The organism is Microbacterium aurantiacum (assembly GCF_031625015.1).
Lineage (GTDB): Bacteria > Actinomycetota > Actinomycetes > Actinomycetales > Microbacteriaceae > Microbacterium > Microbacterium aurantiacum.
This window is the reverse complement of the sequence record NZ_JAHWXH010000001.1, coordinates 1-114725: the sequence shown is the minus strand read 5'-3', so window position 1 is coordinate 114725 and position 114725 is coordinate 1. Positions and strand designations below refer to the sequence as shown.

103 protein-coding genes and 1 pseudogene (1 of these 104 running past the window's edge) are annotated in these 114725 nt (G+C 69.3%); 43 read left to right on the top strand and 61 right to left on the bottom strand.

Annotated elements, in window-relative coordinates; translation table 11 throughout:
• Positions 1-13 carry the 5' portion of an ABC transporter substrate-binding protein gene (locus tag KZC50_RS00520; protein WP_310890208.1) on the bottom strand. Its footprint begins 842 nt before the window's first position, so the window shows 13 of its 855 coding nt (coding positions 1-13); its start codon is at positions 11-13; the stop codon falls past the left edge of the window.
• 128 nt (positions 14-141) lie between these two features.
• On the bottom strand, positions 142-939 hold the full coding sequence (locus tag KZC50_RS00515; protein WP_310890207.1) for a transglutaminase-like domain-containing protein: 798 nt from the start codon (positions 937-939) through the stop codon (positions 142-144).
• 73 nt (positions 940-1012) lie between these two features.
• On the opposite strand from KZC50_RS00515, the gene KZC50_RS00510 reads away from it, so the two are divergent.
• Positions 1013-1354, top strand: a complete 342-nt coding sequence (locus KZC50_RS00510) for a hypothetical protein (RefSeq protein ID WP_053548469.1) — start codon at positions 1013-1015, stop codon at positions 1352-1354.
• Between the two features lie 4 nt (positions 1355-1358).
• Here KZC50_RS00510 and KZC50_RS00505 read toward each other — a convergent pair whose 3' ends face one another.
• The 7 genes from KZC50_RS00505 to KZC50_RS00475 are packed head-to-tail and all read right to left on the bottom strand — an operon-like array spanning position 1359 to position 7959.
• Positions 1359-1502, bottom strand: a complete 144-nt coding sequence (locus KZC50_RS00505) for a hypothetical protein (RefSeq protein ID WP_310890206.1) — start codon at positions 1500-1502, stop codon at positions 1359-1361.
• A gap of 19 nt (positions 1503-1521) precedes the next feature.
• Entirely contained in the window at positions 1522-2301 is a 780-nt protein-coding gene (locus KZC50_RS00500; protein WP_310890205.1) for an aldolase/citrate lyase family protein, read from the bottom strand.
• Complete coding sequence (locus tag KZC50_RS00495; protein ID WP_301133738.1) at positions 2286-3074, bottom strand: 2-keto-4-pentenoate hydratase; 789 nt, start codon at positions 3072-3074, stop codon at positions 2286-2288. The genes KZC50_RS00500 and KZC50_RS00495 overlap by 16 nt, the downstream gene beginning before the upstream one ends.
• The gene (gene hpaD / locus KZC50_RS00490) at positions 3071-4213 is read right to left on the bottom strand and encodes a 3,4-dihydroxyphenylacetate 2,3-dioxygenase (protein WP_310890204.1); all 1143 of its coding nucleotides are present in this window, start codon (positions 4211-4213) and stop codon (positions 3071-3073) included. The genes KZC50_RS00495 and hpaD overlap by 4 nt, the downstream gene beginning before the upstream one ends.
• A 1-nt stretch (position 4214) precedes the next feature.
• Positions 4215-5714, bottom strand: a complete 1500-nt coding sequence (hpaE, locus tag KZC50_RS00485) for a 5-carboxymethyl-2-hydroxymuconate semialdehyde dehydrogenase (RefSeq protein ID WP_310890203.1) — start codon at positions 5712-5714, stop codon at positions 4215-4217.
• Positions 5715-5755: 41 nt separating this feature from the next.
• Positions 5756-6478 (bottom strand): GntR family transcriptional regulator, encoded by a 723-nt coding sequence (locus KZC50_RS00480; protein WP_053549013.1) that lies wholly within the window; start codon positions 6476-6478, stop codon positions 5756-5758.
• Positions 6475-7959 (bottom strand): fumarylacetoacetate hydrolase family protein, encoded by a 1485-nt coding sequence (locus KZC50_RS00475; protein WP_310890202.1) that lies wholly within the window; start codon positions 7957-7959, stop codon positions 6475-6477. The genes KZC50_RS00480 and KZC50_RS00475 overlap by 4 nt, the downstream gene beginning before the upstream one ends.
• Positions 7960-8073: 114 nt before the next feature.
• On the opposite strand from KZC50_RS00475, the gene KZC50_RS00470 reads away from it, so the two are divergent.
• Positions 8074-9453: an MFS transporter gene (locus KZC50_RS00470; protein ID WP_310890201.1), complete on the top strand. Its 1380-nt coding sequence runs from the start codon at positions 8074-8076 to the stop codon at positions 9451-9453.
• Positions 9454-9492: 39 nt separating this feature from the next.
• Here the strand turns inward: KZC50_RS00470 and KZC50_RS00465 are convergent, their stop codons facing one another.
• Positions 9493-11145 (bottom strand): thiamine pyrophosphate-binding protein, encoded by a 1653-nt coding sequence (locus KZC50_RS00465; RefSeq protein ID WP_310890200.1) that lies wholly within the window; start codon positions 11143-11145, stop codon positions 9493-9495.
• Positions 11146-11294: 149 nt separating this feature from the next.
• Between KZC50_RS00465 and KZC50_RS00460 the strand changes: the two genes are divergently transcribed.
• Positions 11295-11594, top strand: coding sequence for a hypothetical protein (locus KZC50_RS00460; RefSeq protein WP_310890199.1), 300 nt, complete (start codon positions 11295-11297; stop codon positions 11592-11594).
• 47 nt (positions 11595-11641) lie between these two features.
• On the opposite strand, the gene KZC50_RS00455 is transcribed toward KZC50_RS00460, so the two are convergent.
• Positions 11642-12346, bottom strand: coding sequence for an IclR family transcriptional regulator (locus tag KZC50_RS00455; RefSeq protein ID WP_310890198.1), 705 nt, complete (start codon positions 12344-12346; stop codon positions 11642-11644).
• 134 nt (positions 12347-12480) lie between these two features.
• On the opposite strand from KZC50_RS00455, the gene KZC50_RS00450 reads away from it, so the two are divergent.
• Both KZC50_RS00450 and KZC50_RS00445 read left to right on the top strand, forming a co-directional pair.
• On the top strand, positions 12481-14358 hold the full coding sequence (locus tag KZC50_RS00450) for an FAD-dependent monooxygenase (protein WP_310890197.1): 1878 nt from the start codon (positions 12481-12483) through the stop codon (positions 14356-14358).
• A gap of 108 nt (positions 14359-14466) precedes the next feature.
• Positions 14467-15939 carry an NAD-dependent succinate-semialdehyde dehydrogenase gene (locus KZC50_RS00445; protein ID WP_301133749.1) on the top strand — a complete coding sequence of 491 codons (1473 nt, stop codon included), beginning with the start codon at positions 14467-14469 and terminating at the stop codon, positions 15937-15939.
• Between the two features lie 18 nt (positions 15940-15957).
• On the opposite strand, the gene KZC50_RS00440 is transcribed toward KZC50_RS00445, so the two are convergent.
• Genes KZC50_RS00440 through KZC50_RS00430 form a run of 3 tightly spaced genes read right to left on the bottom strand, consistent with a single transcriptional unit; the run spans position 15958 to position 19019 of the window.
• Positions 15958-16749, bottom strand: a complete 792-nt coding sequence (locus KZC50_RS00440) for a carbohydrate ABC transporter permease (RefSeq protein ID WP_310890196.1) — start codon at positions 16747-16749, stop codon at positions 15958-15960.
• Positions 16750-16798: 49 nt separating this feature from the next.
• Positions 16799-17716: a carbohydrate ABC transporter permease gene (locus KZC50_RS00435; protein ID WP_301133753.1), complete on the bottom strand. Its 918-nt coding sequence runs from the start codon at positions 17714-17716 to the stop codon at positions 16799-16801.
• On the bottom strand, positions 17709-19019 hold the full coding sequence (locus KZC50_RS00430) for an ABC transporter substrate-binding protein (protein ID WP_310890195.1): 1311 nt from the start codon (positions 19017-19019) through the stop codon (positions 17709-17711). Before KZC50_RS00430 ends, KZC50_RS00435 begins: the two co-directional genes overlap by 8 nt.
• Positions 19020-19261: 242 nt before the next feature.
• Here KZC50_RS00430 and KZC50_RS00425 point away from each other — a divergent pair, with 242 nt between their 5' ends.
• The 3 genes from KZC50_RS00425 to KZC50_RS00415 are packed head-to-tail and all read left to right on the top strand — an operon-like array spanning position 19262 to position 23207.
• Positions 19262-20692 (top strand): LLM class flavin-dependent oxidoreductase, encoded by a 1431-nt coding sequence (locus tag KZC50_RS00425; protein ID WP_301133756.1) that lies wholly within the window; start codon positions 19262-19264, stop codon positions 20690-20692.
• Positions 20689-21915 (top strand): acyl-CoA dehydrogenase family protein, encoded by a 1227-nt coding sequence (locus tag KZC50_RS00420; protein WP_310890194.1) that lies wholly within the window; start codon positions 20689-20691, stop codon positions 21913-21915. Before KZC50_RS00425 ends, KZC50_RS00420 begins: the two co-directional genes overlap by 4 nt.
• Positions 21916-21935: 20 nt before the next feature.
• Positions 21936-23207, top strand: coding sequence for an acyl-CoA dehydrogenase family protein (locus tag KZC50_RS00415; protein ID WP_310890193.1), 1272 nt, complete (start codon positions 21936-21938; stop codon positions 23205-23207).
• A gap of 94 nt (positions 23208-23301) precedes the next feature.
• Here the strand turns inward: KZC50_RS00415 and KZC50_RS00410 are convergent, their stop codons facing one another.
• Entirely contained in the window at positions 23302-24744 is a 1443-nt protein-coding gene (locus KZC50_RS00410) for an XRE family transcriptional regulator (protein WP_053549010.1), read from the bottom strand.
• Between the two features lie 124 nt (positions 24745-24868).
• Between KZC50_RS00410 and KZC50_RS00405 the strand changes: the two genes are divergently transcribed.
• Positions 24869-26743, top strand: a complete 1875-nt coding sequence (locus tag KZC50_RS00405; protein WP_310890192.1) for a phosphoenolpyruvate carboxykinase (GTP) — start codon at positions 24869-24871, stop codon at positions 26741-26743.
• A gap of 74 nt (positions 26744-26817) precedes the next feature.
• On the opposite strand, the gene KZC50_RS00400 is transcribed toward KZC50_RS00405, so the two are convergent.
• Entirely contained in the window at positions 26818-28788 is a 1971-nt protein-coding gene (locus KZC50_RS00400; protein WP_310890191.1) for an ABC transporter ATP-binding protein, read from the bottom strand.
• 94 nt (positions 28789-28882) lie between these two features.
• On the opposite strand from KZC50_RS00400, the gene KZC50_RS00395 reads away from it, so the two are divergent.
• The 3 genes from KZC50_RS00395 to KZC50_RS00385 are packed head-to-tail and all read left to right on the top strand — an operon-like array spanning position 28883 to position 31553.
• Positions 28883-29824: an ABC transporter ATP-binding protein gene (locus KZC50_RS00395; RefSeq protein WP_053548928.1), complete on the top strand. Its 942-nt coding sequence runs from the start codon at positions 28883-28885 to the stop codon at positions 29822-29824.
• Positions 29821-30708 carry an ABC transporter permease gene (locus KZC50_RS00390; protein ID WP_310890190.1) on the top strand — a complete coding sequence of 296 codons (888 nt, stop codon included), beginning with the start codon at positions 29821-29823 and terminating at the stop codon, positions 30706-30708. Before KZC50_RS00395 ends, KZC50_RS00390 begins: the two co-directional genes overlap by 4 nt.
• A complete protein-coding gene (locus KZC50_RS00385; protein WP_375294555.1) occupies positions 30705-31553 on the top strand; it encodes an ABC transporter permease in 849 nt (282 codons plus the stop codon). Before KZC50_RS00390 ends, KZC50_RS00385 begins: the two co-directional genes overlap by 4 nt.
• Before the next feature lie 124 nt (positions 31554-31677).
• Here KZC50_RS00385 and KZC50_RS00380 read toward each other — a convergent pair whose 3' ends face one another.
• The 7 genes from KZC50_RS00380 to KZC50_RS00350 form a co-directional block, all read right to left on the bottom strand.
• Positions 31678-33120 (bottom strand): MFS transporter, encoded by a 1443-nt coding sequence (locus tag KZC50_RS00380; RefSeq protein ID WP_310890189.1) that lies wholly within the window; start codon positions 33118-33120, stop codon positions 31678-31680.
• Positions 33121-33166: 46 nt separating this feature from the next.
• Positions 33167-33520, bottom strand: a complete 354-nt coding sequence (locus KZC50_RS00375) for a hypothetical protein (protein ID WP_053548932.1) — start codon at positions 33518-33520, stop codon at positions 33167-33169.
• A gap of 48 nt (positions 33521-33568) precedes the next feature.
• Entirely contained in the window at positions 33569-34054 is a 486-nt protein-coding gene (ribH, locus tag KZC50_RS00370) for a 6,7-dimethyl-8-ribityllumazine synthase (RefSeq protein WP_053548933.1), read from the bottom strand.
• On the bottom strand, positions 34051-35325 hold the full coding sequence (ribA, locus tag KZC50_RS00365) for a GTP cyclohydrolase II (protein ID WP_310890188.1): 1275 nt from the start codon (positions 35323-35325) through the stop codon (positions 34051-34053). Before ribA ends, ribH begins: the two co-directional genes overlap by 4 nt.
• Entirely contained in the window at positions 35322-35984 is a 663-nt protein-coding gene (locus KZC50_RS00360; RefSeq protein WP_310890187.1) for a riboflavin synthase, read from the bottom strand. Before KZC50_RS00360 ends, ribA begins: the two co-directional genes overlap by 4 nt.
• The gene (gene ribD / locus KZC50_RS00355) at positions 35984-37024 is read right to left on the bottom strand and encodes a bifunctional diaminohydroxyphosphoribosylaminopyrimidine deaminase/5-amino-6-(5-phosphoribosylamino)uracil reductase RibD (protein ID WP_310890186.1); all 1041 of its coding nucleotides are present in this window, start codon (positions 37022-37024) and stop codon (positions 35984-35986) included. Before ribD ends, KZC50_RS00360 begins: the two co-directional genes overlap by 1 nt.
• Before the next feature lie 303 nt (positions 37025-37327).
• Positions 37328-38317, bottom strand: a complete 990-nt coding sequence (locus KZC50_RS00350; RefSeq protein WP_310890185.1) for a sugar-binding transcriptional regulator — start codon at positions 38315-38317, stop codon at positions 37328-37330.
• Between the two features lie 124 nt (positions 38318-38441).
• On the opposite strand from KZC50_RS00350, the gene KZC50_RS00345 reads away from it, so the two are divergent.
• From KZC50_RS00345 to glpK, 3 genes are all read left to right on the top strand, one after another.
• The gene (locus KZC50_RS00345; protein WP_310890184.1) at positions 38442-40175 is read left to right on the top strand and encodes a glycerol-3-phosphate dehydrogenase/oxidase; all 1734 of its coding nucleotides are present in this window, start codon (positions 38442-38444) and stop codon (positions 40173-40175) included.
• A 119-nt stretch (positions 40176-40294) separates the two neighbouring features.
• The gene (locus KZC50_RS00340) at positions 40295-41053 is read left to right on the top strand and encodes an MIP/aquaporin family protein (RefSeq protein WP_301133780.1); all 759 of its coding nucleotides are present in this window, start codon (positions 40295-40297) and stop codon (positions 41051-41053) included.
• A 51-nt stretch (positions 41054-41104) separates the two neighbouring features.
• Positions 41105-42619, top strand: coding sequence for a glycerol kinase GlpK (gene glpK, locus KZC50_RS00335; protein WP_053548939.1), 1515 nt, complete (start codon positions 41105-41107; stop codon positions 42617-42619).
• A gap of 75 nt (positions 42620-42694) precedes the next feature.
• Here the strand turns inward: glpK and KZC50_RS00330 are convergent, their stop codons facing one another.
• The 8 genes from KZC50_RS00330 to sdhC all read right to left on the bottom strand — a co-directional run bounded on the left by KZC50_RS00330 (position 42695) and on the right by sdhC (position 50532).
• The gene (locus KZC50_RS00330) at positions 42695-43555 is read right to left on the bottom strand and encodes an Fpg/Nei family DNA glycosylase (RefSeq protein WP_310890183.1); all 861 of its coding nucleotides are present in this window, start codon (positions 43553-43555) and stop codon (positions 42695-42697) included.
• A gap of 202 nt (positions 43556-43757) precedes the next feature.
• On the bottom strand, positions 43758-44762 hold the full coding sequence (gene trpS, locus KZC50_RS00325) for a tryptophan--tRNA ligase (RefSeq protein WP_310890182.1): 1005 nt from the start codon (positions 44760-44762) through the stop codon (positions 43758-43760).
• A gap of 41 nt (positions 44763-44803) precedes the next feature.
• On the bottom strand, positions 44804-45649 hold the full coding sequence (locus tag KZC50_RS00320) for an exodeoxyribonuclease III (protein ID WP_310890181.1): 846 nt from the start codon (positions 45647-45649) through the stop codon (positions 44804-44806).
• Positions 45650-45685: 36 nt separating this feature from the next.
• Positions 45686-46966, bottom strand: a complete 1281-nt coding sequence (locus tag KZC50_RS00315; protein ID WP_310890180.1) for a YihY/virulence factor BrkB family protein — start codon at positions 46964-46966, stop codon at positions 45686-45688.
• Positions 46967-46975: 9 nt separating this feature from the next.
• Positions 46976-47761 (bottom strand): succinate dehydrogenase iron-sulfur subunit, encoded by a 786-nt coding sequence (locus tag KZC50_RS00310; protein WP_053548943.1) that lies wholly within the window; start codon positions 47759-47761, stop codon positions 46976-46978.
• Complete coding sequence (gene sdhA, locus KZC50_RS00305) at positions 47761-49575, bottom strand: succinate dehydrogenase flavoprotein subunit (protein WP_310890179.1); 1815 nt, start codon at positions 49573-49575, stop codon at positions 47761-47763. Before sdhA ends, KZC50_RS00310 begins: the two co-directional genes overlap by 1 nt.
• A gap of 64 nt (positions 49576-49639) precedes the next feature.
• On the bottom strand, positions 49640-50098 hold the full coding sequence (locus KZC50_RS00300) for a succinate dehydrogenase hydrophobic membrane anchor subunit (RefSeq protein ID WP_310890178.1): 459 nt from the start codon (positions 50096-50098) through the stop codon (positions 49640-49642).
• The gene (sdhC, locus tag KZC50_RS00295; protein WP_082334812.1) at positions 50098-50532 is read right to left on the bottom strand and encodes a succinate dehydrogenase, cytochrome b556 subunit; all 435 of its coding nucleotides are present in this window, start codon (positions 50530-50532) and stop codon (positions 50098-50100) included. Before sdhC ends, KZC50_RS00300 begins: the two co-directional genes overlap by 1 nt.
• A gap of 260 nt (positions 50533-50792) precedes the next feature.
• Between sdhC and KZC50_RS00290 the strand changes: the two genes are divergently transcribed.
• From KZC50_RS00290 to KZC50_RS00250, 9 genes are all read left to right on the top strand, one after another.
• On the top strand, positions 50793-51908 hold the full coding sequence (locus KZC50_RS00290; protein ID WP_310890177.1) for a mannose-1-phosphate guanylyltransferase: 1116 nt from the start codon (positions 50793-50795) through the stop codon (positions 51906-51908).
• Between the two features lie 173 nt (positions 51909-52081).
• Positions 52082-53197 (top strand): BMP family lipoprotein, encoded by a 1116-nt coding sequence (locus KZC50_RS00285; RefSeq protein ID WP_310890176.1) that lies wholly within the window; start codon positions 52082-52084, stop codon positions 53195-53197.
• A 111-nt stretch (positions 53198-53308) separates the two neighbouring features.
• Positions 53309-54823 (top strand): ABC transporter ATP-binding protein, encoded by a 1515-nt coding sequence (locus KZC50_RS00280; RefSeq protein WP_310890175.1) that lies wholly within the window; start codon positions 53309-53311, stop codon positions 54821-54823.
• On the top strand, positions 54820-56151 hold the full coding sequence (locus tag KZC50_RS00275; protein ID WP_310890174.1) for an ABC transporter permease: 1332 nt from the start codon (positions 54820-54822) through the stop codon (positions 56149-56151). Before KZC50_RS00280 ends, KZC50_RS00275 begins: the two co-directional genes overlap by 4 nt.
• Complete coding sequence (locus tag KZC50_RS00270) at positions 56148-57434, top strand: ABC transporter permease (protein ID WP_310890173.1); 1287 nt, start codon at positions 56148-56150, stop codon at positions 57432-57434. Before KZC50_RS00275 ends, KZC50_RS00270 begins: the two co-directional genes overlap by 4 nt.
• A 2-nt stretch (positions 57435-57436) precedes the next feature.
• Positions 57437-57838 (top strand): cytidine deaminase, encoded by a 402-nt coding sequence (locus KZC50_RS00265; RefSeq protein WP_053548951.1) that lies wholly within the window; start codon positions 57437-57439, stop codon positions 57836-57838.
• Complete coding sequence (locus tag KZC50_RS00260) at positions 57835-59124, top strand: thymidine phosphorylase (protein WP_310890172.1); 1290 nt, start codon at positions 57835-57837, stop codon at positions 59122-59124. Before KZC50_RS00265 ends, KZC50_RS00260 begins: the two co-directional genes overlap by 4 nt.
• A 50-nt stretch (positions 59125-59174) precedes the next feature.
• A complete protein-coding gene (locus KZC50_RS00255; protein ID WP_053548953.1) occupies positions 59175-60290 on the top strand; it encodes an adenosine deaminase in 1116 nt (371 codons plus the stop codon).
• Between the two features lie 374 nt (positions 60291-60664).
• Entirely contained in the window at positions 60665-61624 is a 960-nt protein-coding gene (locus KZC50_RS00250) for a hypothetical protein (RefSeq protein WP_310890171.1), read from the top strand.
• Between the two features lie 397 nt (positions 61625-62021).
• On the opposite strand, the gene KZC50_RS00245 is transcribed toward KZC50_RS00250, so the two are convergent.
• The 7 genes from KZC50_RS00245 to KZC50_RS00215 all read right to left on the bottom strand — a co-directional run bounded on the left by KZC50_RS00245 (position 62022) and on the right by KZC50_RS00215 (position 68487).
• A complete protein-coding gene (locus KZC50_RS00245; protein WP_310890170.1) occupies positions 62022-62843 on the bottom strand; it encodes an alpha/beta hydrolase in 822 nt (273 codons plus the stop codon).
• Positions 62844-62852: 9 nt separating this feature from the next.
• A complete protein-coding gene (locus tag KZC50_RS00240; RefSeq protein ID WP_310890169.1) occupies positions 62853-64019 on the bottom strand; it encodes a mannitol-1-phosphate 5-dehydrogenase in 1167 nt (388 codons plus the stop codon).
• The gene (locus KZC50_RS00235; RefSeq protein ID WP_236968231.1) at positions 64016-64456 is read right to left on the bottom strand and encodes a PTS mannitol transporter subunit IIA; all 441 of its coding nucleotides are present in this window, start codon (positions 64454-64456) and stop codon (positions 64016-64018) included. The genes KZC50_RS00240 and KZC50_RS00235 overlap by 4 nt, the downstream gene beginning before the upstream one ends.
• Before the next feature lie 141 nt (positions 64457-64597).
• Entirely contained in the window at positions 64598-66160 is a 1563-nt protein-coding gene (locus KZC50_RS00230) for a PTS mannitol transporter subunit IIBC (protein WP_310890168.1), read from the bottom strand.
• Positions 66157-67836 (bottom strand): phosphoenolpyruvate--protein phosphotransferase, encoded by a 1680-nt coding sequence (gene ptsP / locus KZC50_RS00225; RefSeq protein ID WP_053547758.1) that lies wholly within the window; start codon positions 67834-67836, stop codon positions 66157-66159. Before ptsP ends, KZC50_RS00230 begins: the two co-directional genes overlap by 4 nt.
• Positions 67836-68114 (bottom strand): HPr family phosphocarrier protein, encoded by a 279-nt coding sequence (locus KZC50_RS00220; RefSeq protein ID WP_053547757.1) that lies wholly within the window; start codon positions 68112-68114, stop codon positions 67836-67838. The genes ptsP and KZC50_RS00220 overlap by 1 nt, the downstream gene beginning before the upstream one ends.
• Positions 68115-68181: 67 nt before the next feature.
• The gene (locus tag KZC50_RS00215; protein WP_236968235.1) at positions 68182-68487 is read right to left on the bottom strand and encodes a PTS sugar transporter subunit IIB; all 306 of its coding nucleotides are present in this window, start codon (positions 68485-68487) and stop codon (positions 68182-68184) included.
• A 138-nt stretch (positions 68488-68625) separates the two neighbouring features.
• Here KZC50_RS00215 and KZC50_RS00210 point away from each other — a divergent pair, with 138 nt between their 5' ends.
• Positions 68626-70581, top strand: coding sequence for a BglG family transcription antiterminator (locus KZC50_RS00210; RefSeq protein WP_310890167.1), 1956 nt, complete (start codon positions 68626-68628; stop codon positions 70579-70581).
• A gap of 103 nt (positions 70582-70684) precedes the next feature.
• Here the strand turns inward: KZC50_RS00210 and KZC50_RS00205 are convergent, their stop codons facing one another.
• From KZC50_RS00205 to KZC50_RS00190, 4 genes are all read right to left on the bottom strand, one after another.
• The gene (locus KZC50_RS00205) at positions 70685-71266 is read right to left on the bottom strand and encodes a GNAT family N-acetyltransferase (RefSeq protein WP_236968237.1); all 582 of its coding nucleotides are present in this window, start codon (positions 71264-71266) and stop codon (positions 70685-70687) included.
• Positions 71267-71328: 62 nt separating this feature from the next.
• Positions 71329-72669 carry an MFS transporter gene (locus KZC50_RS00200; RefSeq protein WP_310890166.1) on the bottom strand — a complete coding sequence of 447 codons (1341 nt, stop codon included), beginning with the start codon at positions 72667-72669 and terminating at the stop codon, positions 71329-71331.
• 19 nt (positions 72670-72688) lie between these two features.
• Complete coding sequence (locus tag KZC50_RS00195; RefSeq protein WP_310890165.1) at positions 72689-74425, bottom strand: phospho-sugar mutase; 1737 nt, start codon at positions 74423-74425, stop codon at positions 72689-72691.
• Positions 74422-75255, bottom strand: coding sequence for a purine-nucleoside phosphorylase (locus KZC50_RS00190; protein WP_053547753.1), 834 nt, complete (start codon positions 75253-75255; stop codon positions 74422-74424). Before KZC50_RS00190 ends, KZC50_RS00195 begins: the two co-directional genes overlap by 4 nt.
• A 79-nt stretch (positions 75256-75334) precedes the next feature.
• On the opposite strand from KZC50_RS00190, the gene KZC50_RS00185 reads away from it, so the two are divergent.
• Positions 75335-76792, top strand: coding sequence for an NAD(P)H-quinone dehydrogenase (locus tag KZC50_RS00185; protein ID WP_310890164.1), 1458 nt, complete (start codon positions 75335-75337; stop codon positions 76790-76792).
• A gap of 83 nt (positions 76793-76875) precedes the next feature.
• On the opposite strand, the gene KZC50_RS00180 is transcribed toward KZC50_RS00185, so the two are convergent.
• Together KZC50_RS00180 and KZC50_RS00175 are read right to left on the bottom strand one after the other, a co-directional pair.
• Entirely contained in the window at positions 76876-78642 is a 1767-nt protein-coding gene (locus KZC50_RS00180) for an acetyl/propionyl/methylcrotonyl-CoA carboxylase subunit alpha (protein WP_310890163.1), read from the bottom strand.
• A gap of 181 nt (positions 78643-78823) precedes the next feature.
• The gene (locus KZC50_RS00175; protein ID WP_310890162.1) at positions 78824-79498 is read right to left on the bottom strand and encodes a Maf family protein; all 675 of its coding nucleotides are present in this window, start codon (positions 79496-79498) and stop codon (positions 78824-78826) included.
• A gap of 69 nt (positions 79499-79567) precedes the next feature.
• On the opposite strand from KZC50_RS00175, the gene KZC50_RS00170 reads away from it, so the two are divergent.
• The 4 genes from KZC50_RS00170 to KZC50_RS00155 are packed head-to-tail and all read left to right on the top strand — an operon-like array spanning position 79568 to position 83935.
• Positions 79568-80938 (top strand): class I SAM-dependent RNA methyltransferase, encoded by a 1371-nt coding sequence (locus KZC50_RS00170; protein ID WP_310890161.1) that lies wholly within the window; start codon positions 79568-79570, stop codon positions 80936-80938.
• 9 nt (positions 80939-80947) lie between these two features.
• On the top strand, positions 80948-81637 hold the full coding sequence (locus KZC50_RS00165; RefSeq protein WP_310890160.1) for a response regulator transcription factor: 690 nt from the start codon (positions 80948-80950) through the stop codon (positions 81635-81637).
• Positions 81627-82874 carry a sensor histidine kinase gene (locus KZC50_RS00160; protein ID WP_310890159.1) on the top strand — a complete coding sequence of 416 codons (1248 nt, stop codon included), beginning with the start codon at positions 81627-81629 and terminating at the stop codon, positions 82872-82874. Before KZC50_RS00165 ends, KZC50_RS00160 begins: the two co-directional genes overlap by 11 nt.
• Positions 82871-83935, top strand: a complete 1065-nt coding sequence (locus KZC50_RS00155) for a hypothetical protein (protein ID WP_310890158.1) — start codon at positions 82871-82873, stop codon at positions 83933-83935. Before KZC50_RS00160 ends, KZC50_RS00155 begins: the two co-directional genes overlap by 4 nt.
• A 405-nt stretch (positions 83936-84340) precedes the next feature.
• On the opposite strand, the gene KZC50_RS00150 is transcribed toward KZC50_RS00155, so the two are convergent.
• Together KZC50_RS00150 and KZC50_RS00145 are read right to left on the bottom strand one after the other, a co-directional pair.
• Positions 84341-84550, bottom strand: coding sequence for an acyl-CoA carboxylase subunit epsilon (locus tag KZC50_RS00150; protein ID WP_301133839.1), 210 nt, complete (start codon positions 84548-84550; stop codon positions 84341-84343).
• A complete protein-coding gene (locus tag KZC50_RS00145; protein ID WP_301133840.1) occupies positions 84547-86136 on the bottom strand; it encodes an acyl-CoA carboxylase subunit beta in 1590 nt (529 codons plus the stop codon). Before KZC50_RS00145 ends, KZC50_RS00150 begins: the two co-directional genes overlap by 4 nt.
• A gap of 122 nt (positions 86137-86258) precedes the next feature.
• Between KZC50_RS00145 and KZC50_RS00140 the strand changes: the two genes are divergently transcribed.
• From KZC50_RS00140 to KZC50_RS00130, 3 genes are all read left to right on the top strand, one after another.
• Positions 86259-87056, top strand: a complete 798-nt coding sequence (locus tag KZC50_RS00140) for a biotin--[acetyl-CoA-carboxylase] ligase (protein WP_301133842.1) — start codon at positions 86259-86261, stop codon at positions 87054-87056.
• Positions 87057-87171: 115 nt separating this feature from the next.
• Positions 87172-87741, top strand: a complete 570-nt coding sequence (locus KZC50_RS00135; protein WP_310890157.1) for a PH domain-containing protein — start codon at positions 87172-87174, stop codon at positions 87739-87741.
• Between the two features lie 85 nt (positions 87742-87826).
• The gene (locus tag KZC50_RS00130) at positions 87827-88966 is read left to right on the top strand and encodes a 5-(carboxyamino)imidazole ribonucleotide synthase (protein WP_310890156.1); all 1140 of its coding nucleotides are present in this window, start codon (positions 87827-87829) and stop codon (positions 88964-88966) included.
• 18 nt (positions 88967-88984) lie between these two features.
• Here the strand turns inward: KZC50_RS00130 and KZC50_RS00125 are convergent, their stop codons facing one another.
• Positions 88985-89827: a nitroreductase family protein gene (locus KZC50_RS00125; RefSeq protein WP_310890155.1), complete on the bottom strand. Its 843-nt coding sequence runs from the start codon at positions 89825-89827 to the stop codon at positions 88985-88987.
• A 183-nt stretch (positions 89828-90010) separates the two neighbouring features.
• On the opposite strand from KZC50_RS00125, the gene purE reads away from it, so the two are divergent.
• From purE to KZC50_RS00110, 3 genes are read left to right on the top strand one after another with little or no spacing between them, the layout of a single operon-like run.
• Positions 90011-90478, top strand: coding sequence for a 5-(carboxyamino)imidazole ribonucleotide mutase (purE, locus tag KZC50_RS00120; protein ID WP_236968421.1), 468 nt, complete (start codon positions 90011-90013; stop codon positions 90476-90478).
• Positions 90475-91917 carry an LCP family protein gene (locus KZC50_RS00115; protein WP_375294554.1) on the top strand — a complete coding sequence of 481 codons (1443 nt, stop codon included), beginning with the start codon at positions 90475-90477 and terminating at the stop codon, positions 91915-91917. The genes purE and KZC50_RS00115 overlap by 4 nt, the downstream gene beginning before the upstream one ends.
• Before the next feature lie 3 nt (positions 91918-91920).
• Complete coding sequence (locus KZC50_RS00110) at positions 91921-93045, top strand: glycosyltransferase (protein WP_310890154.1); 1125 nt, start codon at positions 91921-91923, stop codon at positions 93043-93045.
• 4 nt (positions 93046-93049) lie between these two features.
• Here the strand turns inward: KZC50_RS00110 and KZC50_RS00105 are convergent, their stop codons facing one another.
• The 8 genes and pseudogenes from KZC50_RS00105 to KZC50_RS00070 form a co-directional block, all read right to left on the bottom strand.
• A complete protein-coding gene (locus KZC50_RS00105; RefSeq protein WP_310890153.1) occupies positions 93050-93337 on the bottom strand; it encodes a Dabb family protein in 288 nt (95 codons plus the stop codon).
• Positions 93338-93349: 12 nt separating this feature from the next.
• Positions 93350-94369, bottom strand: coding sequence for a GDP-L-fucose synthase family protein (locus KZC50_RS00100; protein WP_310890152.1), 1020 nt, complete (start codon positions 94367-94369; stop codon positions 93350-93352).
• Positions 94327-95355: a GDP-mannose 4,6-dehydratase gene (gene gmd / locus KZC50_RS00095; RefSeq protein WP_310890151.1), complete on the bottom strand. Its 1029-nt coding sequence runs from the start codon at positions 95353-95355 to the stop codon at positions 94327-94329. Before gmd ends, KZC50_RS00100 begins: the two co-directional genes overlap by 43 nt.
• Before the next feature lie 158 nt (positions 95356-95513).
• A complete protein-coding gene (locus tag KZC50_RS00090) occupies positions 95514-95849 on the bottom strand; it encodes an S-layer homology domain-containing protein (RefSeq protein ID WP_310891502.1) in 336 nt (111 codons plus the stop codon).
• A 150-nt stretch (positions 95850-95999) separates the two neighbouring features.
• Positions 96000-96740, bottom strand: a pseudogene (locus KZC50_RS00085) (ABC transporter ATP-binding protein); the annotation flags it as partial.
• Positions 96724-97590: an ABC transporter permease gene (locus tag KZC50_RS00080; RefSeq protein ID WP_310890150.1), complete on the bottom strand. Its 867-nt coding sequence runs from the start codon at positions 97588-97590 to the stop codon at positions 96724-96726. The pseudogene KZC50_RS00085 and the gene KZC50_RS00080, both read right to left, overlap by 17 nt.
• 7 nt (positions 97591-97597) lie before the next feature.
• Positions 97598-98497 carry a glycosyltransferase gene (locus KZC50_RS00075; protein ID WP_310890149.1) on the bottom strand — a complete coding sequence of 300 codons (900 nt, stop codon included), beginning with the start codon at positions 98495-98497 and terminating at the stop codon, positions 97598-97600.
• 32 nt (positions 98498-98529) lie between these two features.
• Positions 98530-99399, bottom strand: a complete 870-nt coding sequence (locus KZC50_RS00070; protein WP_375294553.1) for a glycosyltransferase family 2 protein — start codon at positions 99397-99399, stop codon at positions 98530-98532.
• A gap of 422 nt (positions 99400-99821) precedes the next feature.
• Between KZC50_RS00070 and KZC50_RS00065 the strand changes: the two genes are divergently transcribed.
• Positions 99822-101750 (top strand): LasA N-terminal domain-containing protein, encoded by a 1929-nt coding sequence (locus KZC50_RS00065; protein WP_310890147.1) that lies wholly within the window; start codon positions 99822-99824, stop codon positions 101748-101750.
• 98 nt (positions 101751-101848) lie between these two features.
• Positions 101849-103036 carry a polysaccharide pyruvyl transferase family protein gene (locus KZC50_RS00060; RefSeq protein WP_310890146.1) on the top strand — a complete coding sequence of 396 codons (1188 nt, stop codon included), beginning with the start codon at positions 101849-101851 and terminating at the stop codon, positions 103034-103036.
• A 42-nt stretch (positions 103037-103078) separates the two neighbouring features.
• Here the strand turns inward: KZC50_RS00060 and KZC50_RS00055 are convergent, their stop codons facing one another.
• A complete protein-coding gene (locus tag KZC50_RS00055) occupies positions 103079-103810 on the bottom strand; it encodes a glycosyltransferase (RefSeq protein WP_310890145.1) in 732 nt (243 codons plus the stop codon).
• Between the two features lie 138 nt (positions 103811-103948).
• On the opposite strand from KZC50_RS00055, the gene KZC50_RS00050 reads away from it, so the two are divergent.
• The gene (locus tag KZC50_RS00050; protein WP_310890144.1) at positions 103949-105091 is read left to right on the top strand and encodes a polysaccharide biosynthesis protein; all 1143 of its coding nucleotides are present in this window, start codon (positions 103949-103951) and stop codon (positions 105089-105091) included.
• Between the two features lie 8 nt (positions 105092-105099).
• Here the strand turns inward: KZC50_RS00050 and KZC50_RS00045 are convergent, their stop codons facing one another.
• The 5 genes from KZC50_RS00045 to KZC50_RS00025 form a co-directional block, all read right to left on the bottom strand.
• Entirely contained in the window at positions 105100-106038 is a 939-nt protein-coding gene (locus tag KZC50_RS00045) for a glycosyltransferase (RefSeq protein WP_310890143.1), read from the bottom strand.
• Entirely contained in the window at positions 106028-106411 is a 384-nt protein-coding gene (locus KZC50_RS00040) for a DUF2304 domain-containing protein (protein WP_310890142.1), read from the bottom strand. The genes KZC50_RS00045 and KZC50_RS00040 overlap by 11 nt, the downstream gene beginning before the upstream one ends.
• On the bottom strand, positions 106408-107163 hold the full coding sequence (locus tag KZC50_RS00035; RefSeq protein ID WP_310890141.1) for a glycosyltransferase family 2 protein: 756 nt from the start codon (positions 107161-107163) through the stop codon (positions 106408-106410). Before KZC50_RS00035 ends, KZC50_RS00040 begins: the two co-directional genes overlap by 4 nt.
• A gap of 29 nt (positions 107164-107192) precedes the next feature.
• Positions 107193-109136: a DUF6541 family protein gene (locus tag KZC50_RS00030; protein ID WP_310890140.1), complete on the bottom strand. Its 1944-nt coding sequence runs from the start codon at positions 109134-109136 to the stop codon at positions 107193-107195.
• A gap of 110 nt (positions 109137-109246) precedes the next feature.
• Positions 109247-110092, bottom strand: a complete 846-nt coding sequence (locus KZC50_RS00025; RefSeq protein ID WP_310890139.1) for a glycosyltransferase — start codon at positions 110090-110092, stop codon at positions 109247-109249.
• A gap of 138 nt (positions 110093-110230) precedes the next feature.
• Between KZC50_RS00025 and rfbA the strand changes: the two genes are divergently transcribed.
• From rfbA to KZC50_RS00005, 4 genes are all read left to right on the top strand, one after another.
• Positions 110231-111100, top strand: coding sequence for a glucose-1-phosphate thymidylyltransferase RfbA (rfbA, locus tag KZC50_RS00020; protein ID WP_310890138.1), 870 nt, complete (start codon positions 110231-110233; stop codon positions 111098-111100).
• On the top strand, positions 111097-112095 hold the full coding sequence (gene rfbB, locus KZC50_RS00015) for a dTDP-glucose 4,6-dehydratase (RefSeq protein ID WP_310891501.1): 999 nt from the start codon (positions 111097-111099) through the stop codon (positions 112093-112095). The genes rfbA and rfbB overlap by 4 nt, the downstream gene beginning before the upstream one ends.
• A complete protein-coding gene (locus KZC50_RS00010) occupies positions 112095-113528 on the top strand; it encodes a sugar nucleotide-binding protein (RefSeq protein ID WP_310890137.1) in 1434 nt (477 codons plus the stop codon). The genes rfbB and KZC50_RS00010 overlap by 1 nt, the downstream gene beginning before the upstream one ends.
• A gap of 105 nt (positions 113529-113633) precedes the next feature.
• Entirely contained in the window at positions 113634-114617 is a 984-nt protein-coding gene (locus tag KZC50_RS00005) for an acyltransferase family protein (protein WP_310890136.1), read from the top strand.
• The last annotated feature ends 108 nt before the right edge of the window (positions 114618-114725 follow it).

Sequence of the window (114725 nt, the reverse complement as noted above, 5' to 3'; positions counted from 1 at the left end):
GACGACGGTGCATGGGGGCCTCCAGATCGGGGTGGGCGGGCCGTGCTGTCGGCGCCGAGCCCACCCTCCATCTTCCCTGTCCCACGGGCATCCGGCGCACGCGCGAGACGCTCTGTTACAGGTTCTTCACACGTCGGAGGGTCAGTTGATCTGCGTCAGGGTGTTCAGATCATCGTCGGGGAGGGCGTCCGCGACCGCCGTGACGGTCATGTCGACCAGGTCCACCCGGCCCGAGACCACGGTCAGGAACGCGGTGTCGGCGGCGTCCCGCCCGGTGGCGATGCGCACGAGCGTCGAACGCGGCGCGAGGGTCGTCGCGTCCACGACGTGCCAGCCGCCTTCGACCCACGCTTCGGCCACGGCGTGGAAATCCATCGGATGCAGGCCCGGGGCGTAGACCGACACGAGGCGTGCCGGCACATTGAGCGCGCGCAGCAGCGCGACGGTCAGGTGCGCGTAGTCGCGGCACACGCCCTGGCGGCCGAGAAGGGTGCGGACCGCGCCGTCGGTGGGGAGGCTCGAACCGCTGACGTACGCGAGGCGGGTGCCCACCCACGACGAGACGGCGGCGAGGAGCTCGGCCGGATCCGTGATCGCGCCGAACTCGGCGAACGCCGTCGGTCCGAGCGCATCCGATTCGGCGTATCGGCTGGGGCGGCGGTAGGTGATGAGGTCCGTCGCGGTGGCGACGGCGGAGGAGGCGAGTCCGTCGAGGGAGGCGTCGTACGAGGCGACCAGGCGTCCGGCGGGAGTCGCCACGGTGAACAGGCGCGTGCCGTGCGCATCGGGGATCCGCTCGAACGCGACGGCCTCGCCGTCGACCGTGAATGACACGTGCTCGGTGACCGGGGTGTGGTGGCCGCTGACCGCCGTGGAGAAGACCAGCTCCGCCGGTTCGGTGACGTCCAGCTCGATCCGGCTCGCGACATCTCTCTTCATGCCCGCCAGCATGGCACGTCCGCGCCCCTCTCGCCTGCCCGGCGAGGCGGATCGTGTGGGGCAGACTGGAAGGATGGGCCAGCACCGGAACACGCCGTTCGAACCGGCGTCCACGTACCTGGATGCCGCCCTCGTTCCCCGCCGTGGGACTCCTCTGGTCAAGGCGCTCCGCACCGCCGCGAGCATCGCCGCGAGCCTCCTCACGAACGACGTGGAGGCGGGCCCCTCCGCGATCGATCTGGTCGTCTCCCGCCGTGAGTCCGGGGGAGAGGTGCTGAGGGTGACCGCCGGCGGTGCCCAGGAGGCCGATGCCCTGCTCCTGCGTGTTCGGCGCGATCTCGCCACGAAGGACGTCGCGGAATTCATCAGCGAGTGGCGGGTCGTTCCAGAAGAACCCGCGTCCGCCGACGACTAGGAGTTCACGAGGTCGGCGAGTCCCATGAGCCTCCGCCGTCACCGGTGGTGGGCACGATCGTCGCGTCGGGCCGGGCCCGTGCGGCGCCCGCGACGCTCGGGAAGCCGAGCCCGATCGACGGGATCCGCGCGGCAGACCAGCATGCCAAGTCCGCGCTCCAAGGCGTGTCAGGCGTCGGTGACGAAGCGGGCGGCGAGGGCCTCGGAGCCGCGCGCGAGGAGGGCGACGTCCGCCCCGACGAGGACGAAGGACGCCCCGGCGGCGAGGTATCCGTCGGCGACGTCGGGGTCGAATGCGTTCACGCCGACGGGATTTCCCGTCGCCCGCACCGCGTCGAAGGCGCGCAGGACCGCGGCGCGGACCTCCGGATGCGTCTGCTGACCGAGCAGCCCCATCGACGCGGCGAGGTCGGACGGTCCGACGAACACCCCGTCCACCCCGTCGACGGCGGCGATCTCGGCGGCAGCCTCCACGCCGTCGGCCGTCTCGATCTGCACGAAGAGCGACACGTGCCGGTCGGCGTCGTCGAGGTACCCGTCCACGCGGTTCCAACGGGCGGACCGGGCGAGGGCGGATCCCACCCCCCGGATGCCGCGCGGGGGGTAGCGCACCGCGGACACCGCCCGCTCGGCATCCGTCACGGACGAGACCATCGGCACCAGGATGTTCTGCGCCCCGAGGTCGAGCACCTGCTTGATGACGACGACGTCGCCGATCGGCACGCGGACGACCGGCGTGATCGGGTAGGCCGCGACCGCCTGCAGCTGCGCGAGCACCGAGTCCAGGCTGTGCGAGGAGTGCTCCATGTCGATGAGCGTCCAGTCCAGGCCCGATCCCGCGCAGATCTCGGCGGCCAGGGGCGAGCCGGAGCAGACCCAGATCCCCGCCAGCGGGCGGGACGCGGCGGCCAGCGCGTCGCGGAAGGTGGGGTTCAGACGAAGCGGCATGCGATCACTCCCAGGGGTCCGAAGTCGCACTCGACGCTATCGCCCGCCTGCACCCACATCGGGCGGGTGAAGGAGCCGGCGAGGATGATCTCTCCTGCCTCGAGGCGCGCGCCGTGCTGGTGGAACTTGTTCGCCAGCCACGCCACGCCCCGCGCCGGGTGCCCGAGGACGCCGGCGGCGACCCCGGTCTCCTCGATCTCGCCGTTGCGGCTGAGCACGCCGGGCACCCAGGGCAGGTCGACCTCGCCGGGCGCGACGCGCCGGGGGCCGAGCACCATGGCGCCGTACGCCGCGTTGTCGCTGATCGTGTCGACGATCGTCCGTCCCTCGAGCTCGATGTGGGAGTTGAGGACCTCGAGGGCGGGCACGACCGATTCGATCGCGGCGAGGGCGTCCTCGAGCGTGCAGTCGGGACCCTCGAGGGGGCGGCCGAGCACGAAGGCGAGCTCGACCTCTATGCGGACGTTCGAGAACCGCTCGACGGGGATCTCGTCGCCCGAGCCGTACACGGTGTCGTCGAACATCACGCCGTAGTCCGGTTCGGTGATCCCCGTCGCCTGCTGCATCGCCTTCGAGGTGAGGCCGATCTTCCGGCCGACGAGTCGGCGCCCCTCGGCGATCATGCGGTCGCGCCACACCCCCTGGATCGCGTAGGAGTCCTCGACGGTCGCGTCGGGGTGCCGCGCGGTGATGCGGGGGATGAGCGTGCGCGTGCGGTCGGCCTCGGCGAGCTCCTCCGCGAGCTGCGCGATGACCTCGGGGGCGAGGCTCACAGCTGGTTTCCGAGCTTGTACTCGGGCATGGATGCCGCGCCCTCGGCCGGACGGGTGTAGGAGAACCCGTCGGCGCCGATCGTGACCGCCATCTCCGAGCTGTCCGTCCGGGCGACCACGGGCTGCGGATTGCCGTCGAGGTCCAGCACGAGCGAGGCCTCGGTGTACCAGGACGGCACCACGGGGTTTCCCCACCAGTCGCGACGCTGGTTGTCGTGTACGTCCCACGTGATGACGGGGTTGTCCGGGTCGCCGGTGTAGTAGTCCTGCGTGTAGATCTCCACGCGGTGGCCGTCGGGGTCGCGGAGGTAGAGGTAGAACGCGTTGCTCACGCCGTGGCGGCCCGGCCCGCGCTCGATCGCGTCCGAGCGGCGGAGCGCCCCGAGCTTGTCGCAGATCGCGAGGATGTTGTGCGTCGAGTGCGTGGCGAACGCGACATGGTGCATCCGCGGGCCGTCGCCGCCGGTCATCGCCGTGTCGTGCACGGTGGGCTTGCGTCGCATCCACGCCGCGTAGACCGTGCCCTCGTCGTCCTGGATGTCCTCGGTCACGCGGAATCCGAGCGACTGCATGAAGTTCACGGCGCGCGGCACGTCGGGGGTCACCTGGTTGAAGTGGTCGAGGCGCACGAGCTCCCCGGGGGTGTGCAGGTCGTAGCGCCACGACAGGCGCTCGACGTGCTCGGTCTGGAAGAAGAACTCGTACGGGAAGCCCAGCGGGTCGGTCACGCGCACCGCGTCCCCGATCCCCTTCACGAAGCCCTCGGCGCGGCGCTCGAGGCGGCATCCGAGCTCCTCGTAGAACGCGACGGCGCGATCGAGGTCCTCGGGCGTGCGTACGCGGTACGAGAACGCCGCGACGGCGGCGACCGGCCCCTGACGGAGAACGAGGTTGTGGTGGATGAACTCCTCGGTCGAGCGGAGGTAGATCTCGTTCTCGTCCTCCTCCGTGACGTACAGGCCCAGCACGTCGACGTAGAAGACGCGGGATGCCGCGAGATCGGTGACGACGAGCTCCATGTACGCGCAGCGGAGGATGTCGGGCGCGGGCGCGGAGGGGGTCGGGATCGGGTTGTCGGAGTGGATGGGCGCCTCCTGGGAGACGAAGAATCCCGAGGAGGTGAGGGTCTTGTCGGTCATGTCAGGCTTCCTTGCCGAAGGTGGGGTTGTGCGGTGCACCGAGGGTGATGTGCACGGCCTGCTGGTTGGTGTAGAAGTCGATCGAGCGGTAGCCGCCCTCATGCCCGAGGCCGGAGGCCTTCACGCCGCCGAAGGGCGTGCGGAGGTCGCGCACGTTGTTGGAGTTCAGCCACACCATGCCCGCCTCGACGGACTGCGCGAAGGTGTGCGCCCGGCGCAGGTCGCTCGTCCAGACATAGGCGGCGAGGCCGTATCTGGTGTCGTTCGCGAGCGCGAGGGCCTCTTCGTCGGTGTCGAAGGGCGTGATCGCAACGACCGGGCCGAAGATCTCCTCCTGGAAGATCCGGGCGTCGGGGGCGACGTCGGCGAAGACCGTCGGCTGCACGAAATTGCCGGTCTCGAATCCGTCGGGTCGGCCTCCGCCGGCGACGAGACGCCCCTCCGTCTTGCCGATCTCGAGGTAGGACATGACCTTGGCGTAGTGCTCGGGATGCACGAGGGCGCCGACCTCGGTCGACGGATCGCTCGGGAGCCCGACGCGCACACGCGATGCCTGCGCGGCGTAGCGGTCGACGAAGTCGTCGTAGACCTCCCGCTGGACGAGGATGCGGCTGCCCGCGGTGCAGCGCTCGCCGTTGAGCGAGAAGACGCCGAAGATCGTCGCGTCGATCGCGGTGTCCAGGTCGGCATCGGCGAACACGATCGCGGGGGACTTGCCGCCGAGCTCCATCGAGAGGCCCTTGAGGTGCGGGGCGGCGTTGCCGAAGATCAGCTGTCCGGTCGAGCTCTCGCCGGTGAAGGAGATGAGCGGCACGTCGGGGTGCTTCACGAGGGCGTCTCCGGCCTGCTCGCCGAGCCCGTTGACGAGGTTGAACACCCCCTGCGGCAGGCCCGCCTCCTCGAAGATGCCGGCCCAGAGCGAGGCCGACAGCGGCGTGAACTCGGCGGGCTTGAGGACGACGGTGTTTCCGGTCGCGAGGGCCGGTCCGAGCTTCCACGATTCGAGCATGAAGGGGGTGTTCCACGGGGTGATGAGGCCCGCCACCCCGATCGGCGTGCGATTGACGTAGTTGAGCTGCTTCCCCGGCACCTTGTAGGCGTCGTCGGCCTGGGCGACGATCAGGTCGGCGAAGAAGCGGAAGTTCTCGGCCGCGCGCCGGGCCTGTCCGAGCGCCTGCGTGATCGGCAGACCGCTGTCGAAGCTCTCGAGCTCGGCCAGGCGCGCGTCGCGGGACTCGACGATGTCGGCGATGCGGTGGAGCACCCGCGAGCGCTCGCGGGGGAGCATCCGAGGCCAGGGACCGTCGGTGAACGCCCGCCGCGCCGCCGCGACGGCGCGATCGATGTCGGCCGCGGTGCCGGCGGCGGCCTGCACGTACGTCTCGTTCGTGACCGGATCGAGCACGTCGAACGTGCCGCCGTCGATCGAGTCGACGAACGCGCCGTCGATGTAGTGCCGGATGCGGGGCGGGAGGTCGGCCGGCGGGCGATGCTCTGTCATGGCGGTCCTTCGGATCGGAGGGTGGGTCGGACGACGGAGGGTCAGATGGCGGGCATCCCGAGCGTCTCGTCGGGGTGCTCGTGGATCAGGTAGGCGTCGAGGGTCGCTGCACGGTGTCGCCGCGCGGCGGTCTCGATCTCGCTCAGCGGCGCGCCGTGCTCGATGAGGGCGACGATCTCGGCGTGCTCCTGGACGGACTGGGCTGCACGACCCGGGACGAAGCTGAACGTCGAGTCGCGGAGGTGTCCGAGACGCGCCCATTCCGCTTCGACGAGTTCGAGCATGCGCGGGTTCGCGCATCGGGCGAAGAGGATCGCGTGGAACTCCTGATTCAGCGCCGTGAACGACTGCGGGTCGAAGTGGTCGAGGGTCTCGACCATCAGCGCGTTGACATCGCGCGCACGGCGCAGGTCGTCGGCGGTCAAGCGGCGGGCGGCGAGCGCGGTCGCGGCGCCCTCGAGGATGCTCAGCGCCTGCATGCTGAAGCGGTACTGCGAGTCGTCGACCATTGACACGTGCGCGCCGACGTTGCGTTCGAACGTCACCAGCCCTTCCGCCTCCAGCTGGCGGATCGCCTCGCGCACGGGCACGACGCTCATGTCGAGCTCCTTCGCGATCGATCCCAGCACGAGGCGGTAACCGGGGGTGAAGTCCTGGTTCGCGATGCGTCCCTTGATCCAGTGGTACGCGCGCTGCGACTTGCTCTGCGTGCCGGCCGCCGCGGTGCCGCCGGCGGCGAGCCCTGCCGCATCCGTCGTGTTCATCGCGTCCGGCGCCATGCGTCGTACCTCGCCTTCCATTCGGCGTTCATCGGGAAGAGACCGTCGACCGGATGCCCGGCACGCACCTGCTCGGCCACGTACGCGTCCTCGTCCTCCTGGGCGAGTGCCGCGTCGGCGACCTCTGCGGCGAGGGCCGGCGGCAGGACGATCACGCCGTCGCCGTCGCCGACGATGATGTCGCCGGGCTGGACGGTCGTGCCGCCGCAGCCGATCGTCACGTCGTGCTCCCACGGCACGTGCTTGCGGCCGAGCACGGCCGGGTGGGCGCCGGCGGAGAAGACGGGGATGCCGATCTCGGCGACCGCGTCGTGGTCGCGGACGCCGCCGTCGGTGACGATCCCCGCGGCCTTCCGCGTGAGCGCGCGGAGCGCGAGGACGTCGCCGAGCGTGCCGGATCCGGTCTCGCCGCGCGCCTCGATCACGATGATCTCGCCCTCCCCGACGGTGTCGAACGCGCGCTTCTGCGCGTTGTAGCCGCCGCCGTGGCTCTGGAAGAGGTCTTCACGTCCCGGCACGAAGCGCAGCGTCTTGGCGGTGCCGACGATCTTGGTGCCGGGGTGCATCGGCTGTACCCCGTCGATCGTCACGTTGTTCAGGCCCCGCTTGCGCAGCTGCGCCGAGAGGCCCGCGACCGGTACCCGCAGCAGCTTGTCGCGGAGAACCGGGTCCAGCACAGGCGATTCGGCGGAAGAGAGCCCCGCAGCCTCCGCGGAGCCCCAGGCCTCCGCCCGCTGGGTGTCGTCGACGGAGGGGAGCGACCCGATCATCGGATCGAAGGATGCCGTGCCCTGCGCCACCGTCGTGACGAGGCGGCCGGAGGACAGTCTGGTGCCGGGGGCGTCGACCTCGACCTCCACCACGTCACCGGGAACGACGACCGAGGACCCCGCCGGCGTGCCGGTGAGGATGACGTCGCCGGGCTCGAGCGTGAAGTGCTGCGACAGGTCGGCGACGAGCTGGGGGAGCGGGAAGATGAGACCCGCCGTGGTGTCGTCCTGGGCGAGGGTGCCGTTGACCCACGTGCGCACGCGCAGAGCTCCCGGATCGACCGTGCGGGCGTCGATGAGCTCCGGGCCGATCGGGGTGAAGCCGTCGCCGCCCTTCGAGCGCACGTTGGACCCCTTGTCGTTCGCGCGCAGGTCGTAGAGCCCGAAATCATCGGCCGCCGTGACCCAGGCGACGTGGCCCCATGCGTCCGCGACGGTGACGCGGCGGGCGGGGGAGCCGAGGACGAGGGCGATCTCGCCCTCGAACGCGAGCAGCTCCGTCCCCGCGGGGCGCTCGATCGTGCCGCCGGACGCCGCGACCGAGCTCGACGGCTTGAAGAAGTACGAGGGCGTCGCCGGGCGCCGTCCGCGCTGGTCGGCGCGCGAGGCGTAGCTGAGGTGAACGGCGATGATCTTCCCCGGCCGGTTCGGGAGTGGCCCGAAGCGCGCGGCGTCGGCATCCGTCGAAAGTGTCATGAGCTCCCTCGCTCTTGCGTCGTATTCGAAATCGTATATGATCGCTGGCATCCTCGCAATGCACGTCCCCGGCGGACGAGCATCACGCGCCGACGATCGACACTGGAGTCCTTCATGTCCACACGCACACCGGCAGGGTTCACCCCCACCGGCACCATCGCCACCGCTCGAGACCGCCGTCGCGTGATCTTCGCGACCGTCGTCGGCACCACCGTGGAGTGGTACGACTTCTTCATCTACGCGACCGCCGTCGGGCTGGTCTTCGGGCAGCTCTTCTTCGCCCCGCTCGGGGCCAACAGCGCCCTCGTCGCCTTCGCCACGGTCGGCGTCAGCTTCCTCTTCCGCCCGCTCGGAGCCTTCCTCGCCGGGCACTTCGGCGACAAGTACGGCCGCAAGGTCGTCCTGATGTGGACCCTCATCCTCATGGGTGTGGCCACCGCGCTCATCGGCGTGCTGCCGACCTACGAGGCGATCGGCCTCACGGCACCGATCCTGCTCGTGCTTCTGCGCATCCTGCAGGGGATCTCCGCCGGTGGCGAGTGGGGCGGCGCCGTCCTCATGGCGGTCGAGCACGCTCCTCGCCCGCGTCGCGGCGCCTTCGGTGCGGCCCCGCAGATCGGCGTGCCGCTCGGACTCCTCCTCGCCTCCGGAGTCATGGCGCTGATGGCCATGATCGCGCCGGGCGATGCATTCCTGGAGTGGGGATGGCGTGTGCCCTTCCTCCTCAGCGTCGTGCTGATCCTCGTCGGCTACTACGTCCGCCGCCGCGTCGAGGAGAGCCCGGTGTTCGCCGAGCTCGCCGAGCGCAAAGAGAAGGCGCGGATGCCGATCGTCACGCTGTTCCGCAAGCACCTCCTCCTCGTGGTCATCGCCGCTCTCGTCTTCGCCGGCAACAACGCCGTCGGCTACATGACCACCGGCGGCTACATCCAGGGCTACGCCACGAACCCGGACGGGCCGCTCGCGCTGGAGCGCGGTCCGGTGCTCTGGGCGGTCGCGGGCTCCGCCGTCACCTGGCTGCTGTCGACCCTGGCCGCCGGATTCCTCTCCGACCGCATCGGCCGGCGCACGACGTACATCATCGGCTGGATCCTGCAGCTGGCGGGCGTGTTCACGCTCTTCCCGTTGGTGAACACCGGTGACATCGGGCTGCTCTTCGCGGGGCTGGCGATCCTCACCATCGGCCTGGGCCTCACCTACGGCCCGCAGGCCGCGCTGTACTCCGAGCTGTTCCCGGCGTCGATCCGCTTCTCCGGCGTGTCGATCTCGTACGCGATCGGCGCGATCCTCGGCGGGGCGTTCGCTCCGACCATCGCCACCGCGCTCGTCCAGGCGACCGGCTCGACGATGGCCGTGACGTGGTACCTCGCCGGGATGACCCTCATCGGACTGGTGGCAACGCTGGTGCTCCGCGACCGGTCCGGCATCCCCCTCGGACCAGACCACGAGGCCGAGCAGTCCGTCTCGCCCATCCGCGGGTTCGTGAAGGTCTGACCTCCGCGCTCCTGAGCCCCGTGCCGATCGGTGCGGGGCTCAGGAGTTCACGCGGATGATCTCGTGCTGGTAGGGCGCGATCACCCGGCCCGACACGCGCAGGTCCAGCAGCAGGAACGGGCGGTCGTATGCCGGCATCCGCGCCCACTCCGCGAGCCGGTCGAGGTCGGCCAGGGTTCGCACCACGACACCCTCCGCACCGAATCCGCGGGCGACGGCGGCGAAATCGACCTCGGGGATCAGCATCGGCTCCTCGGCGAGGCCCTTCAGTCCGTACAGGTTCACCTCCGCGCCGTACGCGGCGTCGTTCCAGACCACGGCGAGGCCGCGCCCACCCGCGACCCGCACGGCGGATTCGAGGTCCGCGAGGGCCATGAGGCCGCCGCCGTCGCCGGTGGTGAGCACGATCGTCGCGTCCGGCCGCGCCCGCGCCGCGCCCGCGACGCTCGGGAAACCGAGTCCGATCGACTGGAACGCCGTGCCGATCATCACCATGCGGTCGGGGGAGGCGACCGGCCAGTACATGTTCGCCCAGCCGATGAAGTGGCCGCCGTCCGAGACGACGACGCGGTCCTCCGGCAGCAGCTCGCCGATCCGGCGCGCCGCCGACCGCGGGTCGAGCCGACCGTCGGGCGCGACGTCGTCGCCGGCGTCGTAGGACCGGGCGGATGCCACGTCCACGCGCTCCCGCCATCCGCTCGGTGCGGCACCGATCGCCGTCAGTTCGTCGGCGATCGCACGCGCGACGAGTCCGGCATCCGCGCGGATGTACGCCCCGACGTGCGGATGGCTGGCGGTCGCCGCGAGATCGACCTGCACGACGTGGGTGCCCGGAGCGAAGAGCGCGCCGAAGCGCATCGTGAAGGGATTGAGCGACGCGCCGAAGACCACGGCGACGTCGGCCTGGGCGACGAGGTCCATCGCGGCCTCGGCGCCGAAGCCGCCCGTCACGCCGAGGTCGAACTCGGGTCGGGGGAAGATGCCGCGGCCGAGCGCGGTCGAGGCCGTGAGGGCGCCCGTGGCGTCGGCGACGGCACCGAGCGCGTCGCCCGCGTCCGCGAGCCACGCGCCGCGTCCGGCGATCAGCAACGGGCGTGACGCTGCCGCGAGGGCCGCCGCAGCGTCACGGATCGCCCGGGCGGCGAAAGGCCCGGCGGGAGCCAGGGGGCTGGGAAGGCGCGGGGCGGGGGCGTCCGGCACCGGACCCGCCTCGAGCGACGCGACGTCGTAGGGGATGGCAAGAACCGTCGGCACCCGGTAGGTCAGGGCGTGCTCGATCGCGATGGCGGCCGTGGCCGCGGCATCCGTGCGTCCCACCGTGTAGGTGCGCGCGCCGACGGCGGAGGCGAGAGCGATCTGGTCGACGCCCCAGGGGCGACGGCCCGACGTCGGCTCGTCGCCGACCACGAGCACGAGGGGCACGTGCGCCTGCACGGCCTCCGCGAGCGCGGTGAGGGTGTTGGTGAACCCCGCGCCGTACGTCGCCGTCGCGGCGGCGAGGCCGCCGCCGGCGCGGTGGTGGGCGTCGGCGGCGACGACCCCGCCCGCCTCGTGTCGGACGGCGGTGAAGCCGACCTCGGTGGAGCGCTCGAGGGCGTCGAGGAAATAGGCGTTGCCGTTGCCCATCACCCCGAAGACGTGGTCGATGTGGTCGGCGAGGGCGGCGGCGACGTGGGCGGAGACGGTGGGCATGACAGAACCTCGAGACGGGACGGAGGGAACAGGATCCGTATGTGTCTCGCGCACCGTCATGGTGGCTGCGTGCCCATTTTCCGAGCACCGGCGGCGCTGTCGCGGCCGGACAGCACGAGTATAGGCATCCGCAGTGCCAAGCTGGAGGGATGAGAACAGTTCAGCTGCGCCGGTACACCCTCGTCGACGGAGAGTACGACGCGTTCCTGTCCTGGTGGAACGAGTGGATGCCCCGCGTGCGTTCCGAGGCGGGCTTCCGCATCGACGTCGCCTACGGCATCCCCGAGACGAACGAGTTCGTGTGGGCGGTCAGCGCCGAGGGTGATCAGGAGGCTTTCCTCGAGCGCGAGCGCATCTACATGGCCTCGGCCGCGCGCGCCGAGGCCTTCGACGGCGTGCCCCAGCGGGTCGCGGAGTACACCGTGCGCCTCGTCGACAGCATCGTCTGACCCGGATTCCCGGAGTCGCCTCCGCGCCCCGTGGGGCGATGGGGCGTTCAGCCGCCGAGCGCCTCTCGGATGAGCGCGGCGGACCGGTTCAGGCGTTCGGCGATGCGGGCGGGGTCGTGCGCGGTCGCGAGATACACGACCGCGATCGCCGCCGGCTCGCGCCCGCGCAGGGCGAGCGGGACGGCGACCGCGTGCAGGCTCGGGATGACCTCGTCGTGACTCGTCGCATACCCGTCCGTCGCCACGGACGTCGCCGCCGCGCGCACCTCGTCCGACGTGCCGGCCGGCCAGCGTCCCTCCGGCAGGAGCGACAGGATCGCCTTCCCCGGCGCGCCGACCGTGACGGGATGCCGCGTGCCGGGGCGCTGCGCGACGGAGGCCACCGCATGTCGGGGCTCGACGCTCGCAAGGGTGATCGCGTCGTCGTGGTCGCGCACCGAGAGGAAGCACGTCATCCCGAGCTCGTTCGCCACGGCGGTGAGTTCGGGGAGGGCTTCGGCCTGCAGATCGTGCGCGACGCCGGCGGCGAGGGCGGCGAGCCGTGAGCCGAGCACGACCCGGCCGGCGGCATCCCGCGCGGTGAGCCCGTGGTCTTCGAGCGTGCGCAGCAGGCGGTACGCGACCGACCGATGCACCGCGAGCCGCCGCGCGACCTCGTCGATCGACAGGGGCTCGCGGGCGTCGGCGAGGATCTCCAGGATCCGGATGCCGCGGCTGAGGGTCTGCGACGGTGCGGTCGCGGCATCCGGCATCGATCTCTCCCTTGTCGGTGTGGGGCGGAACGTATACGATCTGTTCATCAGTAGAACGGTGTGTTCGAATATAGAACGCGCTGGATGCTCACGCAAGACGTGAGACCTCGACACCGCCGTCCGAGGAGGACACGATGCAGTTCCATCACCACGGGTACGTCTCGGCCGATCCGCGTGTCCAGGAGCCCGCCGGTGCCGGTGTCGACCGTCCGGCCGAGCTGCCGGACGAGATGGATGTGCTCATCGTCGGGTCGGGACCTGCCGGCATGCTCCTCGCGGCGCAGATGTCGCAGTTCCCGGATGTGACCACCCGCATCATCGAACGCCGCGACGGCCGCCTCGTCCTCGGTCAGGCGGACGGCATCCAACCGCGCAGCGTCGAGACCTTCCAGGCGTTCGGATTCGCCGAGCGGATCGTCGCCGAGGCCTACAACATCGCCTACATGAACTTCTGGGGTCCTGATCCGGAGAACCCCCGCAACATCGTCCGCACCGCCCGCACAGAGGACTACGCGTTCAAGATCAGCGAGTTCCCGCACCTGATCGTGAACCAGGCCCGGGTGCTCGACTACTTCGCCGAGGCGGCGGCCCACGGTCCCGGACGCATCGTGCCCGACTACGGCGTCGAGTTCGTCGGCCTCACCGTCGACGATGAGGGGGAGTCCCCGGTCGAGGTCCGCGTCCGCACCGCCGGCGTGGAGCGCACGGTGCGCGCGAAGTACGTCGTCGGCAGCGACGGCGCGCGCAGCGGCGTGCGCGAGGCGATCGGTCGCACCCACGTGGGCGCGTTCGCCGCACACGCGTGGGGGGTCATGGACGTCCTCGTCAACACCGACTTCCCCGATTGGCGCACGAAGTGCGCGATCAATTCCGAGGCGGGCAACATCCTGCACATCCCGCGCGAGGGCGGGTATCTCAGCCGCATGTACATCGACCTCGGAGAGGTCGCCGCCGCCGACGATCGACGTGTGCGGCAGACGCCGGTGGAGGAGATCATCCGCCGTGCGAACGAGATCCTCCACCCCTACTCGATCGACGTGAAGCAGGTCGCCTGGAGCAGCGTCTACGAAGTCGGCCACCGCGTGACGGATCACTTCGACGACGCCGCCGACGAGAGCGGCCGGGCGCCGCGGGTGTTCCTCACCGGCGACGCGTGCCACACCCACAGCGCCAAGGCGGGGCAGGGCATGAACGTCTCGATGCAGGACGGCTTCAATCTCGGCTGGAAGCTCGGGCACGTGCTGACCGGACTCGCGCCCGCGTCGTTGCTGTCGACCTATTCGGCGGAGCGTCAGCCCGTCGCGCAGCAGCTGATCGACTTCGACCGCGAGTGGTCCTCGCTCATGGCACGCAAGCCCGAGGAGATCTCGGATCCGACCGAGCTCGCGACGTTCTACCTCGGCACCGCGGAGTTCCCCTCCGGCTTCATGACGCAGTACGGCCCCTCGGCGATCGTGACGGATGCGGGCCACCAGGAGCTCGCCGCCGGCTTCCCCCTCGGCAAGCGGTTCAAGAGCGTCGAGGTCGTCCGCGTGTGCGACGGCAACGTCGTCCACCTCGGCCACCACGCGAGAGCGGACGGCCGTTGGCGCGTGTACGCGTTCGCGCCGGCCGGCGACGCGACGGCGCTGCACACGTGGGCGGACGCGGTCGCCTCGACGATCGCCCGGTTCACTCCCGACGGCGCCGACGTGGACGCCGTGTTCGATGTGAAGGCGATCTACCGGCATCCGTTCGAGAAGATCGACATCACCCGGGTGCCCGAGCTGTTCCTCCCGCGCACCGGGCCGCTCGCCCTGACGGACTGGGAGAAGGTGTACGCCGCCGGCCCGAGCGCCTGGACGGATGCCGACATCTTCGCCGAGCGTGGTCTCTCCGATGACGGGGTAGTGGTGGTGGTCCGCCCGGATCAGTACGTCGCCGGGGTCTTCCCGCTGGCCGCGACCGAGGCGCTCGCCGGGTTCTTCGAGACGGCGCTGCTTCCGCAGTCCGCGCCCGCGCCCCTCCGCTGACCCGCCTGCGCGGCGAGGTCGCCGGGCAGCTCTGTACACGGTGTACATCGTCCCGGCGCCGAGTCCCGACCAGAATGACACGTGAACCCTGAGCACGAAGGAGCCCCGATGACCGAGAACCGCGAGTCCGCGCTGCTGGCTGACGTCCCCGACGGCCTGTTCATCGGCGGCGAATGGCGTGCAGCGAGCGAGGACAAGCAGCTGCGCGTCTTCGACCCCGCGACCGGGCGGGTGGTGAAGACGATCGCCGATGCGTCTCCCGAGGACGGCAAGGCCGCGATGGATGCCGCCGTCGAGGCGTTCCCGGCGTGGTCCAAGACTCCGGCGCGGGAGCGTGCGGAGATCCTGCGCCGCGCATTCGACCTGCTGCAGGAGCGCAAGGAGGACTTCGCGCTGCTCATGACGATCGAGATGGGAAAGCCGCTCGCCGAGGCGCGCGGTGAGGTCGGCTACGGCGGGGAGTTCCTGCGCTGGTTCAGCGAGGAGACCGCGCGGGTGCAGGGGCGTTACGGGGCGAACCCCGAGGGCACCGGCCGGATGATCGTGTCGCAGCATCCGGTGGGCCCGTGCTTCCTCATCACCCCGTGGAACTTCCCGCTCGCCATGGCGACCCGCAAGATCGCCCCCGCGCTCGCCGCGGGCTGCACGGTGGTCATCAAGCCCGCCGAGCTCACCCCTCTCACCACTCTGTACTTCGCCAAGCTGCTGCAGGACGCCGGCGTCCCCGACGGGGTCGTGAACGTCTTCACCACCTCCACCTCCGGGGCCGTGTCGGAGCCGATCATCCGCGACCCGCGTCTGCGGAAGCTCTCCTTCACCGGGTCCACCGCGGTCGGGCAGAAGCTGCTCGAGCAGGCTGCGCAGGGGGTCCTCCGCACCTCGATGGAGCTCGGCGGGAACGCGCCGTTCGTGGTCTTCGAGGATGCAGACCTCGACAAGGCCGTCGACGGCGCGATGCTGGCGAAGTTCCGCAACATCGGCCAGGCGTGCACGGCGGCCAACCGCTTCATCGTCCACCGCTCGGTCGCCGACGAGTTCGCCCGTCGCGTCACCGAGCGCGTGCAGGGGATGAAGATCGGTCGCGGAACCGAGGAGGGTGTCGTGATCGGTCCGCTCATCGACGACCGCGCGGTCGCCAAGGCCGACACGCTGGTCAAGGAGGCCGTCTCGCGCGGCGCGCAGGTCCGCACCGGCGGGACCGCGCTGGACGGCCCCGGCACCTTCTACGAGCCGACCGTCGTCACCGACGTCCAGCCGGGAAGTGACATCCTCCGCGAGGAGATCTTCGGCCCGGTGCTGGCGATCGTCCCGTTCGACACCGAGGACGAAGCGGTCGCGATCGCGAACGACACCGAGTACGGGCTCGTCTCCTACGTCTTCACCGAGTCGCTCTCGCGCGGTCAGCGCATGATCGACAGGCTCGAGACCGGCATGATGGGCCTGAACGTCGGGGTCGTCTCCAACGCCGCGGCACCCTTCGGCGGGTGGAAGATGTCCGGTCTCGGCCGGGAGGGCGGTGCCGAGGGCATCCACGAGTACCTGCAGACCAAGTACACGCTCACCGCCAACCCGTACGCCTGACGAGGTTGCCGTCGGACGTCAGCGCACGGCGCCGACGGTGAGTCCGCCGACGAGCCACCGCTGCAGGAAGACGGCCACGGCGAAGACGGGCAGCACCCCGATGACGGATGCGGCGGCGATGCGCCCGTAGTGAGGCGTACGGTCGCCGTAGAAGAGCGACAGGACGACGGGGAGGGTCTGCGCGTCCGGACTCTGGGTCAGGAAGGTCGCCAGCAGGAATTCGTTGTAGTTCAGCACCGCGACGATGATCCCCACGGCGATGAGAGCGGGGGCGAGGAGCGGACCGACGATGGAGACGAGCAGTCGCGCCGAGCCGGCACCGTCGATGTTCGCCGCCTCCTCGATCTCGATCGGGAGTCGGCGGATGAAGCCCTCCAGCAGCCAGATGGCGACCGGGATGTTGACGAGGGCGTAGACGAGCGTGAGTCCGCCGAGGGTGTTGTTGAGCCCGAGCACGCGCAGGAGCGTGAACAGCGGGACGACCGCCACGATCGGCGGCAGCAGCCACGGGCTCATGAGGGTGGCCCCGAGGGTCTTCCCGCCGGTGCGGTAGCGGACGATCGACCACGCGGCGGGAAGGGCTGCGGCGAGGGTCAGGAGCGAGCCGCCGATGGCGGCGACGAGGGAGTTCAGGATGCCGCGCAGCAGGTCGGTGCCGACCACGACGTCGCTCCAGTTCGACCACTGCGGAACCGTGGGCACGAGGATGCCCTGGCCGGTCTCGTCCCGCCCCATGAGGGACACCGATACCAGGTACAGCAGGGGCACGGTGAAGAACAGCACGAGCGCGGTCAGGATGATCGTCGCCACCGCACTGCGGTGATCGAGACGTGGGCGAGGCCGAGGGAGTGCGATGCGGTCACTCATGGGTGCGCTGGAGCTTTCGGGTGAGGGCGACGACGGGCAGGGTGACGACGGTGACGAGCACGGCGAGCAGCAGGGTCACGACGGCGGCGCGGCCGACGTCGAATTCGCGGAGGGCGGATTGGTAGATGACGTACGACGCGAGCGTGGTGGATTGGCCCGGCCCGCCGGAGGTCATCATGAAGACCAGGTCGAACACCTTGAACGCCAGAACGAGTCGGATGAAGAAGGCGGCTGCCACCACGCCGGCGATCGCCGGCAGGGTGATCGAGCGGAACAGGCGCCACCCGTGTGCGCCGTCCAGCCGGGCAGCCTCGATGATCTCCGGGTCTTGGCCGAGGAGCGCGGTGAAGACCAGCAGTGCGATCAGTGGCGTCCACTGCCAGACGTCCGCCACTGCGACGCCCGGCAGGGCCCAGGTGGTCGATGACAGCGGCGCGATCGCGTCGCGAGGCAGGCCGAAGACGCCCAGGACGACGGCGAGGAGCCCGCCGCCGGGGTTGTAGATGAGCTTCCAGAGGGTGCCGACCACGACGGGCGGCGTCAGGAGCGGGAGCAGCAGCAGCGTCATCACGAGCGACCCGCGACGCACCGCGCCGTGCAGGGCGAGAGCGGCGACGACCCCGAGCGCGAGGCTGGCCGCCGCCACCGCGACCGCGTACACGGCCGAACGCCCGAGAGAGGCGACGATGTCGTCGTCCCCGAGGATCGCTGCGAACGTCTCGGCGCCGACGAAGTCCTGGAAGGGTTTCCCGAGCGAGGATTCCGTGACGGATGCCGCGGCGATGAAGATCAGCGGGTACAGGCCGAGGACCAGCAGCGCCAGAACGCTCGGGGCGACGAACAGGCGACGCGCCCGGACCGGTCCCCGCGGGGATCGAGCCGGGCGCGTGGACGCCGGGGCGTCAGCCAAGGATGCCCTCCCACTCGGCCTGCGTGGCGTCGAGCGCTTCCTGCGCGGTCACCTCTCCCGCGACCAGCTTGGCAAGTTCGTCGGTGAGGATCTCGGCGGCGCGCGTGGCGTTCTTGCCCGTCGGCCAGGCGAGGGCGCCGTCGAGCGTCGCACGGTTCACGCGCTGCAGCTCGGGATACTTCTCGCCGTAGGCGGCGCTCTCTAGCGACGAGATGCGGTTGGGGTCGATGCCGGTCTGCGGGTCGGCGACGAGCAGCTCCTCGTTGACCTCGCTCGAGGCCGCCCAGGCGATGAAGTCCTGCGCGAGCTCGGTTTTGTCGGTGTTCTCCGCGATCACCCAGGTGAAGCCGGCCACCAGCGAGGCGCGCGGCTGGGTGTTCTCGCCGCCGACGGGAAGCAGGGAGACGCTCCAGCTGTCGGCTACGGTGGAGTCAGGGTTGATCTGCGAGCCGACGCCGAGGTCGGTCCAGTTCTCGATGAATCCGGCGTTGCCGGCATACCAGGCGGAGTTGCCCTCGCCGAAGGCGGTCTCGGCGGGGGTCGGGTACGCGGAGTCCAGCGACGCGGCGAGCGACTCGGCCGCGGCGACGGCCTCCGGGGAATTGATGACGGGTGCGCCGTCCTCGTCCACGAACTCGCCGCCGAACCCCGCGAGGCGGTTGGCGAAGCTCGCGCCCAGGATGAGCGGGGACTTCTGCCCGAAGATCACGTTGCCGTAAACGCCGTCGGCGTTCTCGGCATCCGTGATGGTGGCCGAGACGGCGTCGTACTCCTCCCACGTGGTGGGCGGGGTGGTGATCCCGTTCCGCGCGAGGATCTCGTCGTTGGAAAAGAGGACGTGGGTGTCGCCGTCGAAGGGCAGCCCCCACCGCTTGCCGTCGTAGAGCGTGTAGGCGTCATAGATCGACGGGATGAAGTCGTCGGTCTCCAGCTCGGGGGTGTCGTCGATCCAGTCCGTCAGGTCCTGGATGGCGCCGGCGCTGGCGAGGTCGCCGATCGAGACGTACCACGGCGCGGCGACGTCGATCGTGTTCGCCCCGGACTGCTGGTCGAGGGCCAGGGTGTTGCCGATCTCGTCGTAGGGCACGATCACCGGATCGATGCGCACACCCGTCTCCTCCTCGTAGCGTGCGGCGAGCAGGTCCGCCGCGCCCTGGTGCGAGGTGATGAGGAGGACGGTGAGCGATTGATCCCCGCTTCCACCGTCGGCGGAGCCGGCGGCGGACGCGCAGGACGTGAGGGCGAGGGCGGCGGCGGCGCCGACGGAGACGACGGCGAGGCGGCGCGGGAAGGCTGCGGACATCGGAGGGACCTCTCGGGTGACGGGGCGCGACGGTGCAGTGCCGCGGATCGTCATTGTTCGCGCAGTGGCGCCTCGCCTGCACGCCCCGCCGTCACGCATCGACACGCGGCGTCATGAAAGGCGCCCTGTGTGACGGAGGATGACGGGGTGTGACGCGCAGGAGGGGGCCGGCCCCACTCCGTTGCTACGGTTCCGGACGACCGTGTCCCCTCACCGGGCGCGGCGCGACCGGAAGGAGCTCCATGGCTTCGCGCATCATCATCAACGCGTTCGAGATGAGCTGCGTCACGCACCAGGCGCCCGGGCTCTGGCGGCATCCGGACAACCGCGCGGACGAGTACAACCGCCTGTCGTACTGGACCGAGCTCGCTCAACTGCTGGAGCGGGGCACCTTCGACGCGATGTTCATCGCCGATGTCGTCGGGGTCTACGACGTCTACCGCGATTCCGCCGCACCGGCCCTGCAGGATGCCGCGCAGATCCCGGTCGGGGACCCCCTTCTGCAGGTGCCCGCCATGGCCGCGGTGACCGATCATCTCGGATTCGGCGTGACGATCGCCTCGACCTATGCCCAGCCGTACGCCCTGGCGCGCACCCTGTCGACGCTCGATCACTTCACCGACGGCCGAATCGGCTGGAACGTCGTGACGTCGTACCTCGACAGCGCCGCGCGCAACCTGGGGCTCGGGACCCAGATCGCCCACGACGACCGCTACGGCATCGCGGACGAGTTCCTCGACGTCACCTACAAGCTGTGGGAGGGATCGTGGGAGGACGACGCCGTGCGTCGGGATCGCGACGCGGGCGTCTTCACCGACCCGGCCAGAGTGCACCCGATCGCCCACCACGGCACGCACTTCGACGTGCCCGGCATCCATCTCGCCGAGCCCTCGCCACAACGGACCCCGGTCATCTTCCAGGCCGGGGCGTCGCCTCGCGGGCAGGAGTTCGCCGCCCGCCACGGGGAGGCGATCTTCATCAACGGGCTGACCCCGGAGCTCACTCGGCGCACCACCGACTCGATCCGCGCGAAAGCCGCCGCCATCGGTCGCCCCGCGGACAGCGTCAAGATCCTGACCCTCGCCACCGTGATCGTCGCTGAGACGGACGAAGAGGCGTACGCGCGGTACGACGAGTACCGCGCCTACGTGTCGCTGGAGGGTGCGCTGGCGCTCTACGGGGGATGGTCGGGGGTGGACCTGTCGACGCTCGACCCCGATGAGCCGCTCGCCTACGTCGACACCGACGCGGCGCGCTCGGCCCTGTCGATCTTCACCAAAGCCGACCCCACGCGGCAGTGGACGCCACGGGACATCGCCGACTACGTCGGCATCGGGGGGATCGGTGCGGTCATCGTCGGCAGCGCCACGACCGTCGCGGACGAGCTCGAACGCTGGGTCGAGGTCGGCGGTGTCGACGGGTTCAACTTCGCCTACGTCGTCTCGCCGGGGACGTTCGAAGACATCGTGACCCACCTCATCCCCGAGCTGCGCCGTCGGGGCCGGGTGTGGGATCGCTACCCGGAGGGCACCCTTCGCGACCGCCTCTCCGGGCGGCCCACGGTGCCGGAATGGCACCCCGCCCACCCGTACCGCGGCGCTTACGCCGGTGCCCGCAGCGCCGCCGACGGCGGCGCTGCCCTCACGACCGTCCCCGCTGGAGGAGAGAGATGACCATCGCCGACACCGACACCGCTCGGACGCACTGGACGGGCACGGCGGACGCCGCCGAGCGCGCGCAGTGGGATGCCGTGGCCGAGGGCGTTGCGGATCAGCTCGCCGTCGACGCCCTGGCCCGCGATCGCGCGAACGCGCAGCCCTTCGCGGAGAAGCGACTCCTGCAGGAATCGGGGCTCACCACCCTGCTCGATCCCGCGGAACTGGGCGGGGGTGGCGCTCACTGGGAGAGTGCCTACCGCGCCGTGCGCATCATCGCCCGCCGTGACGCCTCCATCGCGCAGCTCCTCGGCTATCACTACATCAACTCCGCCAACATCGCGCTCATCGCTCCACCCGCCGAGCGCGGGCGCTGGTTCCGCGCCTCGATCGCCGAGCGCTGGCTGTGGGGCGACTCCGTCAATCCCGTCGACCCCAACCTCACCCTGACCGAGGACGGCGAAGGCTTCCGCCTCGACGGCTTCAAACGGTTCTCCACCGGGTCCGGCGTCGGGGAGGCACTGCTGGTCAACGCCGTCGTCAAGGGCGGCGACCGCGACGGGGAGTTCGCCTACCTCGTTCTCCCGTTCGGGCACCCCGGCGTCGAACTCGTCGACGATTGGGACCATCTCGGTCAGCGACTCTCCGCGAGCAACACGGTGCGGTACCACGACGTGCGCGTCAAGCCGGCTCATGTGCTCGGGTTCGGCACCGACGAGCCGTTGCAGAGCTTCGTCACCCCCGGCATCCAGCTCGTGTTCGCGAATCTCTACCTCGGGATCGCCGAGGGCGCGCTGGAGCAGGCGAGGGCACTCACCGTCGCCCGCCCGAACGCCTGGTTCCTCTCCGGGGTGCCGACCTACGCCGACGATCCCTTCGTCCGCCGCCTGTACGGGGAGCTCGTCTCGCGCGTCGCTGCGGTGGAGGCACTCGCCGACGTGGTGGGGCGCGAATTCGACCTGGCGATCGGCCGGGGTGGCGAGGTCACCGCCGAGGATCGCGCCGATCTCGCGTACCGCATCGCACAGCTCAAGGTTGTCTCCAGCGACACCGCCGTGGACGTCGCCAATCGCGTGTACGAAGCGACGGGAGCCAGCTCGACCGCATCGAAGGTCGGTCTCGATCTGCATTGGCGGAACGTGCGCACCCATTCCCTCCACGACCCGGTCGACTACAAGAAGCTGGAGGTGGGAGCGCACTTCCTCACCGGCGTCGTACAGCCGATCTCCCTCTACACGTGAGCGCTGTGGATGCGGGCGCTGTGGACGTGAGCATCCCGGAGGCGAGCGCTCACGATCGCCTCCGGGACGAGCTCCCCGATGACGTCGTCGACCGTTTCGCGCGCCTTCTCGAGGGCATCCGAGACGGTTCCGCCGATCGCGACCGGGACCGCGTGCTGCCTTTCGAAGCGCTGCGCGCACTGCGCGACGCCGGGTTGCCGGTCGCGCGGCTCCCGCGCGACCGCGGCGGGCTGGGGCTGGACTGGCCGCAGTTCGGTCGTCTTCTGATCGAGGTCGCGGCGGCCGACCCCAACCTGCCGCAGATCCTGCGCGGACACGTCGCGCTCGTCGAGCAGACCCTCACGACGGACGACGCCGCGTTCCGAGAGCGCTGGCTCGGCCGCATCGGCGCCGGGCAGATCTCAGGCAATGCGTGGAGCGAGCCGTCGGGATCCACGCACGCGCGGGCCGGAACCGAGCTCGTCGAGGACGACGCCGGCGCGCTGCGGGTGCACGGCCGGAAGTTCTACACGACGGGCAGTCTCTTCGCCGAATGGACGGATGTCGTGGCCCACCGGGTCTCGGACGCGACCGACGTCGCCGTGCTGGTGCGGCTCGATCAGCCGAGCGTGACCGTGAGCGACGATTGGGACGGCATCGGCCAGCGGCTGACCGGGACGGGCACGATCGTCTTCGACGGAGCATCCGTGGACGCGCAGGACGCCGTCCCGGTGGCCGCGCGCTTCCCCTACCAGACCGCGCTCTATCAGTTCGTCCTTCTCGCCGTGCTCGCCGGCATCGCCCGGACCGCCGTGGAGGATGCCGCCGCCGCGGTGCGAGCGCGCACCCGGTCGTACAGTCACGGTTCAGCGGCGCGGACGGCCGACGACCCGCAGATCCTCGGCCTGTTGGGGGAGCAGTCGGCGGTCGCCTTCGCCGTGCAGCGCACCGTCGTCGCGGTTGCGGACGACCTCGAGCGCGCCTATCGTGCGGCGCGCGCTGCGGCCCAGGCGCCGAGCGAGGCCACGCGTGCCGAGGCGCTCGCAGCTGCCGGCCTCGCCGAGATCCGCACCGCGCAGGCCCAGTCCTTCGCGACACGGGCCGTCCAGCAGCTCACCTCGCGCATCTTCGACGCGCTGGGCGCCTCCGCGACCGCGCGCGGCACGGGGCTCGACCGGCACTGGCGGAACGCCCGCACCGTCTCCAGTCACAACCCGGTGCTCTTCAAGGACCGGTGGATCGGCGAGTACGAGGTGCACGACCGGCTCCCGCAGCCCCTCTGGGCGGTGGGCACCCCGGTCGAGAACGCGTGACGGAACGGCCTCCGGCGCCCTCCCGAGGCTGCGGGAGGCTCGATGCTCCCGCGTTCTCGACGGTGGACTCGGCTGAGGATCGCGCCTCGGCGGCTCAGCCCTCGGCGTGCCGGTCGAGGAAGGCGTAGACCTCCGCCTCCTCGACCCCGGGGAACGTCCCGCGGGGGAGCGGCGAGAACATCTGCATGTGCACGCGCGCGCTCGGCCAGGCCTTGCCCTCCCAGCGGGCGGCGATCTCGGCGGGCGGGCGACGGCAGCACGATTCGTCCGGGCAGGTCGAGGAGGCCCGGCTCGCCGTCTCGCGCCCGCGGAACCAGCGCGCGTCGTCGAAGGGCACGCCGACGGTGATCGAGAACTCCCCGTCCGTCGTCGTCCCCGTCTGGGTCGAGCACCAGAAGGTCCCGGCGGGGGTGTCGGTGTACTGGTAGTGCTCGGTGGTGCGGTTCTGCTCCTCGAACGCCGAGCGCGCCGAGAAATGGCGGCAGACGACCTGGCCCTCGATCGCGCCGGTGACGTCCATCGGCAGGGGTAGGTCGTCGTTCTCGTAGACGCGCGAGATCGCCCCCGATCCGTCCACCCGCAGGAAATGCAGACGGATGCCGAGGTGCGCCGTCAGCAGGTTCGTCATCCGCATCCCGGCGGCTTCGTGGGTGACCCCGAACGCGTCGCGGAAGTCCTCGACTGCGAGATTCCGGTCCTTCTTCGCCTGCTGGAGGAAGGCGACGGATGCCGTCTCGGGCATGAGGCAGCACGCGGCGTAGTAGTTGATCTCCAGGCGCTGCTGGAGGAAGTCGGCGTAGTCGACGGGGCGCTGGTGCCCGAGGAGGCGGTGCGCCATCGCCTGCAGCGCCATGGAGCGGAGCCCGTGCCCGCCGGGGATGGACGCCGGCGGCAGGTAGATCCGACCGTTCTCGAGGTCGGTGACCGACCGCGCGGAGTGGGGGAGGTCGTTGACGTAGAGCAGCTCGAAGCCGAGCTGCTCGGCCATGATGCTGACGGTGCGGTGGGTGAGCGCGCCGGTCGTGTGCCCGGCGGCCTTCAGCTGCTTCTCGGCGAGACGCTCGATGTCGGCGAGGTAGTTGCCCTTCTCGCGCATCCGCAGGCGCAGCTCGGTGTTGGCCCGCCGGGCCTCCTCGGGCGTGGCGATCGTCTCCCGTTCGCGGCGCTGCAGCTCGCGATGAAGACCCAGGATCGACTCGATCGTCTCGTCGCTCATGCTCTTGGTGACGCGCACCGGCGCGATCCCGAGACGTCGGAACACCGCACCGGACTGCGCCCGCTCGAGCTCGATCTCCAGCGCCGCGCGCCGGTTGGGCGGTTCGGGGGAGAGGAGGTCGGTGACGTCCACTCCCGTTGCGGCGGCGATGGCTTGGAGGAGGGAGAGCTTCGGCTCGCGCTTGCCGTTCTCGATGAGACTCAGCTGGCTGCCCGCCACCCCGACGCGCTCGCCGAGGTCGTCGAGGGTGAAGCCGTGGGCGAGGCGCTCGTGACGGATGCGGTGTCCGAGAGTGGACAGTTCGAGTGCGGTGGCGGCCATTGTTTGAGAATAGCGAAAGAAATGCAACTCTTGCCATCGGTTTCGGGTGGAAAAGCAGGCGACAGAGGCGGAAAGTGAAAGGAGACCCCGATCCGGCACCACCGATCGCACAGGAGCGACACCCATGGCTCTCGCCGACACCTTCACCCGCCCCACCTCCCTCGCCCCGCGTCGCGCCTCCGAGACCTACGGCGGGATGCCGCGGATCGACGGCGCCGGCATGCGCGCCCTGGTCGCGTGGGTGGACGAGATCGCCGCGCTCACCACGCCCGACCGCATCCACTGGGTCGACGGATCCCGCGCCGAGAACGACGCCCTGCTGCGCGAGATGGTCGACGAGGGCAAGCTCATCAAGCTCAACCCCGAGTGGCGCCCCGGCTCCTACCTCGCCCGCTCGCACCCGAGCGACGTCGCCCGGACGGAGGCGCGCACCTTCATCGCCTCCGAGCGGGAAGAGGATGCCGGTCCCACGAACAACTGGGCGGCCCCCGACGACATCCGTGCGACCATCACCCCGCTCTTCGCGGGCAGCATGCGCGGGCGCACGATGTACGTCGTGCCGTTCTCGATGGGCGCGGTGGGCGGACCGCTCTCGCACATCGGCGTGCAGATCACCGACAGCGCCTACGCCGTCACCTCCATCGGCATCATGACCCGCGTGGGCACCGAGGTCCTCCGTGAGATCGCGGGCGGTGCGCCGTGGGTGAAGACCGTGCACTCCGTGGGTGCGCCCCTCGAGCCCGGTCAGGCCGATGTCGCGTGGCCCTGCAACGACGAGAAGTACATCGTCCACTTCCCCGACACCCTCGAAGTCTGGTCGTTCGGCTCCGGCTACGGCGGCAACGCGATCCTGGCGAAGAAGTGCTTCGCGCTGCGCATCGCCTCGGTCATCGGGCGCGACGAGGGCTGGCTCGCCGAGCACATGCTCCTCATCCGCGTGATCGACCCGAAGGGGAAGAAGTACCACGTGGCCGCCGCATTCCCGTCGGCGTGCGGCAAGACCAACCTCGCGATGCTGCGCCCCACCATCCCCGGATGGCGCGTGGAGACCCTCGGTGACGACATCGCGTGGCTGCGTCCGGGAGAGGACGGCCGCATGTGGGCGATCAACCCCGAGGCCGGCTTCTTCGGCGTGGCCCCCGGGACCGGCGAGTCGACCAACGTCGCCGCCGTGGAGACCCTCTGGGGCAACACGATCTTCACCAACGTCGCGCTCCGTCCCGACGGCGACGTGTGGTGGGAGGGTCTCACCGACACCCCGCCGGCGGAGCTGACCGACTGGGAGGGCAACCCCTGGACGCCGGCGTCCGGTCGTCCGGCGGCGCACCCCAACTCGCGCTTCACCGTCGCCGCGGCGCAGTGCCCGCAGATCGCAGAGGACTGGGATGCCGCGGAGGGTGTGCCCCTGGACGCGATCCTCTTCGGCGGGCGCCGTGCGACGAACGTCCCGCTCGTGCTGGAGGCGACCGACTGGACCCACGGTGTCTTCCTCGGATCGAACATCTCCTCCGAGCGGACGGCCGCGGCCGAGGGCACGGTCGGGGAGCTCCGCCGGGATCCGTTCGCGATGCTGCCGTTCTGCGGATACAACATGGCCGACTACTTCGGGCACTGGCTCAAGGTCGGGCAGGCGCTGCGCTTCGACCGCGCCCCGCGCATCTTCCAGGTCAACTGGTTCCGCAAGGGCGCCGACGGCCGGTTCCTGTGGCCCGGTTTCGGCGACAACGCCCGGGTGATCGACTGGATCGTCCGTCGTCTGGACGGGACGGTGGATGCCGTGCCGAGCCCCATCGGACGGCTGCCCCGGACCGAGGACCTGAACCTCGACGGCATCCACGTGCCGCAGGAGGACCTCGACGAGCTCTTCGCGATCGACACGGAGTCGTGGCTGCGCGAGGCGGACCTCACGGAGGAGTTCTACCGCACCTTCGAGGGCCGCGTCCCCGCGCCCCTGTGGGCCGAGCTCGCCGCCCTCCGGTACCGCCTGCAGCGCGCCTGACCCGAGCGCGCCACCCGACCGGCGCCCGGCCCTCTTCTTGGCAGAGGGGCCGGGCGCCCTCTTTCACTCCGGGGTCAGACCAGGAGCTGGTGCTTCGCGAGGTCGCGGTACAGCGGCGTCGAGGCCACCAGCTCGGAGTGCGTCCCCTGCCCGACGACCCGGCCGTGGTCCATCACGACGATGAGGTCGCTGTCGACGACGGTCGAGAGGCGGTGGGCGATGACGATGAGGGTGCGACCGGCCGCGACCGCGTCGATCGCCTCCCGCATCCGCTGCTCGTTCAGGCCATCGAGCGACGAGGTGGACTCGTCCAGAAGCAGGATCGGCGGGGCCGCCAAGAGCGCCCGTGCGATGGCGAGCCGCTGGCGCTCGCCGCCCGAGAGCATGACGCCTGACTCGCCGACCGCGGCATCCAGCCCTTCCGGACTCCGATCGAGCACATCGCCGAGGTTCACCGCGCGGAGCACGCGCTCGCAGTCCGCGTCGGATGCCGCGGGCGAGGCCAGCCGCAGATTGTCGCCGATGGTGCCGGCGAGGGTCGGGGCATCCTGCTCGACGTACCCGAGCTGGGCGCGCAGCGCGTCGCGGGCGACGGTGCGCACATCGACACCATCGAGGAGGATCGCCCCCGCCGTCGGGTCGTAGAACCGCTCGATCAGGGCGAGCGTGGTGGACTTGCCCGCCCCCGACGGCCCGACGAGCGCGACCCGCGCGCCCCGCGGAACCGCGAACGACACCCCGCGCAGCACGACGCCGACGTCGGGCCCCGCCGCGCCGCCGCTGTCGTCGGCGTCGTCCCCGGCCTCGGCGAGCGCCCGTGCCGCGTCGTCCACGCCGGCGCTCTCGAGCACGGCGAGGGCCTCGGTCTCGGCGGCGCGACGGGCGCGGACCACCGTCTCGGGGTAGGAGAAGTGCACGTCGCAGAACTCGATCGCCGGAGCGGATGCCGCGTCCCGCGCCGCATCGGCGGGAACAGCCTTGGCCCGCGCGGCGGCGGCGATCTCGGCGTCGCGGTCGGTCTCATCCGGCAGGTCGAGGACCTCCTGGATGCGGCCGAGCGCGCCGAGCGCCTGGTTCACCGAGGTGATCGCCCCGAACGTGGAGGCGAGCGGCTGGATGAGGAGGAAGAGGAAGAGGATGAACGACACCAGCGCCGCGATGGTGATCGCACCGCTCGCGACGCGGAACCCGCCGACCCCGAGCACGACCAGGAGGGACAGCTGCAGGGCGATACCGGCGACGGGCACGACGAGGGCCGAGACCTTCGCGATCCGGACCCCCACCGCGTAGGCGTCGGAGGCCATCGCGCTCACCGCGGTGATCTCTCGCTCGGTGGCGCCGGACGCGCGCACGGTGCGGATGGATCCGACGGCCCGCTCGACGCCCGAGGAGAGCTCGCCCACCTTCACCTGCTGCTCGGTGGAGGCGGTGCGGATCCGGCCGCTGAGGAGCACGACCACGACGACGGAGACGCCGATGACGATGACGATGAGACCGAGCAGCGCGGGGTCGATCACCGCCATCGCGATGAGGGCGCCGAGGAAGATGAGGGAGTTCCCGACGGCATCCGCCAGTCCCTGGGTGAGGACCGCGTACAGCAGCGTCGTGTCGGTGCCGACACGCGACACGAGGTCGCCCGTGCGGCGGGCGTCGAATTCGCTGATCGGCAGGCGGAGGATCCGGGCGATGAGCTTGCGCCTGCTCGAGTAGACGACCGCCGTGCCCGTGCGCTGCAGCAGGTAGTGCTGGTAGCCCGAGATGACCGACGCGATCACGACGAACGCGACCAGCAGCCACACCAGGATGCCGAGGGTCTCGCCGATCTGGACGCGCTGGATGACCTGTCCGACCAGCAGCGGCTGGGCGAGCGTCGCGCCCGCCCCGAGGACGCTGAGGATCGCCACGACCACCAGGGTGCGCTTGTGCTCGAAGAGGAAGGGCAGGAGCTGGCGGAACGTCGCGCGCGGACCCTCGGGGGCGCGGCGTCCGCGGCGTCGGCTGCGGGCCGGGATCTCGGGGGCGGTGGGGCTGTCGGGGGCGGACATGGGGGAACCTCGTTCGTGGGGGCGTCTGCATCGACCGTACTTCGTCTCGGCCACCGCTCGCTCCGATGTCCGCGACCGGGACTAGGGTGGTCCGGTGCCAGAAGCCGTCATCGAAGCCCGCGACCTCGCGAAGTCCTACCGGGTGAAGGGCAAGCCCGATTTCGTCGCCGTCGACGGGCTGAGCTTCGAGGTCGCCCCGGGCGAGTCCTTCGGTCTCCTCGGCCCGAACGGAGCGGGCAAGTCCACGACGATGAAGATGATCGGCGCGGTCTCGTCGCGGACGGGCGGGTCGCTGTCGATCCTCGGACTCGACCCCGACCGGCACGGGCCCGAGATCCGCTCCCGCCTCGGCGTCGTGCCGCAGCAGGACAACCTCGACGGCGAACTGAACGCGCGCGAGAACCTCTACATCTACGGCCGCTACTTCGGCCTGCCGGGCCGCGTCTGCCGCGAGAAGGCGGAGGAGCTGCTGTCGTTCGCGCAGCTGGAGGACAAGGCGACCAGCAAGGTCGATCAGCTCTCCGGCGGCATGAAGCGCCGACTCACCATCGCTCGCGGGCTCATCAACGATCCCCGCATCCTGCTCCTGGACGAGCCGACCACGGGCCTGGACCCGCAGGCCCGGCACGTGCTGTGGGACCGCCTGTTCCGCCTCAAGGAGCGCGGCACGACCCTCGTCCTCACCACTCACTACATGGACGAGGCCGAGCAGCTGTGCGATCGCCTCGTCGTCGTCGACAAGGGACGGATCATGGCCGAGGGAACCCCTGCCTCCCTCATCCGCGAGCACTCGAGCCGCGAGGTCCTCGAGGTGCGCTTCGGGTCGGACCGCAACGAGCAGGTCGCGGCATCACTCGCGGGGATCGGCGAGCGCGTCGAGGTGCTCCCCGACCGGATCCTCGTCTACGCCGCCGACGGCGAGGCGGCGCTGGAGGCGGTCACCGCGCGGGGCCTGCATCCGATCACCTCGCTCGTGCGGCGCTCGAGCCTGGAGGACGTCTTCCTCCGCCTGACCGGGCGGTCGCTGATCGAATGAGCGAGACCACCACCGGCGCCGCCGAGACGACCGCGCCCACCCTCGACGAGCTCCGTGCGGAGGCCCTGGCGTGGGGGCGCCGGCCCCGTCGCCGCGGCCTCTGGTACGTCACCGAGCACATGGTGCGGGCGATGCGCGCCTACGGCTGGACGATCATCGTCGGCGCCCTCGGGCAGCCGATCCTGTATCTCCTCGGCCTCGCGCTGGGGCTCGCGGCGATCATCGAAGCGCCGGTGGAGGATGCCGGGCAGACGGTGCCGTATCTCGTCTTCGTCGCGCCGGCGCTGCTCATGACCGCGGCGATCTCGGTGGCGACCGAGGAGTTCACCTACCCGGTGATGTCGGGGTTCAAATGGCGCCGCTACTTCTTCGGGTTCAGCGCGTCGCCGCTGTCGGCCGGGCAGATCGCCGGGGGCGTGGCGATGGGCGCGGCCGCGCGCATGATCGTCACCGTCACTCTGTACTTCGCCTTCATCGCACTCTTCTTCGCGGTGCTCCAGCCCGGTGACCTCGTGCCGCAGACGGCGTGGCTCGCCATCCCGATCGGCCTGCTCGCGGGCCTGTCGTTCGGCGCACCGCTCATGGCCTACGCCGCGTCGATCGTCGACGACAAGGGGCAGTTCGCCCTCGTCCAGCGGTTCATCTTCATGCCGATGTTCCTCTTCTCCGGCACGTTCTATCCGATCGCGATCTCGCCCGCGCCGCTTCAGTGGGTCGCGTGGATCTCGCCGCTCTGGCATGCCACCGAGCTCGGCCGCGCGGTCACCTACGGCAAGGAGATGAGCGCGGCGATGGCCGGGGTGCACATCGGCTACCTCGTCGTGCTGAGCGTCGCGGGGCTTCTCCTGGCCCGCGTGCTGTTCGAGCGGAGGCTCGCCCGATGAGCGCGCCGGCGTCGCGCGCGGCGACCCTCCAGGCCGAGCCGACCGCACGGATGCGGGGCGGCGGGGTGCGGGCCCTGTGGGCCGGGAACCCACAGGCGGTCGTGCAGCGGGGGCTCCTCGCCGCCCGCTCCTCCAGCTGGGCGGTCGTGCTCTCGGGGTTCTTCGAGCCGGTCTTCTATCTGCTCTCGCTCGGCATCGGGCTCGGCGTCCTCATCGGCGACGTGCAGACCAGCGGCGGCACCGAGGTGCCCTACGCCGCGTTCATCGCGCCGGCGCTGCTGGCGGTCTCGGCGATGAACGGGGCGATCTACGACTCGACGTGGAACGTCTTCTTCAAGCTCAACTACGGCAAGCTCTACGAGGGGATGCTGGCCACTTCGCTCGGGCCGCTCGACGTCGCCCTCGGCGAGATCCTCTACGCGTTGCTGCGCGGCCTCGTCTACGCCACCGGGTTCATGATCGTCATGCAGGTGCTGGGGCTCAACCTCGCCCCGACCGCGATCCTCGCCCTGCCCGCGGTGGTGCTGATCGCCTTCGGATTCGCCAGTGTCGGCATGGCCGTCACCAGCTACATGAAGACGTTCCAGCACATGGACTGGATCAACCTCGTGCTGCTGCCGATGTTCCTCTTCTCGGCGACGTTCTACCCGATCACCGTGTATCCCGAGTGGGTGCAGGGCATCGTCATGGCCTTCCCGCTGTGGCACGGGGTCGAGCTCATCCGAGGCCTGACGACCGGCATCCTGAGCCCGGTGATGCTCGCCCACGTGGGGTACTACCTCGTGATGATCGCGCTCGGGCTGCTCTTCACCACGAAGCGCCTGCGTACGCTGTTCCTCGACTGACGCTCGCGCGCATCCCGTGCGCACGATCGCGGAGATGTGCACGATGACGGATGCCTCGCGGCGGCGCCGTCCGCGATCGTGCGCATCTCCGTGATTCTGCACGCGCCACACGGGCGACGGTGGGCTAGTGAGAGGCCCCGATGTCGTCGGTGTAGTCCAGGTCCTTCGTCTCGGGGGAGAGCACGAGGGCGATGAAGGTGAGCACCCCCATCGCCGACAGGTAGAGCCCGACCAGCACGGGACTGCCGTCGGCCGCGGCCCACAGGGCGACGGCGATGAGCGGGGCGAGGGCCGCGCCGAGGATGGAGGACAGGTTGTACGAGATCGCCGACCCCGAGTACCGCACGTTCGTCGGGAAGAGCTCGGGGAGCACCGCGCCCATCGGCCCGAAGGTCACGCCCATCAGCATGAAGCCGAACACCAGGAACGCCTGGACCAGGGCGCCGGTGAACTTCGGGTCGGACTCGGGGGAGAGGAACACGGTGAAGGTGAAGCCGAACACGATGATGAGCGCGGTGACGCCCAGGAGCAGGCGCCGGCGGCCGATCGCGTCGGCGACGGGCCCCGAGAGCATCGTGAAGATGCCGAAGAACACCACGCCGATGATCTGCATGATGACGAAATCGGTGTACCCGAACCCGAGGCCCGGCACGTAGGAGCTCGCGTCGAACGGGGTCCCGGCGGCTTCGGCGGCCGCGCGCGCCCCCTCGGTCGTCGCGGTCGTGCCGTACGAGAGGGTGAAGCTCGTCATCAGGTAGAACAGCACGTAGGTCGCCAGCATGATGAACGTGCCGAGGACCAGGTGCTTCCCGTGACGACGGATGACGGTCCCCAGCGGGAACTTCCGGATCGCGCCGGCGGACTCGGCCTTCACGAACGTCTGCGATTCGACCAGGCGCAGACGCACCCAGAGTCCCACGATCACCATGACCGCGGAGAAGAGGAACGGCACGCGCCAGCCCCAGGCGAGGAACTCCTCCGAGCGCTGTGCGGGGCCGTCGGGGTGGGGGAGCAGGAAGTAGATCGCCAGGAAGATCGAGTTGGCGATGATGAAGCCGAGCGGGGCGCCGAGCTGCGGGAAGGTGCCGTACCAGGCGCGCTTGCCGGCGGGGGCGTTCTCTGTGGCCACGAGCGCCGCGCCCGACCACTCGCCGCCGAGGGCGAAGCCCTGGGCGAGGCGCAGCACCAGGAGGAGGAGGGCGGCCCACCAGCCGATGTCGTTGAACGTGGGAAGGCATCCGATGAGGAACGTCGCGATGCCCATCGTCAAGAGCGATCCGACGAGGGTCGCCTTCCGGCCGAACCGATCGCCGAAGTGGCCGAAGATCACGGCGCCGAGCGGGCGGGCGACCATCGCCGCACCGAAGACGCCGAAGGATGCGAGGAGCGCCGTGGTGTCGTTCCCGGTGGGGAAGAACAGGATCGGGAAGACGAGCACCGCCGCGGTGGCGTAGACGTAGAAGTCGTAGAACTCGATCGTGGTGCCGATCAGGCTCGCGGTGATGACACGCGAGCGGGGATTGGCGGGAGCGGCGGTCTGCGGGGAGGAGGGAGAGGTGTCCGGCACGGGCGACGAGTCTACGCCCGCGCCGGACCGAGGTTTCGCCGGTCGGTCAGCGCCAGAGGACCGCGAGTGCGGCGTTGACGAACGTCAGGATGCCGATGAGCCAGAAGACCGCCGCGGGGACGCCGGTTCCCTTGCGCTGACGGGCGGACCCGATGCCCAGGAGCGCGCCGATCACCAGCAGGATCACGAGCTTCACGGCGATCTTGGTGTAGTTCATCTCGTACGACACGCCCCAGGGGGCGGCGAGCGCGAGACCGGCGACACCGGCGACGAGAAGCCCCCAGTTCATCAGCCGGGTGATCTTCAGGCGGCGGTTCACCGCCTCCACAGCCCACGCGCCGAACAGCAGCGCGAAACCGACGAGGTGGACGAGCACGACGACGTGACGAAGAGTCTCCATACCCGTCACCGTATTGCCCGCGTCACTCGGGCGCCACCAAGGCGGACCTCAGCCGGCGGTGGCGCGGATGTCGCGCAGGACCAGGGCGGTGCGCAGCGCGGCATCCGCTGCTTCGTGGCCCTTGTCCTCGCGTGAGCCGGGAAGGCCCGCGCGGTCGAGTCCCTGCGCCTCGTCGTCGAGCGTGAGCACGCCGAATCCGACGGGCTTGCCGGTGTCGAGGGCGACGCGGGTGAGGCCGTCGGTGGCGGCGGAGGAGACGAACTCGAAATGCGGTGTGCCGCCGCGGATGATCACCCCGAGGGCGACCACCGCGTCGGCGCCGGACTCGAGGGCGGCGCGCGCCACGACCGGCAGCTCGAACGAACCCGGAACGCGCACGAGGGACCACTCCGCGCCGGAGGCGTCGAGCACCCGTGCGGCCCCGGCGATCAGGCCGTCGGAGATCTCGGTGTGCCACGTGCCGGCGACGACGGTCACCCGCAGGCCCGTGGCGTCGATCGTTCCGGTGCTCTCGGGTGCACCCTTTCCACTCATCGCTGTGCTCCTTCGTGCATCTGCGCCAGTGCGTCGGCGAGGTCGCCGTCGGCGATCACGTGCCCCATCCGGTCGCGCTTGGTCTCGAGGTACTGGTGGTTGTTCGGGCCGACCCCGACGAGCAGCGGAACCTGCTCGACGATCTCGAGACCCAGCTCGCGCAGCTGCGCGACCTTGTCGGTGTTGTTGGTGAGCAGGCGCACCCGCTCCACGCCCAGATCGGTGAGGATGCCCGCGGCCGCGGCGTAGTCGCGCGCGTCGGCGGGGAGCCCGAGGGCGAGGTTGGCGTCCACGGTGTCCAGTCCCCGCTCCTGCAGGCTGTACGCGCGGAGCTTGTTGATCAGACCGATGCCGCGCCCCTCGTGTCCGCGCATGTAGATCACGATGCCGCCGTCGCGGTCGATGCGATCGAGCGCCGCATCCAGCTGCGGACCGCACTCGCACTTCGACGAGCCGAAGGCCTCGCCGGTGAGGCACTCGGAGTGCACGCGGACGAGAGGTGCGTCGTCGATGTCGCCGGAGACGACCGCGAGGTGGTCGGTGCCGGTGACCCGGTCCTTGTACGCGAGGAAGCGGAACTCGCCGTGCGAGGTGGGGACCTTCGCCTCGGCACGGAGGCTCACGCGTCGACGGTGCGCCGGGGCGACCGGGCCGTCGCGAGGCTCGTGCTCGTCGAGGTAGGCCACGAGCTGCTCGATCGTGATCACCGGCACGCCGTCGCGCTCGCCGAGCTCCTCGAGCCCCGGCATCCGCATCATGGAGCCGTCTTCGGCGACGACCTCCGCGATCGCGCCGACGGGGGACAGCCCCGCCAGGCGCATGAGCTCGACGGCGGCCTCGGTGTGGCCGGCGCGCTCGCGGACGCCGCCCTCGACCGCGCGGAGCGGCAGCACATGGCCCGGGCGGATGAGACTCGTGGGCACCGATTCCGGATCGGCGAGCACGTTGAGGGTGTGCGCGCGATCGGATGCGCTGATGCCGGTCGAGACGCGATCGGCGGCATCGACGCTGACGGTGTAGGCGGTGCCGCGCGCGTCCTGGTTGACCTCCACCATGGGCGGGAGGTCGAGGCGGTCGGCCCACTCGGCCGGCATCGGCGCGCAGAGGAATCCGCTGGACCAGCGCACGGTCCAGGCGATCCACTCGGGTGTCGCCAGCTGGGCGGAGATGATGACGTCGCCCTCGTTCTCGCGATCCTCGTCGTCCGCGACGATGACGGGGCGCCCGGCCCGCAGGGCCTCGAGCGCGTCGGGGATGGTGGCAAGGCTCATGCGGAGCCTCCTTCCGTGGGTGCGGGCGATGCCGCGGAGTCGGGGGCCGCCGGGGCGGCGAAGGCCATGAGGCGCTGGACGTGACGGGCCAGGATGTCGGTCTCGAGGTTCACGCGGTCACCGACCGCGCGGTCGCCGAGCGTGGTCGCGGACAGTGTCTCGGGGATCAGGGAGACCTCGAACCAGTCGGGCGACGCGCCGGGCGCAGAGACCGCGCTGACGGTCAGCGACACACCGTCGACGGCAATCGATCCTTTGTCGACCACGAGGGGCGCGAGATGCCGCGGAAGCGCGATGCGCAGCACCCGCCACTCGGCGCCCGGACGCACCTCGAGCAGTTCGCCGGTCCCGTCGATGTGCCCCTGCACGATGTGCCCGCCGAGACGCCCGTGGGCGGCGGTCGCGCGCTCGAGGTTCACCGGACGCCCCTCGGCGACGCCCGCGAGTGTCGACATCACGAGCGTCTGCTGCATGACATCGGCGGTGAACCAGTCCTCTCCGCGGTCGACGACGGTCAGGCACACGCCGCTCACCGAGATCGAATCGCCGTGCCCGGCATCCGACACGGCACGAGGGCCGCGCACGCGCACACGCACGCCGTCCCCAGCGGGCTCCACGGCGACGACCTCACCGATCTCCTCGACGATTCCGGTGAACATCAGGACTCTTCTCCCTCGGGGGTGCGGGTGTCGTGCGGGCGGGCGACGATCAGGAGGTCGTCGCCGAGGCGTTCGATGCGCGCCACGTCCAGTCGGCGCGCATCGTCGATGGAGGGAACGCCGAGATCGGTGAGCGCGAGGCGCGGTCCGCCGAGGAGGACCGGCGCGAGGTACACCAGCACCTCGTCGGCGAGCCCGGCGCGCAGGAAGGCGCTGGCGATGGTCGGACCGCCCTCGACGAACACGCGGTGCACGCCCCGCTCGCGGAGGTCGGCCAGCGCCGCGTGGAGGTCGCCGTCGTACTGCAGGAGGGAGTGCGGATGCCGTCGGACCGCGGCATCCGCCGGGACCTCGGAGCGCCCGAGGACCACCGGGATCGGCTGATGCGGTCGGAGTCCGCCGTCCTCCTCGCGGGCGGTCAGGGACGGGTCGTCGGCGAGGGCCGTGCCGGTGCCCACGACGATCGCGTCGGCGCGCCCGCGTCGCCGGTGCACGTCGGCCCGGGCATCCGTGCCGGTGATCCACTGGCTCGTCCCGTCCTCGGCGGCGGCGCGCCCGTCCAGACTCTGCGCCCACTTCACCGTGACGTGGGGGCGCCCGAGGCGCTGGACCGTGAACCACGACGCGAGGAGGTCGGCGGCCTCGTCGTGGCAGACGCCCTGCGCGACCTCGACGCCCACGGCGCGCAGGCGCTCCCCGCCCCCCGCGGAGCGCGGGTTGGGGTCGGCCACGGCGTAGACGACGCGGGCCACCCCGGCCTCGAGGAGGGCCTCGCTGCAGGGACCCGTCCGACCGGTGTGGTTGCAGGGCTCGAGGGTCACCACGGCGGTGGCGCCGTGGGCTGCGCCGGGGGGCAGCTGGGACAGTGCGTCGACCTCCGCGTGCGGCGTCCCGGCGCCGCGGTGCCACCCTTCGGCGATGATGTCGCCCTCGGGCGAGAGGAGGACGGCCCCGACCTGCGGATTGATGCCGCGCGGTCCGTTGCGGGCGATGTCGAGCGCGCGCCTCATGGCGTCGTGCTCGATGGTGGTCGCCGTCATCTCGTTTCCCCTTCACCGTCGCGGTGCTCGGGGAACGGGGGCGACCGAGGGAGAGCGCGCATCGCCCACCCTCGTGCTGCCTCCTATCCGGACTCGCGAGGCCTCGGCCTCGCATCACCGTCGGTTCCGGAATTCCACCGGATCGGCCCGGGTCCTCTTCCCGGGGGGAAGGGGGCGCGGGTTCGCGGACTGTCACCGCCGGTTCGGATTCTCACCGACCCCGGAGCACGTTGATCTTTCTCGAGTGTAGTCAACGTGCCCCGGCGCGGATCATTCCCGTGACCCCGCACGACACGCGGCGACTCACGGCGTCGGTTCGGGGCCTCCGGCGAGCTCGCGCGCGGTGGACTCGTCGAGGATGAGGTCGGTGATGAGGCCGGCGCGGAGCGCGCCGCGCAGGCTCGGGACCTTCGCACGCCCCGCGACGATGCACACCCGCCGCGGGGCGCGGCGGAGGACGGCGAACGTCGGCCCCGTCGCGCGGTCGTTCAGCGGGATGCCGTCGGTGCTCCCGTCCGCCCGGTAGAAGACGGTCGCGACGTCGCCGACGACGTCCTCGCGGCTGAGGGCGGCGTAGTCGGCGGCATCCAGATATCCGCCCTGGTAGACGTGGCTCGGCACCTCGGCGAACGGCGACCCGACGCCGAAGACCGCGAGGTCGAGTCCGCCCTGCAGCTCCAGCACGCGCCGGATCGAGCGCTCCCGCCAGAACGCCTGTTTGGTTCGCGGATCGTCGAAGAACGCCGGAACCGGGAACTGATGCACCTGCGCCTCGAAGGCGGCGCCGAAGCGGGTCAGCAGCTCGCTGGCGTACATGATCCCGGTCGTGCGCATGTTGCCGGCACCGTTGAGCTGGACCACATCGGTGTTGTGGGTCGTCCGGTGGGGGAGGTGCCGGCCGACCGCCCCGATCGTCGATCCCCACGCGATGCCGATCCGCTGGTTGGAGTCGACGAATCCCGCGAGGATGCGCGCGGCGGTGAGGGCCACGCGCTCGAGACGTTCGACGTCGCTGGTGTGATCGGGGACGGGGACGACGTGGGCGGTCACGCCGTGGCGTTCGCGGATCTGCTGCTCGAGACGCTCGGGGCCCTCGAGGGGGGAGTGGATGAGGATCTCCACCAGACCGCTGTCGCGCGCGTGGCTCAGCAGCCGCGACACCGAGGAGCGAGAGGTCTTCAGCTCGGCGGCGATGGCCTCCATCGTGAGGTCCTGCATGTAGTAGAGCTGTGCGGCGCGGAGGGCGTCGCGGGTCTTGGCGGGGATCGCCTCGCGTGTCGGGGACGCCGTCATCTCTCTCCTCACTGGATCTGCACATATGTGCAGATCGCTTGAAAGTCTGTTCCGAGCGCTTCAGGATGTATTCATCCACATGGTGCGACGCAGCGCAAGGGGCGTCGCCGGCGAAGGAGAAGCCATGAGCGAGGTCACCCCCACCACCCCCGAGTCCCGCACGCGCGACGCCGTTCAGGCGATCGCCGCGGATCCGAGTGCCGACGTCATCATCGTCGGTGGAGGCATCAACGGGATTGCGACGTTCCGCGATCTGGCCCTCCAGGGTGTCAAGGTGATCCTCGTCGAGCGTGACGACTTCGTCGCCGGAGCGTCCAGCGCGTCATCGCACATGATCCACGGCGGCATCCGATATCTGGAGAACGGCGAGTTCCGCCTCGTCCGCGAATCCGTGGTCGAGCGCAACGCCCTCGTCAAGACCGCGCCGCACTACGTCCGCCCGCTGCCGACGACGGTTCCGATCTTCTCGACCTTCTCCGGCATCCTCTCCGCGCCCCTGCGCTTCCTCACCCACAAGCAGGGGAAGCACACCGAGCGCGGTGCCCTGCTCATCAAAGTGGGCCTGGTCATCTACGACTTCTTCTCGCGCGACGGCGGCGCCGTGCCCCGGCACCGCTTCCACGGGCGTGCCCGCACGCTCAGCGAGCTGCCCGCGCTCAACGACCGCGTGAAGTACACCGCCACCTACTTCGACGCGAGCATGCACGACCCCGAGCGCCTCGCGCTCGACGTCCTCTACGACGGACTGGATGCCGGTGACAACGCCCGCGCCGCCAACTACCTCGAGGCCGTCGGGATGGGCGAGGGAGGTCTCCGGGTCCGCGACCGCGTGAGCGGCGAGGAGTTCGACCTCACCGCGCCGGTCATCGTCAACGCCTCCGGTCCGTGGACGGACCTCACGAACGAACAGCTCGGCAAGCCCACCACCTACATGGGCGGCACGAAGGGCTCGCACATCGTGCTGGACAACCCGGAGCTGCTGGAGGCGACCGGCGGCCGGGAGATCTTCTTCGAGCACGAGGACGGCCGCATCGTCCTCATCTACCCGCTGAAGGGTCGGGTCATGGTCGGCACGACCGACCTCGACCACGACATGCGCGAGCCCGCGGTATGCACCGAGGACGAGATCGACTACTTCTTCGACCTCGTCGGGCACGTCTTCCCCGACATCCGCGTCGACCGCGAGCAGATCGTCTACCGGTTCTCCGGCGTCCGCCCGCTGCCGCGACACGACGACACCCAGCCGGGCTTCGTCTCCCGCGATTACCGCATCGAGGAGGCACCGGCCGCGGGCCGCCCCGGCACCACGGTGCTCAGCCTGGTCGGCGGAAAGTGGACGACGTTCCGCGCCCTCGGCGAGCAGCTGTCGGACCGTGTCCTCGAGCACCTCGGGCGCTCGCGCACCCGGTCGACGCAGGGTCTCATGATCGGCGGTGCGCTCGGCTACCCGCGGACGCAGCGGGCCCGCTCGGCGTGGGTCTCCGACCACGCCGACGGACGCGACCACGCCCGGGTCGACCAGCTGCTCGAGCGCTACGGGACGCGTGCCGCCGCGCTGATCGAGAGCCTCGACGACAGCGACGCACCGCTCGCGAGCCTGCCCGACTACAGCACCGGCGAGATCCGCTACCTCGTCGAGACCGAGTACGTCGTGCACCTCATCGATGTGCTCCTGCGACGCACCAGTGTCGCGTTCGTGGGCAAGACCTCCCTCCCTGCCCTGCGGGAACTCGCCGACGTCGCCGGCGACGTCCTCGGATGGGATGCCGCGACCCGCGACGAGGAGGTCGCCGAGACCGCCCGCATCCTCCGCGAGCGGCACGGCGTCGAGCTCAGCGAGGACAGCGTCCTGGCATAAGACCCCTCGCCCGTCCCCCGGCGGGCGAGGTCCCCGCCGGGAGGCGCTGTTCGTCGTGCCCTCCGGCATCCCCTTCCCCCGATCGCGGCACCGACGCCGTGGAAAGAAAGTAGGTCAACGTGGACAATCTCGGGATCGTCTTCATCTCCGAGCTGATCGGCACATCACTGCTGACACTGCTCGGATGCGGAGTCGTCGCCAACGTCGCCCTGGCACGCAGCAAGGGCCTCGGCGGCGGCACCCTCATGGTCAACTTCGGCTGGGGCCTCGCGGTCTTCGCCGGTGTGACCGTGGCCTACGTCTCCGGCGCACACCTGAACCCCGCCGTCACCCTGGGCCTCGTCGCCAACGGCACCACCGAATTCGTCGAGGGCGTTCCGGTGAACGTCCTCTCCGTCCTCACCTACATCGGCGCGCAGCTGATCGGTGCGACCATCGGTGCGGTCGTGGCCTGGGCGGCGTACAAGAAGCACTTCGACGCCGAGGAGGACCCGGCGACCAAGCTCGGCGTCTTCGCCACCGGCCCCGCCATCCGCTCCACCGGCTGGAACCTCGTCACAGAGATCGTCGGTACGTTCGTTCTCGTGTTCGTCGTCATCGGCTTCGGCCGCAACGGAGACCCGTCGGGCCTCGCCGCGCTCGGAGCCCTCCCGGTCGCCCTCCTCGTGGTCGGCATTGGCGCGTCGCTCGGTGGTCCGACGGGCTACGCCATCAACCCGGCCCGTGACCTCGGACCGCGTCTGGCGCACGCCTTCCTCCCCATCAAGGGCAAGGGCTCCAGCGACTGGAGCTACTCGTGGGTGCCGATCGTCGGTCCCATCATCGGCGGTGTCGCCGCGGGACTCGCCGCCATCCCCCTCATGCCGATCCTCGGCTGAGGCATCCTGAACACCATCATCACCATTCACGACCACAAAGGAGTATCGACAATGGCCGACTACGTACTCGCCATCGACCAGGGCACCACGTCCACCCGCGCGATCATCTTCGACAAGAGCGGATCGATCATCGACAGCGGGCAGCTCGAGCACCGCCAGATCTTCCCGAAGGCCGGGTGGGTCGAGCACGACCCCATGGAGATCTGGAACAACACCCGCGAGGTCATCGGCCTCGCCCTCTCCAAGGCCGACCTCACCCGCCACGACATCGCCGCGATCGGCATCACCAACCAGCGCGAGACCGCCGTGGTGTGGGACAAGAAGACCGGCAAGCCTGTCTACAACGCCATCGTCTGGCAGGACACGCGCACCCAGTCGATCGTCGACAAGCTGGCGGGCGACGACGGCCCCGACCGGTTCAAGGACATCGTCGGCCTTCCGCTGGCGACCTACTTCTCCGGCACGAAGATCGTCTGGATCCTCGACAACGTCGAAGGTGCGCGCGAACGCGCCGAGGCCGGTGACCTCCTCTTCGGCACCACCGACTCGTGGGTGCTGTGGAACCTCACCGGTGGCGTCGACGGCGGCGTGCACGCGACCGACGTGACCAACGCGTCCCGCACGATGTTCATGGACCTGGAGACGCTGTCGTGGCGCGACGACATCCTCGAGGCATTCGGGGTTCCGCGCTCGATGATGCCCGAGATCCGCAGCTCCTCCGAGGTCTACGGACACGCGGAATCCTCGAGCCTCCTCCGGGAGACGCCGATCGCCGGCATCCTGGGTGACCAGCAGGCGGCGACCTTCGGGCAGGCGGCCTTCGAACAGGGCGAGGCCAAGAACACCTACGGCACCGGCAACTTCCTCATCTTCAACACCGACACCGAGATCGTCCGCTCGCAGAACGGGCTGCTCACCACCGTCGGATACAAGCTGGGCGACGAGCCCGCGCACTACGCGCTCGAGGGATCGATCGCCGTCACCGGATCGCTCGTGCAGTGGCTGCGCGACAACCTCGGCATCATCTCCTCGGCATCCGAGGTCCAGACCCTCGCCGAGACGGTGGAGGACAACGGCGGGGCCTACTTCGTGCCTGCCTTCTCGGGCCTGTTCGCACCGTACTGGCGCTCGGACGCGCGCGGTGCGCTCGTCGGACTCACCCGCTACGTCAACAAAGGGCACATCGCGCGCGCCGTGCTGGAGTCGACGGCGTACCAGACCCGCGAGGTGCTCGACGCGGTCAACGCCGACTCGGGTGTGCCGCTGACCGAGCTCAAGGTCGACGGCGGAATGACCGCGAACGACGTGCTCATGCAGTTCCAGGCCGACATCCTGGGTGTCCCGGTGGTGCGCCCCGTCGTCGCCGAGACGACGGCACTCGGTGCCGCCTACGCCGCGGGTCTCGCCGTCGGATTCTGGTCGGGACTCGATGACCTGTCCAAGAACTGGCAGGAGGACCGCCGCTGGGAGCCGCGCATGGAGGAGGCCGACCGCGAGCGCCTGCTCCGCAACTGGAGGAAGGCCGTCACCAAGACCTTCGACTGGGTCGACGAGGACGTCTCCTGACCCCACTCCCGCAGAGGGCGCGACCGGCGCCGGGGAACATCGCTCAGCGGCGTTCCCCGGCGCCGGTCGCTTCTGTCATTTGAGCAGGCGGGACAGGCGTCGGTCGGCGAGGATCTTGCCGCCGGTCTGACAGGTCGCGCAGTACTCCAGGGAGTTGTCGGCGAAGAAGACGCTGCGCACTTCGTCGCCGCACACGGGGCAGGGCTCGCCCCGGCGGCCGTGCACGCGCATGCCGCGACGCTTGGCGTCCTTGAGTTCGGCGGGCAGCTTTCCGGATGCCGCGGCCACGGCATCCGTCAGCGTCTCGGTGAGCGCGGTGAAGAGGCGGTCGACTTCGCCGTCGTCGAGGCCGGCGGCCAGTGCGTAGGGCGACATCCGCGCGACGTGGAGGATCTCGTCGGAGTAGGCGTTGCCGATCCCCGCGATGACCGACTGGTCGCGCAGCACACCCTTGATCTGGGTGCGGCGTCCGGCGAGGAGGCCGGCGAAGACGTCGCGCGTGAACGACGGGTCGAGGGGATCGGGTCCGAGGCGGGCGATGCCGGGGACCTCCTGCGGATCGTTCACGACGTAGACCGCGAGGGACTTCTTGGTACCCGCCTCGGTGAGGTCGAACCCGAAACCGTCGTCGAACACGACCCGGAGCGCGATCGGCGTCTTCCCCGGGCGGATCACCGTCGCGGGCACCTCGTCGTACCACCGGAGCCACCCGGCCTTGGCGAGGTGGAAGACCAGGTGAGGACCGGTGGTGGAGAGGACGACGAACTTGCCGGAACGCTCGGCGCCGGTGACGGTCTGGCCCGCGAGGGCGTCGACCGGAGGATCGAAGGTCTTCAGCGCCGCGATCGCAGAGACGGTCGCTCGCGTGATCCGGTGCCCGGTCAGGCGTCCCCTCAGGACATCGACCAGTCCCTGAACCTCGGGCATCTCCGGCATGCGGCCATCCTGGCACGGCGCCGGCAGGCTGTCGCGGGGTTGACGCGCTGCCCCGGGCCCCGGGCGCCGTGCGCAACTCCTCAGATCCGGGGGCGACTGGCGCGACACGCCGCGCCCGTCGCTCCGGGGTGCCCGAATCGGAGGAGTTCGGTACGCGCCCGCCGGGGCCGAAGCCGAGCCACACGCCCCGCCGGGCCTGGGGTCAGCGGCGGCGGAGCAGGCCGATCTTGTCGTACACGTCGCCCAGGGTGCGCCCGGCGACCTCGGCGGCGCGGTCGGCGTTGGCCGCCAGCACCCGGTCGAGCTCGGCGGGGTCGTCGAGCATCTCCAGCGCGCGGGCGCGCACGGGGCCGAACTCGTTCACGACGACCTCGGCGAGGCCCTTCTTGAAGTCGCCGTAGCCGCGACCCGCGTACTCGTCCTCGATCGCGGGGATCTGCCGACCCGTCAGCGCCGCGTAGATCACCAGCAGGTTCGATACGCCGGGCTTCTGCTCGCGGTCGTAGCGGACCGCGCCCTCGGAGTCGGTCACGGCGCGCATGATCTTCTTCGCGCTCTTGGCCGGGTCATCCAGCAGCCACAGCACGCCGGCATCCGACTCCGCCGACTTCGACATCTTCGCGGTCGGGTTCTGCAGGTCGTAGATGCGCGCGGTCTCCTGCTGGATGACCGGCATGGGCACGCGGAACGTCTGCCCGTAGCGCGAGTTGAAGCGCTCGGCGAGATCACGCGTCAGCTCGACGTGCTGCTTCTGGTCGTCGCCGACGGGCACGATGTCGGTCTGATACAGCAGGATGTCGGCCGCCATGAGCACCGGGTAGGTGAACAGGCCGACCGAGGTCACATCGGTCCCGTAGCGCTGGGACTTGTCCTTGAACTGCGTCATCCGCCCGGCCTCGCCGAAGCCGGTGAGGGTGGACAGGATCCACGCGAGCTCGGCGTGGGCGGGTACGTGCGACTGCACGTACAGCGTCGACTTCGACGGCTCGATCCCGGCGGCGATGTACTGCGCGGCGGTGCGGCGCGTCTTCTCGCGGAGCTCGGCGGGGTCGTTCGGCTGCGTCAGCGCGTGCAGGTCGACGACGGAGAAGAACGCATCGTAGGACTCCTGCAGGTCGCGCCACTGCATGAGGGCCCCGATGTAGTTGCCGACCTGAAGCGAGTCGGCGGAGGGCTGCATACCGGAGTACAGGCGGGGCTTGGTCACCTGTCAATCCTAGGCGCGACCGGCGCCGCCGACCCGACCGGTCAGCCGACGGTGTAGTCGACGATGACGGGGGAGTGGTCGCTCCAGCGGGCGTCCCAGGATGCCGCACGCTCGACGCGGTAGTCGGTGACGCGGTCGGCGAGGGCGGGGCTGGCGAGGTGGTAGTCGATCCGCCATCCGGTGTCGGTGTCGAAGGCGCGGCCCCGCATCGACCACCACGTGTAGGGGCCCTCGACCTCGCCGGCGGCCCGTCGACCGACGTCGACCCATCCGAGACCCGTCCCGCGCTCGCCGTCGGCCGTGTCGACCTCGACCCCGTCCGGCGCGAGGAAGCGGTCGAAGTACGCCCGCTCTCGGGGGAGGAATCCGGCCTTCCTGCGGTTGCCCTTCCAGTTGCGGATGTCGAGCTCGCGGTGGCCGACGTTGAGGTCGCCGGTGACCAGGGCGAGCGGGGTGGCGGCGGTCATCTCCGGCATCCGCTTCTCCATCGCGTCGAGGAAGGCGTACTTCGCGTCCTGGCGGGGAGTGTCGGCCTCGCCCGTGTGGACGTAGGCGCTCACGACCGTGACGACCTCCGCCCCGACGGTGATGTCGGCCTCGATCCAGCGCCCCGCGGCGTCGACGGTGTCGTCGGAGAAGCGGGCGCGCGCGGCGGTCACCGGGGTGCGGGTGGCGATCGCCACACCGGCGCGGCCCTTCGCCAGCGCCTCGTCGCTGACGGTCTCCCACCCCGGCAGCGCGGCCCGCAGCTCGGCCTCGGTCGCGCGCACCTCCTGCAGGGTCAGGACGTCGACGTCGGCGGCGTCGAGCCACTCGTGCATGCCCTTCCGGGCGGCGGCACGGATGCCGTTGACATTGACCGAGGCGATGCGAAGGCGGCGAGGCACGACGGACAGCCTAACCGCGGGTCAGGACACCCGATCTCAGGACTCGTGCTCGGCGCTCAGCGAGTGCACGTGCGCCACGTGGGCGGCGTGACCGCGCGTCACGGGAGCAGCGGGGGTCGACGCCTCGACCTCGGCGAGCTCGGCCCGCGCCGCGCGGAGGTGCCGTGCGGTGATCGGCCGGCGGTACCAGGGTGCCCCGGTGTGCGCCTCCTCGGCCGTCCGCAGGCGCACGTGCGCGGCGGTCAGCAGCGCCCGGTGCTCGAGCGCGAGGCGCTCCTCCTCGGAGAGCTCGATGAGCGGGACGTCATCGTCGGATGCCGCGACGGCGATCCACGCGGCCGCGGTGAGGATGATGATCCCGATGATGCGGAACCACAGCAGGAGCCCCACGAAGATCGCGAAGGTCGCCAGGAGCGGATTCGAAGGGGTGTAGAGGAAGAGCCAGCCGGTGAACAGCTGCAGGACGGTGATCGCGCCACCGCCGAGGAGGGCGCCGGGAACGATCCGCCGCCACCGGAGCGACGTGCCGGTGAGGAAGCGGATGAGGGCCGCGAGGGCGGCGGAGAAGACGAGGAACGAGATCGCGATCGATCCCAGGCGCACCGCGACCTCGTACCACCCGGTCGCCTCGGTCCAACCGAAGAGGGAGAAGATCAGCTGCAGCGCCCATGTGCCGAACGACGTCGCGGCGAACCCGAGGATGAGCGCCACCGCGAACAGCACCGCCCCGAACAGGTCGCGGCTCTTCAACATGAAGTAGCTGCGGAGGTCGGGACGGAGCCCGAAGATGTCGCGCACGGCGCGGCGGGTGAAGGTGACGAAGCCGATGGCGGTCCACAGCAGCGTTCCGAACGCGATGGCGCCGGTGATGGACAGCAGGCTGGTCGATCCGGTGGCGATCGCCGTCACCTGGTCGGGGGTGAAGAGTCCCTCGTCGGAGATGAGCCCGGGGATGTAGGAGTTGATCGCGCTGATCATCGCGTTCACGACGTCCTGATTGCCCCCGAGCCAGAGCCCCAGGACGGCGAAGGCCACGTAGATCCCCGCGAAGGTCGCGAACAGCGCCTGGTAGCTCACGCCCGCGGCGAGGAGGAACCCGTTGTGCTGCAGGAAGTGACGCCAGACCCGCACCGGGAACCAGGCCAGCGTCCGTTGGGTGAGCTCCGTCGCCCGGCTGATCGGCTCGTCGAGGCGCTCGCGCAACTGCTCCTGCGTCATCTCCCACCGCGCACGGAGCGTCTGCTCGTGCGCCGCGGCCGCCGCAGCCTCGGCGGCCGCGGCGCGGGAGCCGTCGACGCGGCGAGGAGCGGAACTCACCTCAGCAGACTAGCGACCGCTGAGGACCGCCTGCTTGACCTCGGCGATCGCCTTGGTCACCTCGATGCCGCGGGGGCACGCCTCGGTGCAGTTGAAGGTCGTGCGGCAGCGCCACACGCCCTCCTTGTCGTTGAGGATGTCCAGACGCACGTCGCCGGCGTCGTCGCGCGAGTCGAAGATGAAGCGGTGCGCGTTGACGATCGCGGCGGGGCCGAAGTACTGCCCGTCGGTCCAGAACACCGGGCACGACGAGGTGCAGGCGGCGCAGAGGATGCACTTGGTCGTGTCGTCGAAGACCTCGCGGTCGACGATCGACTGCACGCGCTCCTTGCCCTTCTCCGGGGTGGAGTTTGCAATGAGGAACGGCTGGACCTCGCGGTAGGAGGCGAAGAACGGCTCCATGTCGACGATGAGGTCCTTCTCCAGCGGCAGACCCTTGATCGCCTCGACGTAGATCGGCTTGGAGATGTCCAGGTCCTTGATCAGCGTCTTGCAGGCGAGCCGGTTGCGGCCGTTGATGCGCATGGCATCGGACCCGCAGATACCGTGTGCGCACGAGCGGCGGAAGGAGAGCGAGCCGTCGACCTCCCACTTGATCTTGTGGAGGGCGTCGAGCACGCGGTCGGTGGAGTACAGCTCCACGTCGTAGTCGACCCAGCGCGGCTCGGTGTCGGCTTCGGGGTCGAAGCGGCGCACGATGAAGGTGACGAGGAACGACTGGATGCCGGTGTCGCCGGCTTCCTCCGGGGCTGCGGGAGCTTCGGTGGTCTCGTCGACGACGGCGAGGCTGGCCATCAGTACTTCCTCTCCATGGGCTGGTAACGCGTGATCACGACCGGTTTCCAGTCGAGGCGGATGTGGTCGTCCGCCTTCGAGGAGTGCGGGTCGCCGGACAGGTAGGTCATCGTGTGCTGCATGAAGTTCTCGTCGTCGCGCTTCGGGTAGTCGTCGCGCATGTGTCCGCCGCGGCTCTCCTTGCGATTGCGTGCGGCGACGACGACGACCTCGGCGATGTCGAGGAGGAAGCCGAGCTCGACGGCCTCGAGCAGGTCGGTGTTGTACCGCTTGCCCTTGTCGTCGACGTGGATGTTCTTGAACCGCTCGCGCAGTTCCTCGATGGTGCCGAGCATGTCGGTGAGGGACTCCTCGGTGCGGAACACCTGGGCCTTGAAGTCCATCTCGTCCTGCAGCTTCTTGCGGAGGACGGCGATGCGCTCGGTGCCGGTGCCGGCCCGCAGACCCTCGATCATCTCGCGGACCTCCTTGGCGGGGTCCTCCGGCAGGGCGACGAAGTCGGCGTCCTTGACGTACTCGACCGCGTAGCGGCCGGCGCGCTTGCCGAAGACGTTGATGTCGAGCAGCGAGTTGGTGCCGAGGCGGTTGGAGCCGTGCACCGACACGCACGCGCACTCGCCGGCGGCGTACAGGCCCGGGACGACGGTGTCGTTGTCGGCGAGGACCTCCGCCTTGATGTTGGTCGGGATGCCGCCCATCGCGTAGTGCGCGGTCGGCATGACCGGCACGGGCTCCACGACCGGGTCGACGCCCAGGTAGGTGCGGGCGAACTCGGTGATGTCGGGGAGCTTGGTCTCGAGCACCTCGGCGCCGAGGTGGGTGCAGTCCAGCAGCACGTAGTCGCGGTGGGGGCCCGCGCCGCGGCCTTCGGCCACCTCTTGCACCATGCATCGCGAGACGATGTCGCGCGGGGCGAGGTCCTTGATGGTGGGGGCGTAGCGCTCCATGAAGCGTTCGCCGGAGACGTTGCGCAGGATCGCCCCCTCGCCGCGCGCGCCTTCGGTGAGCAGGATGCCGAGGCCGGCGAGCCCGGTCGGGTGGAACTGGAAGAACTCCATGTCCTCCAGGGGCAGGCCCTTGCGCCAGATGATCCCGACGCCGTCACCGGTGAGGGTGTGGGCGTTGGAGGTGGTCTTGTAGATCTTGCCGAAACCGCCCGTGGCGAAGATGACGGCCTTGGACTGGAAGACGTGCAGCTCGCCGGTGGAGAGCTCGTAGGCGACGACGCCGGCGATCTGGGTCTTGCCCGCGGCATCCTTCACCGTGATGAGGTCGAGCACGTAGAACTCGTTGAAGAAGTTGATGCCGAGCTTCACGCAGTTCTGGAACAGCGTCTGCAGGATCATGTGACCCGTGCGGTCGGCGGCGTAGCACGCGCGGCGCACCGGCGACTTGCCGTGCTCGGCGGTGTGGCCGCCGAAGCGGCGCTGGTCGATCTTGCCGTCCGGGGTGCGGTTGAACGGCAGACCCATGTTCTCGAGGTCGATGACCGCGTCGATCGCCTCCTTGGCGAGGATCTCGGCCGCGTCCTGGTCGACGAGGTAGTCGCCGCCCTTGACCGTGTCGAAGGTGTGCCACTCCCACGAGTCCTCTTCGACGTTCGCGAGGGCCGCGGCCATGCCGCCCTGCGCGGCACCCGTGTGGGAACGCGTCGGGTACAGCTTGCTGATCACGGCGGTCTTGGCGCCGGGACCGGCCTCGATGGCCGCCCGCATCCCGGCGCCGCCGGCGCCGACGATGACGATGTCGAACTGGTGGTAGTGGACGCCGTCCTTGACGTAGCTGTCAGCGGTCTGGGTGCTCTGGGTGCTCACAGGGAAGATGCCTTCGTTTCGTGCTGCTGCGTCGTCGGGAAGGAGGGGGCGATCAGCGCGCCGGTCACAGGGCCGCGCACGTCTCGATCAGCCAGTCGGTGCTGGAGCTCTCGATGCCCAGGCACGGGTCGAAGGTGAACACGACCAGCGTGCCGAGGAGGATGAGGAATCCGGCCGAGAGCCACAGGGCCCACACCAGCACGCGGCGGGTGGTCTCGTGGGTGACATAGTCGTTCACGATCGTGCGCATGCCGTTGGCGCCGTGGATGAGCGCGAGCCAGAGCATCAGCACGTCCCACCACTGCCAGAACGGGCTGGCGAACTTGCCGGCGACGAACGCGAAGTCGATGCCGCTGATGCCCTCGCCGAGCATGAGGTTCACGAACAGGTGGCCGAAGATGAGGATGATCAGCGCGACGCCGGAGACGCGCATGTAGATCCAACCCCACTTCTCCAGGTTGGGTCCGCTCTTACGGGCGGGGGTGCGCGGAGAGCGCGGGGCGGCGATGGTGTCGGCGGTCATCAGTTCCCCCCTCCGACCTCGGAGAAGACGAACATGAGGTGGCGGACCGTGAACGGGATCATCGTCACCGCCCACAGGCCCAGCACCCCCCACCACAGCTGGCGCTGGTGGCGGGTGGCCCAAGCCCAGAAGTCGACCAGGATGATGCGCAGCCCGTTGAAGGCGTGGTACACGACCGCGGCGACGAGGACGACCTCGCCGATGCCCATGAGCGGGTTCTTGTACGTGCTCATGACCGCGTCGTACGCCTCGGGCGAGACCCGGATCAGCGCCGTGTCCAGGATGTGGACCAGCAGGAAGAAGAAGATGGCGATTCCGGTGATGCGATGCAGCACCCACGACCACATGCCTTCGTTGCCGCGGTAGAGCGTCCCCCGCGGCACCTTCGACGTGGTCGCGGACGCCGGCGGTGTGACGCGTGCTGGTGCAGACACGGCCGTCCTCCCTGGATCGAGCGAGCGGTCCGCATGAACCCGGCGCTCGTGGCCGAATCGCGGAACCGGCACCCTGACGGTGCTGACTTCATCCTATTCCCGTCAGAAGGGCGGGGGCGACGGCGGCGGGATTCGCCTCCTCCATTCCGGGGGGATCCTGCCCGGACGCGAAGATCGGCGCTTCTTTCGCTCCTCGGCGCGACACGCGCCGGACACGTCCTCGTCATGGGCGCGAGACACCGCTCGTTACCCTGGGTCTCATGCCAGAGCCGATCGAGGACTTCTACGCCGTCATCCCCGCGGGAGGCATCGGGAGCAGGCTGTGGCCGCTGTCGCGTGCCGACGCGCCGAAGTTCCTGCACGACCTCACCGGTTCGGGCCACACCCTGCTCCGGGACACCTGGAACCGGCTCGAGCCGCTCTCCGGCCCCGACCGCATCGCCGTGGTCACCGGTCGCGCGCACCGTGCCGCGGTCGAGAAGGAACTGCCCGGCATCCCGGACCACAACGTCTTCCTCGAGTCCGAGCCGCGCGACTCCGCCGCGGCCATCGGTCTGGCCGCCGCGATCCTCTCGCGGCGGGATCCGGACGTGATCATCGGCTCGTTCGCCGCCGACCACGTCATCCGCGTGCCGCACCTGTTCGAGTGGGCCGTGCGCCAGGCCGTCGCGACCGCGCGCGAGGGATACATCTGCACGATCGGCATCCAGCCGTCCGAGCCGTCCGTCGGCTTCGGGTACATCCGGAAGGGCAGCGAGCTGGTCGTGGACGGCGCCCCGGAGGCGGCGCTCGTGGACAGCTTCGTGGAGAAGCCCGACCTGGAGCTGGCCAAGGAGTACTTCGCCGACCGGTCGTACCTGTGGAACGCGGGCATGTTCATCTCCCGCGCGGACGTGCTGCTCGGCGAGATCGCCGAGAACCAGCCCGAGCTCTACGCGGGCCTCGTGGACCTCGCCGAGGCCTGGGACGACCGCGACCGCCGTGGTCCCGTCGTCGATCGGGTCTGGCCGACCCTGACGAAGATCGCCATCGACTACGCCGTCGCCGAGCCCGCCGCCGAGCGCGGTCGTCTCGCGGTGATCCCCGGCCACTTCGACTGGGACGACGTGGGGGATTTCGCGAGCCTCGCGAAGCTCAACTCCCACGGGCGCAAGAACGATCTGGCGATCCTCGGCGAGAACGCCCGGATCCTCTCGGATGCCGCCAGCGGCATCGTCGTCAGCCAGACCTCGCGCGTGATCAGCCTCATCGGCGTCCGCGACATCGTGGTGGTCGACACCGACGACGCCCTGCTGGTGACCACGAGCGAGCACGCCCAGCGCGTGAAGGGCGTCGTCGACGCACTGAAGCTCACCGGGCGCGGCGACGTCCTCTGACCTCGCGCACCACCACCGGGGACCGGTGTGGGATCGCGTCCTGTGTAACGAGAGATTGCGTCTTTGTAACCTTTCGCTCTCACAAGCCTCGCACCACTGCAACCGGGGCGTCGCAGTAGGTAACTTTGTGCAGTCCCCGTGAAAGTCTCGGGGCCGATCATGTGGAGGCTGAGTTGACCATCTCACGCACCAAGAAGCTCGTCGGTGTCACAGCCGCCGCGGGCATCGTCGCATTCCTCGCCGGCTGCGGCGCGGCCCCCGAGGCCGACACGTCCGACAGCGCCGCACCCGAAGCGGCCGACGACTTCATCCCCTGCCTCATCTCCGACGAGGGCGGCTGGAACGACCGCTCCTTCAACCAGTCCGCCAAGGAGGGCATGGACCGTGCCATCGACGAGCTGGGCGTCGAGGGAATCGAGCTCGAGTCGACCACCCCGAACGACTACGGCCCCAACCTCGAGCAGCTGGTCGCTGAAGGCTGCACACTGATCGTCTCGGTCGGCTTCAACCTCGCCGCCGCGACCGTGGAGTCGGCTACGGCCAACCCCGAGATCAACTACGCGATCATCGACGACTACGCCGACACCGACTTCGACGGCACGACGGATGCCCCGAACATCAAGCCCCTCGTCTTCGACACCGCTCAGGCGGCCTACCTCGGCGGCTACGCCGCGGCAGCCTGGTCCGCCGAGAGCGGCGTGAACAAGGTCGGCACCTTCGGTGGCATGCAGATCCCCTCCGTCGCGGTCTTCATGGACGGCTACGAGCTGGGCGTGCAGAAGTACAACGAGGACAACGGCGCGAACGTCGAGGTCTTCGGATGGGACACCGCCGCCCAGGAGGGTTCGTTCACCGGTGGCTTCGCGGCCAATGACACCGCCAAGCAGACCGCCCAGGGTGTCCTCGACCAGGGCGTTGACGTCATCCTCCCCGTCGGCGGACCGATCTACGTCAGCGCGGCCGCGGCCATCGCCGAGGGCGGCTCCGACGTCGCGATGCTCGGTGTGGACAGCGACCTCGCCGTCGCCGACCCGGACGTCGCCGACATCACGCTCGTGTCGATCATGAAGGCGATCGACGTCGCCGTCTACGACGCGACCGTGGCCGCCGCCGGTGGCGACTTCGACGTCGCCCCCTACATCGGCACGCTCGAGAACGAGGGCGTCAAGCTCTCCAGCTTCGGCGCGTTCGAGTCCGAGCTGCCCGAGGGCCTCATGGACGAGCTGATGGCGCTGCAGGAGCAGATCGTCTCCGGCGAGATCGTCGTGGAGTCGCCGAACTCCCCGTGATCTGACATCACCACTCGGGGCGAGCAGCGGATGACGCTGCTCGCCCCGCTGGGTGTCAAAGAACTTTTTCCGCCCTCCGCCCTGCGGAGCGGCCACAGGTAGGGTGCATTTATGAAGCTGGAGCTGCGGGGGATCACGAAGAGATTCGGCTCCCTGGTCGCCAACGACCACATCGATCTCGTCATCGAACCGGGTCAGATCCATGCCCTGCTCGGTGAGAACGGGGCCGGAAAGAGCACGCTGATGAACGTGCTCTACGGCCTCTACCAAGCCGACGAAGGCGACATCCTGCTGGACGACGTCGTCCAGCACTTCCGGGGTCCCGGAGACGCGATGAACGCGGGCATCGGCATGGTCCATCAGCACTTCATGCTGATCCCGGTCTTCACCGTCGCCGAGAACGTCATGCTCGGACACGAGAACACCAAGGGCCTCGGCGTCCTCGACCTCGCCGCCGCCCGGCGGCACGTGCGCGAGGTCGCCGACCGCTTCGGGTTCCAGATCGACCCCGACGCGCTCGTCGGCGATCTGCCCGTCGGTGTGCAGCAGCGTGTCGAGATCATCAAGGCCCTGTCCCGCGACGCCCGCGTCCTCGTCTTCGACGAGCCGACCGCGGTCCTCACGCCCCAGGAGACCGACGAGCTGATGGCGATCATGCGCCAGCTCCGCGACGAGGGCACCTCCATCGTCTTCATCACCCACAAGCTCCGCGAGGTCCGCGAAGTCGCGGACGCGATCACCGTCATCCGTCTCGGGAAAGTCGTCGGCGAGGCCTCGCCGACCGCCAGCAACACCGAGCTGGCCTCGCTGATGGTCGGCCGCGCGGTCGAGCTCACCGTGCACAAGGACGCGCCGCGTCTGGGCGACGGCGGGTTGCGCGTGAAGGACCTCCGGGTCCTCACGCCGACGGGAGCCGTCGTCGTCGACGACATCTCGTTCGACGTCCGCCCCGGCGAGATCCTCGCCGTCGCCGGCGTCCAGGGCAACGGCCAGACCGAACTCGTCGAGGCCATCGTGGGCCTCGCCGCGCGCGTCGAGGGCTCGATCGAGCTCGACGGCACCCAGCTCGTCGGCAAGAGCGTGCGCGGCATCCTCGACGCCGGCGTCGGGTTCGTGCCGGAGGACCGCAAGGAGGACGGCCTCGTCGGGAACTTCTCCGTCGCCGAGAACCTCATCCTCGACCGCTCCAGCGACCCCGAGTTCGTGCGCGCGGGCACGATCCGCCGCCACGCGGTCGACACCTTCGCCCGCGAGCGGATCACCGAATACGACATCCGCACGCAGGGCCCGGAGTCCCCCGCGGGGGCGCTCTCCGGCGGCAACCAGCAGAAGGTCGTCATCGCCCGCGAGATGAGCCGCGACCTCCGCCTGTTCGTCGCCGCTCAGCCCACCCGCGGCGTCGACGTCGGCTCGATCGAGTTCATCCACAAGCGCATCGTCCAGACGCGGGATGCCGGCATCCCGGTCATCGTCGTCTCCACCGAGCTCGACGAGGTGACCGCCCTCGCCGACCGCATCGCCGTGATGTACCGCGGTCAGATCGTCGGAATCGTGCCGGGGGACACCCCGCGCGACGTGCTCGGGCTCATGATGGCCGGCGCGAGCGAAGCGGAGGCAGCGGCATGAGCGGCACCACCCCCGGAGCCGAGGACGCCGCGCGTCCCGGCGAGCAGCTGCCCCGCGCGAGCGGCCCCCTCACCGGGCAGGAGGCGCCCGAACCACCCCGCGCGAACGTCCTGATGAAAGAGATCCTGCGCGGAAGCGCAGTGACCACGATCCTCGCGATCGTGCTGGCGATGATCGTCGGCGGCATCCTCATCGCCCTGACGGACGAGGACGTCCAGGAGTCGTCGGCGTACTTCTTCGCCCGGCCCGGTGACACGCTCGCGGCGATCTGGAACGCGGTGTACGGCGGATACGAGGCGCTCGTCCGCGGCTCGATCTTCAACGCCCGCGCCGACGACTTCGTCGGGCAGATCCGTCCGCTGACGAACTCGCTCGGCTTCGCCGCCCCGCTCATCGCGGCCGGCCTCGGTGTGGCGCTGGCGTTCCGCGCCGGCCTGTTCAACATCGGCGCCCGCGGTCAGATGCTCATGGGCGCGATCTTCGCGGCGTTCTTCACCTTCAACCTCGATCTGCCGATGTGGATCCACCTCCCCACCACCATGCTCGCCGGCATCGTCGGCGGAGCGCTGTGGGGCGGTCTCGTCGGTCTCATCAAGGCCGTGACGGGGGCGCACGAGGTCATCCTCACGATCATGACGAACTACATCGCCTTCTATCTGCTGCTGTGGATGATCCGGACCCCCGGTCTCCTCCAGCGCGAAGGCACCAACCAGCCGATCACGGCGCCGACGCCGGCATCCGCGCAGTTCCCGAATCTGCTGGGACCCGCCTTCCCGGCGCTGGACTGGGGCTTCCTCATCGTCGTGGCGATCACGGTGCTCGTGTGGTGGATCCTCGAGCGCTCCAGCCTGGGTCTGCGCATCCGCGCGGTGGGGGAGAACCCGCACGCGGCGCTCGCGGCGGGCATCAACGTCAAGCGCATCTACGTCTACGCGATGCTGTTCGCGGGGGGCCTCGCGGGCATGGCGGCGATGAACCAGATCCAGGGGTCGGTGACGACCGGATTCTCCGGCACGATCGACGCCGGCATCGGGTTCGACGCGATCACCGTCGCCCTCCTCGGCCGCAGCCGGGCGTGGGGCACGTTCGCGGCCGGCATCCTGTTCGGCGTCCTGAAGTCGGGATCCTTCGCCATGCAGGCGCAGGGCATCCCGGTCGACATCGTCCTGGTCGTGCAGTCGCTGATCGTCCTCTTCATCGCCGCGCCGCCGCTGCTGCGCACCATCTTCTTCCTCCCCAAGTCGGATGCCGAGAAGGCCGCCAAGGCACGCGCCAAGGCCGCCAAGCGTCGACCCGAGGACACCCGCGGAAAGGCGGTGTCGGCATGAGCGCGCTCGCAGCCTCGACGGCCGATGACGGCACGATCCACCTCGCCACGGTGAAGGTGCGCAGCTTCAAGGTCCCGATCGTCCTCGGGGGGGTGACGGTGCTGCTCGCGGCCCTGTTCCTCTTCGTGCCGCGGTCGGGCGAGAGCACCTTCCGCCTCCGCGACTCCTCCTCGGCCATCGCTCTTCCGGACGTGGTGCTGAGCACCGCACTCACCTCCTGGGTGATCGTGGTGCTGCTCGCCCTCCTCACCGCCTACTCGGCGTGGCTCGCGTGGAACTACGAGCGGACACCCCTGTGGCTGACCGTGGCGTTCGGATCGTTCGGCGTCTTCGCGTTCCTCGTGTGGGCCGGAGCGGGCGGCCTCGTGCCGGTCTCGAGCCTCCTCGTCGGCGCCGTGTCGCTGTCGGTGCCCCTCGTCTTCGGCGCCCTCGGCGGCGTGATCGGCGAGCGCGCGGGTGTGGTCAACGTCGCGATCGAGGGTCAGTTCCTGCTCGGCGCGTTCTCGGCGGCGCTGCTGTCGAGCATCACCCAGAACCCCTTCGTCGGCCTCATCGGGGCGATGATCGGCGGCGTCCTGGTCGCCTTCGTGCTCGCGGCCTTCGCGATCAAGTACCTGGTGGAGCAGGTGATCGTCGGTGTCGTCCTCAACGTCCTCGTCACCGGCCTCACCGGGTTCCTCTACGGGGCGCTCCTCGTGCCGAACGAGACCGAGCTGAACCGCCCCGTGGTCTTCGAGCGCATCAAGATCCCCGTCCTCGGCGACATCCCGATCCTCGGGCCCGTGCTGTTCAACCAGACCTTCATCGTCTATCTCATGTTCATCGCGGTCGCCGTGGTGTCGTGGGGCCTGTACCGCACCCGCTGGGGCCTGCGTCTGCGCGCCGTCGGCGAGCACCCGCAGGCGGCCGACACGGTCGGCATCCGGGTGAACCCGACGCGGTTCTGGAACGTCTCGCTCGCGGGCGCGATCGCCGGCATCGGCGGCGCATACTTCACGCTCGTGTCGGTGCCGCAGTTCGGCAAGGAGATGACCGCCGGCCTCGGCTTCATCGCCCTCGCCGCCGTCATCTTCGGCCGCTGGGATCCGATCCGGGCGAGCCTGGCCGCGCTGCTGTTCGGCTTCGTGACGAACCTGCAGAACCTCCTGACCGTGCTGCGGACCCCGATCCCCAGCGAATTCATGCTGATGCTGCCGTACGTCGTGACGATCCTCGCGGTCGCCGGCTTCGCGGGTCAGATCAAGGGCCCCGCCGCCGCGGGCAAGCCGTACATCAAGGGGTGAGTGTGACCGACATCCACTGGGACGAGCTGCGCGCAGCCGCCACCGACGCCATGGAGCGCGCCTACGCGCCCTACTCGCGCTACAAGGTGGGGGCCGCGGCCCTCGTCTCCGACGGGAGGATCGTGACCGGCTGCAACGTCGAGAACGCGTCCTACGGCGTGGGCCTCTGCGCCGAGTGCGGCCTGGTCAGCGACCTGCAGATGTCCGGAGGCGGCCAGCTCGTCGCCTTCGTGTGCGTCAACGGTCACGGCGACACGATCATGCCGTGCGGGCGCTGCCGTCAGCTGCTGTACGAATTCGCCCTGCCCGGGATGCTGCTCGAGACCGTCTCCGGCATCCGCACCATCGATGAAGTCCTTCCCGACGCGTTCGGGCCCCGAGATCTCGAGGAGGCGGGCCGATGAGCGTCGAGCCCTTCGACGCCGTCGACGTCATCCGCATCAAGCGCGACGGGGGCACCGTCCCCGACGATGCGCTGCGGTGGATGGTCGACGCGTACACGCGCGGATACGTCGCGGACTCGCAGATGGCCGCGTTCGCCATGGCGATCCTGCTGAACGGCATGGAGCGGTCCGAGATCCGGGTCCTCACCGACGCGATGATCGCCTCCGGGGAGCGGATGAGCTTCGCCTCGCTCGGCAAGCCCACGGTCGACAAGCACTCGACCGGCGGCGTCGGCGACAAGATCACGCTGCCGCTCGCGCCGCTCGTCGCCGCGTTCGGCGTGGCGGTGCCGCAGCTGTCGGGCCGCGGGCTCGGACACACCGGGGGAACGCTCGACAAGCTCGAGTCGATCCCCGGATGGCGCGCGGCGCTGTCGAACGAGGAGATGCTGGCGCAGCTCGGCGATCCCGGCGCGGTCATCTGCGCCGCAGGCTCCGGGCTCGCGCCCGCCGACAAGCGCCTGTACGCGCTGCGGGATGTCACCGGCACCGTCGAGGCGATCCCGCTCATCGCGTCCAGCATCATGTCGAAGAAGATCGCCGAGGGCACCGACGCGCTCGTCCTCGACGTGAAGTTCGGCTCGGGCGCGTTCATGCAGGACGTCGACCGGGCCCGCGAGCTCGCCCGCACGATGGTTGCGCTGGGAGAGGACTCCGGGGTGTCTACCACGGCCCTCCTCACCGACATGAACACCCCGCTGGGGCTCACGATCGGAAACGCCAACGAGGTGCGCGAGTCCGTCGAGGTGCTCGCCGGCGGCGGGCCGGCCGACGTGGTCGAGCTCACCGTCGCGCTGGCGCGGGAGATGCTGGCCCTCGCCGGGCAGCCGGATGCCGACGTCGAGGCAGCGCTGAAGGACGGACGCGCCATGGACGTCTGGCGCGCGATGATCCGCGCGCAGGACGGCGACCCGGATGCCGCTCTCCCCACCCCCCGCGAGGCGCACACGATCGCGGCGCCGACCGCCGGCATCCTGTCGCGTCTCGACGCGCTGCCTTTCGGCATCGCGGCATGGCGGCTCGGAGCCGGTCGCGCCCGCGCGGAGGACCCGGTCCTGCACGCTGCGGGAATCGACCTGCACGTCAAGCCGGGAGACACGGTCACCGCCGGTCAGCCCCTGTTCACCTTGCTCGGGCACGATGACTCCCGCTTCGAGCGGGCACTGGACGCCCTCGAGGGCGCGTGGGAGATCGGCGGGCAGCAGCCCCCGGCCGCCCCGCTCGTCCTCGAGCGCATCACGGCCTGACGCTCCGGCATCCACGATCCCCCCAAGCCCCCACCTCCAGGAGACACACCATGTCGATCGACCAGCACGGCGACACCGTCATCGAGGGGCTCTCCGTTCGCGGACTGCCCAAGATCTCGCTTCACGATCACCTCGACGGCGCGCTCCGCCCGGCGACGATCCTCGAACTCGCCGACGCCGCCGGTGTCGACGTGCCCGAGGACGACGCCGACGCGCTCGGCGACTGGTTCGCCGAGAAGAGCGACTCCGGATCGCTCGTCGAGTACCTGAAGACCTTCGACCTCACCACCGCGGTGATGCAGACCCGTGAGGGACTCACCCGCGTGGCGCGGGAGTTCGTCGAGGATCTCGCCGCCGACGGCGTCATCTACGGCGAGGTCCGGTGGGCGCCCGAGCAGCACCTCGCCGGCGGGCTGTCGCTGGAAGAGGTCGTCGACGCAGTGCAGGAGGGCATCGAGGAGGGCGAGGACCTCGCCGACAGTCGAGGGCACGACATCCGTGTAGGGCAGCTCATCACCGCGATGCGGCACACCGACCGATCGCTCGAGATCGCCAAGCTCGCGGTGGACTGGCGCGAGCGGGGCGCCGTCGGATTCGACATCGCCGGCCCGGAGGACGGGTTCCCGCCGTCGAAGCACCGCGCGGCGTTCGACTACCTCGCCGCGCAGTTCTTCCCGGTGACCGTGCACGCCGGTGAGGCGGCGGGTCTGGACTCGATCCGCTCGGCCCTCATCGACGGGCGCGCGCTGCGTCTCGGCCATGGTGTGCGTCTGGCCGAGGACCTCGAGGTCATCTCCCGAGAGGGCGAAGAGGTGCTCGTGCAGTTCGGCGACCTCGCCCGCTGGGTGCGCGACCGCGAGATCCCGCTCGAGCTGTCGCCGTCGTCCAACCTGCAGACCGGCGCCATCGAGCGTTGGGGCACGACGATGGAGGACCACCCGTTCGACTTCCTGTACCAGCTCGGCTTCGCCGTGACGGTCAACGTCGACAACCGCACGATGAGCCGCACGTCTCTGACGCGGGAGCTCGCGCTCCTCGCCGCGACGTTCGACTACGGACTGGACGACCTCGAGGCCTTCCAGCTGAACGCCGCCGCCGGGGCCTTCCTCGCCGTCGAGGAGCGCGAGGAGCTCATCGAGCTGATCGCCGAGGGCTTCGAGGCCTGACCCGGGTTTGGGTCGGGTCGGGTCCGGTCCGCTCGGGCGGGCGTAACTCCTCCGATCCGGCCCGGTTCCGCCCGCCCGAGCCGTTTTCGCGCAGGTTCGGCCCGGGTCTGAGGAGTTCGGCTCGCCCGGCAGGCGGCACCCGCGGGTGGGCTTCCGGTGCGGCGTCAGCCCCGGACGCCCGCCTGCCGCGGGCCGAACTCCTCCGACCCGGCCCGGCGGCGTCCGAGGGGCGTGTTTCCGGCCGATCGGCGCGTGGATCTGAGGAGTCCGGTACGGCCCGCCGCGGCTCCTCCCCAGCGCCGGAGTCCGGCGGACTCTCCACACATCGCCGTGACGACGGCTGCCGCGTGCGCACGGGCGGCCAAGGTGACCTCATGCGCACCCCACAGCCCGCTTCTGCTCAGCGTTCCGCGCCGCGTCTGTGGACGACGGCGGAACTGCGTGCCGAAGGCATCTCCCGTCGCTCGCTGGCGCACATCGTCGCGACCGGCGGTCTACTGAGAGTGCGGCGAGGTCAGTACGTCGCCTTCGACACACCCGCGGCGATCACGGAGGCCGTACGGCTCGGCGGCCGCCTCGACTGCGTGTCCCTCCTCGCCCTGCTCGGGGTCTTCGTGCACCACGGGTCCGGTTCGCATATCCAGATCACGCCGGGCGCGAGCCGCCTCCCCGCGCCCGGTCCGGCGAGTTGTCGGCATTGGCGCGACTCGGAGGCGGCCGACAGCGATCTGTGCGTGCCGATCGTCGAAGCCCTGGCGCAGGCGTGCCGATGTCAGCCGACGCGCTCGGCGATCGCGACTCTCGACAGCGCGCTGCATCTCGGGCTCATCGACGACGACGGTCTCGGCGAGGTGTTCGCGCGACTTCCGGTGCGGTTCCGTTCAATCCGCGGACTCATCGACGGTCGGTGCGAGTCGGGCCCGGAGACCCTCGTGCGCCTCATGCTGCGGATGCTCGGGTGCACCGTCGACGTGCAGGTCGAGATCCGGGGCGTCGGCCGCGTTGATTTCATCGTCGACGGATGGCTGATCATCGAGTGCGACAGCGAGGCGCACCATGCCGGCTGGGACCAGCAACGCAGAGACCGGCGTCGCGACCTGGCTACCGCTGCGCTGGGTTTCACCACGATTCGTCCGCTGGCGGAAGACGTGCTGTTCCACGCCGACGACGTGTTCGGGCAGCTGCGGGACATTGTCGCGACGGGCGGGGTCGGTCGCGGGCGCGTACCCAACTCCTCAGATTTGCGCGGCGGGCGCGCGCGGAGGGCTGCATCCCGCGTTTCGGTGTCGGATCGGAGGAGTTCGGTACGTCGGGCGGCGGCGCCGGCGGCGTGAGAGCGCCTTCCGGAACTCGCCGCGGGACGACCCGGGCCTAGCGCTGGGGCGTACCCAACTCCTCAGATCTGCGGTCGGCAGGTCGCGGGAGGGGCGGATCCGCCGTTCCGGCGACGGATCGGAGGAGTTCGGTACGCGGCGCCCGCGCGGGGCCGCGCCGGCGGCGTGAGGCCGCGACCGTGGCCGCGCCGCCTGGTGGCCGCGCCGCGTCGGGGACGACGCCGCGTCGTGGCCGGGCAACCCGGGGGGAGCTGTACCGAACTCCTCAGATCTGCGGGGTCGGGGGATGAGCTGGGCGGGATCCGCTATTTCGGCGCCGGATCGGAGGAGTTCGGCCCGCGGCCCGCTCGGGGCCCGCCCGCGCCCCGGTGCGAGCACCCGGCCGGGCCGGGCCCGGTTACAGGGCGAGGAGGAACGGGGCGAGGGCGGCGGTGATATCGGCGCGGATCTGTTCGTCGGAGATCGTCGCGGGGTTGTCGCCCGCCTGCGGGCCGTACGCGCCGAACCCGGCGTGGTTGCCGCCGTCGATCTCGACGAACTCTGTGTCGGCCGGGAGGAGGGGTGCCGATTCGGCGATCTTCTCGGGCGTGGACAGGCCGTCCTCGCTGCCCGCGATGCTGAGCACCGGCAGGTCCGATGCCGACAGGTCGTTCGCGCAGTAGCTCGCGAAGAGCACCAGCGCATCGGCGTCCTCGGCCAGCTGGCACGCGCGCACACCGCCGAGCGAGTGCCCGCCGACAGCCCACACCGAGACGTCCGGAGCCAGGGCGGTGAAGTCGGACAGCGGCCGGAGATCGAAGAACGCGAGGTTCAGGGTCGGCTTGGTGATGACGACGGTCGCGCCGTCCTGCACCGCCCCGACGAGCGTCGCCGCGTACGCGTCGGCTTCGACCTTCGCGCCGGGGATGAACACCAGCCCGGTGTCGGACCCGCCCTCGGCGGGCGCGAGCACCCACGCGGACCCTTCGTCGGTCAGCGTGACGGCGGGGTCGGACTCGACCGCGGCGAGAGCCTCCGGCTCCGCAGCCATGACCCCCACATTCGCCCAGACGAGGAACGCCACGACGGCCGCGACGATCAGCGCCCCGATCGACCCGAGGATCCACCACAGGACGCGCAACCCGCGGCGACGCGGCGTCTTCCGCGCTGACGCGTTGGCCGACGCGTCGGCGCCGCCCGTCAATCCAGCGCCAGGGGTCTCATCCGGTGCGGAGTTCACCCCTCCAGGCTACGCGTCGGCACCTGCTCCGAGGTCCCGCTGCCGCGCCGCGACGACCGCCTCGACCCGCGCGAACAGGGGATGGTCGGCTTCCAGTCCGGTCACCTCCGCGGTGACGGATGCCGCATCCTGGGTGCGCAGCATCCGCTGGAGGTCGACGGACTGGGCGTCTTCGTCGTCGTCGAACGCGAGCGCCGCCGAGATCGCGTCGAGGAGCCCGTCCACGCCGAGCCCACGCTCGATCGCCTGCGCGGCGGGACCGATGAACCGCTCGTGCCGGGAGAGTTTCCGCAGCGGCTGACGTCCGACGCGCCACACCGTGTCCGGGAGGACGTCGTTGCGGAACCGATCGAGGATCGTCGCGCGGTAGCCCGCGAGCTCCTCGGCGTCGAGCCCGTGCTTGACCGCCAGCAGCGCCGACGTTTCGCGGAGCGCGGCATCCACGCGTCCGGCGATGGTGTCGTCGGCGAGCGCCGCGGCGATCGTGTCGGATCCCGCGGCGGCACCGAAGTAGGCGGCGGTGGCGTGCCCGGTGTTCACCGTGAAGAGCTTCCGCTCGATGTACGGCGCGAGGTCGTCGACGAAGTGCGCCCGGGGGATGACCGGCGGCTCGACGCCGAAGGGCCCCCGCTCGATCGCCCACTCGAAGAACGGCTCGACGGTGACGTCGACTCCGCCGCCCTCGGGCTGGGCGGGGACGATGCGATCCACCGCGGTGTTGGCGAACACGGCGCGGCCCTCGAGTGCGTCCCACGCGCCGCCCGCGGCGACCTTCATCTCCTCCCGGAGGACGTCGGTGGCGTTGATCGCGTTCTCGCACGCCATGATCTGCAGCGGCGGCGACGAGGGGTCACGCAGCGCGAGCCCCGCGACGATGTGCGGCGCGACGAAGCGCAGCACGGTCGGGCCGACGGCGGTGGTGACCACGTTCGCGCCCGCGATCTCGTCGATCAGCTCTTCGGCGTTCTCGGCCGAGTTGATCGCGCGGAACCCCGTGACGACAGTGTCGACACCTCCCGGACCCACCTCGCGCACCGTGTAGCGGTCGACGGCGTTGATCGCATCGACGAGCGGCGCCGCGACGTCCGAGAAGACCAGCTCGTACCCGCCCTCGTGGAGGAGGAGGCCGACGAAGCCGCGACCGATGTTGCCGGCGCCGAAGTGGACGGCCTTCATCCGACGCCCGCCGCCGAGACGAGCGCGTAGAGCTCTTCGGGGGTCTGCGCGGCCTTGAGCTTGGCGACCTCGTCCTCCTCGGAGAACAGGATGGCGATCTGCGAGAGGATCTCGAGGTGCTCGTCGCCCTTGCCGGCGATGCCGACGACGAAGCTCACGTGCTCTCCGCCCCAGTCCACGCCGCCGTCGTAGCGGACGACCGACAGGGCCGACTCGAGGATGGCGTCCTTCGTCTCATTCGTGCCGTGGGGGATGGCGAGCTCGTTGCCCATGTAGGTTGACACGGTCTCCTCGCGCTGCTGCATGGCGTCGAAGTAGGCGCCGGTGACGGCGCCGACCGACTGGAGGATGTCGGCGGCTTCGCGCATCGCCTCCTCGCGGGTCGCGCTGCCGGAGTGGATGCGCACCTGTCCGGTGCCGAGAACGTCACGTGCCATGTCGTCGCCTTTCGTCGCGAGCGGATGCTCGATTCCTGCGTGTCGGATGATCTCCCGAACGGATGCCGCGGCATCCGGTGTCCGGAAAAGCCGCGGGGCCGGGGGCATCACGCCTGCCCGACCCCGCGGCCGCGGGGATGCCTACACCCCATCCTCGTGCTGTGCACGGACGAGGTCTACGACCTCGTCGTACTTCGGGGAGTTCATGAAGTTGTCCACCGAGATGTGGATCGCGTCCGGCGTCTGCTGCCGGGCCCGGTCGGTGAGCTGGTTCTGCGTGATCACGAGGTCGGCGGAGGAGTCGAGGCTCGCGATCGCTTTGTTGACGACTGTGACGTTCTCGACGCCTGCCTTCTTGAACTTGTTGCGGAGGACGCTCGCGCCCATCGCCGACGATCCCATCCCGGCGTCGCAGGCGAAGACGATGTTCTTCACCTCCCGCTCGGTGGCGGTGGCCGCGGCTCCCGCCGCTCCGCCTGCCCCGGTCGCCGCGCCGCCGCGGAGGCCGCCGAGGTGGTCGGAGGACTTCCCCTTGGCCGCCTCGGTCTGGGTGATGGCCGCGCCGAACGCGTCGTCCGTGGCCGCCATCGACTCGAGGTCGCGCTTGCGGGAGGCCCGGAGGATCACGGCGGAGATGACGAACGTCACCGTCGCCGAGAGGACGACGGAGAGGATCACCGCGAAGTACGCCCCCTGAGCCGTCTGCAGCATGACGGCGATGATGCTGCCGGGTGCGGCGGGTGCACGGAGGGCGCCGCCGAGGAGCATGTTGGTGGTGACACCGGTCATACCACCGGCGATCAGGGCGACGATCAGGACCGGCTTCATGAGGGCGTACGGGAAGTACACCTCGTGGATGCCGCCGAAGAACTGGATCACCGCGGCTCCGGGAGCCGAGGCGCGCGCAGCACCCAGACCGAAGATGGTGAACGCCAGCAGCAAGCCCACACCGGGGCCGGGGTTGGCCTCGAGGAGGAACAGGATCGAGGAACCGGTCTCGGCGGCCTGGGTGACGCCGAGCGGGGTCAGCACACCGTGGTTGATGGCGTTGTTCAGGAAGAACACCTTCGCCGGCTCGATGATGATGCTGGTCAGCGGCAGGAGGTTCATCTCCACCAGCCAGTTCACCGCGGTGCTGAGGGCCTGCATGATGCCGTTGACCACCCATGCGACGGGGTAGAAGCCGACGACGGCCATCACGAAGCCCCAGATGCCGGCCGAGAACATGTTGACGAGCATCTCGAAGCCCGCCTTGATCTTGCCCTCCCAGATGGAGTCGATCTTCTTCATCGTCCAGGCGCCGAGGGGTCCCAGGATCATCGCGCCGATGAACATGTGGACCTGACCGAGCTCGGACGCGCCCTCCGGGAGCGCGGCGTTGATGTTCGCCACGATGAGGTCGGACCCGGCGATGGCGCCCATCGTCGCGATCGATCCGACGACGCCACCGCGGATGCCGTAGACCATCGTGCCGCCCGTGTAGGCGATGAGGATCGGCAGCAGGTAGTGGATGAAGGGACCGACGATGGTGGCGAGGTCGGCGTTGGGCGTCCAGCCCACGTCGATGAAGAACGCCGTGAAGATGCCCCATGCGATGAGCGCGGGGATGTTCGGCATGATCATGCCGGAGAGGAAGGTTCCGAAGCGCTGGACGTGCACCTGCGCCTTGGATCCGCCCGTCGTGGGTGCGGACGCCGTTGTCATTGCTGTGTCTCCTTCTGGTGGGTCCTCGCCGCGGCGGTCATCGCCGCGGCTCGTGCGGTCGCCGCGTCCGTCGCGGCGAGGGTGGCGTCGGCGATGACTCGGGCATCGTCGAGGGTGTGCTCGAGCAGGGTCGCCCGAACGTCGGCGAGAGCGGTGGGGGCCATCGACAGGGAGGTCGCGCCGAGCCCCACCAGGACCACCGCGAGCAGCGGGTCGGCGGCGGCCTCGCCGCAGATGCCGACGGGCTTGCCGCGTTCGGCACCGGCCCGCCCGACCTCGCGGATGAGGCGGAGGACGGCGGGGTGCCAGGGGTCCTGGAACGACGCGACCGAGCCGAGGAGGCGGTCGGCGGCGAGGGTGTACTGGGTGAGGTCGTTCGTGCCGATGGAGGCGAAGTCGGCCGACGCGAGGATGTGGTCGGCCAGGAGCGCCGAGGAGGGCACCTCCACCATGACGCCCGCGGTCTTCACTCCGTACTCCCGCGCGACGGCGGTGAAGTACTCCGTCTCCTCGACCGTGGACACCATCGGCGCCATCACCCAGAGGTCGGCATCCGTCGCGGCGTCCGCCTCGGCGAGAGCCGTCAGCTGCTCGCGGAGGATGTCCTCGCTCGCGCGGAGGGCGCGCAGGCCCCGGAGGCCCAGCGCGGGGTTCTCCTCGTGCGCGTCGTTGAGGAAGGGGAGGGGCTTGTCGGCGCCGGCATCGAGCACCCGGACGACCACCTTTTTACCGGGGAAGGCCTGCAGCAGCTGCGTGTACGCCTCGCGCTGCTGCTCGACGGTCGGGGCCTGCGCGGACGAGAGGAAGAGGAACTCGGTGCGGAACAGGCCCACGCCCTCCGCGCCGAGCGCGACCGCCTCGGCCGCCGCGGCCGGGTTCCCGAGGTTCGCCAGCAGCGGCACCGCGGTCCCGTCGGCGAGGGCGCCGTCGGTGATCGGAGCGGATGCCGCGGACGCGCGGGCGTCGGCCCGGTGCTGCGCCTGGGCCCGCTCCTCGTCGGTGGGGTCGGTGGTCACGACGCCCTTGGCGGCGTCGACGATGACCGTCTCGCCGTCCACGAGGTCCTTCGCCGCACCCGCGCCGACGATCGCGACGATCGACTTCTCCCGCGCGAGGATCGCCGTGTGCGAGGTCGGCCCGCCCTCGGTGGTGACGAGCGCGAGGACCTTGTCGAGGTCGAGCAGCGCGGTGTCGGCGGGGGCGAGGTCCTTGGCGACCAGGACGAACGGATGCCCGGGGTCGGGCACGCCGGGAGCGGCGACGCCGCGCAGCCGCGCGATCACCCGCTGCGCCACGTCGTCGAGGTCGGCAGCGCGCTCGCCGAGGTACCCGCCGAGGGCGGTGAGCTGCTCCCGGAAGGACGCGAAGGCATCGTGGACGGCGAACTCGCCGGTCTTCCCCGCGCGGATGCGGGTGCCGACCTCGTCGGCGAGGGTCGGGTCCTCGGCCATCATCGCCTGCGCTTCGAGCACGTCGCGCGCGGCGCCGCCGGCCTGCGCCCCGCGCTCCTCCAACTCGCGGGCGACGGCGGCGACGGCATCCGTCACGCGCGCGGTCTCCTCGTCGGGGGTGAGGGCGCTCGGCTCGTCCAGCGGTGCGGGCAGCGGTTCTGCCATGCGGGCCACGGGCCCCTGGGCGACTCCGAGCCCGATTCCGACTCCTCTGATCTCCGTCATCATGCCTCCGCGTCGTGGTCGGTGGTCAGCAGTTCGCTGAGCGTGTCGATGGTCTTCTCCGCCGTGTCGCCCTCGGCCGTGAGGGTGACGTAGTCGCCGTGCTCGATGCCGAGCGCGATCACTCCGAGGATGCTGGCCGCGTTCACGGGGGATCCGGCATCCTTCGCGATGGTGATGGGGATGCCGGCGTCCTTCGCCGCCTGCGCGAACAGCTTCGCGGGGCGGGCGTGCAGCCCATGCGACGAACCGACGCGCACGGTTCGGGTGATCGGGGGCATGGGGTGACCTCTCTGTCGGTACGGCGGGTCTGGCGGGTGACGCGGGTGTGGCGGGGTGGAGCGGGTGTCAGGGCGAGGCGGCGGCCTGGACGAGCGCGAGGGTCCGCGTGCCGTCCCGGTCGGTGAAGATGTCTTCCGGCAGCAGGACCACCGGGATGTTCCGCTCGGCCGAGTCCCGCTCGAAACGCGACAGCGCGGGAGCGAGATGCGGTCCGAGCAGGACGACATCGGCGGCATCGACGTCGATCGGGAACGACTGCTCGGTGCCGGCGAAGGCGGACCATGACAGCCCCTGCTCATCCGCTGCACGTCGCACGCGCTGCGCGACGAAGGTGCTGGACGCACCCGCACCGCAGACGATCAGGATCCTCATCGACCCGCCTCCTTCGATCCCATCTTGTGAGAACGCTGGGAGCGGGACAACCAGTCCTTCTTCCGCGGGGGCGGAAAGCGCGTGTCCGACGTGGTTGACTGGCACGCATCGACGCGAGACGAGGGCGGGGGTGAGTCGGTGACACGGGCGCGACAGGACCGGTTGCTCAGCCTCCTCGTCCGCGACGGCGACTGGTCCACCGCCGCGACCCTCGCCGACGCGCTCGGGGTCACCCCGCGCAGCATCCGCTCCTACGTCACGGCGGTGAACGCGCGCGTGGCCCCCGGCATCGCCGTCGAGTCGGGTCCGCACGGCTATCGGGCGGGTCCGGACGCCGGGATCGCGGTGCGCGCGGGCACCGAGAGCGGCACGCCGCGGGACCGCCTGCACCGCCTCGTGCGGGCGCTCCTGGACACCCCCGACGGCGTCGACGTGTTCGAGACCGCCGATGCCCTCCACGTCAGTTCCGCCACGCTCGACGCCGATCTCGCGCGTGTCCGGGGGCTCCTCGGCGGCACGGAGCTCACGCTCGAACGCTCGGCGTCGACGGCACGCCTGCGCGGAACCGAGGCGGCGCAGCGGCGGCTGCTGAGCCGGCTCGCCCACGACGAGATGGATGCCGGATCGTTCGACCTGCAGGCCCTGCGCCGCACGCTCGGCGAGGAATCGGTCGGCCAGAACGCCTTCGGCCCGTTCAAGACCGAGCTCGTCTCGCGCCTCGGCGAGCGCGGGTGGTTCGTCAACGAGCTCGGCATGGCGGATGTCGTCATGCACATCGCGATCGCCGCCGATCGCGTCGCCCAGGGGCGGGCCCTCGAGGGTACGGGAGCCGCATCCGGAGACTCCCATGCGGAGGTCGAGCGGATCCTGGCCGAGCTCGCCGAGCGGCACCTCGGCGTCCGGCTCGGCGCGGGCGATCAGCAGCACCTGGCCACCCTCGTCCTCACACGCATCGTCGCCCCCGGCGCGCCCGGCAGCGGATCGGATCTCGACACCGCCCGCGAGGGCGCCCGCGACCGGGTGGAGCCCGAGGTAGAGCGCGCGGTCCGCTCGGTGGTGCAGCAGGCGGCCGCGGAGTTCCTCGTCGACATCGCCCACGAGGACTTCATCCTCCGCCTCGCCCTGCACGTGCAGAACCTGCGCCTGCGGGCGCGCGAACAGGCGTGGTCGCGGAACCCCCTGACCCGCTCGCTCAAGGCGACCTATCCGATGATCTTCGACGTCGCGGTCTTCATCGCCAACGGCCTGCACGAGCAGCTCGGCATCCCGCTGATGGACGACGAGATCGCCTACATCGCCATGCACGTGGGCGGTCGGCTCGAGCGCAGCCGCCGGGCCGACCAGCTGCTGACGGCGACGATCGTCTGCCCCGGCTACTACGAGCTGCACGAGCTGCTGCGTTCGAGCGTCGACCGCTCCCTCGGGCAGGCGATCGAGGTCGTCGGTGTCGAGACCCGCGTCGACCCCGACTGGGTGGCGATCGACAGCGATCTCGTGCTGACCACGATCGATCCGCCGATGCCGGGGGACCGGTTCGTGCGCATCCAGCCCTTCCTCACGGATGCCGACGTGGAGCGTGTGCAGACCGCGGCGGGCCGCGTCCGCCGCGGCCGTCGCCTCGCGCGCCTGCGCACCGAGCTCGAGCGCTACTTCTCTCCCGACGCGTTCGTCCGCGGCTTCGCCGACGCGCACGAGGACGCCGGGAACGCGGCATCCGTCATCCGAAGGCTCGGGGCGACGCTCGTCGCGCAGGGGGTCATCGACGAGGACTACATCGAGCGGACGATCCAGCGCGAGGAACTGTCGTCGACGGCGTTCACCGACGCGCTCGCGGTCCCGCACGCGATCGGGATGACGGCGACGCGCACCGCGATCGCGATCGGGATCGCCGACCCGTCGATCCCGTGGGGCGACGGACGTGTGCAGGTCGTGGCGCTCGTCGCCTTCTCCGAGACCGATCGCGAGGCGTTCCAGACGGTCTTCGAGCAGTTCGTCGAGGTGTTCTCCGAGCGCGACAGCGTGCAGCGCATCGTCCGCCGCGCGGTCGATTTCGGCGGTTTCCTGGACGAGCTCGTCGCCGTCATCGACGGGTAAGCGCTCCCGGGGCGGCTCACCGCCGCTCAGGTGGCGGTCGTGGCCGCCTCGTCGAGCTCGAGGCGGCGGCGACTGCCACCCGAACGGCGAAACACCCGCGCGATCAGCGGGTGAGGCGGGCGCGGAGGCCCATCTGCACGGCGGGCCACTCGTGCGGGAGGATCGAGAACACGACGGTGTCGCGGAGGGTTCCGTCGGGTCCGAGGCGGTGGTTTCGCAGCACGCCGTCCTGCTTGGCTCCGAGCCGGGCGATCGCCGCGCGCGACTGGCGGTTGTGCCAGTGGGTGCGGAACTCCACCGCGATCGCGTCGCAGTCCTCGAACGCGTGGGCGAGCAGCAGCAGCTTCGCCGCGGTGTTCACCGCCGTCCGCTGGGCGTCGACGCCGATCCACGTGTGCCCGATCTCGACGTGCCGATTCGGCTGGTCGATGTTGCAGAACGTCGTCACCCCGACCACGCGTCCGGTCTCGAGCCGCCGCACGGCCCACGGGTTCATCGTCCCCTCGTCGCGCCAGGCGAGACGCTGACGGATGTCGTCCTCGACCTCGTGCGGATGCGGCACCTGCGTGTACCAGGCGTGCTCCAGACCTCGCGCGGCCTCGGCGAGATCGGGCGCGTGGTCGGGTGACAGCGGTTCCAGACGCACGTGGTCGTCGGCGAGGGTGACGGGCTCTCTCAGCAGCACCCCTCCACCGTAGGCGCGCACGGTCGCCGCCGTCAGCCGCCGTCCGCGCACGGTCGCCGCCGTCAGCGCACGGATGCCGTCGCCGTGCGCGCCGCCGCCACCGCGCGTCGTCCGGCCGGGAGCCACACCGCCGCTCCGATCACGGTGAAGGTCAGCAGGCCCGCGGCCACCAGCAGCACCTCGATCGCGACGATGTCGGCGAGGGGCCCGAAGACGGTCATGCCGATCGGCATCGCCACCGCCATCACGATCCCGACGAATCCGAACACGCGTCCCTGCCGTTCGGGCTCCACCGTCTCCTGCAGGAGCGTCATCGACGGGGTGGAGAAGAACGGCACGGCGAGGCCGACGAGGAACATGAAGGCGAAGAACACCCAGATGTTCGCCGAGAGCCCGAGACCGATCGACAGCGCACCGAAGCTCAGCGACGAGACGATGATCATGCCGATCCGGCTGCGGCGCGCGAAGAAGCTCGCCACGAGTATGCCGCCGAGCACCATGCCGATGCTGAAGCTCACCTCCAGGACCGCGAGGTTCACGACATCCTGCTCGGTGCCGGCGGGGAAGGAGCGCACGAGCATCAGCGGCGTCAGGTTCGACGGCGCCACGGTCAGCAGGAAGATGATGGCGAACACGACCAGCAGCCACCGGACGAACGCGTGGTGCGCGATGTAGCGGATGCCGTCGACGAGGTCGGCGAAGTACCCCGGCGTCTCGGCGCCCACCCGGCGGATCGTGGGGACGGCGATCGTCGCGAGGATGGCGATCCCGATCACCGCGGTGACCACGTCGATCAGGAAGATCGGAATCAGGGAGGCCGCACTTCCGCCGTTCACCGCCGAGGACCACGCGAAGATCGCCCCGGCACCGGCGGGCGCGAGCAGGGCCATCGCCGACTGGATCGTCCCGTTGATGCCGTTGACCCGCAACAGGTGTCGGGTCGGGGTGATCTGCGGGATCAGCGCCGAGACGGCGGGCATCTGGATGCCGGTACCCGCCGAGCGCACGGCGAGGGCGGCGAAGATGATCCACACTGCGTCGTAGCCGCTGAGGAGGATCACCGCCAGGGCGAGCGTCGCCAGCGCGATGGACGCGTCCGCCGCGATGATGAGGAGCTTGCGGTTGTGCCGGTCGGCCCACACCCCGCCGAAGATCGACACGATCGCCTGCGGGAGGAACCCGAACACCGCCGCCAGCGCCATGATCACGCCGGATTGGTAGGTGATGGTGAGGTACCAGAACACGGCGTACTGCACGAGCATCGAGCCGAGGAGGCTCACCGTCTGCCCGCTGAGGAACAGCACGACCTTCCGCAGCCAGTGCGGCGGATCGTCCACTGCGGCATCCGCGCCCGGCGCCGCATCCGCATCCGGGGTGCTCTCGGGGCTGTCCTCCTCGGTCATGTGATCCTCGACGGTCGCCTCAGGCCGAGAGCGCGTCCACGAGATCGCGCATCGCCGTGGTCACGGCGTGGATGCGTGCCGCGGCGTCGTCGGCCGAGTCGCCGCGGACATCGAGGTACACCTTCAGCTTCGGCTCGGTCCCGCTCGGACGCACGATGACGCGCGAGCCGTCAGCGAGCCAGTACCGCAGCACGTCTCCGGGAGGCAGCTCGTCGACGCCCGTCAGCAGGTCGTCCACGCGGTCGACCTCGACCTCGCCGATGCGCGCCGGCGGGTCGGCGCGCAGGGCGCTCATGACGCGTCCGATGACGCTCAGGTCGTCCACGCGCACCGAGATCTGGTCGCTGGCGAAGAAGCCGAACGTCTCGTCGAACTCGTTCAGCAGGTCACGGATGCCGCGGCCCTCGGTCCGGGCATCCGACACCATCCCGAGGAAGGCCACGGCGGCGGAGATGCCGTCCTTGTCGCGCACGGTCTCGGGGTTGACGAGGTACCCGAGCGCCTCCTCGAACCCGAAGACGATCCCGGGCGCGCGGGAGATCCACTTGAATCCCGTCAGGGTCGCCGCCGAGCGCAGACCGAAGTGCTCGGCGACCGTCTGCAGACCGGGAGAGGACACCAGCGAGCACGCGAGCGTGCCGTCGGTGACGCCGGACTCCGCCGCGAGGCGGGCCGCGCGCCAGCCGAGCAGCAGCCCGATCTGGTTGCCCGTGAGGCGACGCCAGCCGCCCTCCGCATCCTCGTCGGGGACGGCGACGGCCAGGCGGTCGGCGTCCGGATCGTTGGCAATGACGAGGTCGGCGCCGTGTTCGCGGGCCGTGGCGAACGCGAGGTCCATCGCGCCGGGCTCCTCCGGGTTGGGGAAGGAGACCGTCGGGAAGGTGCCGTCGGGGTCGCGCTGGGCGTCGACGGTGATCGGGGCCGGATACCCGGCGCGCTCGACGATGCGCTGTACTGTCTCCCACCCGACGCCGTGCATGGCGGTGTACACCCACCGGAGTCCCTCAGCCCCGGCGGATGCGGGGGCCACGGCGGCGGTCGCCTCGACGTACGCCTCGACGACCGACTCGGGTGCCGTCTCGAACGCGAGGGACCGGGGGAGGGCGGCCGCATCCGCCTCCGCGGCGATGCGGTCGATGTGCGCGGCGATCTCGGCGTCCACCGGCGCGACGATCTGCGCACCCTCGTCGGCGCCTCCGAGATAGACCTTGTACCCGTTGTCGTTCGGCGGGTTGTGGCTCGCGGTCACCATGACTCCGGCATCCGCATCCAGGTGACGGACGGCGAAGGCCAGCACCGGGGTGGGGAGGAGGCGGGGGAGGAGGATCGCGCGGAGTCCCGCGCCGGCGAAGATCTGGGCGGAGTCCTCGGCGAACACGCGCGAGTTGCGGCGCCCGTCGTATCCCACGACCACCGTGGGGACACGGGCCGGCTCGGCGTCCGCGTCGGTGTCGCCGTCGGCCGGGTCGGTCTCGCCGAGGCCCGCCCGCTCGCGGAGGAAGGCCGCGAATCCGGCGGCGGCCTGCGCCACGAGCACCCGGTTCATGCGGTTGCTGCCGGCCCCGAGCTCTCCCCGCAGCCCCGCGGTCCCGAAGGCCAGGCGCGCGCCGAAGCGGTCGGCGAGGTCGGCTGCGGCATCCGCGTCTCCGTCGTCGGCCGCCGCGAGGAGCTGCTCGAGCTCGGCGCGGGTCTCGGGGTCGGGATCCTGCGCGAGCCAGGCGCGGGCGGCTGCGACAGCGCCCTCGGCGGTGCTCACAGCGCCTCGATCACACGGGCCAGCAGCGACGAGATCACCGGCTCGGCCTCGCGGCCGGCATCGATGACCTCCTGATGGCTGAGCGGGGTGGTCTGGATGCCGGCGGCGAGGTTCGTGATGAGCGAGAAGCCGAGGATCTCCATACCGGCCTGACGGGCCGCGATCGCTTCGAGCGCCGTGGACATGCCGACGATGTCGCCGCCGATCGCGCGGGCCATCCGCACCTCGGCGGGGGTCTCGTAGTGGGGTCCGCGGAACTGGCAGTACACGCCCTCGTCGAGCGTGGGGTCGACCGAGCGGGCCACCTCGCGCAGGCGCGCGGAGTACAGATCGGTGAGGTCGATGAAGGTCGCGCCCTCCAGGGGCGACGCGGCGGTGAGGTTGATGTGATCGCTGATGAGGACAGGCTGACCCGCCTTCCAGCCGGCCTTGACGCCGCCGGCGCCGTTGGTGAGGACCATGGTCTTCACGCCCGTCGCCGCGGCCGTCCGCACGCTGTGCACGACCCGGCGCACGCCGTGGCCCTCGTAGAAGTGGGTGCGCGCGCCGATGACCAGGACGCGGCGGCCCTTCGGGGTCAGGATGCTGCGGATCGTGCCGGCGTGTCCGGCGAGGGCGGGGGCGCTGAAGCCGGTGACCTCGGTGGCGGGGAAGGATGCGGTGGTCTCGCCGATGAGTTCCGCAGCCTTGCCCCAGCCGCTGCCGAGGGTCAGGGCGATGTCGTGCTGCTCGACGCCGGTGAGGCGAGCGATGTCCTCGGCGGCGACGCGGGCGACCTCGAAGGGGTCGGCGGCGGGGTCATCGAGGGGGTGGGCGATGGTCTGTGACATGGACCCCACCTTAGATTCCCGGCGGGGCACCGGGCCACATGGGCGTTCGAGTCGTGAGGGCCGCCCCGGAGGAGACAGAATGGAGGACATGTCTGTGAGCTTCGAGCGCACTCAGCGGGTCGCCATCCTCGGTGGCGGGCCCGGAGGCTACGAGGCGGCGCTGGCTGCCGCCCAGCTCGGAGCCGAGGTGACCGTCGTCGAGCGTGCCGGGATCGGCGGATCCGCCGTCATCACCGACGTCGTCCCGTCGAAGTCGCTGATCGCGACGGCAGACGCCGCCGTCGCGATCGCGGGGGCGAGCGACCTGGGAGTGCAGCTCTACGCCCGCGGCGACGACGAGAGGCCGCTGAAGCCGCAGATCGCGATCAACCTCGCCGCCGTCAACCGACGCCTCCTCGCGCTGGCGCGGCAGCAGTCCGACGACATGCGCGCCTCGCTCGCCGAGGCCGGCGTCCGACTGATCTCCGGCCACGGGCGTCTCGAGGGCGACAACGCCGTCGTGGTGTCCACGGGCCCCGGCGGCACCGACTTCGACCGCGTCGAGGCCGACACCCTGGTCGTGTCGGTCGGCGCCTCCCCGCGCGAGCTGCCGAGCGCCCCGCCGGACGGGGAGCGCATCCTCACCTGGACCCAGCTGTACGACATGAAGGCGCTCCCCGAGCACCTGATCGTCGTCGGCTCCGGGGTCACCGGTGCCGAGTTCGCCGGCGCCTACATGAACCTCGGCTCGAAGGTGACGCTGATCTCCAGCCGCGATCAGGTCCTCCCCGGTGAGGATGCCGATGCCGCCGCCGTCCTCGAGCGCGTGTTCACCCGCGGCGGGATGACGGTTCTGTCGAAGTCTCGCGCCGAGCACGTCCAGCGCCAGGGCGACGGGGTCGTGGTCACCCTCTCCGACGGGCGCACCGTCGAGGGCAGCCACTGCCTCATGGCGGTCGGATCGATCCCCAACACCGCGGGGATCGGTCTGGAGGCCGCCGGCGTCCAGATGACCGAGTCGGGCCACATCCAGGTCAACCGCGCCGCGCGCACCTCGGTGCCGAACATCTACGCCGCCGGCGACTGCACGACCTTCATCCCGCTCGCCTCGGTCGCGTCGATGCAGGGGCGCACGGCGATCTTCCACGCCCTCGGCGACGTCGTCATTCCGCTCGATCGCCGCCGCATCGCGTCGAACATCTTCACCGCGCCAGAGATCGCGACGGTCGGATGGCAGGAGCGCGACATCGACGCCGGCGTCATCGACGGAGTCGTCCACAAGATGCCTCTCGCGGCCAACGCGCGAGCGAAGATGATGAGCATCAAGGACGGCTTCGTCAAGCTCATCGCCCGCCAGGGCTCGGGCACCGTCATCGGCGGCGTCATCGTCGGGCCCCGGGCATCCGAGCTCATCTACCCGATCGCGATCGCCGTCGAACGCCGCCTCACCGTCGACCAGGTCTCGCGGGTGTTCGCCGTTTACCCGTCGCTCTCGGGCAGCATCACCGACGCCGCACGGGCCATGCACGTGGTGGATCACACCGTCTACGGGGAGTGATCCCGGGCGCCGCCCTGTCCCGGGCGCGGTGTCCCGTGGCGTCGTGCCGCGGCGCGGTGCCGCCAGGCCGGAAGAGTCCCGGCTCAGCTGATGGTGAGGAGCTGGTGCCCGGCCGAGACGGTGCTGCCCGGGTCGGCGTTGATCGCCCCGATCTGGCCGTCCTTGTGGGCCTGGATGGGCTGCTCCATCTTCATCGCCTCGAGGACGACGACGAGATCGCCCTTGACGACCTGCTGGCCCTCCTCGACGGCGACCTTGACGATCGTCGCCTGCATCGGGGCCTTCACCGCATCACCGGATGCGCCGGCCATGACCGTCGTGGCGTGCGAGCGGCGCGACGGGGGAACGGCGGCGGGGCGGCCCACGGTGCTCGGCGAAACCGCGATGCGGTCGGGGAGGCTGACCTCCAGCCGCTTTCCGCCGACCTCGACGACCACGGTGTGGCGCGCGGCCTCGGCGCCGGGCGCCTCCAGCTCGCCGTCCCACGGTGCGATGTCGTTGACGAACTCGGTCTCGATCCACCGCGTGTAGACGCCGAACGTGCCGTCCTCGGCGGTGAAGGCGGGGTCGCGGACGACCTTGCGGTGGAAGGGCAGCACCGTCGGCATGCCGGCGACCTCGAACTCGTCGAGGGCGCGGCGCGCGCGCTCGAGGGCCTCGTCGCGGTCGCGTCCGGTCACGATGATCTTCGCCAGGAGCGAGTCGAACGCGCCCGAGACGCTGTCGCCGGCGGTCACACCGGAGTCGAGACGGATGCCGGGCCCGCCGAAAGTCTTGAAGACGTGGATGGGGCCGGGCTGGGGGAGGAAGCCGCGACCGGCATCCTCTCCGTTGATGCGGAACTCGATCGAGTGGCCGACGGGCGCGGGATCGTCGTAGCCCAGCTCCTCGCCCTCGGCGAGGCGGAACTGCTCGCGGACGAGGTCGAGGCCGGTGACCTCCTCCGAGACCGGGTGCTCGACCTGGAGACGCGTGTTGACCTCGAGGAAGGAGATGGTGCCGTCGGCGCCGATGAGGAACTCGCACGTTCCCGCCCCCTGGTAGCCGACCTCGCGGAGGATCGCCTTGGAGGAGTCGTAGAGGATGCGGTTCTGCTCGTCGGTGAGGAACGGCGCGGGGGCCTCCTCGACGAGCTTCTGGTGGCGGCGCTGGAGCGAGCAGTCGCGCGTGGAGACCACGACGACGTTGCCGGCGGCATCCGCCAGGCACTGGGTCTCGACGTGGCGCGGCTTGTCGAGGTACTTCTCCACGAAGCACTCGCCGCGGCCGAACGCCGTGATCGCCTCGCGCGTGGCCGACTCGAACAGCTCGGCGACCTCGCCGAGCTCGCGCGCGACCTTGAGGCCGCGTCCGCCGCCGCCGTATGCGGCCTTGATGGCGATGGGGAGGCCCACCTGCTCGGCGAAGGCGATGACCTCGTCGGCGCCGGTGACCGGGCCGGGGGTTCCCGGGGCGAGCGGCGCGCCGACCTTCTCGGCGACGGCGCGGGCGGTCACCTTGTCGCCGAGCGCTTCGATGGCCTCCGGCGAGGGGCCGATCCAGATGAGGCCCGCGTCGACGACCGCGCGGGCGAAGTCGGCGTTCTCGGCGAGGAACCCGTAGCCGGGGTGCACCGCGTCGGCGCCGGAGCGGCGTGCGACGGAGAGGATCTTCTCGATCGAGAGGTACGTCTCGGCGCTCGTGGAGCCGTCGAGCGCGTAGGCCTCGTCGGCGAGTCGGGCGTGGAGGGCGTCGCGGTCCTGGTCGGCGTACACGGCGACGGATGCCTTGCCGGCATCCCGAGCGGCACGGATGACGCGGACGGCGATCTCACCGCGGTTGGCGACGAGGACCTTGGCGATCTGAGGCATGGATGTCAGCCTACCCAGGCCGAGGTGCCCCCTTTTGACCAACTCGTACAAGAACCGCCGCGATTCGTGTCACTCCCTCCACAACCCCGCGGGGGACCCGTTCCGTTCACTTGTCGCCTGTTGCGGGTGCGCGGGCGCGCGACCCGCAACAGGCGACAAGTGAACGGGCGCGGGAGGCGGATCAGGGGGCGGGAGCGGTGAGGGAGGGGTCGACGGTGTGCCAGAGGGCCGTCCAGTCGCCGCCGACCTCGCGGATGAGCGACCGCAGCGTCGACACCGACATCCCCACGACCGTCGACGGGTCGCCGTCGATGCGGCGGATGAACGCCCCGCCGAGGCTGTCCACGGTGAACGCGCCGGCGACGTGCAGCGGTTCGCCGGTGGCGACGTACGCGTCGATCTCGGCATCCGTGATGTCGTCGGCGAAAGTGACCGATGCCTCGGCCACGGCGTGGACCTCGCGCGACGGCGCGCCCGGCGACACCCGCACCACGGCGTGCCCGGAGTGCAGCACCCCGGTGCGCCCCCGCATCGCGTGCCAGCGGGCGGTGGCGTTCTCCGGCGTGTAGGGCTTCCCGAGGACGGCGCCGTCGATCTCGAACATCGAGTCGCCGCCGATGACGATCCCGTCGAATTCGGGGATGTCGTCGGCGAGGCGCGCGGCGACGTCGGCGGCCTTGCGCCGCGCGAGGAGCAGGACGTGCTCGTCGGGGGCGAGCTCGCGGCCTTCGCCCGCGGCGACGGCGGCCACCACCGCGTCTTCGTCGACGTCGGGCGCAACGGTCAGCGGACGGATGCCGAACTGCTGCAGCAGCATCAGGCGGGCGGGGGAGGTCGAGGCGAGGCACACGCGCATGCCCCCAGGGTAGGCGGCGCCCGCGTGGGCGAGCGCGTGCGGGGCGAGCGCGTGTGGAACCATCGAAGCATGCAACCCGGTGATCTTCTCGACCTCGACGTCTCCGGCGTCGCCCACGGTGGCGTCTTCGTCGCGCGACACGAGGGACGCGTCGTGTTCATCCCCGACACGCTCCCCGGCGAGCGCGTGCGCGTGCGGCTGACCGACACCCGCAAGTCGTCGTTCTGGCGCGGCGAGGTGCTCGAGGTCCTGGATGCCGCACCCGAACGTCGTCCGCACGTGTGGGCGCAGGCCGACGTCGATGTGGCGCCGGAAGCCCGCCCGGGGGGTGCCGACTTCGGGCACATCGACCCCGCGCACCAGCGCGAGCTGAAGCACCGGGTGCTCGTGGACGCCCTCGCGCGCATCGGCCGGCTGGATGCGGCATCCCTGGCCGCGGAGCCCGTACGGACGGTGGCCGAGATCCTGGGTCAGGGCGAGGGCGCTGACGATGCGGATGCCGATGCCGACGGCATCCGGTGGCGCACGCGGGTGTCTCTCCACGTCGACGACGCCGGCCGGGTGGGACCGTACGCCGCCCGCTCCCACCGCGTGATCGAGGTCTCCGAGCTGCCGCTGGCCACGGCGTCGATCGAGCGTGCGGCCCTCGCCCTCCGCGGTGGCGACGCGGGACGCATCGACCTCGTGCAGCCGGCCGACGGACGGGTCCGCATCCTGCACCGGCCCGAGCCGGCCTCCCCGCGGGGTCGCGGTCGGGGGCGGCGGCCGGCGGGCGCGGCATCCGACGGTCCCCGTCGCGGTGCCCCCGAGAACGAGACGATCCGCGAGCGCGTCGGCGACCGCGAGTTCCGCGTCGACGCCGGTGGGTTCTGGCAGGTTCACCGGCAGGCGGCGGCAACCCTCACGCGCGCCGTCACCGACGCCCTCACGACCGCCGACGGGGCGCCGGGAGTCGACCCGGATGCCTGGCATCTCGACCTCTACGGCGGTGTCGGCCTCTTCGCCGCCGCGCTCGCCGACATCGGCGGCCCCGCCACGCGCGTGACGAGTGTGGAATCGGATGCCCGGGCCACCGAACACGCGGGGGAGAACCTCGTGGAGTGGATCGGCGCCCGCGCCGAGACCGACCGCGTCGACCGGTGGATCCGACGCCTCCGCGCCGAGGCGTCGCCGGCGGAGCGGGAGCGGCTCCAGCGCGGCGTGGTGCTCCTGGATCCGCCGCGTGCGGGCGCCGGTACGGGCGTCGTGGCCGACATCGCCGCGCTCTCGCCGCGGACGGTCGTGTACGTCGCCTGCGATCCGGTCGCCCTCGCCCGCGACCTGGGGGCCTTCCGGGACGCGGGGTACGAGGCGACCTCGCTGACGCCGATCGACCTCTTCCCGAACTCCCACCACCTCGAAGCGGTGGCGACGCTCTCCCGGAGCGACGCGCGCGGATAGAGTTGCGGCATGACGCGCGTGGCCCTGATCGACGACCACGAATCGGTGCGATTGGGTCTGCAGGGCGCGTGCGCACGCGCGGACGACCAGGAGGTCGTGTTCTCGGGCAGCACCGTGACGTCCTACCTCGACTGGCGTACCTTCAGCTCCTCACCGCCCGCCGACGTCGTCGTGCTCGACCTCACCCTCGGTGACGGCACCACCGTGACGGAGAACGTCTCGCGCCTCGTCCGGGACGGCTCGAGCGTCATCATCCACAGCGTCGCCGACCGTCCCGCCGCCGTGCGGGAGGCGCTCGCCGCGGGGGCTGCGGGAGTGGTGAGCAAGTCCTCGCGCATCGACGACGTGATCTGCGCCATCCACACCGTCTCGCGCGGCGAGCAGCTCAACAACGTCGAGTGGGCGAGCGCGGTGGAGGGTGATCGCGACTTCGCCGACGCGCAGCTGTCGGCCCGCGAGCGCGACGTCCTGCGCCTCTACGCCGCGGGACTCCCGCTGAAGGTCGTCGCCGAGCGCCTCGGGGTCGCGTACTCCACGGCGAAGGAGAACATCACCCGCATCCGTGTGAAGTACGTCGACGTCGGACGCCCCGCGCCCACGAAGGTCGACCTGCTCCGCCGTGCGATGGAGGACGGCATCGTCTCGCCCACGGGCCTCGAAGCCGAGACCGTGACCACGGGAGGCGACGGTGAGCGCTGAGGCGTCGTCGACCGTCCTGGACAACGCGTGGGGGCAGATCCCGTCCTCGCGGGAATCCACGTCCGGCATCGGCTCGTTCACCCGCACCCGGGTCGAGCGCATCATGGCCCTCGTCGCCGGCCTCGGCTCGATGATCCTCGGCGCCCAGGCGCTCGTCAGCGCACTCGGACCGCCGGTGACGCTGCCCGGCTGGGACCTGCCCTACAAGGTCGTCATCTTCGGCACCCTCGCGCTCATGATCGTCGCGTGCCTGTGGGGCAAGGGGGTCCGCGTCGCCGCCGGTACGTTCGCCGTCGTGTACCTGATCGGGCTCGCCTTCTGGCCGCTTGCCACGGCGGGGCTGCCGACCGGAACCCGCGACCAGCCCTGGATCTGGTACCTCGTCAACATCGCGACCCTGGCCGCGGTGCTGGCGTTCCCCTTCGCGATCCAGGTCGGCGTGACCCTGTTCGCGCCGATCCTGTACGGGTACGGCCGCCTCATCCAGGGCGACTTCGCCCCGGACTTCTGGTTCGCCGTCGCGCTGGACGCCACGTTCGGCGTCATCCTCGGCGGGGTCATCCTGACCCTCGGCTGGCTGTTCCGCAAGATCGCCGCCAACGTCGACGAGACCCGCACCCGGGCCGTGTCGTCGTACGCCAAGGCGGCGGCATCCGACGCGTCCGAGCAGGAGCGGATGGCGGTCGCCGCCCTCATGCACGACAGCGTGCTCGCGGCGCTCATCGCCGCCGAGCGCGCGGTGACGCCTCGCGAGGGGATCCTCGCCGCGGCCATGGCGCGCGAGGCCCTCACCCGGCTCGCGAACACCGAGCAGGACGCCCACGAGGGCAGCGACGAGCCGCGGGATGCCGAGACCATCGCCTACGACATCGAAGCGGCCGCCATGGAACTCGGCGAGACGCTCAGCGTGCACCGGCGGGTGAATGCCTTGGCCCGCCCGGTTCCGGGGCGCGTGGCGCGGGCGCTCGCGCTCGCCGCCGCGCAAGCCGTGGCGAACGCGCTGCAGCACGCCGGCGGGGAAGGACTCGTCGCCGAGCTCGCGGCCGACGACGACGGCATCCGCATCGAAGTCCGTGACGCGGGCGGCGGGTTCGACCTCGGCGCGGTTCCGGCGGATCGCCTGGGAATCCGCGCGTCGATCATCGCGCGCGTCGCCGCCGTCGGCGGCAGCGCCGACATCGACAGCGGCGACTGGGGAACCCTCGTGCGCCTCACCTGGCAGGAGGGGGCGGCATGATCCGGGTCCGTTCGGTCCTGCTGGCGCTGGCCTTCGCGATGACCGCCTACCTTGCCGCGACGGGTCTGTGGTGGCGAGGCCCCGTCGACTACCCCATCCTCGCCGTCGCGACCCTCGTGCTGTACCTCGCCACGACGTGGCTGTGTATCTTCTGGTGGCCCAAGACGGATGCCGCGTCCGGCGGTTCCGAACGCGGCGCCGGAAAGCTCCCCGGCCTCGCCCAGGGGCTCGCGCTCGCCGCCGCGGCGATCGTCCCCACCGCGATCGCGATCGCCGTCGGCGAGGAGAGCCGCCTGCAGTCGTACGGAACCTGGTACCTCGGCGGCATCGGGGCGCTCATGACCGTGGTGATGGCGCGCCGCCGGCCGTGGGCCGCCTGGATCGGCATCGGCATGCTCGCGGCCGGGTCGATGACGTGGATGGGGCCGGCGAACGCTCTGGCGCAGGGACTCGTCGGTTCGGTCGTCTGGGTGCTCGCCGCCCAGCTCCTGGTGCTCTCGATGGACCGCGCAGCCCGCGACACCGATCGTCTCGCGCAGCTGCAGCGCGCAGCATCCGGGTGGCAGGCCTCGCAGCTCGTGCGCCAGCGGGAACGTCGCGTCCAGGTGCAGCGGGCGCTGCAGGTCGCCGGTCCCGTGCTGACGCGCACCGTGGCCTCGGGGGGTGCGCTGACCGAGGACGAACGCCTCGAGGCGCGGCTGGCGGAGGGGCGTCTGCGCGACGAACTGCGCGGTCCGCGGCTGCTCGACGACGACGTCCGCGCCGAGCTGGAGCGGGCGCGCCGGCGGGGTGCAACCGTCACCGTCCTCGACGAGGGGGGCCTGGACGCGCTCGAGGAGCACGAGCTGGCCGCCATCCGCGCGCAGCTGGCCGAGACGCTGCGCTCGGCCGGGTCGGATCGCCTGTACATCCGCACGTCGCCGCACGAGACGGTGGCGGTGACCGTTGTCGGACGCTCGATGCCGGTGGACGGCCGCGCGTCCGGGCCGTCCGACGAGGACGCCGTCGATCTGTGGCGCGAGATCCCGCTCCCCGGGCGCGCTTCCGTCGACGCCGGCTGACCCGCCCCGGCCCCTCCCGCGCCCGGGCCGAACTCCTCAGTTTCGGCGCCGGCGGGCGCGTGTGTGCGCACACACCCGCCCTTCCGGCCCGAATCAGAGGAGTTAGGTACGGCGGTACGGCGGTACGGCGGCCGTGCCGCGGCACTCCTCCCCGCCCCGGCGGGGGAGGAGAGTGCCGGGGCGGAGAGAGTGAGAGGAGGCGGGGAGCGGCGAAACGCACGCCCCCCGCCTCACGCGATCCGTTACCCGAAAACAGACCGCATGGCCGAACCCTGGGCATTCGCGAGGCGAAAGCGGGCCGACCGAACGCAGAAGCGTTCCAGCTCCTTCAGTATCCGACGCCTTCGGACGACCTGTCTGTAGGTATTTCGGGGGACAAGACCACGGGTCAGAGTGCCCGCGCGGTCACCATCCGACGCGCGGAAGGGGAGTCCGCAGGCCGCGCTGCGAAACCGCCCAGGCCGAACGACAGGGCTCCTCCGCGACCACGGCTGTGGCCGCTTCGGTCGCGTATGCCTCGCTGACCACGGCGATCAGCGCCGCGAGCTCCTCCTCCGTGGGATTGCCGCGGCGCACGTCGATCGTGATGTCCTCGCGGGGGATCTCACCGGTCATAGCGGGATGTTGCCGTGCTTCTTCGGTGGCAGGCTCGCACGCTTGCCGCGGAGGGCGCGCAGCGCCTTGGCGATCGACACACGGGTCTGCGCGGGCTCGATGATCCCGTCGAGCTCGCCCCGCTCGGCGGCGAGGAAGGGGGAGGCGACGTTGTAGGTGTACTCGTTGGCGAGGCGGGTGCGGACGGCGGCGACGTCCTCACCGGCCTCCTCCGCCTTCTTGATCTCGCCGCGGTAGAGGATGTTCACCGCACCCTGACCGCCCATCACGGCGATCTCGGCGGTCGGCCAGGCGAGGTTCACATCGGCGCCGAGCTGTTTGGAGCCCATCACGATGTACGCGCCGCCGTAGGCCTTGCGGAGGATCACGGTCACGAGCGGGACGGTGGCCTCGGCGTAGGCGTAGAGCAGCTTCGCGCCGCGGCGGATGACGCCGGTCCACTCCTGGTCGGTGCCGGGAAGGTAGCCGGGAACGTCGACGAGGGTGACGATCGGGATCGAGAACGCGTCGCAGAACCGGACGAAGCGGCTCGCCTTCTCGCCCGCTTCGATGTTGAGCGTTCCGGCCATCTGCGAGGGCTGGTTGGCGATGATGCCGACCGAGCGGCCCTCGATCCGGCCGAAGCCGATGACGATGTTCGGCGCGAAGAGCGGCTGCACCTCGAGGAAGTCCTCGTGGTCGACGATCCCGCGGATGACCTCGTGGATGTCGTACGGCTGGTTGGGCGAGTCGGGGATGATCGTGTTCAGCGCCCGATCGGCATCCGTCGTCTCGAACTCGAATTCGTGCTCGTACAGCGGGATGTCGGACATGTTGTTGTCGGGCAGGAACCCGAGCAGCGTCCGGACGTAGTCCAGCGCGTCGTCTTCGTCCTCGGCGAGGTAGTGGGCGACACCCGACCGGGTGTTGTGCGTGTGCGCACCGCCGAGCTCTTCCATGCCGACGTCTTCGCCGGTCACGGTCTTGATGACGTCGGGGCCGGTGACGAACATCTGGCTGGTCTTATCGACCATCACCACGAAGTCCGTCAGCGCGGGGGAGTACACCGCACCGCCGGCGGCGGGCCCCATGATGATCGAGATCTGCGGGATGACACCGGATGCCGCGGTGTTGAGTCGGAAGATCTCGCCGTACTTGCCCAGGGCGACGACGCCCTCCTGGATGCGGGCCCCGCCGGAATCCAGCATGCCGACGATCGGGATACCGCTGCGCAGGGCGAGCTCCATGACCTTGATGATCTTGTCGCCGGCCACTTCGCCGAGCGACCCGCCGAAGGTGGAGAAGTCCTGCGCGTAGACGGCGACGTTCCGACCGTGGATGGTCGCGGTGCCGGTGACGACGGAGTCGCCGTAGGGGCGGGAGCGCTCCATGCCGAAGGCGGTGGTGCGGTGGCGGACGTACTCGTCGAGCTCGACGAAGCTGCCCGGGTCGACCAGCAGCGCGATGCGCTCACGGGCCGTCATCTTGCCCTTGGCGTGCTGCTTGTCCTGGGCCTTCTGCTCGGCGTCCACGACCGCTTCCTGGTAGCGCGCGCGAAGGTCGGCGATCTTGCCGGCGGTCGTATGGAGATCGGGCTGGTCGGTCACGGCATCCACCCTATCGGCGGGATGCCTGCCGAGCTTGGAGGGTTCGTACAAAGGACCGGCGGATTCCTCCACCCGCGCGAACCATCGGTTCCCGGCGGAGTGTGAGCGCATAGGGTGGCCGCATGCCGATTCCCGCCGAGGGGTACCCGCTCACCGCCGCCGTCAGCCCGCGCGTCCAGGTCGTCGAGAAGACCGACTCCACGAACGCCGACGTCCTGCATCACCTGAAGGAGGAGTCCGCGGAGTGGCCGCACCTCTCGGTGCTGCTGACCACCGATCAGCGTCACGGACGCGGCCGGATGGACCGCTCGTGGACCGCTCCCCCCGAGACGGCCCTCGCGGTGTCGGTGGTGCTGCGGGTGCGCGATCTCCCGGTCACCGCGCGCGGCTGGATCCCGCTCCTCGCGGGTGCCGCGATGACGCGCGCCGTCGCGGCGCAGATGCCGTCGGACACCCACGCGGTGGGGCTGAAGTGGCCGAACGACGTGCAGGTGGACGGCGGCAAGATCTGCGGCATCCTCGCCGAGGTCGCTCACTCGGATCCGGATGCCGTCGTGGTGGGTGCCGGGGTGAACACCCGCATGGCGGCCGTCGATCTCCCGGTGTCGACGGCGACCTCCTTCGAGGCGCTCGGCCTCGAGTGCGACGACGACCGACTCCTCGCTGACTTCCTCCGCGATCTCGACGAGCAGGTGCAGGCGCTGACGAAGGCGGGCGGGAGCGCGGCCGGTGCGAGCCTGCACGAGAAGATCGAAGAGCTCTGCACGACGATCGGCAGCCGCGTACGCGTGGCCCTTCCCGACGGGTCCGCTCTCGAGGGCGTCGCGACCCGGCTCGACACGGACGGGCGGCTCCTGGTGCAGCGCGACGACGGATCGGCCACCGCGGTCTCGGCCGGCGACGTCGTCCACGTCCGCTGACCCCCACGTCCGCTGACCCCCCACGTCCGCTGACCCTGCGCGAGCGACGTCTGAGACCCGCCGTCGCCCGCGAGGCGCCGCCGTGTGCCCGCCGGCGTCCCCCACAATGGGAGGCATGACGCAGCCGACGGCCAGCTACGGGGGGCGGCCCCTGATGCCGGCGCCCGGTGCGCCGACGCCGGAGCTGCGCGTCGCGCGCTTCCGTCCGCACGCGCGGCGGCTGGTCTGGTCGGCGCTCGTCGTCATCGCCGTCGCCGGTGCGACCGGGTACTTCTTCGACAATCTCCCTGCGGGTTTCGAGAACTGGATGCTGGTGGCGGCGGCCAGCGCGGTGGTGTTCCTCTTCGCGCTCCTGCCGTTCCTGGCGTGGTGGACGCACGTCTACACGATCACGACGCGTCGCGTCATCGAACGCACCGGGATCTTCGTCGCCCGCCGGCGCGAGCTGAGCCACGTCCGTGGATACACGATCGGCATGCGCCGCGGCATCCTGCAGCGGATGTGGGGTGCGGGCACCCTCACACTCTCGAACGGGGTGGATGCGCCCCTGCGTCTGGTGAACGTCCCGAGCGCCGCGCTGGTGCACGAGGTGCTCGTGGATCAGGTCGAGGTGAACCAGATCCTCGCGCACCGTGACGCGCAGCCGCTCCCGCCCGGACCGCCTCCGCCACTCCCGCGCCGCTGACGGTCGAATCCGCTCCGACGGTGCGGAAAGATGGACCCCGGACACGGGCGGCCTCCGGGCGCGCCGAGCATCGAGGAGGTCGGGCATGGTTCTGCGTGTGGGAGTCGTCGGCGGCGGACAGCTGGCGCGCATGATGATCGCTCCGGCGATCGAGCTGGGCGTCGAGATCCGGGTCCTCGCCGAGGCCGAGGGGATGTCCGCCGCGCTCGCCGCGACCGCGGTGGGCGATTACCGCGACGTCGAGACCGTTCGCGCGTTCGCCCGCGAGGTCGACGTGCTCACCTTCGATCACGAGCACGTGCCGCAAGACGTCCTCGCCGCTCTCGTCGACGCCGGCGTCGCAGTGCACCCGGGACCCGACGCGCTGCGGTTCGCCCAGGACAAGCTGCACATGCGCGCCCGGCTCGCCGAGCTCGGGATGCCGCAGCCGGACTGGGCCGCGGTGTCGGATCGCGCCGGGCTTCAGGACTTCCTCGACGCCCACGGCGGTCGCGCGGTGGTGAAGACCCCGCGCGGCGGGTACGACGGCAAGGGTGTCCGCGTCGTCTCGGCCGCGACCGAGGCCGACGACTGGTTCACGGCGCTCGCCGAGGACGCCCGGGGTGGAGAGCTCCTCGTCGAAGAGCTCGTCGACTTCTCGCGGGAGCTCGCCCAGCAGGTGGCGCGGCGCCCGTCCGGCGAGGTCGCGGTGTACCCGGTCGTCGAGACGATCCAGCGCGGCGGCGTGTGCGCGGAGGTCCTCGCCCCGGCGCCCCATGCCGGAGAGCGGATGTCGCAGGTCGCCGCCCGCGTCGGCGTCGACATCGCCGAAGGCCTGGGTGTCACCGGCATGCTCGCGGTCGAGCTGTTCGAGACCACCGACGACCGCATCCTCGTCAACGAGCTCGCCATGCGCCCGCACAACAGCGGCCACTGGTCGCAGGACGGTGCGGTGACCGGTCAATTCGAGCAGCACCTGCGGGCGGTCCTCGACCTGCCGCTGGGCGCGACCGATCCGATCGCGCCGTGGTCGGTGATGGTGAACATCCTCGGCGGACCCCGCGAGGGAGGACTGGTCGAGCGTTTCCCGACGGCGATGCGCGAGCATCCGACGGCGAAGGTCCACACCTACGGCAAGGACCCGCGCCCGGGCCGCAAGGTCGGTCACGTCACCGCGATCGGCGCCGACCTCGACGACGTCGCCTACCAGGCGCGGGCGGCGGCATCCCACTTCCTCGACGACTGACCGCCGACGCGCGGCGCGTCAGCGCGAGGGGAGCCCGCGGGCCTCGAGCCACGCGCGCATCGGCTCGCGCCCGTGCAGGCCGGCGACGCGGCTGACGCGCCCGACGACCGCACGCACCCAGCCGGATGCCCGGCCCTGGGTGGCGTTGTACGCCGCGAGTTCGCGCTCGTAGGCCTCGACATCCGTCGGCTCCACCGGCCGGTAGGTCTCCACGCCGTGTACGACGTGCGGGGCGAGACGCGGCTTGATGCCGGCGCGGTCGGTCGGGTCGGGATGCCCGACCGCGACGCCGAACGCGACGACGGCGCGTGGCGGGAGCCCCGCGATCTCCGCCGTGACCTCCGGGTGGTTGCGGAGCGATCCGAGGTAGCAGGTGCCGAGCCCGAGGGCCTCGGCGGCGACGACGGCGTTCTGCGCGGCGAGGGCGGCGTCCACGAAGCCCACGAGGGTCGACTCGAGGTAGTCCGCGGCCTCCGCAGGCTCGCCGTGGCGGTCGGCGATCGCCGCCGCGCGCGCCCAGTCGGCGACGAACAGGAGGATCACCGGGGCATCCGCCACGAAGGTCGACCCACCGGCCTCGTGCACCAGCCGGGTCCGGGCGGTCTCATCGCGGACCTCCACGACGCTCCACACCTGGTTGTTCGACGACGTCGCGGCCGACTGCGCAGCGGCCACGAGAGCGGTGACCGTCTCGGGCGTCACCGGCTCGGTGGTGAACCGGCGGACGGAGCGGTGCTGGAGCAGCTGCGCGAGCACCGGCGAATCCAGGAGGGCGGCCTCGGTCAGCGCGGGAGCGGCGTCGCCGTAGCGGGCGCGCAGCAGGGCGTTCACGTCGGTGTCAGTGGTGGTGGCCGGGGTCACGGGCGCTCCTGCGGTCGGGGGATGGGACGGGGCACTCGACGGGCCAACGCCGCCGCGGGTCGGATTCTTCCCCGGGTTCGCCGGTCTTCCGCGCCGTTGCGGGGATTGTCCAGCCTCTCGCCCTAGCCTTGACGGGTGACCCGGCCGCTGCACTCTTCCGACGAGCCGCTGGTCGGCGTCGTCATGGGATCCGATTCCGACTGGCGCGTGATGAGCGATGCCTCGCAGATCCTCACCGATCTCGGCATCCGTCACGAGGTGGAGGTGGTCTCGGCCCATCGCACCCCCGACAAGCTCATGTCGTACGGCCGTTCGGCGCGCGCCCGCGGGCTCAAGGCGATCATCGCCGGTGCCGGCGGGGCGGCGCACCTTCCGGGCATGCTCGCCTCGGTCACCCCGCTGCCCGTCATCGGCGTGCCCGTGCAGCTGGCGACGCTGGACGGTCTCGACTCGCTCCTCAGCATCGTGCAGATGCCCGCCGGCATCCCCGTGGCCACGGTGTCGATCAACGGCGCGAAGAACGCCGGTCTCCTCGCCGCGCGCGTCCTCGGCGCGGTCGACCCCGCGGTGGCCGACGCGCTCGAGGACTACGCCCGATCGCTGGAAGCGCAGGTCGAGGAGAAGAACCGGCGGCTCAAGGAGTCCCTGTGAGCGTCGCCGACATCACCCGTCCTCGCGCCGGGGCGACCCGCACGCGGCTCATCCAGGAGCGCCCGATGCGCTTCCCCGACACCCGTTCGCGCGCGCTGATGTCGCGCCGCGGCTGGTGGCTCGTGGGGCTCAACTTCCTCATCCCCGGCTCGGCGCAAGCCGTGGCGGGCGGACGCCGCCTCGCGCGCATCGGCCTCGGTGCGACCCTCGCGATGTGGCTGCTCGTCATCGCCGGTGTCGCCACCGCGGTGCTCTGGCCCGGCGTCCTGTTCGTCCTCGGCACGAACCCCCTCTTCCTGCTTGCCGCCCAGGTGCTCCTCGCCGGCTACGCGATCCTCTGGGCGATCCTCACCGTCGACACGCTGCGGCTCGTCCGCCTCGTGAAGACGGCGCCGTTCGCCCGTGTGGGGATCGCGGTGCTCGCGATCGTCCTCCTGGTCGTCTCGGGTGGCACCGCCGCCTACGGCGCGACGCTGGCAGGCACCACGCGCACCACGCTGGGCGACATCTTCGGGCAGAGCGGCCCGGTCGTCCCGCCGTCGAACGGCTACTACAACATCCTTCTGCTCGGCGCCGACTCGGGTGAGGGGCGCGACTCCATGCGCTTCGACAGCATCTCGGTCGTCTCGGTCAACGCCGAGACCGGCGCGACGACGATCACCGGCATCCCGCGGGACATGCCGAACTTCCCGTTCGCCCCCGGTCCGATGCAGGACAAGTACCCGAACGGACACGAGGGTTTCGCGCACCCGACCTGCGGCTGGGGGAGCGGCATCAACCAGCTCCGTACCGAGGTGGAGGTCTGCCAGGACGGCGCTCTGCTGTATCCGGATGCCGTGGACAACGGCTCGGCTCCCGGTATTGAGGCGACGAAGGATGCCGCGGAAGGCATCCTCGGCATCGAGATCCCCTACTACGTCTTCGTCGACATGCACGGGTTCGCGTCGCTCGTCGACGCCCTCGGCGGCGTCGAGATCGATGTCGCCGAACGTCTGCCGAAGGGCGGCGGTCCGGCCTACGACGGTCAGCCCGCCGACGAGTGGGCGATCGGCTGGATCGAACCGGGCCTGCAGCGCATGGACGGCGATACCGCGCAGTGGTACGCCCGCTCGCGCTACACCACGAGCGACTTCGACCGCATGGAGCGCCAGCGCATCCTCCAGCAGGCGATCCTCGCTCAGTTCACGCCGCAGACGGTACTGGCGAACTTCCAGCAACTGGCCGCCGCCGGGGCGGATCTCGTCGAGACCGACATCCCCGACCAGCTGCTGCCGACGCTGTCGGAGTTGGCGCTGAAGGCGCGGGAGCTCCCGGTCACGACGATCGAGCTGACACCCGATGGTGGCATCGACGAGTACAACCCGGACTATCCCTACATCCGCGAGCTGATCCAGCAGGCGCTGTATCCGCCGACTCCGACCCCGACGCCGGAGGGCTGAGCGATGGTGGCCACCCTACGCGTCATGCTCGACCAGGTCGTCGCGCCCACCTCCCCGGTGCTGGCCGAGGCGTCGCGCGAACTCGCGCGGGCGCTCGTCGACGGTGCGCCGAGCGGCTGCGTCGTCGAGGGCATCGTGCCCGGCGGAGCGGATGCCGACTCCGCGGTCGTCGCCGGCCTCGCCGATGTGCGGCGCGTGGGACTGCCCCGCCGCGAGCTCGCGACTGCTCTGCAGCTGGGCGCGCCGACCGGGATCGGCGGCGGCATGATCCACGCGCCGACGCTCTTCGCGCCGCTCGTGAAGCACGACCGCACGCACGACGGTGACCAGACGGTCGTCACGGTGTGGGACCTGCGGGCGTGGGAGGCGCCGGATGAGCTCTCCCGCCTCGCGGTCGGCTGGCAGAAGGCGATGCTGAAGCGCGCTGCGAAGCACGCCGACGCCATCGTCGCCCCCACCCACTCCATGGCGGAGCGCCTGCGGTCGCTTGCCAAGCTCGGCGATCGCGTGCGGGTCATCGCGGGCTCCGCGCCTGCGGGTTTCGCCGTCCCCACCGATGACATCGGCCGGCGGCGCGAGATGGACCTTCCCGAGGGCTTTGTGCTGCTGAGCGGCGACACCCACGCCTCGACGGGCCTTTCGACCGGGTTCGCGGGGATCGCGGCATCCGGTGTCGATCATCCGGTCGTCGTCATCGATGTGCCCGAGGGTCAAGAGCCCGCCGTCGCCGAGATCGCCGAGGCCGCCGGGGTTCCGGAACGCCGCGTCCACGTGCGCGGATCCCTCGACACCGCCGACCGCGCTGCCGTGTTCGGCGCGGCGCTGGCGTTCGTCGCTCCGGCCACGCGCACGGCGTTCCCCTGGCGCGTCCTCGACGCTCTGGCGCTCGGGGTGCCCGTCCTCGCGGCGGACACCGCGGTGCATCGCGACGTCATCGCCGACGGGGGAGAGCTCATCGACGTGACGGATGCCGCAGCCGCCGGCGACGCGTTCGGCGACGCCCTCTCGCGGGCGCTGGGCTCGACGCAAGCGGCTGAGCGTCTCGCCGTGATGGCCGACGACCGAGGTCGCGCCTTCTCATGGAGCGAAGCGGCCGACAAGGTCTGGCACCTGCACGCAGAACTCTGAGGCGTCAGCGGGTCTCGTAGTCTCCGATCCACCAGTCGGAGATGTCGGCCGTGCTCTGCGCGGTCTCCGTGTGTTCGGGGTGTTCCTGGAACAAGTGGAATGCCGCCGTGTCGGTGAAGGTGGCGTCTTCGATGATGATGCGTCCTTTGCGGGTGTCGAGGGACAGTTCGATGTGCCATGACAGGATGCCGGGTAGAACGCCGAGTGACCGGAGCCGGTGGATGGCTTCGGTCACTCGGTGGTCGTCGACATCGTCGTGGATCCGGAAGAGCACGATGTGTCGATAGGTCATTCGCGGCGCTCGTTACTGGCGGAGGGCGTCGGCGTGGTCGCGGTACCAGGCCACGGTGCGTTCCAGGCCCTCTTGGAGGGAGATCTGCGCGGTCCACCCTGCTTCAGCGAGCTGCGACACGTCGAGGAGTTTCTGCGGGGTCCCGTCAGGTTTGGTGGTGTCCCACTTCGTCTCGCCGTGGAATCCGACGACGTCCGCGATGGTGTCGGCGATTTCGCGGATGGTGACGTCTGTCCCGGTGCCGACGTTGACTTGTGCGGGGCCGTCGTAGTGCTCCAGGAGGTGCAGGCACGCGTCGGCCATGTCGTCGGCGTGGAGGAACTCCCGCCGCGGTGTTCCGGTGCCCCAATTCGTCACTGACGCCGCCCCCGATGAGGCTGCTTCGTCGTACCGGCGGATCAGGGCCGGGAGGACGTGTGAGCCCTTGGGGGAGAAGTTGTCGTTCGGCCCGTACAGGTTCGTCGGCATCGCGGAGATCCAAGGGAGCCCGTACTGGCGGCGCACGGCTTGGGTGTGCAGGATGCCGGCGATCTTGGCGATCGCGTAGGCATCGTTTGTCGGTTCCAGATGCCCCGTCAACAACGAGTCTTCCCGGATGGGCTGCTCCGCGAACTTCGGGTAGATGCAGGAGGACCCGAGGAACAGCACCCGCTCCACGTCGTTCGCGACCGCCGCGTCCAGGACGTTCGTCTGGATGCGCATGTTGTCGCTGAGGAAGTCGACGGGGTAGGTGGAGTTCGCCAGGATCCCCCCGACCTTCGCTGCAGCCAACACCACGTACTTGGGTTTGATCTCCCCCATGTACGCGAAGACCGCGTCCCGGTCCTTCAGGTCCAGCTCGGAGGAGGGTTTTCCCACGACGCGGTCGAATCCGGCGGATTCGAGCCGGCGGACGATTGCGGACCCCACGAGGCCGCGGTGTCCGGCGACGTAGAACGTCGCGTCCCGGTCGAGTTCCCCCGGGGTGTAGGTCACACCGTCGGTGGCGGTCACGCGGTTCCCCAGGAGGCGAGCTTGACGGTGTCGATCCATTCGGAGCCCTTCTCCAGGGCTTCGATGTCCGCATCAACCATCAGTTTCGCGAGTTCCTTGCCGTCGATGGTGGGAACCCACCCGAGCTTGTCGGCGGCCTTGGCCGGGTCGCCGATCAGCGCGTCGACCTCGGTGGGACGCAGGTAGCGTTCGTCGAACTTGACGTACTCCTGCCAATCCAACCCGACATGACCGAACGAGGTCTCCAGGAAGTCCCGGATCGTGTTCGGCACACCCGTGGCCAGAACGAAATCCTCCGGCTCGTCGGCCTGCAACATCCGCCACATTCCCTCGGCATACTCCGGCGCGTACCCCCAGTCGCGGATCGAGTCGAGGTTTCCGAGGTAGATGTCCTTCTGCACACCCGCCTTGATCCGCGCGACCGCACGGGTGATCTTCCGGGTCACGAACGTCTCCCCACGACGGGGGGACTCGTGGTTGAACAGGATCCCGTTCACGGCGAACATGTCGTACGCCTCACGGTAATTCTTCGTGATCCAGTACGAATACAGCTTCGCAACCCCATAGGGGGAGCGGGGGTAGAACGGAGTGTCCTCGTTCTGCGGCGGCGGAGTCGCCCCATACAGCTCCGACGTGGAGGCCTGGTAGAACCGGGTCTTGATCCCCGACAACCGCACCGCTTCGAGCAAACGCACCGTACCCGTACCGGTGGTGTCCGCGGTGTGCTCCGGCTCATCGAACGACACCCGCACATGCGACTGCGCCGCCAGGTTGTACACCTCATCCGGGTTGATCTCACTCATCAACGTCACCATCCGGGCACCATCGGACAGGTCACCGTAGTGAAGGAACAGCTTCGCCGACGGGTCATGCGGATCCACATACAAGTGATCGATCCGATGCGTGTTGAACGTCGACGCCCGACGAATCAGACCATGAACCTCATACCCCTTCCGAAGCAGCAGCTCCGCAAGATACGAGCCATCCTGACCCGTGATACCAGTAATCAGTGCGCGCTTAGTCAACGTTCCAGCCTCTTGTCAGTCGATGAAGAAGGCGGTCCTGGGGGACCGCGTTGCGGACATTCGTGCTCGCGACAGGCCGCATGAGAAGCGTAGCCAACCCCGGCAACGGCGGGGAATCGTCACGGGCGTTCCGGGACACCTCCGTTGAGGACGGCACCTCAGTCTTGGGGAACGCCATCGCGATAGCGCGTGAGCATCACGACGAGCGCATCCCGTGAAAGCACCTCGTCAGGGCGATACTCGGGCAGATCCATGTCGCTTTCCCATCCCCGAGCGATCCCGGAGCGGTGCATCCAGCTGATCGCCTGGAACGCCGGATGCGTCTCGTCGACGTCGCGGAACGGGGACGACGGATAGCCCTCCGGTCGCCCCGCTGCGCGGTGCAGAAGATGCGCGATATCCGCCCTCGAGGCGGTCGCGCTGTCGAGCGTGACCGCCTCGTCAGCCACGCTCGGAGCGGGACGTCCAACGACAGCGGCGAAGGATGCCCGCATCTCCACCGGCGTCACTCCTTCGGCGAAGCGGAACTCGCTCCGGCCACTGTCATGGGGGTGCGGGCGGAGCGCCGATTCGGTGACGCGGACGATGTCGTCGAAGAGCGGATGATCGCGTTCCACATCGACGAAGGGAGAGGCGCTCAGTGATCGCAGGTGCCGCACCGCGTCAAGGGAGGGGCCGTCGTACACGATTCGTCCGTTCTGCAGGACGACTCCGCGTTGGCACAGCCGCGACACCATATTCAGATCGTGCGAAACGACGACGAGGGTCTTTCCGGCTTCATGGAGCTCCCGGATGCGCGCGATGCACTTTCTCTGAAACGGCTCGTCCCCCACGGACAGGATCTCGTCGATCAGGAGGATATCGACCTCGGTGTGGATCGCGACCGAGAATGCGAGGCGGAGGAACATCCCAGACGAGTAATGCTTGACCTCGGTGTCGATGAACTTCTCGATCTCGCTGAATGCGACGATGTCGTCGAAGCGTTCTTCCGTTTCCTTCCGGGTCATCCCGAGGATCGCCGCGTTCAGGTAGATGTTCTCGCGGCCGGATAGGTCCGGATGGAATCCGGCTCCGACCTCGATCAGTCCTGCAACCCGACCGCGGGTTCGGACCTGGCCGGAATCGGGTCGCAGAACCCCCGAGATCATCTTCAGCGTGGTCGACTTTCCAGAACCGTTGAACCCGAGCAGGGCGACTGCTTCGCCTTCCCCGATTGACAAGGACACCCCGTCGAGCGCGCGGAATGACGTCGTGAGCGCTTTACCGCGAACCGCGGCGACCACGGTCTCCTTGACCGAATGCGTGTGACGGAGAGTGAAGCTCTTCTCCACGTCATTCAGGACGATACTGGCTGTCGACGTGGGCGAATCAGAGGTCTTGGGCAAAGCGCCCCTCCAGTCTGCGGAACACTGCCTGTCCGATCACGAGGATCAGCAGAGCAGTGACGAACGCGATACCACTGAAGGCCCACATGTTCGGGATCAGTTCCGCGCCCGCAGGATCGAGCGGAAACCATATTCCGTAGTGGAAAAGCTCAACCGCCATCGTGACCGGGTTCAGCCGATACAGCAGGAAGACCCACGATGGCGCGGCGTCACGAACCATCTCCCACTGATACATCACGGGCGATGCCCATACGGCGACCATGGTGATGATCTCGACGAAGCTCTGCGCGTCGCGGAAAGTCACGTTCACTGCGCCGAAGAGCAGCCCGAGACCGGTGGACAGGAGGGCGATGAGCGCGAACGCAAGAACCAGTGCCGCGAGATGCAGTGCCGACGGCGCCCAGCCGAAGAAGGCAGCGATGATCACAACCACCAGGATCTGCGGGAGGGTGTTGACCGCTGCCACGAGCATGCTCGAGACCGGGAACATCTCTCGCGGGAGGTAAACCTTCTTGATCAACGCGGCGTTGTCGACGAGTGAACGGGTCGCATTGGAGAAAGCCTCGTTGAAGAACGTGACGATCGTGATGCCGGCGAGAAGGTAGACCGGGAAGAACTCGACCCGCTCATTCAGGCCGAGGAAAATGCCGATCGCGACGAAGAACACCACGAACTGCACGAGCGGCTTGATGTACGACCACACCCAGCCGAGAACGGAGCCGCGGTAGCGGATCTGCACCTCTTTGCGGACGAGCAGACCAAGGAGATATCGCTGCTGGAGTACGCCGATGAGTCCGAGACCGGCACCGGGTTCACGGTGGGTCGGAGTGTTACCGGATCTTCGCACCATCTGGGCCTCAGCGCGCGTTCACGCGTTCAGCGGTGGGATTGAACGTCAGGGCTGCCATCAGGCGCCCGAAAATTCGCCGGCGGAGCTTCCAGGACACGCGTCCGCGGTGCATGAGGATCGTGGTTCTGGCGACGAATCGGAGATATGCCAGCACTGATCCGTGGTGAAGGTGGAACGACGCTTCATTGCGCGCACCGTAGGCGAACTTCCAGACGTTCTGATCGTCGATGCGTGAGAAGTCGCCGGCGATGTTGGTCGGCGTGTCGTGGATGGCCTTGCTGTCCAACACGCACACACCCGGACCGATGCCACGTCCGGCAAGGAGCGCGTAGGCGGCGTCATCGAACCAGATGAAATACTCACGGAACGGAAGGCCGATCCGCTCGACCGTGGCCCGCGTGTACAGGGCGGACACGAAGGAGCATGTCTCGACGAGGACCGAGCGTTGGCCCTTGCCCCAGAGCTTCGCCCATTTCCAGTCAGGAGCCGCGATGTTCATCTCGGCGATCTCCGTGTCGTCGAAATACACGAGGGAGCAAGCGAACGGGACCCCGCCCGGCATCGTCACCATGGCCTCGTCGTGGCCTGCAATCAGCTTCTCCAGCGAATCCTCCGCCGGGTAGCAGTCGTCGTCCATGAGCCAGAAATACTCCGCGCCGAGATCGTAGGCGCGCTTCATGCCTGTCGCGAAACCTCCGGCTCCACCGGTGTTCTCGCTCAGATACGTCACGTCGAGAGTGGTCTCCGTCCGCGAGCGAAGATACTCCGCGGTCCCATCCATGGATGCGTTGTCCACGACGACGACCCACTCGGGAGGCGCGGTCTGGCCGAACACGCTCTCCAGGACGGTCTTCAACTTGTCCAGACGGTTGTAGGTGACGATGACGGCGGCGGCGCGCTGCGACAAGGGGTCTGCTCTCTGTTGACTCGGCGGCGGGTTCAGCGATGACGACGGCGGCCGACGCGGATCTTCGAAAGACCGCGATCCCAGGCGCGTCGCAGCGTCTGCTGCAAGGAGTAATACCGGGCGGTTTCTTCGATGTACTTCGACAGGTAGAGCAATCCGCCCATACCGTTGCGTTCGACGTACTCGTTGATGGCTCGGTCGCGCACCAACCGATCGAATTGCATGTGCCCGAGGTTCCCCGCGAACACGCTGTTCGAAGCGGCACCGGACGCGCTGGGGCGCTGGTGCCAGAAGGCCAGCGGCTTGTCGCCGACGAAAATGACCCGCCCGTGGCGCACGAGGCGCAAGTTGAACTCCCAGTCGCCTACAGCGAGAAGCGCAGGGTCGTAGAGCCCTATCTCGTCGTATACGCGGCGTCGGACGAGAAGTGCAATCGGCACGACGCGGTTCGCTTGGAGCATGTCGTACATGGTGATCATCTCGCCAGGCGGGACGAAGGGAGCACGCCCGAGTTCGGTGACCGTGCTTCCGTCGAGTCGCTCGTAGACGATCTCGGTTCGGCCGGCAGCTGCGACAGCCTCCGCGTCCTCGTCGAGTGCTGCGACGAGCGTGAGGAGGAAATCGCGGTTCCAGGTGTCGTCGTCGTCGTGGACGACGACGAAGTCTCCGTTGGCGCGTTCGACACCGAGATTCGCGGCCGCCTCCATCGATCCTGTGCCGCCGTCGACATGGATGACATGTGCGCGCCCGTTGAATGCCGCCTCGCGCTCCTTCATGAGCGCGTCGACAGGGGCCTCTCGGCCGCCGTCATTGATGAGGAAGAGTCGCCACTCCGGCAGGCTCTGGTTCAGGACGTCATCAAGCGCGCGGCCGAGAAGCTGTTCGCGGTCTTTTGTGCGCATGACGATGCTCACGCGTTCGCGGGGCGATGACACAGTGGGAAACCTCGTAATGACCGATGACGCCCGCGATCGGCGGGCACGACGAGTCATTGTATGGGACGCCTGCCAGCACTTACTGGGACACCGCCGTACGGATGCCGCACCTCGACCCGGCGGCGAATCAGGGCTGCCGTTCTTGTCTCTGAAATCCCCGGGCCACGGGCGTGTCGCACCGTGTTATCAGGTTTCACGTTGTACTCATCTGCCTCATCCGTCACACTATCCCCATGACGCAAGGGTTGAAGGCGCGCGCGCCACGTTCGTGGAAGTCAGCGGTCGCCGCGTCGGTGGCTCTCGTGTCTCTGGCCATGGGGTTGCTTGTCGGTGGTGCTCCTGCAGCGGCGACTCTGCCCGCCACTGCCCGATCCGCTCACGCCCCCGTCGTGGATACGGAGAGCCGGCCGCTCGCGGACCTCACCCGCTTCCGACCGGGAAACATCATCAGCGACAGCGTCTTCTTCGACTCGTCGGCGATGACGGAGCAGGACATCCAGGCCTTCCTCGAGGCCCGTGTGCCCTCTTGCCAGTCGGGGTACACCTGCCTGAAGGACAAGCTCGACACATCGCGGTCGACATCGGCGGACGCGATGTGCGGCGCCTACCCCGGTGCGGCGAACGAGCGCGCCTCTCGCATCATCTACAAGGTCGCGCAGGCGTGCGGGATAAACCCGCGAGTCATTCTCGTCACTCTGCAGAAAGAGCAGGGACTGGTCACACACACGTGGCCGAGCGACTGGCGCTACACCATTGCGATGGGGCAGGGGTGCCCCGATACCGCGGCATGCGACCAGCGCTACTACGGCTTCTTCAACCAGGTCTACGGTGCCGCGTGGCAGATGAAGCGCTACGCGAATCCGCCGGGCACCAGTGCCTATTTCACCTGGTACGCACCCGGTAAGACATGGAACATTCGATACAACCCCGAGGTGTCCTGCGGTTCCTCACCTGTCTTCGTGGAGAACCAGGCGACCGCGAACCTCTACTACTACACGCCGTACCAGCCGAACGCGGCGGCGCTTCGCGCGGGATACGCGGCGTCGAGTGACCCGTGTTCTGCGTACGGGAATCGGAACTTCTACAACTACTTCACCGATTGGTTCGGTTCGACCCAGTATCCGGCCACGGACACTCCGTTCGTCGACGTCTCCTCGTCGCCTCAGTCCCGAGTGTTCAACGTGTTCGCGAAAGAGATCGTCTGGGTGGCCGAGCAGGGGATCTCAGCAGGCTGGGCACTGAATGACGGCGCGAAGGAGTACAGGCCGACAGCAGCAGTCACTCGCGACGTCATGGCGGCGTTCCTCTACCGCCTCGCCGGTCAGCCTGCATACACGCCGCCCGCGCAGTCGCCGTTCGTCGATGTGGCGGTGACTTATCCCTTCTACAAAGAGATCGCCTGGCTCGCCTCGACGGGGGTGAGCGAGGGGTGGCAGGTAGGAGACCGCTGGGAGTTCCGGCCTGGAGCTTCTGTGACGCGCGACGTGATGGCTGCGTTCATCTACCGGTTCGCGGGCAGTCCGTCCTTCACGCCTCCGACGACGTCTTCGTTCCGAGATGTCGGTACAGATCACCCCTTCTACGCCGAGATCTCGTGGCTGGCGGAGGCTCAGATCAGTGCAGGCTGGTCTGGTGCGGGCGGTGCGACGGAGTACCGACCTGGTATCTCCGTGACGCGGGACGTGATGGCCGCCTTCCTCCAGCGGTCTCGGACCTACCTTGATCCCTTCGTGGATGTTTCGTCCGTGTCTGGGGCCCGCGGGTTCAGCGTCTTCGCCAAAGACATCGCCTGGATAGCGCAACAGGGCGTATCGGGCGGGTGGGTCCTCCCCGACGGGTCGAAGGAGTACCGGCCGGTGTCGCCGGTGACCCGCGACGTGATGGCGGCATTCCTGTACCGCCTCGCCGGTCAGCCTGAATACACGCCTCCCGCCGGGTCTCCGTTCATCGACGTCCCGGTGAGCTATCCCTTCTATAAGGAGATCTCCTGGCTCGCCTCGACGGACATCAGCGCGGGGTGGCCGGCCGGAGACCGATGGGAGTATCGGCCTGGGGCAGCGGTGACGCGCGATGTGATGGCGGCGTTCCTCTACCGTTTCGCGGGGAGCCCGGCGTTCGACCCACCGACGACCTCTGCGTTCCGCGATGTCGGGCTTGACCACCCCTTCTACCGTGAGATCTCGTGGCTGGCAGCCGCCGAGATCAGTGCGGGATGGGTGGTTTCCGAGGGCGTCTCGGACTATCGTCCAGGCGCGCCCGTCACGCGCGACGTCATGGCCGCCTTCCTGCACCGCCTCGACCGGCTGCTCACCCCTTGAAGCGCAACGGGTGGTCAGCCCTCGACCGCCACGGCCGGGGCGAGTCGAATAGATTAGGTGCGGGTTTCGATCCCGAGGGGCCCGGAAGTGAGTGATCGATGTTCGAGCGTTTCCGACGGCGCGCTGCGAGGCCGGAACCAAAGCCGATCTATCTGGTGTCGGCGGCGGGGCTCCCAAACTACGGGGACGAGTTTCTCACGCGCGTCTGGCTCGACTGGCTCGCACATAACCATCCGGATGTTCCAGTCTGGTTGGACTGCCCTGAGCCCGGCCGCGCCAACCACTTGTTTCGTGACACGCACCCGGCACTGAAGACAACCAACACTCTGTGGCACTTGGCTTTCGGCGCCGCCGAGATGACATTCTCGGAAGGCGTAGCCAGGGCTGATCGTGTAGTCCGGGAGCTTGGATCCCCGCGATTCGACCTGGGGCTGATCGAGCTTCGAGGGATGGCGTCCATCCATCTCCTCGGCGGCGGCTATATGAACACGGTGTGGCAGAACCATCTACTGCTTCTGCCGGCGCTTGTCGCTCTCAAAGAAGAGTTCGGCATTCCGATCTACGCGACTGGCCAGGGGCTACTCCCGCTTTCCGATGAACTAAAGGAGCAGGTGCGCGCGTGGGTTCCTGCATTCGACGTGTTCGAGACGAGAGACGTCAGTAGCGCCACTACCGTGGGTGCGTTCGCGGGGATCGATGATGCTTTCCTTGGATTCGCGAACGCTCGTAAGATCTACGCCGACGCCGAGGATGGAGCCCCCGCCGAAGAGATCCCCGACACCGTTCTTGTCGTGCAAGGAGACTTCCTAAGTGCCGACGCCGCTACGCGGGTCTTGGACACGGTGGAGTCGTTTGTTCTGACGTACGGGCGCGGCGAACGGGTCGCGTTGATCGAGTCCATTCCTCCGGATGATTCCTGGAGCGCGTGGGGCCTTCGGGAACGCGGTATAGAGGTCGAGCAGTACCCGTTCCTCAAGCTCTGGCAAGGAGGTTTCCCTGCTCGACCCGGGCAGGTGTGGCTCAGCACACGCTTTCATTTTCATCTCCTCGCCGCAGCTGCGGGCGCGGAAGGTACAGCGATTTCCCTACGCCCCGACTATTACGGAGTCAAACACGGCTCTCTGGCGGACGTCGGAACTGGATGGACGCTCGGTGAGGTGAACTCTTCGATCGAGGACCTCGCTCCGGCTGTCGCTCCCACCTTCCCAGCCCGCCGGATTGAACTGACGGCCCAAAAGGTGGATCTGGCCGCGCGCTTGTACGGCGACGCCCTCCGCCGAGATTGAGGCTTTGACTTCGGTCGCGGTGGGATCGGAAGATCGTGGGCCTCAGCGACTCCCCGCTTCGATGTACGCGCGCACGAGCATCCAGCGCGCCCTCAAGACCTTCCGGATGCCCCGCGGCCGCGGCGTCGAAGCGTTCGAATCGTGAACCCGCCGCTCGATTGTGAAGTCCTCTACGTGGGACATCAGACCGTGGCGATTCGCGACAGTAGCGATCCACAGATCGTGCGACTCCGTCAGGAAGGACGGGAACGGCGTAACTCTCGCGAGGACGTCCCTGGTCACCCCCATCGCGCATCCGAAGTAGGGCATATCGCCCATCAGGATTTTGATCTCGTTTCGCAGTCGACGGTGGGAATCCGCCTTCCGCAGCACCCAGGGGCGGCCGGAGAGTGGCGAACGAAGGGGCGCGCCCGAGTCCAACAGTCTGAGGTTGGAAGCGGCGACACCATTCACTTGGACCGCGCGAGCGAGGACCTTCGTGCGTCCCTCCACCCAGACGTCGTCCTGATCCGCGAGGAGAAGAACCTGCCCACGAGCTTCGAGCATCGCCTGCTCGAATGTGCGAACGTAGCCTCGATTCGCTGGCTGGCGCAGAAGGCGGATGCGTGAGTCGCCGATCGACTCGATCACGGTGAGAGTGGAGTCGGTGCTCGCGTCGTCGACGATCACGACTTCGTCGTTCTCGTCGATGTCCGCCAGGATGCTCTCCAACTGCTCTTTGACGTAAGCGGCGCCGTTGTACGTGGCCATACAGACACTGACGTTGATGCTCAAGGGCGGCCTCTCATACGACGTGTTGGGCGCCATGACACCCGTAAGCTTGCTGCGGTGAGGTCGCTTTTTCTCAGGTTCGCGGGGTTCACCAGCGCGCCAATCCTCTCCGCTCTGGCGCCATTCATCATACTTCCGGTCGTGTCGCGCATCGTGGGAGACGCCGGCTGGGCCAACTTCTCGGCCGGGCAATCGATCGGCATCCTCGGGATGGTGGCCATCCTCTTCGGGTGGGGGGTAATTGGGCCGGTACGCGTGGCCCGTGCGCGCGACAAGTCGTCTCGTGTTGCGATTCTTCGGGAGAGTCTGAGATCCCGCCTTCTTCTGTCGCTCGTGGCGATTCCGGTCGTCGCGATCGTGACTTGGATCGTGTGCACGGACGCGTACCGGGTCGAGTCGGTCGCGGTCGCGGTCGCGATGGCTACGGCCGGCCTATCGCCGGCCTGGTACTGCATTGGCGAGGGAAATCCGCGAGGTGTAATGCTCTATGACGCGCTTCCGAAACTCACTGCCTCGGCCGTTGCGTTCCCGATACTGGCGCTTTCCGGACAGGTCCTCTGGTATCCCATCGTCCTCGCGATCGTCACGCTACCCAGTTTCGCGGCGCACGCCTGGAAGACCCTGAAGAGGCATCCTGTTCCGCACGAAGCACCTCGGGCGCTTCGCCACGTCATGCGATCCTTGCTTCCGACTGCAGCTATCGATGCGACAGGGAATGCGTATGGATCTACCGCTATTCCGATTGCGACGGCCGGGCTTGAACCCACAGATGCGAGCGCATTCGCGTCCGCAGATCGCGCGTACCGTATCGGGACGCTCGCAGTCGTCGCCGTAGCTAACGCTTTCCAGGCGTGGGTGCTCGAGCCGGTGCCGGGCAACCCTCGCAGACGTCACCTCGCCGCGCTCGGCGTTCACGCGACGCTCGCCTTGCTCGGCGGCGTCGCCATCGCAGTCCTAGGTCCCTGGGCGACGGGTCTCGTGTTCGGTACAGATGTCGCCGCGCGCCCCGTCCCGAGCCTGCTATTCGGCGTTGCATTCTTCGCGATCTGTCTCGCGACCCCGCTGATTCGCAATCTTCTTGTACCAGCGGGGCGCTACAAGACCGTTCTCGCGGCGACGATCTGTGCAGCTGCGGCTGGAGTCTCGGTGATGCTGTTCGGCTCCTGGATCGGCTCGGAGGTCGTCGTGGCCGCCGGGGTTGCCACATCTGAGATTGTCGCACTCGCGGTGCTCGCGCTCCCGGCACTCTCGGAGTTTCGAAGGCTGCCGCGAGCGCTCGCCTGACCAGAGATTCAGATCTGGCGAGCGTTCCACGTGACCCGGGCCGCGAGCATCTCGACTTCATCCGGTGCGCGGCCGGCTCCGTCACGCCGTCCAGACCGGAGGCCAGCCCTCAGGACGCCCCACATCGGCCGATGCGGTTTGGCGATCAAGAACGCGAGCAAGAAGTGAACCCGTTCGACAAAGCCATCTCGGGTCAATCTCCAGCGGTAGCGTGAGCCGTACATCTTCTCGAGGCGGACGCGATTGCGCGCGCGGTAGTAGTACCGCAACGGCGAACTCAGCGTGACTGCGTGTGACCGAAGTGCGACGCCCAGGGGGCCACCTACCGAATACCTGGTACCAAGCTGATGTCCTAGGCTCAACCCGGGGGCGGCATACGTCACGTACCCCGCCGCCGCACACCGGAGCTCGAACTCCGTATCGACGAGATCAATGAAGAAGTCCTCACGGAATCGGCCGACGGCATCGAGGACGTCCCGGCTGATGAGCATGCCCGACTGGATGGCGTTGCGAGCGACAAGAAGCCCGCTCGACGGATCGGGACCCGCCTGCCGAACTCCGGCAAAGATCTCTGGCACGACGGGCCCGGGCAGAAGCTCCGATCGTGAAATGCTCGCGTGCAGCGCAAGGAGAGCGTCGACAAATCCTGAGGGCAGTTCCGAATCTTGGTCCAGGGTGACGAACGCGCGTGCGCCGCTTGCGATCGCATGCTCGACGCCGTGATTCAAAGCTGCTGCGATTCCCGAGTTCTTGCTCAACCGCAGAACTACGGCGCCGAGCGTCTCAGCGTTGTCCAGCGCCATGTCTGCTACTGGACCGCTACCGTCATCGACGACCACGACTCCCGTAACCTGCGCCATCACGCTGGACACCACATCGGCCAGCCCCGAGCCGGGTCTGTACGAGCTGACTACTGCCCACACGGGATTGAGAGCGTCAGAACTCATCGTCGTGACGGCGGTCGGCCTCGATCGAGCGGACGCGATCCGAAAGCCTGTCGATCTCCGTTCGTGCGATAGCAGACTCCTCCGCGAGTCGACGAATCTCGTTCTCCGCCTGTGAGAGTTCCCACGAGAGATGCAGGGCAACTCCGAGGAGAAGCACGATCGCGATCGCGAAGAGGAGGTTCGAGGGCAGCTGCACGCCCAGGGCGTTGGTCATCGAGGACAGAAGTTGCGGGAAGAGCCCCAGGACGAGCACCGCGAGAGCGATAACCAACCACATCACGGCGTACTTCTCGCGAAGCGTCCGGGTCAACAGCATCCACACCACGATGATCAGGATGACGAGCGCGAGCCCCACGCCGAGAAGCACGATCATGCGGGCTCCTCCGTTCGTGCGACGGCGCCAATAGCGCGGTGGGGGCGTACGACTGCGAGCCCGAGAGCGAAGACTGCTCGCAGCAGATAGACCAGCGCTCCGAAGGTGCCCTGCGTTGAAGTACCGTGCATGCGCGGCCGCATGGCCACCGGAACTTGTGTGACAGTGAGGCCCGCGTGGCATGCAGCGACCAGGGAGTCCAATGTGTCGCCGAAGTACTCGGCGGGGTAGTAGCGAACGTACTGCGCGATGGCGGACGGGCCGGCAGCGCGGAAGCCGCTCGTCGCATCCGTGAGTTTCGTGCCTGCGACGCGGGACATGACCCGCGCGAGCACGATCATCGCCCAGCGGCGAGGGCCCTTGACGTCGTAATCGCCTACCTCGGCGAAGCGCGCCCCGATTGAGATGTCTGCGCGCTCGAGACCCTCCAGCACAGAGTCGATGTCGGCCGGGTTGTGCTGGCCGTCCGCGTCAACCTGGATCGCACGCGTGTAGCCGTGCCGCAACGCATAGGTGAACCCCGTGCGCATCGCGCCACCCACGCCCAGATTGAAGGGAAGCTGAATCACCGCTGCTCCCGCAGATCGAGCTACCGCGGCTGTACTGTCAGTCGATCCATCGTCGATGACGACCACGTCATACTCTGGTCGGGCTGCGAGAATCTCGCTCACGGTATGTCCGACGTTGCGTTCCTCGTTCCACGCCGGAACGACTATCAGAGTGGGATGATCTCGCTCATTCACACCTAACACCCTAAGATGGTCGCCTCGCGCGTCTTGACTCATTCGGTGCACCCCGTCACCTGGTAGAGTCTGGCGCTTCCTTCAGCATCGATCAGTTCAACGGCGCTGGATTCATCAAGGTCTTCGAGTCCAGGGAAGACGTGGGACGCACCGTGTACCTCCCGGGTACCGAAGTCCAAGACGTACCCGACACCGAGGGCGCTGATCGCCTCGCACACCTCGGAGCCAGGCTCAGCATCTGCGAGCCCCTGATTCACGCTGTCGAGATTCTCCGAGATCTCCATTTGAATGTGCGGCATCAAGACGGTCGCGCCGGTCAGCGCGTACGCGACAGACGCCCCCGTCCAGGGACTCCCCGCGATCGCATACCCCTCCTCCACGACCTCCGGGAGCCGTGAAACGAGCGCTGCCTCGTCGCTGTCGAGAAGCGGTGAGTCCGGCGTGAGGGCGAAAGACGCAGACGCGACTCGTTCGGCGTCAGGCATGGCCGAGGTGGGGCCGACCTGTGAGATCACGACGAGAACGCCGACCCCGGCCATGCCGACGTTGCGGACGATCGGCCCGGACCACCCTGCGCGGTGCGCACGCGCAGCGACCATGCTCCACGTCTTCTGAATCCCGAACGTGCCCAGGGGCACAACTGCGATCGCCAGGATCGCGGCGATTCGCGGGATGTTGTTGTACCAGGGAGCTGTGAAGACATCCCGGAAGGGGAATGGGGCAGCCGCCACTACGACGAAGAGGAAGCCGGCGGTGAGGTAAATGCCAAGCGCGGCGATGGCCACGCTTGTCCGGCTGATCAGCGCCCACGCCGCGCCGGCGAGGATGCTCACGCTACCTAAAACAGCCGCGGACGCGTACCAGGGGGAGGTAGACGCCAAGGCGATCAACGCTTCCCCGTAACTCATCTCCGGCTGCCAACTCCGCGCACTCGCGGGCGGGCGCAGGACGTACACCATGGCGGCCGCGGCACCCAGATAGAGCGCTGCGACCGCAACGACCTTGATTCTGGAACGCATCGAGCTTCTTTCGCGCCACGCGACCACGCCGCGAACCGCGGCGAGGGGTGCGGAGAGCGCGAGCCAGGCCATCAGGGCCCCGGGATGCACTAACGCAAGGCCTGGGAGGCAGCCCAGAAGGGCGATTCCCCACCAAAGGGTTCCGACGTCGTCGCGGACTGCGGTCAGTCCGAGGAATCGGGCAGTCACGGCCAGAACCGCAGGGAGTAGGGCCAGCCCGAGTTGGAAGGGGTAGAGAACTCCGTAATCCATCGGAAGCAGCGGAAAGCTGGGGAGGGATGCGGCGAGGACTCCAGTCCCGAACGAAACCGCGGCTGATCGCCCGAAGAGAGTCCTGCTGAGCAGGATGGCTCCGAGCGGCCATACGACCGCGGTGATTGCGAGGACGGAGCCGTTCAAGGCGATTGTGAGGGGTGCGCCCGTGATCTGGATGACCAGCGTGACGAACGCATGCCAACCAGACGGGTAGAACGTAGGAGGCCCCTCGGGATTGGTCATGTAGCCGATCTCGAGAGCTGACGCGGACCCTGTGTCGAGGATCCATCGCAGCGCGTTCAGATGGAAGACGTTGTCGAACGTTTGAGAGATGGCATCCGGGGCCTGGATCACGCTCACCGTGCGCCAGGCGATCAGCCCCGAAACCAGGACCAGGGCGATTAGGAGCGCACCGTCGAAGCGAGAACCCTCGGATGCGGAGGGCCGAAGGTGTCTTGTGAGCCATGCGCCTATGCCGAGGATCGCCGCGATCACCGCTGCGAAGACCAGAACGGGTAGTGAAGACCACGCGATTCCCGCCCAGGGCAGCACGACCGAGGCGCCGCAAATGACCGTCATCGCGAACGCGGGCGCCACGCCGACAGCCGCGAACCCGCGAATGCCCACGATTCTTGCGAGGGGGTATCCCAGTGTGAGGAGAACCAGTGTCGCCACGCTGGCAGCCACTCCAAGCAGAACCCAGTTCACGATGTCACGTCCATGGTGCTCACGTTTGGCTCTCCGGTCTCACGCTGAACAGCGACGCGCCAGGTCGAGCGCGCTTCTCGGTGCTCGCTGCATACTTCTCGAGACATTCGCTACCCTCCGGAGGCCGCTTGGGCTCGCCCGGTGATCCTCGCCGCCGCGCGTCTCGAGGCCCACCGAACCGGCGAATCCCACAGCGGACTTAGCGGGCGGAGGGCCCGCGGCAGATGACGACGTTTCACGGCCTCGGACTCCTTGCTCGAGCCGGATCGGTCCGAAACCGTCAGAGAGTCTGGGTGCCAGCGGAATGCCGAGACAGAGGTCCTCGTCGATAGAAAAGGGCCGAGCTTGCGAAGGGATAGGAAGGCGTCGAGGTCCATCGCGAATCTCAGGTCCTCGTCGAAGCCGCCGATCTCTTCCAACGCGTCAAGCCGGATCATCGCAGAGGGATTGGGGATGAGGTCAGGACCCCACGGCAGAAGGACCTGTGCAAGGCGGCCCGCGGCACTCCGCCAGAGAAGCCGACCGTCGGGATCGATGTAGTCGCAACCGCCGTAAGCGACCACGGCCTCCGGAGTTGAGTCCAACATGCGCTTGAGAAGGCTCAGACCGTCTTCCAAGAACAGGTCGTCGTCGCCGATCCACGCGTAGTAACGCTCATTGGTCCGTGCCCGCAAGCCGCAGTTGATCGCGGCGGAGATTCCCGAGCGGGGGTCATCGATGAGGGTTGCACCGTACGAGAGCGCCAATTCCCTCGCTGCTTCCGCCGTCGGCGGTGACACAACGACCAGGCTGAGCGGCACGGTCCGGCGTTGGGCAGCGACAGACTCGAGGGTTTCAGCCAGGAAGTCGAGACGGTCGCCCAGCGTGGGAAGAACAACGAGGATTTCGGGAGAGGTCGACCCCGACGAAGTGGTCATGTGGTCGCCGCCCATGACGTGGGATAGGGCGTTCGGCATCGGCGAGGCTTCGGCATGGGGGGTCGGGGCTCCGTTCGTGGATCGCACTCGATTGTAGAGCGGAGTGGTAGTCGTGCCTGAGAGTGCCCCGTGGGTGAGCGTCGGGGCTCTGGGAGCGGACGTGAGACAATCGGAACCGTGAAGGGGATCATCCTTGCTGGCGGTAGCGGAACTCGACTCCATCCGATCACTCTCGGTGTGTCAAAACAGTTGATACCTGTTTACGACAAGCCGATGATCTACTATCCGCTGTCCACGCTGATGCTTGCCGGGATAGACGAAATACTCGTGATCACGACACCGCACGACGCGCCGTTCTTCGAACGACTCCTGGGTGACGGGTCCCAGTTCGGAGTTCGGATCGAGTTCGCGCAACAGCCATCTCCGGATGGTCTTGCGCAGGCTTTCACCATTGGTGCTGACTTTATTGGTGACGACAAGGTCGCCCTCGTGCTCGGAGATAACCTGCTCTACGGGCCCGGCCTCGGCAGCCAACTAAAGCGCTTCCGGAACGTTGATGGTGGAGCGGTCTTCGCCTACTGGGTTGCCGAGCCTTCCGCGTATGGGGTGGTTGAGTTCGACGCTGCCGGCTCAGCGGTGTCGCTCGAGGAGAAGCCTTCTAGTCCGAAAAGCAACTACGCCGTGCCCGGTCTGTACTTCTACGACAATGATGTTGTCGAAATCGCACGAAGCCTGTCTCCCTCTGCGCGAGGAGAGTACGAGATCACTGATGTCAACCGCGCCTATCTTGACCGCGGGAAGCTAAAGGTCGAGGTCCTACCCCGCGGGACCGCTTGGCTTGACACCGGGACATTCGACCAGATGACAGACGCGGCCGAGTATGTACGGACCGTTCAGCGACGGACCGGGCTTAGCATCGGGGTACCCGAAGAAGTCGCTTGGAGGCAGGGTCTCCTGTCTGACACCGGGCTGAGAGAGCGGGCCGATACCTTAGTCAAGTCCGGGTACGGCACGTACCTCCTTGAGATTCTCGAGAGGGGGCGCTGATGCGGTTGCTCGTAACTGGTGGCGCAGGATTCATCGGCTCCAACTTCGTCCACCATGTCGTCGCTCATACTGACCACCATGTAACGGTGCTGGATGCGCTGACCTACGCAGGGAACATCAACTCCCTGAACGACATCCCTGAAGACAGGATCAGTTTCGTCGAAGGCGACATCACCGACGAAGCGGTTGTGGATGAGCTCGTGGCGGCGGCTGACGCGGTCGTGCACTACGCAGCGGAGTCTCATAATGACAATTCGCTTCACGACCCGCGCCCGTTTCTCGACACCAACGTCGTCGGCACTTTCGTGCTCCTTGAAGCGGTCAGGCGCCACGATGTCCGTTTCCACCACATCTCGACCGACGAGGTCTACGGGGACCTCGAACTCGATGACCCGGCACGCTTCACTGAGTCGACCCCGTACAACCCCTCCTCGCCATACTCGTCGACGAAAGCAGGGAGCGACCTTCTGGTGCGGGCCTGGGTGCGCTCCTTCGGAGTGCGCGCGACCATATCTAATTGCTCGAACAACTACGGTCCCTACCAGCATGTCGAGAAGTTCATCCCGCGCCAGATCACGAACATCCTTCGTGGGCAGCGTCCACGTCTGTACGGTGCAGGCTTGAATGTACGGGACTGGATCCACGCCGACGATCATTCCTCCGCCGTCCTTACGATTCTCGACCGCGGGTCAATCGGTGAGACCTATCTCATTGGGGCAGATGGGGAGAAGAACAACCGGGAGGTTGTGGAGCTCCTTCTAACGCTGATGGGCCAACCTCATGACGCGTACGATCACGTCATGGATCGCCCTGGGCATGACCTGAGGTACGCGATCGACTCGTCCAAGCTTCGGGTCGAGCTTGGCTGGGAGCCGAAGTTCCGCAACTTCGAGGCGGGTCTCGCGTCGACTGTCGACTGGTATCGAGACAACGAGCAGTGGTGGTCGCCGGCAAAGGACGCCACCGAAGCCTTCTATGCTGCAAAGGGTCAATGATGTCGGCCTCATCCGAAAAGCCGACCCCGCGAGAGACGTCGATTCCGGGACTGGTCCTGTGGGACCTTCCCGTTCACGGAGACAGTCGCGGCTGGTTCAAAGAGAACTGGCAGCGAGAGAAGATGGTCGCGGCGGGGCTCCCCGACTTTCGACCCGTGCAGAACAACGTGTCGTTCAACGACGAGATCGGGATAACCCGCGGTATTCACGCGGAGCCATGGGACAAGTGGGTCTCAGTGGCGACGGGGCGAATCTTCGGCGCCTGGGTCGACCTTCGGCAGGGCCCTGGATTCGGTGCGGTCTTCACGGCCGAGATCGGCCCGGATCGAGCGATCTTCGTACCGCGGGGGGTCGGCAACGCGTACCAGACTCTCGAGCGTGACACCGCCTATGTCTACCTCGTGAACGATCACTGGTCGCCATCGGCGTCCTACACGTTCTTGAACCTCGCGGACGAGACCGCCGCCGTGGCCTGGCCGATGCCACTCCAGCAGGCGGGCGTATCAGAGAAGGACCTGGCGCATCCTCGGCTCGCCGACGTTACACCGGTGCCGCCGAGGAAGACGCTGGTCTTGGGCGCGGACGGGCAGCTCGGCAGAGCACTCCGCCGCGTCTATGCCGACGACACCGCCGTAGAGTTCGCGTCCAGAACGGATCTCGATCTCGCTGAGGCTGATCTCGCGAGCTCCCGTCGGTGGAGGGACTACGGCGCTGTTGTTAATGCGGCTGCCTACACGGCGGTGGATGCGGCCGAAACAAGTGAGGGTCGCGCTGCCGCTTGGGCTGCCAACGTCGGTGGCGTGGCGGCGCTCGCTCGGATCGCCTCCGAGAACGATCTCGTGCTTGTGCATGTTTCGAGCGATTACGTGTTCGACGGCAAGTCGGACCGGCCGTACCACGAGAGCGATCCGGTCTCTCCGCTTGGCGTCTACGGGCAGACTAAGGCTGCCGGCGATGCTGTGGTCTCGACGGTGCCCCGCCACTTCATCATCCGCACGTCATGGGTGATCGGGGATGGGAGCAACTTTGTCCGCACCATGGCTGACCTCGCCACGAGGGGCAAGAACCCCCGCGTGGTCAATGACCAAGTCGGAAGGCTCACGTTCACCGACGACCTCGCCCGCGGCATCCGGCATCTGCTCTCCCGCGACGCGCCGTATGGGGTGTACAACCTGACGGGCTCGGGCGAGCCGCTGTCGTGGGCGTCGGTAGCACGTCGCGTGTTCTCTTTTCTCGGTCACGATCCGGAGCGAGTGACAGGCGTCACGACGGAAGAGTATTTCTCGGGAGCAGTTGCGCCCGTCGCTGTCCGGCCCCCATACAGTGTCCTGGACCTGAGCAGGATCGAATCGGTCGGATTCGCGCCCGTGCCGGTCGAAGATTCACTCGCCCGCTACCTTAAGCTTCTCGAGTCCGAACAGACTTCGGGCTGAGAAGGCTCTGCGGCACGGAGTCTCACACTGACTGTCGCGGTTCGTTCACAGATGGTCGTGTGTCCGCTTTTCGTGTCGTCGTGAGCGGTTGCGCAGGGAGCCGGTATGTCCGTCGTAGCTGGTCGCACGGGCGTTTCAACGGTCGGTCGCGACAAGCGCACTCGATTTCGCACCGACATCCAGGCGCTTCGCGCGCTCGCGATCGCCGTCGTGGTTCTGAACCACCTCTGGCCCACCCGCCTCACCGGCGGCTACGTCGGCGTCGATGTCTTCTTCGTGATCTCCGGATACCTGATCACCGCGCACCTCCTCGGGGAGTTCGCCCGCACGGGCAGCATCCGGCTCGGGCGCTTCTACGCGCGCCGCATCCGACGTCTGCTTCCCGCGGCGCTCTTCGTCCTCGCTGTCTCGGCTGTCCTGGTCGCGATCTTCCTTCCGTACCCCCGCTGGCTTCGGAACGCCGCGGAGATCGCAGCGAGCGCGGGGTATGTCGAGAACTGGGCTCTCGCGGCGCTGTCGGTGGACTACTCCGCCGCCAACGCTGCTGCGAGCGTCGCGCAGCATTACTGGTCCCTCTCGGTCGAGGAGCAGTTCTACATCCTGTGGCCGTTGCTGATCCTCGCCGCTGCCCTGGGGGCCCGCCGGTTCCTTCGAAGCGTGAATGCCGGTCGGATCCTCGTCGTCGTCGTGAGCGTTGTCGTAGGCGCCAGTCTCTTCGCGAGCGTGCTCTTCACGGCCGCCGCGCCGAGCGCCGCGTACTTCGCGACGTTCACGCGAGCATGGGAATTCGGCGTCGGAGCGTTGATCGCGCTGGCCCCGACGGCGTGGCGTCTGCGGCGCCGAATCGCCAACATGCTCGCGATCGCCGGCTTCATCGCCATCCTCTGGAGTGCGTTCGTCTATGACGACTCGACGGCATTCCCCGGTTCGGCGGCTCTGATCCCGGTTCTCGGAACGGCCGCCATCATCGCCGCCGGAACGCGGAACGACGACCTGTGGCATTCCGCCATCACGGCCCGCCGCCCCATCCAATGGCTCGGAAACGTCTCCTACTCGCTGTACCTCTGGCACTGGCCTGAATCGGCCTGACTTTCGTTCCGTTCTTCAAGTAAGGATGGAACACGATGAACAGGAAGTATTCGCCGGAGATGCGTGAGCGGGCGTTGCGGATGCTCGCGGAGACGCGTCCGTCGCACC

Excerpts from the sequence above, each read along its gene's own strand:
- KZC50_RS00515 (WP_310890207.1), bottom strand. The coding sequence starts at position 939 with ATGAAGAGAGATGTCGCGAGCCGGATCGAGCTGGACGTCACCGAACCG.
- KZC50_RS00510 (WP_053548469.1), top strand. The coding sequence starts at position 1,013 with ATGGGCCAGCACCGGAACACGCCGTTCGAACCGGCGTCCACGTACCTG.
- KZC50_RS00500 (WP_310890205.1), bottom strand. The coding sequence starts at position 2,301 with ATGCCGCTTCGTCTGAACCCCACCTTCCGCGACGCGCTGGCCGCCGCG.
- hpaD (WP_310890204.1), bottom strand. The coding sequence starts at position 4,213 with ATGACCGACAAGACCCTCACCTCCTCGGGATTCTTCGTCTCCCAGGAG.
- hpaE (WP_310890203.1), bottom strand. The coding sequence starts at position 5,714 with ATGACAGAGCATCGCCCGCCGGCCGACCTCCCGCCCCGCATCCGGCAC.
- KZC50_RS00480 (WP_053549013.1), bottom strand. The coding sequence starts at position 6,478 with ATGAACACGACGGATGCGGCAGGGCTCGCCGCCGGCGGCACCGCGGCG.
- KZC50_RS00475 (WP_310890202.1), bottom strand. The coding sequence starts at position 7,959 with ATGACACTTTCGACGGATGCCGACGCCGCGCGCTTCGGGCCACTCCCG.
- KZC50_RS00470 (WP_310890201.1), top strand. The coding sequence starts at position 8,074 with ATGTCCACACGCACACCGGCAGGGTTCACCCCCACCGGCACCATCGCC.
- KZC50_RS00465 (WP_310890200.1), bottom strand. The coding sequence starts at position 11,145 with ATGCCCACCGTCTCCGCCCACGTCGCCGCCGCCCTCGCCGACCACATC.
- KZC50_RS00460 (WP_310890199.1), top strand. The coding sequence starts at position 11,295 with ATGAGAACAGTTCAGCTGCGCCGGTACACCCTCGTCGACGGAGAGTAC.
- KZC50_RS00455 (WP_310890198.1), bottom strand. The coding sequence starts at position 12,346 with ATGCCGGATGCCGCGACCGCACCGTCGCAGACCCTCAGCCGCGGCATC.
- KZC50_RS00450 (WP_310890197.1), top strand. The coding sequence starts at position 12,481 with ATGCAGTTCCATCACCACGGGTACGTCTCGGCCGATCCGCGTGTCCAG.
- KZC50_RS00445 (WP_301133749.1), top strand. The coding sequence starts at position 14,467 with ATGACCGAGAACCGCGAGTCCGCGCTGCTGGCTGACGTCCCCGACGGC.
- KZC50_RS00430 (WP_310890195.1), bottom strand. The coding sequence starts at position 19,019 with ATGTCCGCAGCCTTCCCGCGCCGCCTCGCCGTCGTCTCCGTCGGCGCC.
- KZC50_RS00425 (WP_301133756.1), top strand. The coding sequence starts at position 19,262 with ATGGCTTCGCGCATCATCATCAACGCGTTCGAGATGAGCTGCGTCACG.
- KZC50_RS00420 (WP_310890194.1), top strand. The coding sequence starts at position 20,689 with ATGACCATCGCCGACACCGACACCGCTCGGACGCACTGGACGGGCACG.
- KZC50_RS00410 (WP_053549010.1), bottom strand. The coding sequence starts at position 24,744 with ATGGCCGCCACCGCACTCGAACTGTCCACTCTCGGACACCGCATCCGT.
- KZC50_RS00405 (WP_310890192.1), top strand. The coding sequence starts at position 24,869 with ATGGCTCTCGCCGACACCTTCACCCGCCCCACCTCCCTCGCCCCGCGT.
- KZC50_RS00400 (WP_310890191.1), bottom strand. The coding sequence starts at position 28,788 with ATGTCCGCCCCCGACAGCCCCACCGCCCCCGAGATCCCGGCCCGCAGC.
- KZC50_RS00390 (WP_310890190.1), top strand. The coding sequence starts at position 29,821 with ATGAGCGAGACCACCACCGGCGCCGCCGAGACGACCGCGCCCACCCTC.
- KZC50_RS00385 (WP_375294555.1), top strand. The coding sequence starts at position 30,705 with ATGAGCGCGCCGGCGTCGCGCGCGGCGACCCTCCAGGCCGAGCCGACC.
- KZC50_RS00375 (WP_053548932.1), bottom strand. The coding sequence starts at position 33,520 with ATGGAGACTCTTCGTCACGTCGTCGTGCTCGTCCACCTCGTCGGTTTC.
- ribH (WP_053548933.1), bottom strand. The coding sequence starts at position 34,054 with ATGAGTGGAAAGGGTGCACCCGAGAGCACCGGAACGATCGACGCCACG.
- ribA (WP_310890188.1), bottom strand. The coding sequence starts at position 35,325 with ATGAGCCTTGCCACCATCCCCGACGCGCTCGAGGCCCTGCGGGCCGGG.
- KZC50_RS00360 (WP_310890187.1), bottom strand. The coding sequence starts at position 35,984 with ATGTTCACCGGAATCGTCGAGGAGATCGGTGAGGTCGTCGCCGTGGAG.
- ribD (WP_310890186.1), bottom strand. The coding sequence starts at position 37,024 with ATGACGGCGACCACCATCGAGCACGACGCCATGAGGCGCGCGCTCGAC.
- KZC50_RS00350 (WP_310890185.1), bottom strand. The coding sequence starts at position 38,317 with ATGACGGCGTCCCCGACACGCGAGGCGATCCCCGCCAAGACCCGCGAC.
- KZC50_RS00345 (WP_310890184.1), top strand. The coding sequence starts at position 38,442 with ATGAGCGAGGTCACCCCCACCACCCCCGAGTCCCGCACGCGCGACGCC.
- glpK (WP_053548939.1), top strand. The coding sequence starts at position 41,105 with ATGGCCGACTACGTACTCGCCATCGACCAGGGCACCACGTCCACCCGC.
- KZC50_RS00330 (WP_310890183.1), bottom strand. The coding sequence starts at position 43,555 with ATGCCGGAGATGCCCGAGGTTCAGGGACTGGTCGATGTCCTGAGGGGA.
- KZC50_RS00310 (WP_053548943.1), bottom strand. The coding sequence starts at position 47,761 with ATGGCCAGCCTCGCCGTCGTCGACGAGACCACCGAAGCTCCCGCAGCC.
- KZC50_RS00300 (WP_310890178.1), bottom strand. The coding sequence starts at position 50,098 with ATGACCGCCGACACCATCGCCGCCCCGCGCTCTCCGCGCACCCCCGCC.
- KZC50_RS00290 (WP_310890177.1), top strand. The coding sequence starts at position 50,793 with ATGCCAGAGCCGATCGAGGACTTCTACGCCGTCATCCCCGCGGGAGGC.
- KZC50_RS00280 (WP_310890175.1), top strand. The coding sequence starts at position 53,309 with ATGAAGCTGGAGCTGCGGGGGATCACGAAGAGATTCGGCTCCCTGGTC.
- KZC50_RS00275 (WP_310890174.1), top strand. The coding sequence starts at position 54,820 with ATGAGCGGCACCACCCCCGGAGCCGAGGACGCCGCGCGTCCCGGCGAG.
- KZC50_RS00270 (WP_310890173.1), top strand. The coding sequence starts at position 56,148 with ATGAGCGCGCTCGCAGCCTCGACGGCCGATGACGGCACGATCCACCTC.
- KZC50_RS00260 (WP_310890172.1), top strand. The coding sequence starts at position 57,835 with ATGAGCGTCGAGCCCTTCGACGCCGTCGACGTCATCCGCATCAAGCGC.
- KZC50_RS00255 (WP_053548953.1), top strand. The coding sequence starts at position 59,175 with ATGTCGATCGACCAGCACGGCGACACCGTCATCGAGGGGCTCTCCGTT.
- KZC50_RS00250 (WP_310890171.1), top strand. The coding sequence starts at position 60,665 with ATGCGCACCCCACAGCCCGCTTCTGCTCAGCGTTCCGCGCCGCGTCTG.
- KZC50_RS00240 (WP_310890169.1), bottom strand. The coding sequence starts at position 64,019 with ATGAAGGCCGTCCACTTCGGCGCCGGCAACATCGGTCGCGGCTTCGTC.
- KZC50_RS00235 (WP_236968231.1), bottom strand. The coding sequence starts at position 64,456 with ATGGCACGTGACGTTCTCGGCACCGGACAGGTGCGCATCCACTCCGGC.
- KZC50_RS00230 (WP_310890168.1), bottom strand. The coding sequence starts at position 66,160 with ATGACAACGGCGTCCGCACCCACGACGGGCGGATCCAAGGCGCAGGTG.
- ptsP (WP_053547758.1), bottom strand. The coding sequence starts at position 67,836 with ATGACGGAGATCAGAGGAGTCGGAATCGGGCTCGGAGTCGCCCAGGGG.
- KZC50_RS00220 (WP_053547757.1), bottom strand. The coding sequence starts at position 68,114 with ATGCCCCCGATCACCCGAACCGTGCGCGTCGGTTCGTCGCATGGGCTG.
- KZC50_RS00215 (WP_236968235.1), bottom strand. The coding sequence starts at position 68,487 with ATGAGGATCCTGATCGTCTGCGGTGCGGGTGCGTCCAGCACCTTCGTC.
- KZC50_RS00200 (WP_310890166.1), bottom strand. The coding sequence starts at position 72,669 with ATGACCGAGGAGGACAGCCCCGAGAGCACCCCGGATGCGGATGCGGCG.
- KZC50_RS00190 (WP_053547753.1), bottom strand. The coding sequence starts at position 75,255 with ATGTCACAGACCATCGCCCACCCCCTCGATGACCCCGCCGCCGACCCC.
- KZC50_RS00185 (WP_310890164.1), top strand. The coding sequence starts at position 75,335 with ATGGAGGACATGTCTGTGAGCTTCGAGCGCACTCAGCGGGTCGCCATC.
- KZC50_RS00180 (WP_310890163.1), bottom strand. The coding sequence starts at position 78,642 with ATGCCTCAGATCGCCAAGGTCCTCGTCGCCAACCGCGGTGAGATCGCC.
- KZC50_RS00175 (WP_310890162.1), bottom strand. The coding sequence starts at position 79,498 with ATGCGCGTGTGCCTCGCCTCGACCTCCCCCGCCCGCCTGATGCTGCTG.
- KZC50_RS00170 (WP_310890161.1), top strand. The coding sequence starts at position 79,568 with ATGCAACCCGGTGATCTTCTCGACCTCGACGTCTCCGGCGTCGCCCAC.
- KZC50_RS00165 (WP_310890160.1), top strand. The coding sequence starts at position 80,948 with ATGACGCGCGTGGCCCTGATCGACGACCACGAATCGGTGCGATTGGGT.
- KZC50_RS00155 (WP_310890158.1), top strand. The coding sequence starts at position 82,871 with ATGATCCGGGTCCGTTCGGTCCTGCTGGCGCTGGCCTTCGCGATGACC.
- KZC50_RS00150 (WP_301133839.1), bottom strand. The coding sequence starts at position 84,550 with ATGACCGGTGAGATCCCCCGCGAGGACATCACGATCGACGTGCGCCGC.
- KZC50_RS00140 (WP_301133842.1), top strand. The coding sequence starts at position 86,259 with ATGCCGATTCCCGCCGAGGGGTACCCGCTCACCGCCGCCGTCAGCCCG.
- KZC50_RS00135 (WP_310890157.1), top strand. The coding sequence starts at position 87,172 with ATGACGCAGCCGACGGCCAGCTACGGGGGGCGGCCCCTGATGCCGGCG.
- KZC50_RS00130 (WP_310890156.1), top strand. The coding sequence starts at position 87,827 with ATGGTTCTGCGTGTGGGAGTCGTCGGCGGCGGACAGCTGGCGCGCATG.
- purE (WP_236968421.1), top strand. The coding sequence starts at position 90,011 with ATGGGATCCGATTCCGACTGGCGCGTGATGAGCGATGCCTCGCAGATC.
- KZC50_RS00110 (WP_310890154.1), top strand. The coding sequence starts at position 91,921 with ATGGTGGCCACCCTACGCGTCATGCTCGACCAGGTCGTCGCGCCCACC.
- KZC50_RS00105 (WP_310890153.1), bottom strand. The coding sequence starts at position 93,337 with ATGACCTATCGACACATCGTGCTCTTCCGGATCCACGACGATGTCGAC.
- KZC50_RS00100 (WP_310890152.1), bottom strand. The coding sequence starts at position 94,369 with ATGGATCGACACCGTCAAGCTCGCCTCCTGGGGAACCGCGTGACCGCC.
- KZC50_RS00090 (WP_310891502.1), bottom strand. The coding sequence starts at position 95,849 with ATGCGGGCATCCTTCGCCGCTGTCGTTGGACGTCCCGCTCCGAGCGTG.
- KZC50_RS00080 (WP_310890150.1), bottom strand. The coding sequence starts at position 97,590 with ATGGTGCGAAGATCCGGTAACACTCCGACCCACCGTGAACCCGGTGCC.
- KZC50_RS00070 (WP_375294553.1), bottom strand. The coding sequence starts at position 99,399 with ATGCGCACAAAAGACCGCGAACAGCTTCTCGGCCGCGCGCTTGATGAC.
- KZC50_RS00060 (WP_310890146.1), top strand. The coding sequence starts at position 101,849 with ATGTTCGAGCGTTTCCGACGGCGCGCTGCGAGGCCGGAACCAAAGCCG.
- KZC50_RS00045 (WP_310890143.1), bottom strand. The coding sequence starts at position 106,038 with ATGAGTTCTGACGCTCTCAATCCCGTGTGGGCAGTAGTCAGCTCGTAC.
- KZC50_RS00040 (WP_310890142.1), bottom strand. The coding sequence starts at position 106,411 with ATGATCGTGCTTCTCGGCGTGGGGCTCGCGCTCGTCATCCTGATCATC.
- KZC50_RS00025 (WP_310890139.1), bottom strand. The coding sequence starts at position 110,092 with ATGCCGAACGCCCTATCCCACGTCATGGGCGGCGACCACATGACCACT.
- KZC50_RS00010 (WP_310890137.1), top strand. The coding sequence starts at position 112,095 with ATGTCGGCCTCATCCGAAAAGCCGACCCCGCGAGAGACGTCGATTCCG.
- KZC50_RS00005 (WP_310890136.1), top strand. The coding sequence starts at position 113,634 with ATGTCCGTCGTAGCTGGTCGCACGGGCGTTTCAACGGTCGGTCGCGAC.